The organism is Nonomuraea sp. NPDC004354 (assembly GCF_053602555.1).
Genome location: NZ_JBSGDV010000008.1, coordinates 167,309 through 279,424 on the forward strand (window position 1 = coordinate 167,309; position 112,116 = coordinate 279,424).

105 protein-coding genes and 5 pseudogenes (2 of these 110 only partly in view) are annotated in these 112,116 nt (G+C 72.0%); 48 read left to right on the forward strand and 62 right to left on the reverse strand.

Annotated features, from left to right (window positions below):
* On the forward strand, positions 1-425 hold the end of the coding sequence (locus ACWENQ_RS23420; RefSeq protein ID WP_452416101.1) for a glycerophosphodiester phosphodiesterase. Its footprint begins 646 nt before the window's first position; the window shows 425 of its 1,071 coding nt (coding positions 647-1,071); the start codon falls outside the window, past its left edge; it ends in the stop codon at positions 423-425.
* A gap of 45 nt (positions 426-470) precedes the next feature.
* Here ACWENQ_RS23420 and ACWENQ_RS23425 read toward each other — a convergent pair whose 3' ends face one another.
* Complete coding sequence (locus tag ACWENQ_RS23425; protein ID WP_452416103.1) at positions 471-1,169, reverse strand: winged helix-turn-helix transcriptional regulator; 699 nt, start codon at positions 1,167-1,169, stop codon at positions 471-473.
* Positions 1,170-1,317: 148 nt separating this feature from the next.
* Between ACWENQ_RS23425 and ACWENQ_RS23430 the strand changes: the two genes are divergently transcribed.
* Positions 1,318-2,733, forward strand: a complete 1,416-nt coding sequence (locus tag ACWENQ_RS23430) for an FAD-binding oxidoreductase (RefSeq protein WP_449923512.1) — start codon at positions 1,318-1,320, stop codon at positions 2,731-2,733.
* On the opposite strand, the gene ACWENQ_RS23435 is transcribed toward ACWENQ_RS23430, so the two are convergent.
* Positions 2,730-3,041, reverse strand: coding sequence for a helix-turn-helix domain-containing protein (locus ACWENQ_RS23435; RefSeq protein ID WP_449923515.1), 312 nt, complete (start codon positions 3,039-3,041; stop codon positions 2,730-2,732). The two genes, ACWENQ_RS23430 and ACWENQ_RS23435, sit on opposite strands and share 4 nt — an antisense overlap.
* Positions 3,042-3,649: 608 nt before the next feature.
* Here ACWENQ_RS23435 and ACWENQ_RS23440 point away from each other — a divergent pair.
* A pseudogene (locus ACWENQ_RS23440) lies at positions 3,650-3,988 on the forward strand (class I SAM-dependent methyltransferase); the annotation flags it as partial.
* A 12-nt stretch (positions 3,989-4,000) separates the two neighbouring features.
* Here ACWENQ_RS23440 and ACWENQ_RS23445 read toward each other — a convergent pair.
* Positions 4,001-4,852, reverse strand: a complete 852-nt coding sequence (locus tag ACWENQ_RS23445) for a helix-turn-helix domain-containing protein (protein WP_452416104.1) — start codon at positions 4,850-4,852, stop codon at positions 4,001-4,003.
* 263 nt (positions 4,853-5,115) lie between these two features.
* On the opposite strand from ACWENQ_RS23445, the gene ACWENQ_RS23450 reads away from it, so the two are divergent.
* The 7 genes from ACWENQ_RS23450 to ACWENQ_RS23480 all read left to right on the forward strand — a co-directional run bounded on the left by ACWENQ_RS23450 (position 5,116) and on the right by ACWENQ_RS23480 (position 12,545).
* The gene (locus ACWENQ_RS23450) at positions 5,116-6,093 is read left to right on the forward strand and encodes an AraC family transcriptional regulator (RefSeq protein ID WP_449923524.1); all 978 of its coding nucleotides are present in this window, start codon (positions 5,116-5,118) and stop codon (positions 6,091-6,093) included.
* Between the two features lie 97 nt (positions 6,094-6,190).
* Positions 6,191-7,414, forward strand: a complete 1,224-nt coding sequence (locus ACWENQ_RS23455; RefSeq protein ID WP_452416106.1) for a styrene monooxygenase/indole monooxygenase family protein — start codon at positions 6,191-6,193, stop codon at positions 7,412-7,414.
* Positions 7,411-7,893: a flavin reductase family protein gene (locus ACWENQ_RS23460; RefSeq protein ID WP_449923530.1), complete on the forward strand. Its 483-nt coding sequence runs from the start codon at positions 7,411-7,413 to the stop codon at positions 7,891-7,893. The genes ACWENQ_RS23455 and ACWENQ_RS23460 overlap by 4 nt, the downstream gene beginning before the upstream one ends.
* 129 nt (positions 7,894-8,022) lie before the next feature.
* Positions 8,023-9,453 carry an alpha/beta hydrolase family protein gene (locus tag ACWENQ_RS23465; protein ID WP_452416107.1) on the forward strand — a complete coding sequence of 477 codons (1,431 nt, stop codon included), beginning with the start codon at positions 8,023-8,025 and terminating at the stop codon, positions 9,451-9,453.
* Between the two features lie 106 nt (positions 9,454-9,559).
* The gene (locus tag ACWENQ_RS23470) at positions 9,560-11,491 is read left to right on the forward strand and encodes a fumarylacetoacetate hydrolase family protein (RefSeq protein ID WP_452416109.1); all 1,932 of its coding nucleotides are present in this window, start codon (positions 9,560-9,562) and stop codon (positions 11,489-11,491) included.
* Positions 11,488-12,102, forward strand: coding sequence for a DUF2867 domain-containing protein (locus tag ACWENQ_RS23475; RefSeq protein ID WP_452416110.1), 615 nt, complete (start codon positions 11,488-11,490; stop codon positions 12,100-12,102). Before ACWENQ_RS23470 ends, ACWENQ_RS23475 begins: the two co-directional genes overlap by 4 nt.
* Positions 12,099-12,545: a hypothetical protein gene (locus ACWENQ_RS23480; RefSeq protein ID WP_452416112.1), complete on the forward strand. Its 447-nt coding sequence runs from the start codon at positions 12,099-12,101 to the stop codon at positions 12,543-12,545. The genes ACWENQ_RS23475 and ACWENQ_RS23480 overlap by 4 nt, the downstream gene beginning before the upstream one ends.
* A 70-nt stretch (positions 12,546-12,615) precedes the next feature.
* Here ACWENQ_RS23480 and ACWENQ_RS23485 read toward each other — a convergent pair whose 3' ends face one another.
* Together ACWENQ_RS23485 and ACWENQ_RS23490 are read right to left on the reverse strand one after the other, a co-directional pair.
* A complete protein-coding gene (locus ACWENQ_RS23485) occupies positions 12,616-13,896 on the reverse strand; it encodes an MFS transporter (protein WP_452416113.1) in 1,281 nt (426 codons plus the stop codon).
* On the reverse strand, positions 13,893-15,122 hold the full coding sequence (locus ACWENQ_RS23490; RefSeq protein WP_452416114.1) for an aminotransferase class V-fold PLP-dependent enzyme: 1,230 nt from the start codon (positions 15,120-15,122) through the stop codon (positions 13,893-13,895). The genes ACWENQ_RS23485 and ACWENQ_RS23490 overlap by 4 nt, the downstream gene beginning before the upstream one ends.
* On the opposite strand from ACWENQ_RS23490, the gene ACWENQ_RS23495 reads away from it, so the two are divergent.
* The 3 genes from ACWENQ_RS23495 to ACWENQ_RS23505 all read left to right on the forward strand — a co-directional run bounded on the left by ACWENQ_RS23495 (position 15,121) and on the right by ACWENQ_RS23505 (position 19,902).
* Positions 15,121-16,512, forward strand: coding sequence for an aminotransferase-like domain-containing protein (locus tag ACWENQ_RS23495; RefSeq protein ID WP_452416115.1), 1,392 nt, complete (start codon positions 15,121-15,123; stop codon positions 16,510-16,512). The two genes, ACWENQ_RS23490 and ACWENQ_RS23495, sit on opposite strands and share 2 nt — an antisense overlap.
* A 253-nt stretch (positions 16,513-16,765) precedes the next feature.
* A complete protein-coding gene (locus ACWENQ_RS23500; protein ID WP_449923553.1) occupies positions 16,766-19,459 on the forward strand; it encodes a DNRLRE domain-containing protein in 2,694 nt (897 codons plus the stop codon).
* Positions 19,456-19,902, forward strand: coding sequence for a hypothetical protein (locus tag ACWENQ_RS23505; RefSeq protein ID WP_452416116.1), 447 nt, complete (start codon positions 19,456-19,458; stop codon positions 19,900-19,902). The genes ACWENQ_RS23500 and ACWENQ_RS23505 overlap by 4 nt, the downstream gene beginning before the upstream one ends.
* A 76-nt stretch (positions 19,903-19,978) precedes the next feature.
* On the opposite strand, the gene ACWENQ_RS23510 is transcribed toward ACWENQ_RS23505, so the two are convergent.
* Entirely contained in the window at positions 19,979-20,185 is a 207-nt protein-coding gene (locus ACWENQ_RS23510; protein WP_449923559.1) for a hypothetical protein, read from the reverse strand.
* 421 nt (positions 20,186-20,606) lie between these two features.
* Between ACWENQ_RS23510 and ACWENQ_RS23515 the strand changes: the two genes are divergently transcribed.
* From ACWENQ_RS23515 to ACWENQ_RS23530, 4 genes are all read left to right on the forward strand, one after another.
* On the forward strand, positions 20,607-21,164 hold the full coding sequence (locus ACWENQ_RS23515; RefSeq protein WP_452416117.1) for an oxidoreductase C-terminal domain-containing protein: 558 nt from the start codon (positions 20,607-20,609) through the stop codon (positions 21,162-21,164).
* 56 nt (positions 21,165-21,220) lie between these two features.
* Entirely contained in the window at positions 21,221-22,435 is a 1,215-nt protein-coding gene (locus ACWENQ_RS23520) for a cytochrome P450 (RefSeq protein WP_452416119.1), read from the forward strand.
* 40 nt (positions 22,436-22,475) lie between these two features.
* Complete coding sequence (locus tag ACWENQ_RS23525) at positions 22,476-22,676, forward strand: ferredoxin (protein ID WP_452416120.1); 201 nt, start codon at positions 22,476-22,478, stop codon at positions 22,674-22,676.
* Between the two features lie 289 nt (positions 22,677-22,965).
* The gene (locus ACWENQ_RS23530; protein ID WP_452416122.1) at positions 22,966-23,361 is read left to right on the forward strand and encodes a hypothetical protein; all 396 of its coding nucleotides are present in this window, start codon (positions 22,966-22,968) and stop codon (positions 23,359-23,361) included.
* A 50-nt stretch (positions 23,362-23,411) separates the two neighbouring features.
* On the opposite strand, the gene ACWENQ_RS23535 is transcribed toward ACWENQ_RS23530, so the two are convergent.
* On the reverse strand, positions 23,412-24,740 hold the full coding sequence (locus tag ACWENQ_RS23535) for a serine hydrolase domain-containing protein (protein ID WP_452416123.1): 1,329 nt from the start codon (positions 24,738-24,740) through the stop codon (positions 23,412-23,414).
* A gap of 226 nt (positions 24,741-24,966) precedes the next feature.
* Here ACWENQ_RS23535 and ACWENQ_RS23540 point away from each other — a divergent pair, with 226 nt between their 5' ends.
* Positions 24,967-25,383 (forward strand): hypothetical protein, encoded by a 417-nt coding sequence (locus tag ACWENQ_RS23540; protein WP_452416124.1) that lies wholly within the window; start codon positions 24,967-24,969, stop codon positions 25,381-25,383.
* Between the two features lie 87 nt (positions 25,384-25,470).
* Here ACWENQ_RS23540 and ACWENQ_RS23545 read toward each other — a convergent pair whose 3' ends face one another.
* A complete protein-coding gene (locus ACWENQ_RS23545) occupies positions 25,471-25,833 on the reverse strand; it encodes a TetR-like C-terminal domain-containing protein (RefSeq protein ID WP_452416126.1) in 363 nt (120 codons plus the stop codon).
* A gap of 67 nt (positions 25,834-25,900) precedes the next feature.
* Here ACWENQ_RS23545 and ACWENQ_RS23550 point away from each other — a divergent pair, with 67 nt between their 5' ends.
* Positions 25,901-26,059 carry a hypothetical protein gene (locus ACWENQ_RS23550; protein WP_452416127.1) on the forward strand — a complete coding sequence of 53 codons (159 nt, stop codon included), beginning with the start codon at positions 25,901-25,903 and terminating at the stop codon, positions 26,057-26,059.
* 117 nt (positions 26,060-26,176) lie between these two features.
* Here the strand turns inward: ACWENQ_RS23550 and ACWENQ_RS23555 are convergent, their stop codons facing one another.
* The 5 genes from ACWENQ_RS23555 to ACWENQ_RS23575 form a co-directional block, all read right to left on the reverse strand.
* On the reverse strand, positions 26,177-27,346 hold the full coding sequence (locus ACWENQ_RS23555; protein ID WP_452416129.1) for a macrolide family glycosyltransferase: 1,170 nt from the start codon (positions 27,344-27,346) through the stop codon (positions 26,177-26,179).
* A 293-nt stretch (positions 27,347-27,639) separates the two neighbouring features.
* Complete coding sequence (locus ACWENQ_RS23560; RefSeq protein ID WP_452416130.1) at positions 27,640-29,166, reverse strand: carboxylesterase/lipase family protein; 1,527 nt, start codon at positions 29,164-29,166, stop codon at positions 27,640-27,642.
* A gap of 414 nt (positions 29,167-29,580) precedes the next feature.
* Entirely contained in the window at positions 29,581-30,585 is a 1,005-nt protein-coding gene (cydB, locus tag ACWENQ_RS23565) for a cytochrome d ubiquinol oxidase subunit II (protein ID WP_452416132.1), read from the reverse strand.
* A 12-nt stretch (positions 30,586-30,597) separates the two neighbouring features.
* Positions 30,598-31,977 (reverse strand): cytochrome ubiquinol oxidase subunit I, encoded by a 1,380-nt coding sequence (locus ACWENQ_RS23570; RefSeq protein WP_449923585.1) that lies wholly within the window; start codon positions 31,975-31,977, stop codon positions 30,598-30,600.
* 134 nt (positions 31,978-32,111) lie between these two features.
* Positions 32,112-34,463, reverse strand: a complete 2,352-nt coding sequence (locus ACWENQ_RS23575) for a DUF4838 domain-containing protein (RefSeq protein WP_452416133.1) — start codon at positions 34,461-34,463, stop codon at positions 32,112-32,114.
* A 158-nt stretch (positions 34,464-34,621) separates the two neighbouring features.
* On the opposite strand from ACWENQ_RS23575, the gene ACWENQ_RS23580 reads away from it, so the two are divergent.
* On the forward strand, positions 34,622-35,377 hold the full coding sequence (locus ACWENQ_RS23580; protein WP_452416136.1) for an alpha/beta fold hydrolase: 756 nt from the start codon (positions 34,622-34,624) through the stop codon (positions 35,375-35,377).
* Between the two features lie 98 nt (positions 35,378-35,475).
* Here the strand turns inward: ACWENQ_RS23580 and ACWENQ_RS23585 are convergent, their stop codons facing one another.
* The 4 genes from ACWENQ_RS23585 to ACWENQ_RS23600 form a co-directional block, all read right to left on the reverse strand.
* Positions 35,476-36,960, reverse strand: a complete 1,485-nt coding sequence (locus ACWENQ_RS23585; protein ID WP_452416137.1) for a hypothetical protein — start codon at positions 36,958-36,960, stop codon at positions 35,476-35,478.
* A 2-nt stretch (positions 36,961-36,962) separates the two neighbouring features.
* On the reverse strand, positions 36,963-40,562 hold the full coding sequence (locus ACWENQ_RS23590; RefSeq protein ID WP_452416270.1) for an outer membrane protein assembly factor BamB family protein: 3,600 nt from the start codon (positions 40,560-40,562) through the stop codon (positions 36,963-36,965).
* A 372-nt stretch (positions 40,563-40,934) separates the two neighbouring features.
* Positions 40,935-41,657 carry a sensor histidine kinase gene (locus ACWENQ_RS23595; RefSeq protein ID WP_452416138.1) on the reverse strand — a complete coding sequence of 241 codons (723 nt, stop codon included), beginning with the start codon at positions 41,655-41,657 and terminating at the stop codon, positions 40,935-40,937.
* Between the two features lie 146 nt (positions 41,658-41,803).
* Positions 41,804-42,499 (reverse strand): response regulator transcription factor, encoded by a 696-nt coding sequence (locus tag ACWENQ_RS23600; protein ID WP_452416139.1) that lies wholly within the window; start codon positions 42,497-42,499, stop codon positions 41,804-41,806.
* Positions 42,500-42,574: 75 nt separating this feature from the next.
* Between ACWENQ_RS23600 and ACWENQ_RS23605 the strand changes: the two genes are divergently transcribed.
* On the forward strand, positions 42,575-43,210 hold the full coding sequence (locus ACWENQ_RS23605; RefSeq protein WP_452416140.1) for a M15 family metallopeptidase: 636 nt from the start codon (positions 42,575-42,577) through the stop codon (positions 43,208-43,210).
* Positions 43,211-43,564: 354 nt separating this feature from the next.
* On the opposite strand, the gene ACWENQ_RS23610 is transcribed toward ACWENQ_RS23605, so the two are convergent.
* On the reverse strand, positions 43,565-45,334 hold the full coding sequence (locus ACWENQ_RS23610) for an alpha/beta fold hydrolase (protein WP_452416141.1): 1,770 nt from the start codon (positions 45,332-45,334) through the stop codon (positions 43,565-43,567).
* A 358-nt stretch (positions 45,335-45,692) separates the two neighbouring features.
* A complete protein-coding gene (locus tag ACWENQ_RS23615; protein ID WP_452416143.1) occupies positions 45,693-46,613 on the reverse strand; it encodes an NADP-dependent oxidoreductase in 921 nt (306 codons plus the stop codon).
* Between the two features lie 177 nt (positions 46,614-46,790).
* Here ACWENQ_RS23615 and ACWENQ_RS23620 point away from each other — a divergent pair, with 177 nt between their 5' ends.
* Entirely contained in the window at positions 46,791-47,195 is a 405-nt protein-coding gene (locus ACWENQ_RS23620; protein WP_452416145.1) for a winged helix-turn-helix transcriptional regulator, read from the forward strand.
* Between the two features lie 49 nt (positions 47,196-47,244).
* Here the strand turns inward: ACWENQ_RS23620 and ACWENQ_RS23625 are convergent, their stop codons facing one another.
* From ACWENQ_RS23625 to ACWENQ_RS23635, 3 genes are all read right to left on the reverse strand, one after another.
* Positions 47,245-47,898 carry a pyridoxine/pyridoxamine 5'-phosphate oxidase gene (locus tag ACWENQ_RS23625; protein WP_452416146.1) on the reverse strand — a complete coding sequence of 218 codons (654 nt, stop codon included), beginning with the start codon at positions 47,896-47,898 and terminating at the stop codon, positions 47,245-47,247.
* A 98-nt stretch (positions 47,899-47,996) separates the two neighbouring features.
* Entirely contained in the window at positions 47,997-48,941 is a 945-nt protein-coding gene (locus ACWENQ_RS23630; protein ID WP_452416147.1) for a hypothetical protein, read from the reverse strand.
* Between the two features lie 126 nt (positions 48,942-49,067).
* Positions 49,068-49,550, reverse strand: coding sequence for an RrF2 family transcriptional regulator (locus tag ACWENQ_RS23635; RefSeq protein ID WP_452416149.1), 483 nt, complete (start codon positions 49,548-49,550; stop codon positions 49,068-49,070).
* Positions 49,551-49,634: 84 nt separating this feature from the next.
* Between ACWENQ_RS23635 and ACWENQ_RS23640 the strand changes: the two genes are divergently transcribed.
* On the forward strand, positions 49,635-50,381 hold the full coding sequence (locus tag ACWENQ_RS23640) for an SDR family oxidoreductase (RefSeq protein WP_452416151.1): 747 nt from the start codon (positions 49,635-49,637) through the stop codon (positions 50,379-50,381).
* A gap of 142 nt (positions 50,382-50,523) precedes the next feature.
* Here ACWENQ_RS23640 and ACWENQ_RS23645 read toward each other — a convergent pair whose 3' ends face one another.
* Positions 50,524-50,784 (reverse strand): hypothetical protein, encoded by a 261-nt coding sequence (locus ACWENQ_RS23645; RefSeq protein ID WP_452416152.1) that lies wholly within the window; start codon positions 50,782-50,784, stop codon positions 50,524-50,526.
* Positions 50,785-51,162: 378 nt separating this feature from the next.
* Entirely contained in the window at positions 51,163-51,687 is a 525-nt protein-coding gene (locus tag ACWENQ_RS23650) for a TIGR03086 family metal-binding protein (protein ID WP_452416153.1), read from the reverse strand.
* A gap of 19 nt (positions 51,688-51,706) precedes the next feature.
* Between ACWENQ_RS23650 and ACWENQ_RS23655 the strand changes: the two genes are divergently transcribed.
* The 4 genes from ACWENQ_RS23655 (at position 51,707) to ACWENQ_RS23670 (ending at position 56,734) form a co-directional block, all read left to right on the forward strand.
* Entirely contained in the window at positions 51,707-52,534 is an 828-nt protein-coding gene (locus tag ACWENQ_RS23655; RefSeq protein WP_452416155.1) for an AraC family transcriptional regulator, read from the forward strand.
* A 559-nt stretch (positions 52,535-53,093) separates the two neighbouring features.
* On the forward strand, positions 53,094-54,917 hold the full coding sequence (locus tag ACWENQ_RS23660; RefSeq protein ID WP_452416157.1) for a serine hydrolase domain-containing protein: 1,824 nt from the start codon (positions 53,094-53,096) through the stop codon (positions 54,915-54,917).
* Between the two features lie 18 nt (positions 54,918-54,935).
* Complete coding sequence (locus ACWENQ_RS23665) at positions 54,936-56,072, forward strand: sensor histidine kinase (protein ID WP_452416158.1); 1,137 nt, start codon at positions 54,936-54,938, stop codon at positions 56,070-56,072.
* Complete coding sequence (locus tag ACWENQ_RS23670; protein ID WP_449923641.1) at positions 56,069-56,734, forward strand: response regulator; 666 nt, start codon at positions 56,069-56,071, stop codon at positions 56,732-56,734. Before ACWENQ_RS23665 ends, ACWENQ_RS23670 begins: the two co-directional genes overlap by 4 nt.
* Positions 56,735-56,737: 3 nt before the next feature.
* Here the strand turns inward: ACWENQ_RS23670 and ACWENQ_RS23675 are convergent, their stop codons facing one another.
* The 7 genes from ACWENQ_RS23675 to ACWENQ_RS23705 form a co-directional block, all read right to left on the reverse strand.
* The gene (locus tag ACWENQ_RS23675) at positions 56,738-57,655 is read right to left on the reverse strand and encodes an SPFH domain-containing protein (protein WP_449923644.1); all 918 of its coding nucleotides are present in this window, start codon (positions 57,653-57,655) and stop codon (positions 56,738-56,740) included.
* 69 nt (positions 57,656-57,724) lie between these two features.
* The gene (locus ACWENQ_RS23680; RefSeq protein WP_449923646.1) at positions 57,725-58,699 is read right to left on the reverse strand and encodes a CapA family protein; all 975 of its coding nucleotides are present in this window, start codon (positions 58,697-58,699) and stop codon (positions 57,725-57,727) included.
* Positions 58,700-59,292: 593 nt separating this feature from the next.
* Positions 59,293-59,556 (reverse strand): hypothetical protein, encoded by a 264-nt coding sequence (locus tag ACWENQ_RS23685; protein WP_452416160.1) that lies wholly within the window; start codon positions 59,554-59,556, stop codon positions 59,293-59,295.
* Between the two features lie 383 nt (positions 59,557-59,939).
* Positions 59,940-62,612 carry a hypothetical protein gene (locus ACWENQ_RS23690; protein WP_452416162.1) on the reverse strand — a complete coding sequence of 891 codons (2,673 nt, stop codon included), beginning with the start codon at positions 62,610-62,612 and terminating at the stop codon, positions 59,940-59,942.
* Between the two features lie 904 nt (positions 62,613-63,516).
* Entirely contained in the window at positions 63,517-64,671 is a 1,155-nt protein-coding gene (locus ACWENQ_RS23695; RefSeq protein ID WP_452416164.1) for an NAD(P)/FAD-dependent oxidoreductase, read from the reverse strand.
* Positions 64,672-64,740: 69 nt separating this feature from the next.
* A complete protein-coding gene (sigJ, locus tag ACWENQ_RS23700) occupies positions 64,741-65,613 on the reverse strand; it encodes an RNA polymerase sigma factor SigJ (protein WP_452416166.1) in 873 nt (290 codons plus the stop codon).
* A gap of 396 nt (positions 65,614-66,009) precedes the next feature.
* Positions 66,010-66,804, reverse strand: a complete 795-nt coding sequence (locus tag ACWENQ_RS23705; RefSeq protein ID WP_452416168.1) for an SDR family NAD(P)-dependent oxidoreductase — start codon at positions 66,802-66,804, stop codon at positions 66,010-66,012.
* A 92-nt stretch (positions 66,805-66,896) separates the two neighbouring features.
* Here ACWENQ_RS23705 and ACWENQ_RS23710 point away from each other — a divergent pair, with 92 nt between their 5' ends.
* The 5 genes from ACWENQ_RS23710 (at position 66,897) to ACWENQ_RS23730 (ending at position 71,620) form a co-directional block, all read left to right on the forward strand.
* Positions 66,897-67,478 carry a TetR/AcrR family transcriptional regulator gene (locus ACWENQ_RS23710; protein ID WP_452416170.1) on the forward strand — a complete coding sequence of 194 codons (582 nt, stop codon included), beginning with the start codon at positions 66,897-66,899 and terminating at the stop codon, positions 67,476-67,478.
* 749 nt (positions 67,479-68,227) lie between these two features.
* Positions 68,228-68,779, forward strand: coding sequence for an ArsR/SmtB family transcription factor (locus tag ACWENQ_RS23715; RefSeq protein ID WP_452416172.1), 552 nt, complete (start codon positions 68,228-68,230; stop codon positions 68,777-68,779).
* Positions 68,760-69,977: an MFS transporter gene (locus ACWENQ_RS23720; RefSeq protein WP_452416174.1), complete on the forward strand. Its 1,218-nt coding sequence runs from the start codon at positions 68,760-68,762 to the stop codon at positions 69,975-69,977. Before ACWENQ_RS23715 ends, ACWENQ_RS23720 begins: the two co-directional genes overlap by 20 nt.
* A 256-nt stretch (positions 69,978-70,233) precedes the next feature.
* Complete coding sequence (locus tag ACWENQ_RS23725) at positions 70,234-70,881, forward strand: response regulator (RefSeq protein WP_449923673.1); 648 nt, start codon at positions 70,234-70,236, stop codon at positions 70,879-70,881.
* 79 nt (positions 70,882-70,960) lie between these two features.
* Positions 70,961-71,620, forward strand: coding sequence for an adenylate kinase family protein (locus ACWENQ_RS23730; RefSeq protein WP_354917726.1), 660 nt, complete (start codon positions 70,961-70,963; stop codon positions 71,618-71,620).
* Between the two features lie 525 nt (positions 71,621-72,145).
* Here ACWENQ_RS23730 and ACWENQ_RS23735 read toward each other — a convergent pair.
* Positions 72,146-72,496, reverse strand: coding sequence for an ArsR/SmtB family transcription factor (locus ACWENQ_RS23735; RefSeq protein ID WP_452416175.1), 351 nt, complete (start codon positions 72,494-72,496; stop codon positions 72,146-72,148).
* A gap of 42 nt (positions 72,497-72,538) precedes the next feature.
* Here ACWENQ_RS23735 and ACWENQ_RS23740 point away from each other — a divergent pair, with 42 nt between their 5' ends.
* Positions 72,539-73,810, forward strand: coding sequence for an MFS transporter (locus tag ACWENQ_RS23740; RefSeq protein WP_452416177.1), 1,272 nt, complete (start codon positions 72,539-72,541; stop codon positions 73,808-73,810).
* A 62-nt stretch (positions 73,811-73,872) separates the two neighbouring features.
* On the opposite strand, the pseudogene ACWENQ_RS23745 reads toward ACWENQ_RS23740, so the two are convergent.
* Both ACWENQ_RS23745 and ACWENQ_RS23750 read right to left on the reverse strand, forming a co-directional pair.
* Positions 73,873-74,199 (reverse strand): annotated as a pseudogene (locus tag ACWENQ_RS23745) (Tn3 family transposase); the annotation flags it as partial.
* Positions 74,200-74,277: 78 nt separating this feature from the next.
* On the reverse strand, positions 74,278-74,766 hold the full coding sequence (locus ACWENQ_RS23750) for a GAP family protein (protein ID WP_452416179.1): 489 nt from the start codon (positions 74,764-74,766) through the stop codon (positions 74,278-74,280).
* A 368-nt stretch (positions 74,767-75,134) separates the two neighbouring features.
* Here ACWENQ_RS23750 and ACWENQ_RS23755 point away from each other — a divergent pair, with 368 nt between their 5' ends.
* A complete protein-coding gene (locus ACWENQ_RS23755; protein WP_452416180.1) occupies positions 75,135-75,608 on the forward strand; it encodes a pyridoxamine 5'-phosphate oxidase family protein in 474 nt (157 codons plus the stop codon).
* A 229-nt stretch (positions 75,609-75,837) separates the two neighbouring features.
* On the opposite strand, the gene ACWENQ_RS23760 is transcribed toward ACWENQ_RS23755, so the two are convergent.
* The 8 genes and pseudogenes from ACWENQ_RS23760 to ACWENQ_RS23795 all read right to left on the reverse strand — a co-directional run bounded on the left by ACWENQ_RS23760 (position 75,838) and on the right by ACWENQ_RS23795 (position 81,523).
* On the reverse strand, positions 75,838-76,797 hold the full coding sequence (locus ACWENQ_RS23760; protein ID WP_452416181.1) for an Acg family FMN-binding oxidoreductase: 960 nt from the start codon (positions 76,795-76,797) through the stop codon (positions 75,838-75,840).
* A 188-nt stretch (positions 76,798-76,985) separates the two neighbouring features.
* Positions 76,986-77,689, reverse strand: a pseudogene (gene narI, locus ACWENQ_RS23765) (respiratory nitrate reductase subunit gamma).
* Entirely contained in the window at positions 77,686-78,288 is a 603-nt protein-coding gene (narJ, locus tag ACWENQ_RS23770; RefSeq protein WP_452416183.1) for a nitrate reductase molybdenum cofactor assembly chaperone, read from the reverse strand. The pseudogene narI and the gene narJ overlap by 4 nt, the downstream one beginning before the upstream one ends.
* Positions 78,285-78,467 (reverse strand): annotated as a pseudogene (narY, locus tag ACWENQ_RS23775) (nitrate reductase subunit beta); the annotation flags it as partial. The gene narJ and the pseudogene narY, both read right to left, overlap by 4 nt.
* Positions 78,413-78,859: pseudogene (locus tag ACWENQ_RS23780) on the reverse strand (nitrate reductase subunit alpha); the annotation flags it as partial. The pseudogenes ACWENQ_RS23780 and narY, both read right to left, overlap by 55 nt.
* 245 nt (positions 78,860-79,104) lie before the next feature.
* Positions 79,105-79,551: a hypothetical protein gene (locus ACWENQ_RS23785; protein ID WP_354917699.1), complete on the reverse strand. Its 447-nt coding sequence runs from the start codon at positions 79,549-79,551 to the stop codon at positions 79,105-79,107.
* Positions 79,552-79,739: 188 nt separating this feature from the next.
* Entirely contained in the window at positions 79,740-80,873 is a 1,134-nt protein-coding gene (locus ACWENQ_RS23790) for a sensor histidine kinase (protein ID WP_452416185.1), read from the reverse strand.
* Entirely contained in the window at positions 80,870-81,523 is a 654-nt protein-coding gene (locus ACWENQ_RS23795) for a response regulator transcription factor (RefSeq protein ID WP_452416186.1), read from the reverse strand. Before ACWENQ_RS23795 ends, ACWENQ_RS23790 begins: the two co-directional genes overlap by 4 nt.
* 112 nt (positions 81,524-81,635) lie before the next feature.
* Between ACWENQ_RS23795 and ACWENQ_RS23800 the strand changes: the two genes are divergently transcribed.
* The gene (locus tag ACWENQ_RS23800; RefSeq protein ID WP_449923693.1) at positions 81,636-81,977 is read left to right on the forward strand and encodes a hypothetical protein; all 342 of its coding nucleotides are present in this window, start codon (positions 81,636-81,638) and stop codon (positions 81,975-81,977) included.
* 93 nt (positions 81,978-82,070) lie between these two features.
* On the opposite strand, the gene ACWENQ_RS23805 is transcribed toward ACWENQ_RS23800, so the two are convergent.
* Entirely contained in the window at positions 82,071-82,946 is an 876-nt protein-coding gene (locus tag ACWENQ_RS23805) for a universal stress protein (protein ID WP_452416188.1), read from the reverse strand.
* Between the two features lie 135 nt (positions 82,947-83,081).
* Positions 83,082-83,747 carry an AIM24 family protein gene (locus ACWENQ_RS23810; RefSeq protein ID WP_449923698.1) on the reverse strand — a complete coding sequence of 222 codons (666 nt, stop codon included), beginning with the start codon at positions 83,745-83,747 and terminating at the stop codon, positions 83,082-83,084.
* Positions 83,748-83,945: 198 nt separating this feature from the next.
* On the opposite strand from ACWENQ_RS23810, the gene ACWENQ_RS23815 reads away from it, so the two are divergent.
* The gene (locus ACWENQ_RS23815) at positions 83,946-84,398 is read left to right on the forward strand and encodes a hypothetical protein (protein ID WP_452416190.1); all 453 of its coding nucleotides are present in this window, start codon (positions 83,946-83,948) and stop codon (positions 84,396-84,398) included.
* Entirely contained in the window at positions 84,385-84,909 is a 525-nt protein-coding gene (locus tag ACWENQ_RS23820) for a DUF3995 domain-containing protein (protein WP_452416192.1), read from the forward strand. Before ACWENQ_RS23815 ends, ACWENQ_RS23820 begins: the two co-directional genes overlap by 14 nt.
* A 4-nt stretch (positions 84,910-84,913) precedes the next feature.
* Here ACWENQ_RS23820 and argG read toward each other — a convergent pair whose 3' ends face one another.
* The gene (gene argG, locus ACWENQ_RS23825; protein ID WP_452416193.1) at positions 84,914-86,362 is read right to left on the reverse strand and encodes an argininosuccinate synthase; all 1,449 of its coding nucleotides are present in this window, start codon (positions 86,360-86,362) and stop codon (positions 84,914-84,916) included.
* Between the two features lie 142 nt (positions 86,363-86,504).
* Between argG and ACWENQ_RS23830 the strand changes: the two genes are divergently transcribed.
* The 5 genes from ACWENQ_RS23830 (at position 86,505) to ACWENQ_RS23850 (ending at position 90,948) form a co-directional block, all read left to right on the forward strand.
* On the forward strand, positions 86,505-87,362 hold the full coding sequence (locus ACWENQ_RS23830; RefSeq protein WP_452416194.1) for an LLM class flavin-dependent oxidoreductase: 858 nt from the start codon (positions 86,505-86,507) through the stop codon (positions 87,360-87,362).
* Positions 87,363-87,471: 109 nt separating this feature from the next.
* Complete coding sequence (locus ACWENQ_RS23835) at positions 87,472-88,650, forward strand: tryptophan 2,3-dioxygenase family protein (protein ID WP_452416196.1); 1,179 nt, start codon at positions 87,472-87,474, stop codon at positions 88,648-88,650.
* A 64-nt stretch (positions 88,651-88,714) separates the two neighbouring features.
* Positions 88,715-89,149 (forward strand): RrF2 family transcriptional regulator, encoded by a 435-nt coding sequence (locus tag ACWENQ_RS23840; RefSeq protein WP_449923715.1) that lies wholly within the window; start codon positions 88,715-88,717, stop codon positions 89,147-89,149.
* A gap of 105 nt (positions 89,150-89,254) precedes the next feature.
* A complete protein-coding gene (locus ACWENQ_RS23845) occupies positions 89,255-90,445 on the forward strand; it encodes a globin domain-containing protein (RefSeq protein WP_452416197.1) in 1,191 nt (396 codons plus the stop codon).
* A 53-nt stretch (positions 90,446-90,498) separates the two neighbouring features.
* Positions 90,499-90,948, forward strand: a complete 450-nt coding sequence (locus tag ACWENQ_RS23850; protein ID WP_354917660.1) for an ACT domain-containing protein — start codon at positions 90,499-90,501, stop codon at positions 90,946-90,948.
* 47 nt (positions 90,949-90,995) lie between these two features.
* Here ACWENQ_RS23850 and ACWENQ_RS23855 read toward each other — a convergent pair whose 3' ends face one another.
* The 4 genes from ACWENQ_RS23855 to ACWENQ_RS23870 form a co-directional block, all read right to left on the reverse strand.
* Complete coding sequence (locus ACWENQ_RS23855; protein ID WP_449923721.1) at positions 90,996-92,417, reverse strand: amino acid permease; 1,422 nt, start codon at positions 92,415-92,417, stop codon at positions 90,996-90,998.
* Between the two features lie 91 nt (positions 92,418-92,508).
* Positions 92,509-92,967, reverse strand: coding sequence for an MSMEG_0567/Sll0786 family nitrogen starvation N-acetyltransferase (locus tag ACWENQ_RS23860; RefSeq protein ID WP_452416199.1), 459 nt, complete (start codon positions 92,965-92,967; stop codon positions 92,509-92,511).
* Positions 92,968-92,974: 7 nt separating this feature from the next.
* Positions 92,975-94,078, reverse strand: a complete 1,104-nt coding sequence (locus ACWENQ_RS23865; protein WP_452416201.1) for an MSMEG_0568 family radical SAM protein — start codon at positions 94,076-94,078, stop codon at positions 92,975-92,977.
* A 60-nt stretch (positions 94,079-94,138) separates the two neighbouring features.
* A complete protein-coding gene (locus tag ACWENQ_RS23870; RefSeq protein WP_452416203.1) occupies positions 94,139-94,723 on the reverse strand; it encodes a hypothetical protein in 585 nt (194 codons plus the stop codon).
* Positions 94,724-94,871: 148 nt separating this feature from the next.
* Between ACWENQ_RS23870 and ACWENQ_RS23875 the strand changes: the two genes are divergently transcribed.
* Positions 94,872-96,320, forward strand: coding sequence for an FdrA family protein (locus ACWENQ_RS23875; RefSeq protein ID WP_452416205.1), 1,449 nt, complete (start codon positions 94,872-94,874; stop codon positions 96,318-96,320).
* The gene (locus ACWENQ_RS23880; RefSeq protein ID WP_452416206.1) at positions 96,317-97,417 is read left to right on the forward strand and encodes an MSMEG_0565 family glycosyltransferase; all 1,101 of its coding nucleotides are present in this window, start codon (positions 96,317-96,319) and stop codon (positions 97,415-97,417) included. Before ACWENQ_RS23875 ends, ACWENQ_RS23880 begins: the two co-directional genes overlap by 4 nt.
* Here ACWENQ_RS23880 and ACWENQ_RS23885 read toward each other — a convergent pair.
* From ACWENQ_RS23885 to ACWENQ_RS23910, 6 genes are read right to left on the reverse strand one after another with little or no spacing between them, the layout of a single operon-like run.
* Positions 97,399-97,713, reverse strand: a complete 315-nt coding sequence (locus ACWENQ_RS23885) for a nitrile hydratase accessory protein (RefSeq protein WP_449923738.1) — start codon at positions 97,711-97,713, stop codon at positions 97,399-97,401. The two genes, ACWENQ_RS23880 and ACWENQ_RS23885, sit on opposite strands and share 19 nt — an antisense overlap.
* Entirely contained in the window at positions 97,710-98,291 is a 582-nt protein-coding gene (gene nthA / locus ACWENQ_RS23890) for a nitrile hydratase subunit alpha (protein ID WP_449923741.1), read from the reverse strand. Before nthA ends, ACWENQ_RS23885 begins: the two co-directional genes overlap by 4 nt.
* The gene (gene nthB, locus ACWENQ_RS23895) at positions 98,288-98,980 is read right to left on the reverse strand and encodes a nitrile hydratase subunit beta (protein WP_452416208.1); all 693 of its coding nucleotides are present in this window, start codon (positions 98,978-98,980) and stop codon (positions 98,288-98,290) included. The genes nthA and nthB overlap by 4 nt, the downstream gene beginning before the upstream one ends.
* Positions 98,981-99,040: 60 nt before the next feature.
* Positions 99,041-99,529, reverse strand: a complete 489-nt coding sequence (locus ACWENQ_RS23900; RefSeq protein WP_449923745.1) for an MSMEG_0572/Sll0783 family nitrogen starvation response protein — start codon at positions 99,527-99,529, stop codon at positions 99,041-99,043.
* Between the two features lie 28 nt (positions 99,530-99,557).
* The gene (locus tag ACWENQ_RS23905) at positions 99,558-99,803 is read right to left on the reverse strand and encodes a hypothetical protein (protein ID WP_354917628.1); all 246 of its coding nucleotides are present in this window, start codon (positions 99,801-99,803) and stop codon (positions 99,558-99,560) included.
* Positions 99,800-101,143 carry an FAD-dependent oxidoreductase gene (locus ACWENQ_RS23910; protein ID WP_452416210.1) on the reverse strand — a complete coding sequence of 448 codons (1,344 nt, stop codon included), beginning with the start codon at positions 101,141-101,143 and terminating at the stop codon, positions 99,800-99,802. The genes ACWENQ_RS23905 and ACWENQ_RS23910 overlap by 4 nt, the downstream gene beginning before the upstream one ends.
* Before the next feature lie 103 nt (positions 101,144-101,246).
* Here ACWENQ_RS23910 and ACWENQ_RS23915 point away from each other — a divergent pair, with 103 nt between their 5' ends.
* The gene (locus tag ACWENQ_RS23915; RefSeq protein ID WP_449923750.1) at positions 101,247-101,828 is read left to right on the forward strand and encodes a cupin domain-containing protein; all 582 of its coding nucleotides are present in this window, start codon (positions 101,247-101,249) and stop codon (positions 101,826-101,828) included.
* Here the strand turns inward: ACWENQ_RS23915 and ACWENQ_RS23920 are convergent.
* From ACWENQ_RS23920 to ACWENQ_RS23950, 7 genes are read right to left on the reverse strand one after another with little or no spacing between them, the layout of a single operon-like run.
* Positions 101,825-102,223 carry an OsmC family protein gene (locus ACWENQ_RS23920; protein ID WP_452416212.1) on the reverse strand — a complete coding sequence of 133 codons (399 nt, stop codon included), beginning with the start codon at positions 102,221-102,223 and terminating at the stop codon, positions 101,825-101,827. The genes ACWENQ_RS23915 and ACWENQ_RS23920 overlap by 4 nt on opposite strands.
* Complete coding sequence (locus tag ACWENQ_RS23925; RefSeq protein WP_452416214.1) at positions 102,220-103,581, reverse strand: oxamate carbamoyltransferase subunit AllG family protein; 1,362 nt, start codon at positions 103,579-103,581, stop codon at positions 102,220-102,222. Before ACWENQ_RS23925 ends, ACWENQ_RS23920 begins: the two co-directional genes overlap by 4 nt.
* A gap of 13 nt (positions 103,582-103,594) precedes the next feature.
* Positions 103,595-105,040 carry an argininosuccinate lyase gene (locus ACWENQ_RS23930; protein ID WP_452416215.1) on the reverse strand — a complete coding sequence of 482 codons (1,446 nt, stop codon included), beginning with the start codon at positions 105,038-105,040 and terminating at the stop codon, positions 103,595-103,597.
* The gene (locus ACWENQ_RS23935) at positions 105,037-105,930 is read right to left on the reverse strand and encodes a 1-aminocyclopropane-1-carboxylate deaminase/D-cysteine desulfhydrase (RefSeq protein WP_452416216.1); all 894 of its coding nucleotides are present in this window, start codon (positions 105,928-105,930) and stop codon (positions 105,037-105,039) included. The genes ACWENQ_RS23930 and ACWENQ_RS23935 overlap by 4 nt, the downstream gene beginning before the upstream one ends.
* Positions 105,927-107,249: a lyase family protein gene (locus ACWENQ_RS23940; RefSeq protein ID WP_452416217.1), complete on the reverse strand. Its 1,323-nt coding sequence runs from the start codon at positions 107,247-107,249 to the stop codon at positions 105,927-105,929. The genes ACWENQ_RS23935 and ACWENQ_RS23940 overlap by 4 nt, the downstream gene beginning before the upstream one ends.
* Entirely contained in the window at positions 107,234-108,157 is a 924-nt protein-coding gene (locus ACWENQ_RS23945; protein WP_452416219.1) for a DUF7714 family protein, read from the reverse strand. The genes ACWENQ_RS23940 and ACWENQ_RS23945 overlap by 16 nt, the downstream gene beginning before the upstream one ends.
* Before the next feature lie 20 nt (positions 108,158-108,177).
* A complete protein-coding gene (locus ACWENQ_RS23950; RefSeq protein ID WP_452416220.1) occupies positions 108,178-108,918 on the reverse strand; it encodes a phosphosulfolactate synthase in 741 nt (246 codons plus the stop codon).
* Positions 108,919-108,988: 70 nt separating this feature from the next.
* On the opposite strand from ACWENQ_RS23950, the gene ACWENQ_RS23955 reads away from it, so the two are divergent.
* From ACWENQ_RS23955 to ACWENQ_RS23965, 3 genes are all read left to right on the forward strand, one after another.
* Positions 108,989-110,029, forward strand: a complete 1,041-nt coding sequence (locus ACWENQ_RS23955; protein ID WP_452416222.1) for an AIR synthase related protein — start codon at positions 108,989-108,991, stop codon at positions 110,027-110,029.
* A 104-nt stretch (positions 110,030-110,133) separates the two neighbouring features.
* Positions 110,134-111,360, forward strand: a complete 1,227-nt coding sequence (locus ACWENQ_RS23960) for a cation:proton antiporter domain-containing protein (protein ID WP_449923774.1) — start codon at positions 110,134-110,136, stop codon at positions 111,358-111,360.
* A gap of 338 nt (positions 111,361-111,698) precedes the next feature.
* Positions 111,699-112,116: the 5' portion of a class I SAM-dependent methyltransferase gene (locus tag ACWENQ_RS23965; RefSeq protein WP_452416224.1), read on the forward strand. Its footprint extends 176 nt past the window's final position; the window shows 418 of its 594 coding nt (coding positions 1-418); the start codon lies at positions 111,699-111,701; its stop codon lies off the right edge, out of view.

Here is a 112,116-nt window from a genome sequence, read left to right on the forward strand (position 1 = left end):
TGATCCAGCTCATCACCTTCGGCGGCAAGCCGTACGACTGGGTCGTCTCCGGCGATCCCCGCACCTATGACGACATGGTGAAGCCGGAGGGGCTGCGCGAGGTCGCCTCCTACGCCAACGGCATCGGTGTCGACACCCGCCGCATCCTCCCCGTGGGGCCGGACGGCAAGCTCCAGGCGCCCACCACCCTGATCGAGGACGCCCACCGGCGGCGGCTCGACGTCCACGTCTGGACCATCCGCAACGAGAACTCCCAGCTCCCGCTCGAGCACCGCCTCGGCAACCCCGACAGCCCTGTGTTCGCGCGCGCCACGGGTGACGTGATGGGCTTCCTCGGACGGCTGGTCTCCCTGGGCATCGACGGCGCCTTTTGCGACGACCCCGCGATGGGCCGCGCCGTCATCGCCAAACCCGCCCGCCCCTGAGGGTTGCCGCGGACTCCCCGCGGTCATGGACGCAGCGCGCGAATGTCAGCCCGGCGAGCTCGCCGCGGTCCGGGAGAGCGGCTTGATGTGGGCGAACATGCTGCGGGCGTTCCAGGTGGGGAAGGCCCGTACGAGCCACCCGGGGCCGTGGAGCTGGATGCGGCGGTCGGCGGTGGCTTCGGCCCAGGTGAGCTGGCCGGCATGCCATTTGACGAAGGCTTCGGCTTCCGCCGTGACGTAGAGGTCCTCGTCGAGGCCGGGGTACTCCTTGCAGATCTCGGTGTCTCCGTGCTCGATCAGCAGCCAGAACCGCTCGCGGCGCCGGCGGCCGGTGAAGTCGAAGCGGATGACGACGCGTCGGTGCGGGAGCAGTTCGCGGCGGAGCGCGTTGCACATCGACCACAGAGCCACGAAGGGGTCGAGGTGCTCGGGGGCGATCTCAAGCCAGGCGGCACCCCATTCGCCGAGCGACGCGCAGACCTTGAAGAGGTCGTGACCCGCTTGGGTGAGCTCGTAGTGGCGCCCGTGCCCGTCGGGCTTGGGCGCCGACTCGACGATGCCGAGCCGTTCGAGCTGCTTGAGCCGCTGCGAGAGCAGGGTGCGGGACAGCCCCGGCGCGCCCTCGAGGATCTCGCTGAAGTTTCCGCAGCCCAGGTGCAGGTTGCGGATGATCAGTGGCGTCCAGCGCTCGGCGAAGATCTCGGCGCCACGGGCGATGGGGCAGTACTGGCCGTACGTCCGCATGACACCAGTGTCGAACGCCCGATTTCGAGTGTGAAGTCCAGATTGTTGACTTCACGGCCGCGGCCCACGGTGCTGCGATGGGACCGTCGAGAGCGGAGGACCGCTGACGACACCGAACCCATCGGCACGCGATCAGGAGGCGACCGCGATGGAGATCGACGGATTCCGAGGCCGGCTGATCACCGCTGAGCACGCCGGCTACGACAGCGCCCGTGCCGTGTGGAACGGTGCCGTCGACCGGCGCCCCCGGCTGATCGCCCGATGCGGCGGGACCGCCGACGTTGCCGCGGCCGTGCGCTTCGCCCGCGACCACGACCTGGAGATCGCCGTACGCGGCGGGGGCCACAACGTCGCCGGCACCGCCGTGTGCGACGACGGCATCGTCATCGACCTCTCGCCGATGCGAGCCGTGCGGGTCGACCCCGCCGGCCGTACGGCCCGGGTCCAGGGCGGCGCGCTGTGGGGCGACGTCGACCACGAGACGCAGACCCACGGTCTGGCCACCACCGGCGGCATCGTGAGCCACACCGGCGTCGCCGGGCTCGCCCTCGGCGGTGGCATCGGCTTCCTCATGCGCAAGCACGGGCTCACCGTCGACAACCTGCTGGCCGCCGAGGTGGTCACCGCCGAAGGCGGCATCGTCCAGGCGTCCGCCGACGAACACCCCGATCTGTTCTGGGCGCTGCGAGGCGGCGGCGGCAACTTCGGCGTCGTCACCTCGTTCAGGTTCGCGCTGCACCCCGTCGGACCGACCGTGCTGGCCGGACCGGTCTTCTGGGCGGCCGAGGACACCACCGACGTGCTGCGCTTCTACCGGGACTTCGCCGCCGCGGCGCCCGACGAGCTCGGCAGCGTGGTCAGGCTCGGCACCGTCCCTCCACTGCCGACCATCCCCGAGCACCTGCACCATCGGCCGGCCATCGCCGTCGCCTGCTGCTACGCCGGCGGCGTCGACGACGGCGAACGTGCGGTGCGGGCCCTGCGGCGGTTCGGGACGCCCCTCGTGGACCTGCTCGACCCCACCCCCTACGTGGCCCACCAGAGCGGCCTGGACGACACCGTCCCGCACGGATGGCACTACTACTGGAAGTCCACGAACCTATCGGGCCTGTCCGACGGAGCCGTCGACGCCATCGCCGATCACGCCTACGCCGCCGGCTCACCCAGGACCTACGCGGCGATGTTCCACCTGGGCGGCGCCGTCGCCCGAGTGCCCGGCGACGCCACCGCCTACGCCGGTCGCGACGTGGCCCACAACATCATCATCGACGCCGTGTGGCTCCCGGACGAGTCCGGCGAGCACGCCGCGGCCGAGACCGCCTGGGCCCGAAGGTTCCTCGCGGCCCTTCGACCGCATCGGGCCGGCGGCGTCTACGTCAACTTCCTCGATTCCGACGACGACGCCGGTCGCGTCCACGAGGCCTACGGCGATCACATCGTGCGGCTCGCCGAGGTCAAGGCCACGTACGACCCCGACAACGCCTTCCACCACAACAAGAACGTCCGCCCCGGTCGAGCGGGGGCGGGCGCGATCGGCCGGGAAACGGTGGCACCACAGCACTAGGCGGGCGCGGCCGGTCCCTGGCCTGTCCCGGGGCCGAACCGGTGCCGGTACTCCAAGGGAGTGAGCCCGGTCCTGCGGCGCATCAGCGCACGCGGATTGGCGGCGGTGCCCAGCCCACTGTGCCGTGCGACCATCTCGAAGCGCGACTCGCCCCGCTCGATCAGCCGGCACGCCAACGCAAGCCGCTCCCCTGTGAGCCACTGCAGCGGTGTGGTGCCCAGCTGTGCCTGGAAGCGGCGATGCAGTGTCGCCGGGCTGACCGAGGCACGCGCTGCGAGGTCGGACACCGTGAGCGCGGCGTCCAGCACTCACGCCGGTCGCACCCCATGGGCCAGGATTCAGCCGTGAACAACGAACCCATCGCCCTCGGCAAGGCCCTGGCCTCCTTCGACGCCCTGTGGAGCCCCCGCATCGTCACGCGCGTCGCGGTGTTCACCGTCTCCCGCGGCACGGAGCACAAGCCGTCCGCTCCCGCCGGAGCCGCGATCCTCATGGTTCGAGCCCGCCGGGACACCGACGGTCGGCGACCGTCCTGCCGAGATTCCCGACCACATCGACGCAACGACAGGGCACGCGCTCGGCTCCTGAGCCGAGCGGGCATCCCACTCGGCCGTGTCCACCGCCGTTCGCGCCGGATCCAACCACGGAAGGGGCACCGTGACGGGCCGATCGCGTCGTACATCCACACCTGGCGCACCCGGCCACCGGTGTTACCCGCGAGGGCCGTCGAAGACGATCGAGGCCGGTGCGGGCCGACCTGAGCGTTTCGTTCAAGACCGCGGCGTGCCGTGCCGCCGAGACTACGGGCATGACCGGAAACACCTTCACTCCCGCTCTGGGACGCATGGCGCCCACGCGCTTCTACGATCCGATCGTCGCGGTGACCCGCGAACGGCTGTGGCGCACGCTGATGGTCATGTACGTCGCGCCGCGACCGGAGGAGGTCATCGTCGACGTGGGCTGCGGCACCGGTTCGACGGAGCTGTTGCTGAACCGGATCGAGCCGCGCGCACGGGTCATCGCCGTGGACCCGGACCCTGACGTGATCGCGGTGGCACGACGCAAGGCCGAGGCCTCCGACGCGGCGGTCGAATGGAAGATCGGCATGGGCGACGCGCTGCCGGAACTCCTTGGGACCAGCGTCGCGGACACGGTGGTGTCCAGCCTGGTGCTCCACCAATGTCCGCTCGCCATGAAACGGGCCATCCTCGCGTCGATGTACGCGGTGGTGCGGCCCGGCGGAAAGCTGGTCATCGCCGACTACGGGCTACAGCGCACCGGGCTGATGCGGCTGGGATTCCGGCTGGTGCAACTCGCGGACGGATTCGAGGACACCCGGCCCAACGCCAAGGGCATCCTGCCGCACCTGATCGCCCAGGCCGGCTTCCGTGACGTGAGAGAGGCCGAGGTCGTCTCGACACTCACGGGTTCGATCTCGGTGTACGTCGCGTTCCGCCCCTGAGGAGCGCAGCAGCGGGTTCACCACCTTCGGGGTCAGCCCCATCATCTCGCGCATCCAGCGCGTCAGGTGCGCCTGGTCGGCGAAGCCGCTCGTCATCGCGGCGCCGGCCGGCGACTCCCCGTTCCGCAACGCCTCGACCGCTGTGCGCAGCCGATACCAGGCACGCCAGCGCGCCAGAGGCATGCCCAGCTGGCTGCTCGCCAAGGAGCGCAGACGTTGGCGAGACAGGCCGACTGTCGCGGCCACATCCGCCAGCGGGACCGACCCGTCCGCCAGCGCCGTCATGGCCGCGAGCAGACGGGGATCAAGTTCGCCGGCCGGCCGGGCGCCGGCGTGGCGAACGTCGCTCTCGTCGAGATGGCGCAGTTCGGGTACGCCGGTGATCCCGGGACCGTAACGCCGGCGCAGCCGGTCGGCCATCGCGCAGTGGGGTTCGACGAAGAACACCCGAAGGTCGCCCGTCGCGAGCATCCGATGCCGCACCATGGGCGGCACGACGAGCGCGGGCGCCTGATGACGGACGCCGTCGGCGTCCGCCATGGCCGCCTCGCCCACGGCGGCGACGACGATCTGAAAGGCGGCGTGCCGGTGCAGAGAACTGTCCACCGACGGACCCTGGTAGAAGGCGTAGCCACGGCCGACGACGAAATCCGGCATCAGCCTCCCGCCGCCCCTTTCATCATCACGTGTGGCAACTGTAATCGGCCCTTGGCGTATGACGGACGGGCGGACAGTCGCCTGTCATCATCGTGCGGAACTACGCGGGTCACTCACCGGCGGGACTGATCGGGGTCGCCGGCCACGCCGCAGTCCTACCGGTCCTCCTTCCGGGCGAACGCCTCCTGAAAGTCGCGGAACCGCCCGGCCCGTGTGCGTCGTTTTACCTGGAACGCCGGCGCCTGGCCCGGGGACCATCGGCTGTGCTTCTCAGCAACCGACCGATCTTCGCCAGCACCGACCTCGACGAGGTCCGCGACGAGGTGGCCAAGGTGTTCTGCGCGCACCGACTGGACCTGGCGGGAGACAGCGCCCCGCTGTCGGCCTGGTTCAACTCCGTCCAGTTCGGCTCGGTCCGCGTCAGCTACCTCGACTACGGGGCCGACGTCCGCATCGAGCCGGGCGACCTGGGCACGTTCTTCCTGGCCATGCTCCCCCTCGCCGGCCGCAGCCTGATCAGGGGCGGCGACCAGGAGATCGTCTCCACCCCGGCCACGGCCGCGCTGCCCTCGCCGGAGCGCCACCTCGACATGCGCTGGGCGGCGGGCTGCCCCCAGCTGCTGGTCAAGTTCGAGCGCACCGCGATCGAGCGTTCGCTGGAGCAGATGCTGGGCGAGCCGCTCGACCAGCCGGTCATCTTCGATCTCGGGGTGGACATGGCCGCGGGCTGGGCCCGGGCTTGGCGAGGCATGATCGACCTGATCGTCCGGGAGGCCGAGCACGACGACGGGCTGGCCGTCCAGCCGCTGGCCGTCGCGCATCTGGAGAACGCGCTGATCACCTCGCTGCTGACCATGCAGCCGTCCAACTACCTGGAACGGCTGAGCGCCCCCCGCCGGCCCGCGGTGCCGAAGGTGGTGCGCAGGGCCGTGGAGTTCATCGAGGGACACGCCCATCTCCCGCTCACCACGGACGACGTCGCCAGGGCGGTCGCGGTCAGCAGCCGCTCGCTCCAGGAGGGTTTCCGCGCCCATCTCGGGCTCACCCCGATGGCCCATCTCAGGCAGGTACGGCTGACGCGGGTGCACGACGAGCTCGCGGCCGGGGACCCGGCGCGGGTCACGGTCACGACGGTGGCGGCCCGCTGGGGCTTCCTGCACCAGGGGCGGTTCGCCGCGCTGTATCGCCGGAAGTTCGGGCGGAGCCCTTCGGAGACGCTGCGCTTCGCGCCAGGTGGATGAGATCCGCGCTCAGCGGATGGCCCGGCCGGCGGGGCCTGCCATACCGTCGGATCAGGCGCCGATCGACAACCACCACCTGACAGAGGGGACACCCACCATGCGCAGCATTCTCGTCGTCGGCGCCGGACAGGCCGGCCTGCACCTGGCCCTCGGCCTCCTCCAGAACGGCTACGACGTCACCGTCGTGTCCAACCGCACCGCCGAGTCCCTCCGGGACGGCCGGGTGATGTCCGGCCAGGCCATGTTCGGCACCGCCCAGGCGCACGAGCGCGCCCTCGGCCTGGACTGGTGGGCGGGCACCTGCCCGCCCGTCGAGGGCATCGAGCTGTCGGTGCCCGGCCCCGAGGGCGGCAAGGCGATCGACTGGGCCGCCCGCCTGCACACCCCGGCGGTCTCGGTCGACCAGCGGATGAAGATGCCGGCCTGGCTCGCCGAGGTGGAACGGCTCGGCGGCAAGGTCGTCATCCACGACGCCGGCGCCGAGGACCTCGAGGGCTACGCCGCGCAGCACGATCTGGTCCTGGTCGCCGCCGGCAAGGGGCAGATCGCCTCGCTCTTCCGGCGGGACGCGGCCCGCTCGCCGTACGGCAGCCCGCAGCGCGCCCTCGCGCTCCTCTACGTCAACGGCCTGCGGCCGCGCCCCGAGCACTCGGCCGTCTGCTTCAACCTCATGCCCGGCGTCGGCGAGTACTTCGTCTTCCCCGCGCTGACCCACACCGGCCCCTGCGAGATCATGGTGTTCGAGGGCACGCCCGGCGGCCCGATGGACTGCTGGGGCGGCCTGGACGGCCCCGGCGCGCACCTGGACCAGGCCCGCCGGATCCTGTCGGACTTCTTTCCCTGGGAGGCCGCACGCTGCGACGGGATCGAGCTCACCGACGCCAACGCGGTGCTGACCGGCCGCTTCGCCCCCACGGTGCGTCACCCCGTCGCCTTCCTGCCCTCGGGCGCGCCGGTGCTGGGCGTGGCCGACGTGGTCGTGCTCAACGACCCGATCACCGGGCAGGGCAGCAACAACGCCGCCAAGTGCGCGGCCGTCTACCTCCAGGCCATCCTGGAGCGCGGCGACCGGCCGTTCGACGCCGCGTGGATGCAGCAGACCTTCGACCGGTTCTGGGCGCAGGCGCAGCATGTCACCGCCTGGACCAACGCCCTGCTCGCCCCGGCCGAACCGCATCATCTGGCGCTGCTGGGCGCGGCCGGCCGGTTCCCGGCGATCGCCTCCCGCTTCGTCAACGGCTTCGACGACCCGGCCGACTACGCCGAGTGGTTCATGGACGGCGCCCTCGCCCAGGCCTATCTCGACCGGGTGGCGGCATGAGGTCGCTACGTGACGCCTTCGGGCAGTTCGCCACCGGGGTGGCGGTGGTCACCACGGCGGCCGGCGGCCAGCGCGCGGGGGTGACGGTCAACTCCTTCACGTCGGTCTCGCTCGACCCGCCGCTGGTGCTGTGGTGCCTGTCGGACCGCGCCCCCAGCGCGCCGCTGTTCCTGCGGGCCGGGCGCTTCGCGGTCAACGTCCTGGCCGCGGGGCAGGGCGAACTGTCCCGGCGCTTCGCCACGCCCGCGCCGGACAAGTTCGCCGGGGTGGACCTGCTCGACCACCCGCTGCCGATGCTGGCCGGCACGCTGGCCGGATTCGCCTGCCGTACGGTGCACACCTTCAGCGGGGGCGACCATCACATCTTCGTCGGCGAGGTGGAGCGCTACCAGCGGGCCGGAGGGGACCCGCTGGTCTTCCACTCCGGCCGCTACCGGGAGCTGGCCGCCCCGGTGGCGGTGCCCGCCCACAGTCCCTGACCGCCGACGGCGGCCGGGCTCGGGTGCGACCCCGATCGCACCCGCCCCCCGGGGGTCATACCGGAGTGGCACACGGGTCTGGGCCCTCGAGCCGATGCCGGGCAAGGGTGGCGCGCCAAGAATGATCACATGTCTGTGACGATTCTCGGGCTGTCGCTCGTGGAACTCCTTGCCCTGGTTGCCGCCGTCATGCTTGCGCTGGCCCGCTGGCTCCCGCCGGGCGCGCGCCGGCCGGTCAGGACGGTCGCCGGCGGGGCGCTCGCGCTGTCCGCGGCGGTCCTGGCGGTGCTGGGGATCCGCTGGCAGCTCCTCCCCGTCCTCGCCGGCGGGGCCATGGCGCTCGCGCTGGCCGCGCTCCCTCTGCTGAGACGGCGTGCCGAGCGGCCCGCGTGGCGGGCCCGGTGGTGGATGGCACTGCCGGGGTCGGCGGCCTGCCTGGCCCTGATCGTCGGCGGGGCGGGGGCGGCGTGGGCGCTCCCCCTGCCCGTGTTCCCCGAACCGTCGGGGGCGTACGGGGTCGGCACCACCGTCATCCAGTGGACCGATCCCGACCGCGACGAGATCGCCACGGCCGCGCCCGACGACCGGCGCACCGTCGTGGTGCAGCTCTGGTATCCCGCGGGCGGCAATCCCGAGGGAGCCCGGCGCGCGCGATACCTCGGCCGCACCGAGCAGGAGGCGCGCCTCGTCGCCAACGGCACGGCGGACTACCTCGGTGTGCCCGGCTTCATGCTGGACGAGGCGGTGCGCGCGTACGCGCGCTCGACGCCCGACGCCCCGGTGGCCGACAAGGGCGGGCGGTTCCCCGTCGTGCTGTTCTCCCCCGGGCTGGGCGGCGTGCGCACCCAGAACACCGCCTGGGCCGAGGAACTGGCCAGCCGCGGGTACGTCGTCGCGGCCATCGACCACCCCTACGACTCGGCCGTCGTCACCCTGGACGACGGCCGGACGGTCCGCACCCGGGTCAAGGCGACCGGCGACGACGCGGAGGACACGAGGCGGGCCGCCGGGTGGACGGCGGTCCGGGCCGGCGACCTCAGCTTCGTCCTCACCCAGCTGGGCCGCCTGCACCGCGGCGAGATCCCGGGCCCGCTGACCGGACGGCTGGACACCCGGCGGGTCGCGGCGACCGGCCACTCTCTCGGCGGTGCCGCCGCCCTGCAGGCCGCGCGCCAGGACTCGCGTTTCGCGGCCGTCATCGTCCTGGACGGTTTCCCCCGCGACCCCGCTCCGCGCCCGTTCGACCAGCCCGTGCTCGCGCTCACCCACGAGATCGTGCCGGGCGAGGAGGCGGACTACCTCTCCCGCCTCGCGCAGGTGCTCCAGCTGAGCACGGCGCCGAGCTACCGGCTCACCGTCCCCGGCTCGGCGCACCTCACCTTCACCGACTCCCCGCTGTACCTGCCGCCCCTGCCCTCGCTCGTCGGCTCTTTCGGCCGCGCCGGCGGCCCGCGCGTCACCGTGGCGACCACCGTCGCCTTCCTGGACGCGACGCTCCGCGGCGAGCCGGGCGACCTGGCCGGCACCCTGCGGAGGTACGGCGACCTGACCGCCTACTGACGGAGGCAGGGGACCCGGCAGACGGACGACCCTGCCATGCCGGATGGCAGAGCAAATGTCTGCAGGTATAGCCTATGTCAACCAACATAGAACTGAGGAGGTTCTCATGCGTTGGGTGACCTATGCGACGGACGCCGGAGACCGCGCCGGGGTGATCGGCGAGGATCGGATCCACCCTGTCGCGCCGGGCGTCAGCCTGATCGAGCTCATCGGCCAGGGCGCGGAAGCGCTGCGCGCGGCAGGGGAAGCGGCGTTGGCCTCACAGGCGCGGACGGTTCCGCTGGCCGAGGCCAGGTTGCGCGCCCCGATCCCGCGCCCGCCCTCGGTCCGCGACTGCCTGTGCTTCCTGGACCACATGCGCAACTGCCAGCAGGCCGCCGGTCAGCCGCGCACGCTCAAGGACACCTGGTACCAGATCCCGGCCTTCTACTTCGCCTGCCCCTCGACCATCACCGGCCCGTACGACGACGTGACGATCTCCCCCGGCAGCGCCTGGTTCGACTTCGAACTGGAGATCGCCGCGGTCATCGGGCCGGGCGGCCGAGACCTCACGCCTGAGCAGGCCGAGGAGCACATCATCGGCTACACCATCTACAACGACTGGTCGGCACGCGATCTGCAGCTGCGCGAGACGCCGCTGGCGATCGGCCAGGCCAAGGGCAAGGACGGCGCGACCACGCTCGGCCCGTTCCTGGTCACCCCCGACGAGCTCGAGCCCTACCGCCGCGACGGCAGGCTCGCCCTGCGGGTCGAGGCCACCGTCAACGGCAGGACCATCGGCTCGGGCCGTACCGACGCCATGGACTGGAGCTTCGGCGAGGTCGTCTCCTACGCCTCGCGCGGCGTGGACCTGGTGCCCGGAGACGTGTTCGGCTCGGGCACGGTTCCCGGCTGCTGCCTCATCGAGCACCTGTCCCTCGCCGATCCGGCCGCCTTCCCCGGCTGGTTGCGGGACGGCGACGTCGTGGAGCTGGTCGTCGAGGGGCTGGGCCGTACGCGCCAGACCGTCCGCGCGTCCGCCGTTCCGCACCCGCTGGCGCCCCGGCACAACCCCGACCGGCGGCCTTCACCCCCGCGCGTCAACCGCGCCCCGTCGAAGCTGCCCTACACGCGCGGGCTGCACGAGGTGGGCGCGGGCGTGTGGGCCTGGCTGCTGCCCGACGGCGGGTACGGCTGGAGCAACGCGGGACTGGTCGCGGGCGAGGGCGCCTCCCTCCTGGTCGACACCCTGTTCGACCTGCCGCTGACCGCCGAGATGCTCGACGCCATGCGCCCGATCACCGATCGGCACCCGCTCACCCACGCCGTCATCAGCCACTCCAACGGCGACCACACCCACGGCAACCAGCTGCTGGGCGAGCGCGTCCAGATCATCGCCGCCGAGGCCACCTGCACGGAGATGCGGCACGAGATGCCCCCCGAGATGCTGACCGCCGCCCAGGTCGTGGACATCGGCCCGGCGACCCCCTACTTCCGCGAGCGCTTCGGCGCCTTCGACTTCAGCGGCATCCGCCTGCGGCTGCCCGACCTGACCTATGACCGGGAGCTCACCCTGGACATCGGCGGCCGCGAGGTGCGCGTGCTGAACCTCGGCCCCGCCCACACCGCCGCCGACTCCGTCGTGCACGTGCCGGACGCGGGCGTGCTCTTCGCGGGCGACCTGCTGTTCGTCGGCTGCACCCCGATCGTGTGGAGCGGCCCGATCGCCAACTGGATCGCCGCCTGCGACCGGATGATCGCCACCGGCGCCGACACGATCGTCCCCGGCCACGGCCCGGTCACCGACCCCGACGGGATCCGCGCGGTGCGCGGCTACCTCACCCACGTGGTCGAGCAGGCGGACGCCGCCCACGCCCGCGGACTGTCCTTCGCCGAGGCGGTCGAGGCGGTGGACCTGGCCGAGTACGCCACCTGGCTGGACGCCGAGCGGATCGTGGTCAACCTTCACCGCCGCTACCGCGAACTCGATCCCACCGCCACACCTGTCCTGGACCAGATGACGCTGATGGCCATGATGGCCGCAAGAGCGCTCTCGTGAGGCTGCCGAAGACCGCGCACGCCTCCCTCCCGTGGCGTATCCACGAACTCGCGGGTGACTTCTCGATCGAGGACGTGTGGTCGTTCCGCACCCCCGGAGCCGGGCCTGACGACTTCCCGGCGATGCTGGCGGCGATGCGGACGTTCGGCGGGATCGCGGGACAGACCGGGCCGGTGCGGTTCCTGTTCGCCCTCCGGTGGAAGCTCGGCGCCCTGTTCGGCTGGGACGACCCCTCAGCGGGCGTCGGTGCGCGGGTCGCCTCGCTCCGCGACCGCCTGCCCGCCGACATCCGCGACGCCCCCCGCGGCCCGGACGACGACCGCATGCCCCTCAAAGCGGTCTACGAGCTCGACATGGAGGCCGCTCGCGAGCTGGCGAACAAGACCGTGCACACCGTGATGCATCTCGGCTGGGTCCAAGGAGCCGGCCGCGACCACGAGCTGCGGATGACCGTCCTCGTCAAGCCCAACGGGTGGTTCGGGCGGCTGTACATGGCCGCCATCGCGCCGTTCCGCTACCTCATCGTCTACCCGGCTATGACCCGGCAATGGGAGCGAGCCTGGCGCGACCGCGATCGCGCGGGGGCCGGGTACGAAGAAGGGACATCATGATGAACTCCAGGAAGCGGCTGCTCCGCTGGGCGAGCGCGATCATGCTCGTGCTGGGAACGGGGCATCTGTTCTTGCTGGCGCTCATGGCCTGGCAGGACGTCACCGGCTGGGTGGACCGGGGGCTGTGGGCGGCCGTCCCGCTCGTCCTCGCGGAGGGGGGCGCCGTTCCGACGGTGGAGTCCCTGCAGAGCAAGGTCACCTTCTGGGCCGGTCCGGGAGGCTTCGCGGTGCCGCTGATCGTCTTGGGTTGCCTGACGTGGCATCTCGCCGGACGCGGGGTGGCGGTGCCCGCCGGAATCGGCTGGGGCATCGCGACGTGGTGCCTGCTGGGCGGCGTCCTTCTCGTTCCGTCCCCGTTCTTCGCCGGGACCGTCTCCGGGATCCTCATCGTCGTGGCGGCACGGAAGAAGGATCGGTCGGGAGCAACCCCGGACCTGGCGTGACGGGCGCCCCAGCCGACCCCGCACCCTCCGGAAGCCGGCCCGGAGAACGGCGGGGTGGCAGAGGTTCGTGCTACGCGAGCGCCGGCCGGTGGCCCGGCCGGGTGTCGACCGGGTCCGGCGTGGGCGGCGGCATCTCGCGCAGCCGGCTCACCGGCGAGACGAACAGGCCGACGACCACGGCGGCCGAGGCGGCGGCGGCCACCGCCAGAGCGGCATGCGCGCCGACCGCCCCGGCGAGCAGGCCCGCGCACAGGCCGCCCAGCGCGCCGCCGCCGAACAGCAGCGTGCGGAACACCGCGGTCATCCGGCCCATCATCGAGGGAGGGGTGACGGTCTGCCGCAGGCTGACGATGATGACCCCGGCGACGCCGAGCCCCAGGTAGGTGGTGAAGAAGGACAGCGTGAACAGCGCCGTCATCACCGGCGGGGGCCCGGCGGCCACGACGATCAGCGTGGGCCCGAGCAGCAGGGCCGACTGGGCGGCGAGGTAGACCCGGCCGACGGGGAATCGGCTGATCACCTTGCGGGAGATCAGCGAGCCGACGAGCCCGCCCACGGACGCCGTGGCCAGGATGCCGCCCAGCGTGGCGGGCTCCAGCCCCGCCACGCGCGTGCCGTACAGCAGGAACATGGTCCACACGGTGACCATCGAGAAGTTGCAGCAGAACCCGACGATCGCCAGCCAGCGCAGGACGGGGTCGGCCAGCACCCAGCGCAGCCCCTCGCGCAGTTCCCTGCCGAGGTGGCGTTCCCGCGGCGCCGGGCGAGGTTCCCTGGTACGGATCAGCAGCAGGGAGATCACCGAGGCCAGGTAGCTGCACGCGTCCACCACCAGCGCCACCGGCGCCGTCAGCGCGCCGACCAGCACGCCCGCCAGGCCGGGACCGGCGACCTCCGCCGCGGACGAGCTGACACCCATCCTGGCACTGGCCTCCACGTAGTGTTTCGGATCCCGGACCAGCGTGGGCACGTAGGACATCCAGCTCACGTCGAACAGCACCGAGGCGACGCCGACGGCGCAGGCGATGACCAGTAACACGCCCAGGTCCAGCAGATGCAGGCTGTACAGGGCGGGGATCAGGCCGAGCAGCGCCATCCGGGTGATGTTGGCGCCGAGCATCACCCGGCGGCGCCGGGCCCGGTCGACCCACACCCCGAAGATCAGCGCCAGGCCGAGGTAGGGGACGAGTTGCAGGAAGCGCAGCAGGCCCACCTGCTCGTCGGTGGCGTGGAAGGCGTGGATCGCGGCCAGCGGGAGGGCGAGGTTCGTCACCTGCGTGCCCAGCAGGGAGACCGTCTCGCCGAACCAGAAGCGCAGGAAGTCGTGGTTGCGCCACAGGGCCGAGCTCACCGCGCGCCGTCCTTCGCCAGCCCGGCGACCGTGTCGGCCACCCGGTCGACCTCCTCGTCGGTGTTGTAGTAGTGCGGCGACAGGCGCAGCGCCCACTCCACGTCCTTGTCGGCGAAGTCGTACTGGGCGAACTCGCGGAAGCTGAGAGCCGAGTTGATGCCGCGGGCGTCCATCGCCGCCTTGAACGGCTGGGGCCGCCACCCCTCGACCTCGAAGGTGACCAGCGCCGCCAGCTCCCGGCCACGGTCCAGCACGCGTACGCCCGGGACGGCGGCCAGCCGGTCGCGCAGGCGGGAGGCGAGCGCCGGGGTGCGCAGGGAGATGCGCTCCAGGCCTACCCCCAGGGCGTAGCGGACGGCCGCCGCGCAGCCGAGCACCGTCGAGTAGGGGAACTCCCACTCCTCGAAACGCGCGGCGCCGTCCACCGGCTCGTAGCGGTCGGCGGCCGTCCACCGCGCGCCGTACATGTCGATGAACAGCGGTTCGTACCCCTGCGCGAGCACGCGGTCGGAGACGTACAGGAAACCGGAGCCGCGCGGCCCGCGCAGGAACTTGCGGCACGTCGCAGTGAGCAGGTCACAGCCGATCTCCTCGACATCGACGGGGTACTGGCCGACCGACTGGCAGGCGTCCACCAGATAGAGCAGGTCGAGCTCGCGGCAGTGCCCGCCGATCTCCGCGACCGGCTGGACCAGGCCGGAGTTGGTGGGCACATGGGTCGCGGCGACCAGCCGTGGCCGCCTGGCACGCATCATCGCGGCCATCGCCGCCACGTCCACGCCGCCGCCGTCGGGACGGTCGGGCGCGTGCGCGATCTCCACGCCGAACCGCCTGCGCAGCGCCATGAAGGCGATCTGGTTGGAGATGAAGTCGTTGCGCGTGGTCAGGATGACGTCGCCGGGCTCGAAGGGGATGGCCGACAGGGCCTTGCTGTAGGCGTGGGTGGCGCTGCCCGCGAAGGCGACGTTCTCCGGCCGGCAGCCGATCAGGTCGGCGATCGAAGCGTAGAAGTCGCGCACCTGGGCGGCGCGGGCGGCGGAGGCCTCGTAGCCGCCGATGGCCGCCTCGAGCTTCAGGTGGTCGACCATCGCCTCGAGCGCCGGCGTGGGGAGCAGGCCGCAGCCGGCGTTGTTGAAGTGGATGACCTGCTCGCAGCCGGGGGCGTCGGCCCGGAGCGCCTGCAGCGCTTCTCCGCTGAAGGGGAAAGCGTTACTCTTGTCTCTCATGTCCGAGAGTAGCATTACTGAGCGGCTTGTCGTGAGCCTCCGCGCGGAGATCGACGGGCTCGCCCCCGGCGACCGGCTGCCCAGCGCTCGCGAACTGGTGCGCCGCCACGGGGTGAGCCCGGTGACGGTGACCCGCGCCTTCGCGCTCCTGGCGGCCGAGGGCACCGTGGTGACCCGCCCGGGCAGCGGCACCTTCGTCGCCCAGCGGCGGGCCCCCTCCGGTACGGCGCCCGCCGACACGTCCTGGCAGGCGATGGCGCTGGGCGACCGCAGCGTGGACACCGCACGGGTGAGCCACCTGCTCGGCCCGCCGCCGCCCGGCGCGATCACGATGTCGGGCGGCTACCTGCACCGCTCGCTCCAGCCGACCAGGCCGCTGGCCGCCGCGCTGGCCAGGGCCTCCCGCCGTCCCGACGCCTGGGACCGCGCCCCCGCCGAGGGGCTGGCGCCGCTGCGCGCCGTCTTCGCCCGCCTGGCCGCCGCCGACCCCGAAGACGTGCTCGTCACCGGCGGCGGCCAGGGCGCGTTGTCGATGGCGTTCCGCGCCATCGCCCCGCCGGGCAGCCCGGTCCTGGTGGAGTCGCCCACCTACCCCGGCGCCCTGAGCGCCGCCAGGGCCGCCGGCCTGCGACCGGTGCCGGTGCCGATGGACGCCGACGGCATCCGCCCCGACCTGCTGGCCGAGGCGTTCGCCATGACCGGCGCCCGGCTGCTGTACTGCCAGCCGACCTTTCACAACCCCACCGGCGCCGTCCTGTCGCCCGAGCGGCGCCGCCAGGTGGTCGAGGTGGCCCGCGCGAGTGGCGCCTTCGTCCTGGAGGACGACTTCGCCCGCCTGCTCGGCCACGGCGGACCAGCCCCCCGCCCGCTGGTCGCCGACGACCGCGACGGCACCGTGGTGTACACGACGTCCCTGACCAAGCCGGCCTCGCCCAGCCTGCGCATCGGCGCGCTCGTCGCCAGAGGCCCGGTGATGGCCAGGTTGCGCGCGATGCGGCTGGTCGACGACTTCTTCATCGCCCGGCCGCTGCAGGAGGCCACGATCGAGCTGGTCAGCACGCCCGCCTGGGACCGGCACCTCCGCGCGCTGTCGGCGGCGCTGCGCGAGCGCTGCGCCGCACTGGCCGCCGCGCTGGCCGAACACGTGCCGGGCTGGCGCGTCACCCGCGTCCCCGCCGGGGGCCTGCACCTGTGGGTCGAGACCGGCCGCTCCCCCGATGCCGCCGAGGTGAGCAGGCGGTACGGCGTGGCCGTCGAACCCGGCCAGGACTTCTTCGCCGCCGAGGCGCCGGGACAGTTCGTCAGGCTGGGCTTCGCTGCCGCGGCCGGTCTGGAGGATCTCGCCGAAGGCGCGCGACGCCTCGGCTCGGCCACGCGGCCTGACGCCTGATCATCAGGCGTCAGGTCCTGGTGCGCGCCGCCGGCAGTTCGGCAAGGACGGTCAGGAGCAGCCGGCGCTCCCGCTCGTCCTGGCGGGCCTGCCGGCCGTAGCTGCCGCCGCCGTGTGCCGCCGCGTCGCCGTGGCGCTCATCTATCTGGACTCAGGTGGTGAATACGGCCCGCAGGTAGACGCTCGTGATCAAATCCGCTCATTACAGCAGCCTTGACAATAATTGACGCACGAAAGACCATGATCAGGCTCCTTGATCACCAACTTCTGGAGGAGAACCCTGGTGAGGCGATCGTCCTCGGTCATCCTTGTCGCCAGCACGGTGGCGACGCTGACCACGGCACAGGAGTTACCTGCGGCCGCGAGCCCGACCCCGAACCCAGCGTCCGCAGCAACGCAGACCCCGCCACCTGGTGAGATGCTCGGCGCCGCGGCCCAGAACCGCCGCGTCACCCGACAGCCTGATGGGCGCCTGACCATCGAAACATGGACCCAGCCAGTGCGTGTACAACGCGACGGAGCCTGGCAGTGGATCGACCCGACACTCGTGGAAGCGGACGGTGTACTGCGCCCCAAGGTCACCGCAACGCAGGTCGAGTTCACCTCTGGCGGCGCCGGCAAACCACTGGCGACGCTAACGGCCCCGGACAACAAGCAGATCACCTTCACCTGGCCGACCACCCTGGCCCGACCGACAGTCACCGGCGGCAAAGCCACCTACGACGGTGCGGCGGGGCCCGGCTCGTCGCTGGTCGTCACAGCGCTGGCCACCGGCTTCCGCTGGGAACTCATACTCAAGACTCGCCCGTCGAAGAAGGCCACCTTCACGCTTCCTCTTCAGGCACGCGACCTCACGATCCAGCCAGGCAAGAACGGCGCCGCCACCATCGTCGACCACGAAGGCCGCGAAGTCGCACAGTCTACTCCGGTCTCCATACGATCCTCATCGACACCCGGCCACCGTGCGATCTCCGCCAAGACGACGGCGCAGGCCCTGACCGTCGAACCGGACGCTGCGCTCTTGGCCGACCCGAAGATGAAGTACCCGATCACCATCGGTGCCACCGTCGACACCAGGGCCCACAGCGACGTGGACATCAGTGACGCGGGAACCCCGTCAGACCCAGGCGCGGCCACGCTCACGGCAGGCCGCATCTTCGGCGTCCTCAACCGCTCCTACCTGAGGTTCGACAGTACAGCGCTGGCCGGCCAGGACGTTGTGGACGCCAAGCTGACACTGACCAACACCGACGGCCCCGGATGCGGAGAGACCGCCAGTGGCATTCAGGTACGCCGCGTGACGAGCGGCTGGGACGCGACCACGCTCACGTGGAGCACGGCGCCGTCCTCCACAGCCGAGGGCGCGAGGACCATCACCCAGTCCTACGGCCCGGATTGCGGCATCGGTCCGCTGGAGTGGCCGATCATCGACATCGCCAAGGCCTGGGCGGCAGGCGAACCCAACTACGGCGTGCTGCTGCAGGCTCCCGACGAGACCGGCTCCGACGACGATTACCGGATGCTGGCCTCCACCGAGTACGGCTCGCCGGATCTGACTCCCAAGATCACCGTGACGGCTCAGCCGGCGCCCGGCCCCACCGTGGTAAGCCCCGCCGGACCCGACGGCGTCGAGGTGTTCACCGCCCCCCCGGCGTGGAAGCTCGACTCGCTGCCCGTCTCGACGACCGACACGCACGCCTTGAACGGCGCATACGACCGGGCCCAAGCCAACGCCGCCACCCTGGCACCGCCTTACTTCGATCCTGCGACCGGAAAGGTCGTGGCGCCGGCGACACCGGCCGGAAAAGACATCGCAGGCCGGCTACTCACCGGCACTGCGACAGCCAACGGCGACGCCGACGAGACCATCCCCGGCGTTCCTGCCCCCGACGAATCGGCAGTAGCCCAAGCCCGCCTTGTGGCTCCCGAGGAGACCGCCTATTCGATCACTCCGACGGTCGTCGAGGTCGCCAACAGCTACCAGGCCCTCAATACCGTCGTCGATGAGGTCCTCGACCTCGACGACACGATCCCGGCAGGCACCAAGCTGTTCGCCACCCACATATGGCCTGAGCGTAACCTCGTCGTGGTGCAGTCCACCGACGCCTCCCCAGCGTTGCGCAAGGCACTCGCCGATCGGTACGGCACCTACAACGTCGCCATCTGGCTGCAAACGGAGGCTGAACGCCTCGGCCTCATCGGCCACCTCAGCGGCCAGACAATGGGCTCTGCCGTCGCCGAAACCCGGCAGAGCGACGTCGGCAAGGTCGACGGTGGGGCCAAGTTCTTCGCGACCACCGAAAACCCCGGCAAGCTGAAGGAGTGCACGACCGGATTCACGATGGGCAGCGGGACCGACAAGCTGGTGGTGACAGCCGGCCACTGCCTTCCCAGGCAAGGCGGCGACACGGACGCAGGTCCCGCCCGGTGGTCCAACTGGCAACCCGGAACGGGCACGGTAATACTCCCCGGCCAACCGACGTATTACGGCGATCTGGGCCTGATCTACGCGGATATCCGCGGCACGAACCCCAAAATCTTCATCGGCGCCGAGAACTCCACCGAAAAGCGATATGTCACCGGACGCTTCTCGATCCCTGCCAAGGAAAACGACCAATACTGCACTGGTGGATTCAGCACCGGCCAGATCTGCCGATGGAAGGTTACCGACATCGCATGGAAGGTCGACATGAAAGACTTCACCACCGGCGCGTCCACAGGGACGACGCGCTGGGTTCAGGTGGGTAAGAAGCGCGGCAGGTGTGTGATCGGCGGCGACTCGGGCGGCCCGGTATACACCTTCCGCCCTGACGGTACCGTCGTGGCCAAGGGGATCACCAGCGGTTCCAACACCAAGACGGAACGGATCAAGGATGTGTGCATTCACACCTTCACCGATTTTCATGACGTCATGAAGGCCGTCGGCAAGGACATCTACAAGAAATGAACCTAGCGAGCCCGTCCTCCTTCCAGCGCGCCGGATGTATCCTCATCCTCGGTGTTGTGACTGCAGCCTGCGCACAGGAGCCAGCCAAACCCTTCGACGCGCAAGTGTCCGTAGTCGAGGTGGCCCCCGGAGGGCGGGCCCTCACCCTGCACGCCAGCGGGATCCAGCAGTCTGACGGCACGATCTGCACCGTGGTTGAACAGGCCGAGGCCATCGAATCACCGACCGGCGTGACCGTGCGGGTATCGCTCCGCCCTGCCTGCCCTGAGTCTTCTGAGCTGCAGGTGGGTACCGGTGTGGACCACGCCGTGCCCGTCGCACTGAAGAAACCTCTGGCTAAACGTAAAGTCTTCAGCCGAACAGGCCAGGAGATCCAAGCCTGCCCCACGACAGCGGGCTCGTTCATCGAGACCATACGACGGTGCAAGGAGAAGCCTCGCTGACGCCGACCTTCCGATAACGGATCACCCGTCTCGGTCCCCACCGACCAGCGGCACGCCGCACCGACCGCCGACGGAATCAGCGCCGACGCCGAGCCTTCGCCAGGCGGGCGCGGCGCGCCCTGGCTTCGACGAGGCCGACGACCTCGCGCAGGTCGGCCAGATCCACCACCTGCGCGACCTCGCGCGCGTCCCGCAACGTCTGCGGCAGGTCCTCCGCCGGGCCGTACGCGTGGTCGAGGGAGGCCCAGTCGATGTCGTCGATGCCGTCGAGGGCGGCCGTCATCCGTGTTCGTCCTTCCCGTCTTCCGACGTGATCGGCGGCCAGCCTAGCCCTCACGACGGCGCCGCCGTGTCCGCTCGTTCGCCGGCCGGTGTGACCGGGGGCCGCCATGTCCGCTCGTTCGCCGGCGGGTGTGACCGTTCGCCGGCCGGTGTGACCGGGCGTGGCGGGCCTGCCTCCGGCGCCTGGCGCGAGAGGCGCTCCCACAGGCGCATGGCGCGCGGCTTGGCGGGCTCGCCCGTATCGCCGTCGGCGCGCACCTCGATGTCGGCGTCATCGGTGCGGGCGCAGGGCGACGGCCGGGGGCCGGGTCCGGCCTCAGCCGGGCGTGCGGGTGTCGACCTGGTAGAGCGCGTTCAGCAGCGGCCAGGTCAGGGCGGCCATCTCGGCGGGGGGCAGCGGACGGCCGCGCCGGAGCCAGTCGGTGGCCACGCCGATCCTCCTTCCCGCCGACGCGGTCGTGGTGGCCGTCGGCTCCCGCCCGGCGACCGGCTGGCTGGACGGCAGCGGGCTCACCCTCGGCGACGGTGTCGTGTGCGACTCGCGCTGCCGCGCCGCCGAAGGCGTCTACGCCGTCGGGGACGTGGCCGCCTGGGAGCACGAGGGGCTCGGCAGGCGGCTGCGCCTGGAGAACCGCACCAACGCCACCGAACAGGCGCAGGTGGTGGCGGCCGACATCCTCGGCGCCGGTCACCCGTACACGCCGATCCCCTACTTCTGGACCGACCAGTACGACATCAGGATCCAGGCCCACGGGCTGCCGTCGCCGGCGGCCGAACTGACCATCGCCGAAGGCGACCCGGCGCAGCACCGCTTCGCCGCCCTCTACCGCGAGGACGGCCGGGTCACCGGCGTCCTCGGCTGGAACATGCCCAAGCAGGCCCGCCTCCTGCGGAGGCAGACCATGCACCAGGCCGTACAGCCGACCACGCAGCAGGCCGGGCAGCAGGCCGTGGGCACCCGGCCCGTCGTGTCCGCGTGACAGCGACGAGAAGCACCACCGCAGGCGGTCAACCATCCGTTCAGAGGAGATGCCGAATGAGTCTCGACGAGCAGGTCCTGAACTACCCGATCCCCAGCCACGCGGCGCTTGAGCCGCCCGCTGAATGGGCCGAGCTGCGCGGGCGCTGTCCGGTGGCTCACGTGAAGCTGCCCAGCGGCGACCAGGCGACGCTGCTGACCCGCTACCAGGACGTCAAGCAGGTGCTGGCCGACCCGCGCTTCACCCGCCTGCTGAACGCCCCCGACGCGGCCCGGCTGTCGGCCAACGACGACGGCGGGCTGTTCAGCAGCGAGATGGCGCAGGTCATCCCCGACGGAGGTGAGGAGCACCAGCGCTGGCGGCGCCTGGTCGGCAAGTGGTTCACCGCCAAGCGGATGGCCGCGCTCCGGCCCGCGATGGCGGAGATCGCCGAGCGGCTCATCGACGACATGGTCGAGCGTGGCCGGCCCGGTGACCTCAAGGCAGGCCTCGGCTTCCCGCTGCCCGTGTACGTGATCTGCGACATGCTCGGCGTGCCGGCCGCCGACCGGGACCGGTTCTCGTACTGGTCCGACACCCTGCTGAACCTCACCCGCTACAGCCAGGCCGAGGTCGACGCCGCCCAGGGCGAGTTCGTCGCGTACATGTCCGGACACATCGCGGCCAAGCGGCGGCAGCCTGGCGAGGACCTGCTGAGCGAGCTCATCGCGGCCGGCGGCCCCGAGGACGGCGGGCTGTCCGACGTCCAGCTGCTGGCCACCGGCATGGGGCTGCTGGTCGCCGGCCACGAGACCACCGCCAACATGATCGGCAAGATGGTCTCCATGCTGCTGGCCGACCGCAGCCGGTGGGAGCGGCTGCTGGCCGACCCGTCGCTGGTGCGCACGGCGGTGGAGGAGGCGCTGCGCTTCGACGCCAACCCCGGCTTCGGCCTGCCGCGCTACCTGCGCGACGAGATCGAGGTCGGCGGCACGGTCCTGCCCCGCGGCACCACCGTGGTGTGCAGCATGGCCGCGGCCAACCGCGACGACAGCGCCTTCGACGACGCCGGCGAGATGGACCTCAGCCGCAGCCCGAACCCGCACCTGGCCTTCGGCGCCGGCGCCCACTCCTGCCTGGGCCAGGCGCTGGCCCGCACCGAACTGCAGGTCGTGCTCGAGGTGCTGCTGCGCAGGCTGCCGTCCCTGGAGCTCGCCGTGCCCGTGGAGGACCTGGAGCGCGTGGAAGGGCTGGCGGTCGGCGGGCTGCGCGAGGTCCCGGTCCGCTGGTGACCCGGCACCGCCGAAACCGCCCCGAAGAGAGGAACCAGGTATGAAAGTGACCGTGGACGAGGCCAAGTGCTGCGGCGCGGGCCAGTGCGTGCTGATCGCTCCTGAGGTGTTCGACCAGCGCGACGAGGACGGTGTCGTCGTCCTCTTGGAGCCCGAGCCCGGCGAGGACCTGCACGCCCTGGTGCGGGAGGCCGCCGCCGTCTGCCCGGCCGCCGCCATCGAGCTGAGCGAGGAGGCGTGAGCCTGCGGCCGGCTTGATCTCGTCCGGCATCATGGACGGCCCGAGCCGATTCTCGTGCGCAGGCGCGCAGGCCGCCATCGGCGCGTCGGCCGTCCGCACCCGCTGCGGCCGGGCCTTGTCGGTCTTGCGCATATGGTCACCTTCCGGCTCCGTGACGCCCCGGGTTGAGGCTGTCTGGTGGCCACGGCCCCTCCGGGGTTCGGTTCTTCCAGCGGCGGGATCCTGCGTCAGGACCGCCGAAGCGGTGCGAGAGACTCCAGGCAAACGGAGCGGGCAGGGTGGTGGCGCGTTGCGGGAATCCGCGTGGCGTGAGCTGATGCTGGAGCGTGGACCGGTCGGGCGCTGGCGTTCGGCCCTGGGTACGGCGGCCGCGCTCGTCGGCGAGGAGGTGGTGTTCGCACCGGACGGGACGGGCCTGTTGCGCTCGTACTCGGCCCTCTTCGGCGAGGACGAGCCGCTTGCGTTCCGGTGGCGGATGGAGGGGCGCGCCCAGGTGCGCATCCTCCTCGTCGGCCCGGAGGAGGAGGGCGAGGAGGACGACGAGGGATTGGTCGTGACCATGGAGTTCCGCCGGCACGATTCCGACACCGGCGCCACCACGGTCCTCGCCGAGCCCGGGCGTGATGCCTTCTGGCCGGCGACCTGGCCGCTGGAACCGGTCACGGAACCGCCAGGAGGCGCGTAGCCGGTCATCGTCAGTCGTCGTCAGTCGTCGTCGGTCGTCGTCAGTCACTGTCAGTCGCCGTGGCCGGTGGCCGGCGCGGATGGCCGCGGGCTCGCCGGCGAGGCGGGTGTCGTGGGCGATACCGGCGACGTGGGCGATACCGGCGACGTGGGCGAGGCGGGTGCGGGCGACGCCGGGGACGCGGGCAGGACGAACACGTGGTCGGGCGTCACGACGCGCGTGACGGCCTGCCCGACGAGGGTGCCGGGTGCCACGCCCTCGTACCGGATGTCGGTGTTGACCAGGGCGACCAGCGTCGCCCGCGCCTCGGGCAGGTAGATCGTCAACGACTCGTAGCCGGGCAGCGAGCCGTTGTGCCCGACCCAGCCGTGCACGGTGAAGATGCCGAGGCCGTAGCCGGTGCCGGGGATTCCCGTCGGGCCCATGGCGAGCCGTTCGGCCTGCGTCTTGGGCGTCAGCAGCGTGCCGGTGGCCACCACGCGGGCCCACGTGCGCAGATCGGGCAGGTCGGAGATCATCGCTCCCGCGGCCCAGCCCCAGGAGGGGTTCCAGTCGGTGGCGTCCTCGACCTCGCCCGAGGCGGTCTGCCTGGTGTAGCCGTGGGCGTGCGGGTTCGGGAAGGCGGCACCGGTCGGGAAGACGGTGTGGCGCAGGCCGGCCGGCGCCACGACGTTCTTCTCGACGAACTCGGGCAGGGGGCGTCCGCCGATCTTCTCCACCACGAGTCCCAGCAGGATCGTGTTGGTGTTGCAGTAGGCGAACGTCTCGCCGGGCTGGAACTGCACCGGGTGCTTGAAGGAGTAGGCCAGCAGTTGCCGCGGGGTGAAGGGCCGTTCCGGGTCGGCGAGGAAGGCTTTGACGAAGGCGTCGTCCTCGGTGTAGTTGAACAGTCCGCTGCGCATGCCCGCCAGGTGGCGCAGGGTGATGCGGTCGCCGTTCGGGACTCCGTCCACGTACCTGGCGATCGGGTCGTCGAGACCGAGCTTGCCCCGGTCGACGAGTTGGAGCAGGGCGGTGACGGTGAAGGTCTTGGTCTCGCTGCCGATCCGCATGTACAGTCCCGGGCTCATGGCGACACCGCTCGCCTTGTCGGCGACGCCGAAGGCCCGCACGTACGACCCCTTGCCGGGCGCTGACAGCCCGACGATGACGCCGGGCACCCCGGCCTCCCGCATGACCTGCCGGATCGCGGTGTCCAGCCGCGCGGCGACGGCAGGGGTCAGCTCGGGGAAGTCGGCCCGCTGTGACGGGCCCGGAACCGCCGCGGTCTCGAGCGCGGGCATCGCCCCGGCGGGCGCGGTGTAGGCGGGGAAGGCCAGCAGGCCGGCCATCGCCAGCCCTGCGCAGGTTCCGCGCCGAAGCGCCCGTGACCACCTCATGACAGGCCTCCCGCCGCACGAGGACGACACTCCCCTACCAGCCTAGGCGTCCCCGACCCTCGCCTGCCCCGAAGTGACGATCTCACTGTTGGCGGTGAGTTGACCACTCTGGGTAAGAGCCATGTGATCGATGGGGGTATCACCCCGTCCGGGTCGCCGCTCAGGCGATCCCTTCACCACCGGCGGACCCTGGCGGCGCCGCCGGTCGATCGCGAGGGAGCTTCGCGTGGCAGTCATCTCCGATGGCATCTACAAGATCGAGTTCACCCCCGAGCAGCAGCTCACAGCACTCGAGCCCAGGCCGGGGGGCCACCTCTGCCTGCTGCCGCCGGACTCCGGCTACGGGCAGACCTGGCAGGTGAGCAGCGACGGCAACGGTTTCCACACGATCCGCGCCACCGACTCCGAGCTGTACGTGAGCTTCGACGGCGACCCCGACATGCACGAGCTGGCCCTGGTGCTGCCTGAGGCCCGCCCCTGGCGGCTGGCCCCGGCGGCGGAACCCGACACGTTCGTCATCTCCGTCCCCGCGACCCCGATGCGTCTCGGTCTGAGCCTGCTGCGGATCTTCCCGCCCCGGGTGGCGCTGGCGCCCGACTTCGGCGACCCGTACCAGGCCTGGACCTTCATCAAGACCGGCTGAGCCTGCTGACCCGCCGCTCCGGAGGCGGCATTCCGGGTGACGCGGCGGACGCCTGTCAAGGCGTCCGCCGCGTCACCCGACGGCGGTTCAGGGACGCTCCCGCTCCACGCGGGAGGGGCGGGGCCGCAGGCCGTGCTCGAGGATCTCCAGGCTCCGCCCGATCTCGGCGTCCACCGCACCGGCATCGATGCGGCCGTCGACGGCCAGCGTCGACAGGCCGTGCACCAGGCACCACAGCGTCACCGCGACCATGACGGGGTCTCCCGGCTCCACCTCGCCCGCCTCCTGCGCCAGCGCGACGGCGTCGATCAGGATCGCGCAGGTCCGGTCGTGGGCTTCGGTCAGTTCGGCGTACTGCGCGCGGGCCGTGATGCCCGTGCCCATCATCAGCCGGTACAGCTGCGGGTTGGCGACGGCGAAGGCGGCGTAGGCGCGCACGAGGTCGTGCACCGCGGACAGCGTGCCCGTGCCACGTGGCGCAGCGCGGACCTGACGCTGGAGTTCGGCGTAGCCGTCCATGTTGATGGGCGAGTTGCGCGAGGTCTTCGCGAAGCGGTGGGGCAACGGGCCCGCGCCGGATCGCCGCCCCCACCTGGCGAGCGTGATCGTGTTCCCGGCCGAGCAGCCGCCGCGGGACGGCGTCGACGGGCCGGGCGACCACCACGCCGATCGCTGAGCGCCCCACCGTGCCGGTGCCGTGGCAGCCGGCGCGGGAGGCGGCGGTTGACCACCGGGGCCAGGGTGTACGGCCGGCTCCGCGCGCGGCCCGTCCCCTCGGCGCCGGCCGCCCGCCTCAGGGCAGCAGGCTCTCCACCACGTCGGCCGCCCGCCCGGCCCCGCCCTCGGCGCGTACCTCCTCGCGCAGCTCCGCCGCCCTGCGCGCCACCGCCGGGTCGGAGGTCAGCTCCAGCAACGTACGGCGCAGCAGCCCCGCGGTGGCCTCGGCCGTGTCCACCCGTCGGGCGACGCCCAGCTCCACCAGCCGGTCGGCGTTGTCGAACTGGTCGACCGCCTGCGGCACGGCGATCATGGGCACGCCCGCGAACAGGCCCTCGCCGCACCCGCCCATGCCGGCGTGGGTGACGAACGCGTCCGCCTGCAGCAGGACCGCCGGCTGCGGCACCCAGGGGCGCACCTCGACGTTGCCCGGCACGCGGCCCAGGTCGGCCGGGTCGACGTGCCTGCCGATCTGGAGCACCACATGCCAGCCGGGCAGGCCGCCGAAGGCGGCCAGGCACGCGCGGTAGAAGGCGGGCTGCCGGGTGAAGGTCGACCCGAGCGAGACCAGCAGCACCTTGCCGGCTCCGGCGGGACGGCTCCAGCCGCCCTGGTACGGGCGCTCTCCCAGGCACGGGCCGGTGAACGTCACCGCCTCGGTCTCGACCAGGTCGGCGTTCGGCTGCATGGCTCGCGGGATCAGCGCCACAGCCCGTTCCGGCCGCCCGGGGAAGGAGTCGACGTCAGTGGTGGTCGCCCCGGAGGTGGCCAGCCATGCGGCGAACGCCGCCCGGTAGGCGCCGGCGCCGGGCAACTGCCACAGGTGCGCGGCGACCTGCTCCTGGTATCCCTTCCACGCCACGTAGGTGGGTGACAGCTGCATCATCGGGCGGTCCTGCGACTCGGCGAGCGCCCTGGCGGCGTAGCCGCCGATGTCGTACAGGTACAGGTCGGCCGGGTCGCGGTCGTAGACGGCGCGCAGCTGCGGCAGCATGCGGATGTTGTCGTCGAGGAAGACCCGCATCGCCTGGATGGGATCGGCGGGCCAGCCGTCGTCGGCGACGGGCAGGCTCGACTCGTACGGGACCAGCTCGGCACCCGTGGGCGTGATCAGGTGTGCCACGGCCGGGTCGTTGGCGTAGGTCACCCGGTGCCCGCGGCCCACCAGCTCGCGGATGACTTCGAGGCCGGGCAGGACGTGGCTGACGGCCGGGATGCCGACCATGGCGACATGTTTGCGTGACATGACAGAACTCTCTTCAGATCCACGGCCGTGCGGCTGTCGGGCTCCGGCGCCGGCCTGCGTATTCCCCAGTGGAGTCCTTCCCCGGGAAAGGATCAGGCTGCCGTCTTTCCGCTGCTGGAGAACACACTGGCCGCGGGTGGAGCGCACGGTCGCGCCGGGCATGGGCAGAGAGCACGGGCGCGCCGGGCGCGGGTGGAGGGCACGGGTGCGCCGGGCGGCCGCTCGCCCGGTGCCGGCCGGGTGAGCCGCGGCTGCCCGGCCGGCACCGCGGTCGTCGCGTGCGACCGGTCCGGCTACTTCCAGAAGTCGAGCCGGTGCGCGGCGGCGTAGTCGATCGGCCGGATCGCGCCCGGCGCGAGCGACTGGGTGCCGTGGGCGAGCCTGCGCCAGACCGGCAGCCCGCGGCCGTTGGGCGAGCCGGTGCGGGCGAAGTTCGTCCAGTACCCGACCATCTGCTCCGACAGCCTTTCCTGGGCGGGGCTCAGCCGGGCGTTCTCTTCCGGGAAGAGGTACGGCAGGTCACCGGCGTGGTAGGCGCCCCAGTCGAAGTCCACCTGCAACGGCAGGAACATCGGCGCCTTGCGGTCGGCGAACTCGTAGCCGTAGACGGGCACGTGCCTGGCGAGCAGGGTGTTCTGCTCGTGGGTGCCGCGCGCCCAGATCCTGTCGGTCATCACCGCCGCCCACGCCTGGCCGGGCGAGGCGTGCTCCGACAGCGGATACCTGCGCATCACCCGGTCGGCGTCCTTGCCGAAGGCGGTCTTGAGCAGCGTGCCGTACTGCTCGGCGGTGACCGGCTTGCCGGCCGCGTCGTAGGTCATCCCCACGAAGATCCGGTGCTCGTCCTTGGTCGCGCCGGCCAGCACAGGAACCCGGTGGAAGCGGCCCTTCCTGATCGCCGTGGACGGCAGCTCGGGAAGCACCCTGTTGCCGTAGGCGTACACCTGGAAGGCGTTCATGATCTGCGGCACGTCGAGGATCTTCTTCACCGGCAGCGCGCGCAGGCACGCCAGGTCCTGGCAGCCCAGCCTGGCGGCGTACTCCTTGCCGACCGCCTCGGCGTCCCCGGCGCTGCGCCAGGCGAAGGTCGGCAGGGCCGGCATGCCGGGGACCAGGCTGCCCGCCGGCATGTCCATCATCGTCTCGCCGCTCTGCATGGCCACCCGCTGGAACAGGCCCTTGGCGCCGGGTGAGGTGAGGTGGCCGCCGATGGCGAGCGCGCCGAAGGAGACGCCGAACGCGGTGACGTTCGACGGGTCTCCGCCGAAGGCTGCGGCGTTGCGCCTGACCCAGCGCAGGGCCTCCTGCTGGTCCTGCAGGCCGTAGGTGCCCCCGTCCTCGAGGCCGGGGTAGCTGAAGCCGTTGAACACGCCGAGCCGGTAGTTGATCGTCACGACGACGACGCCGCGGGAGGCCAGCTTGCGGGCGCCGGAGAAGTGCCCGCCGCCGACCGCCCCGTCCCCGTGGATCCACACCATGACGGGACGGTCGCGTCCCGGCTCGCGAGGGGCGGTGACGTTGAGGACCAGGCAGTCCTCGGTCGTGCTGGAGATCGGGGCGTAGGGGGAGCCGACCTGCGGGCACAGCGGGCCGGTCCGGGTCGCGTCCTTGACGCCGTTCCAGCGCCCGGCGGGCCTGGGGCTCTCCCACCGGCCCGCGGTGGCGTACGGGATGCCCTGGAAGACGCGGTGCTGGTCGGTCACGACGCCGCGCACGGCTCCGGTGTCGGTCGTGACGACGGCACCGTCCGACGGCCGCTGCGCCGGGCCGGTGCCCGTGACCATCCCGGCCACGGCGAGTGTCGCAAGAAGGATTCGCATGCCTCAACGCTGCTGGATCCCGCCCCGGCCCAGAAGATTCATCGATCCTCGATGATCCAGGACAAACGTCCCGGGACCCGGGTCCTCGGCGTCGCCGCCGCCCCCGGCCGCGCCATCGCCGCCATCGCCGCCAATACCGCCGGGCCCCGAGCCGTAGCACGCGAGGTCGGCCGATGAGGCCGTCTGCCGGGTTCTTGATGTCTGGACTGCGAGGCGTTACCGCCCGGGAGTGGCGGGCGGACACGGCCTCACCGGTGTCTTGTCGTCAGCCCCGGAAAGGGTTCACGCCACCGCGGGTCCCGGCGAAAAACGCCGCGGCGGATCGCACCGAGGGGCGAGCACGCGTTAGAAGGCCCTCCGCTCGGGTCCGTGTCACCGGACGCGAAGCAGCCGTGAGTGGCCGGGTTGACGAGGTCAGTGGGACGAGGCGGGGATGTCGCGGACGCTGATCCTGCGGCGGAAGACCCAGTAGGTCCATCCCTGGTAGAGCAGCACCACCGGCAGGAAGACCACCGCGACCCAGGTCATGATGCCCAGCGTCTTCGGTGTCGCGGCCGCGTTCTCGACGGTCAGGCTGTAGGCCGGGTTGATCGTGGACGGCAGGACGTCGGGGTGGAGGACGGCGAACAGGCTGATCACCGCCACGCCGATGGCGACCGCCGAGAACAGGAACGACCAGCCCTGACGCCCTCTGGCGATGGCGGCCAGCGCGCCGGCGAAGGACAGGACGGCCAGGGCGGCCAGGATCACCGTGCCGGCCTGGCCGCCCGCCAGCTGCGTCCAGGTCAGGAAGATCACCGCGAGGACCGCCGCCACCACGCCCGTCCGCAACGCCACCCCGGCCGCCCGCCCGCTGATCTCGCCGGTGGTCTTCAGGGCCACGAAGACGGCGCCGTGCGCGGCGAACAACGCCAGCGTCGTGAGCCCGCCGAGCAGGGCGTACGGGTTGAGCAGGTCCCAGACCGTGCCGACGTACTCGTGCCGGGCGTCGAGCTTCACGCCGCGCACGATGTTGGCGAACGCGACGCCCCACAGCAGCGCGGGCACGAACGACCCCGCGATGATGGCCGCGTCCCAGCGCCGCCGCCACGTCCGCGAGTCTCGCTTGGCGCGGTACTCGAAGGCCACCCCGCGCACGATCAGCGCGAGCAGGATCAGCAGCAGCGGCAGGTAGAACCCGCTGAACAGCGACGCGTACCACTCGGGGAAGGCGGCGAAGGTGGCGCCGCCCGCGGTGATCAGCCACACCTCGTTGCCGTCCCACAGGGGGCCGATCGTGTTGATCATCACGCGGCGTTCGGTGTCGTCCCTGGCGATGACGGGCAGCAGCATGCCGACGCCGAAGTCGAAGCCCTCCAGGACGAAGTAGCCGACCCACAGGACCGCGATCGCCACGAACCAGATGTCGGTGAGCTCCACTGTCCGATCCTCCTAGTAGGCGAACGACATCTCGCCGCCGTCGCGCGGTTCGCTCTCGTCGACGTCGGGCGGGGCCACCCTGGCGTACTTGATCATCAGGCCGGCCTCCACCACGGCCAGCACGCCGTACAGGGCGGTGAAGGCGATCAGCGAGGTCAGCACCGTGCCGGCGCCGACGCTGGGTGAGACGCCGTGGAGGGTCCTCATCTGGCTGAAGACGATCCACGGCTGCCTGGCCATCTCGGTGAAGATCCAGCCGAAGCTGTGGGCGAGGAAGGGCAGCACCACCGACCAGACGGCGGCCCGCCAGACCCAGTCCTTGCCGCGGATGCGCCGCCCGCGGGTCAGCCACAGGACGGCGACCGCCACCGCGGCCGCGAGCAGGCCGAACCCGATCATCAGCCGGAAGCTCCAGTAGGCGACCGGGATGTAGGGGCGGTAGTCGCCGGGGCCGAATCGCTTCTGGTACTCGGCCTGGATGTCGTTGACGCCCTGGACCTTGCCGTCGAACGAGCCGGTGGCCAGCTGGGACAGCAGGCCCGGGATCTCCAGCGAGAAGATCGGCTGCGTGCCGTCGAGCGTCCCGATGGTGAACAGGGAGAACGGCGCCGGCTGCTGGGTCTCGTAAAGGGCCTCGGCGGCGGCCATCTTCATCGGCTGGGTCTGCGTCATGATCTTGCCGAGCAGGTCGCCGGAGACCAGGCCGCCGAGGGCGCCGATCAGCACCACGACCGCGCCGAGCCGCAGCGACGGACGGAAGACGTCGACGTCTCTGTGCCTGGCCAGATGCCAGGCGGAGACGGCCATGAGGATCACTCCCCCGGCCAGCCAGCAGCCGAAGACCGTGTGCGGGAAGGTGGCCAGCAGGACCTTGTTGGTCAGCACGGCCCCGAAGTCGGTCAGCTCGGCGCGGCCGTCGACCTTGAAGCCCACCGGCCACTGCATGAAGGAGTTGGCGGCCAGGATGAAGTAGGCCGACACGATCGTGCCGATCGCGACCACCCAGATGCACGCGAGGTGCACCCGTTTCGGCAGCCGGTCCCAGCCGAAGATCCACAGCCCCAGGAACGTCGACTCCAGGAAGAAGGCCAGCAGCGCCTCCAGCGCGAGCGGGGCGCCGAAGATGTCACCGACGAACCTGGAGTAGGAGCTCCAGTTCATGCCGAACTGGAACTCCTGCACGATCCCCGTCACCACGCCCATGGCGAAGTTGATCAGGAAGAGCGTGCCCCAGAACTTGGTCGCCCGCAGGTACGCCTTCTTCCCCGTGCGCACCCAGGCCGTGTTCAGGATGGCCACCATCAGCGACATCCCGATCGTGACGGGCACGAACAGGAAGTGGTACACGGTGGTGATCCCGAATTGCAGGCGCGCGAGATCCAAGGCATCCATGGGATGACTCTAAGTGTCCGATCGTGTTCCTATTGTCATGGCGCGCCGGGATCGCGAGCGGGGCGATCACCGCGATCGCGCCTCCACCCCCACCCTGCCGACACTACCCGAAGGGCACCGCTCGGGACCCTGGCTCATTTCGCGACGTTGCGCAGGTCGACGTCGTCGAAGTCGACGCTCACGTCGGCCGCGCTGTCCACCAGGAAGATGAGGCGCACCATGCCGACCTGCTTGCCGCGGGCCGTGGCGGGGATCTCGCAGTCCAGGCGCAGCGGTGTCCACACCCCCGTCGGGCGCAGGGTGATGACGGGCGAGCGGACCGAGCTGCCGGTGATCGGCGTGCCGTTCTGCTCCAGCAGGTCGAGCGCCAGCTGCACGCTCGCGCGCGTGCCGGCGGGCGCCCGGTAGGTGGTGGTCAGGCGGGCCAGCCCGGGCTCGATGTCGATGACCTGGCTGGGGCCGCCCCAGCCCTGACCGGTGACCCGCAGCACCGCCTCGCCGGGCGGGCGGGAGATGGCGCGGGTACCGGTGGAGCGGTCGAGCAGCTCCCACGGGGCCAGCCCGTCCTCGAAGGAGGGGTTTCGCACGAGCGACGGCGCCGGCACGCCGCGCAGGATGAGGGCGGCGTAGGGGTGTTCGGCGGCCAGGGCGCGGGCCCGGTCGGTGACCGGGCCGCCGTCCGGCTCGCGCACCCGCAGGTAGTCCACCAGCGTCCAGTACTCGCCGGGGTTCCAGCCGGTCCAGGTCAGGTTCGGGTGGGAGGCGGGGTTCATCTGCAGCACGAGCACCGGGTCGCGGGAGAACTCGGTGATCAGCGCCTGGCGGCGGGCGGCCAGGTCGAGGCGGCGCTGGAAGGCCTCGACGCCGCTTTCGAGGAGGGCGAGCGCGGCGGCCTGGTCGGCGGGGGCCTGGACGGGGCGGGGGTAGCTGAGCGCGGAGGCCTCGAAGAACTCGAAGGCCCGCCGCATGATCGTCGCCCTGGCCCGTTGCGCGGGCGTGACCGTGGCCGAGACGACCGAGTCGAGCAGGCTGCGGCTGCGCTCCAGGTCGGCCTCCTCCACCAGGTCGAGGTACTGCGGCAGGTTGAAGGTCTGGTAGGTCGCATCGGGCAGGAACCAGGGCGAGCCGGGCACCCGCTCGGTCCAGAACCGCTCCCACAGCGCGAAGTAGGCCGACAGGGTGTCGGCCGCGGCGGTGCCGACCGCGCGCTCGCACCACTCGCGGTTCAGCCGGTCGACGTCGGCGCCGGCGTTCCACAGCAGCTTGGCGGTGATCCAGGGCTTGGGGCCCTCGCCCCAGTTCGGGTACAGCTCGGCGTAGTGGGCGACGACGCCCTTGGCCTTGGCGTACCGGAGGGTCTCGGCGTAGCGGCGGGAGAACATCCGCGGTAACAGGTACGGCGCGCCGTACAGGTAGTCGTAGAAGCCGAGCCGCTCGCAGACCGCCAGCCACCGCTCGGTCAGCGCGTGCCCGTCCGCCTCGACCGCCGGATCGACCCACGCGTACCGGTCCTGCGTCAGGAACGGCACCACCCTCGGGTGCAGCGGGAAGGCGGGCGGCGTCTCCAGCGTGCGGTAGGCCAGCAGGCCGAAGTCCTTGCCGGGGTGGCGCTCCAGCACGCGGCGCACGACCTCGTTGACCCAGGCGTAGTAGGCGGGCACCGGGTCGGTCTCGGCGAAGCCTTCGCCGTCGTTGACGCCCAGGGAGAAGGAGCGGGCGGCGGGGTTGGCGGCGAAGTACTCCAGGATGCCGGTGACGGCCGCGTCGATGGTGCCGGGCACGGAGAAGGCGGGCTGCCAGCCGGTCAGCTTGCCCGGCGCGGGCGGTCTGCCGCCCGGATAGTACTCGGGGTGGGTCTGGCCGTACCTCTCGACGGGGAACAGGGTGTGCAGGTTGTGGTGGAAGGCGATGGGTTCGGTGCCGACGCCCTGCATCCTGTTGCGCTGCGCCCACTGCTGCTGCAGCGGGTACCTGGCGTCGCGCAGCGGGCTGAGCGAGCGCTGGGTGAAGGCCGGCTGCTCGTACACCTGGACCACGGGGATCCGCAGGGCCGCCAGCGCCGGCACGTCGTCGCCGTCAGGGCCGGGCAGCAGCCACCGGACGCCGACGTAGCGTTCGAGGAACTCGCGCACGCCGTTGGCGGTGCCCGCCGCGCTCGGGCCGGCGACGGTGACGGTGCCCTGATAGATCCTGATCACGAATCCGTCGGGGTCGAGCCCGGTGAGCAGGCGCGGTACGGAGGGGTCGGGCCCCGGCCCGCCCACGTGGATCGGGGTGAGCCCGGGCGCGGCCGAGCGGGGCAGGCGGACGCCGGTGGCCCGCTCGACGTAGGCGACGAGCTCGTCGGCGAGGGCTTCGGCGCCGGGAGCGGCGATGACGGCGGCCCTGGCCGTACCGGACAGGACGACGGGCAGTCCCTCCTCGGGCAGGAGGGCGGGGACGAGGGGGATGGCCCCCATGAGGCCGAGCAGCTGGCGACGGTTCATGGCGACTCCTATCGAGGACCTAAGACATAGGACATACCCTCGCCGTGACGCGCGTCAATGCCGGGGCCATAACGGCATAACATGCGCGCCGTTATCGGGCCCGCGAAGGTTATAAACGGCACGACATAGGTGCATACCAGGCGATAAGGTCCTCCCTCGTGACTCTTTCTCATGACGTGGCCGGTGACGGCCCTGCCCTCGTACTGCTGCATTCCGGAGTGTGCGACCGGCGCATGTGGGATCCGCAGTGGGCGGCTCTCCTCGATGCCGGCTACCGGGTGATCCGCTGCGACTTCCGCGGCTTCGGCCGATCACCGATGCCCGACCGCCCCTACAACAACGCCGATGACGTGGTCGACCTGCTCGGCCACCTCGGCATCGAGCGGGCGGCGCTGGTCGGATCGTCCTTCGGCGGCCGGGTCGCCCTGGAGGTCGCGGCGCGCTGGCCGGACACCGTCACCACGCTGGCGCTGCTGTGTTCCGGCTCGCCCGAACTGGTGCCGGGCCCGGCGCTGCGGTCCTTCGCCGAGCAGGAGGACGCGCTGCTCTCCGCCGGCGACGTCGACGCAGCCGTCGAGCTGAACCTCACGACCTTCCTCGGCCCGGAGGCCGACGACGCGACACGCGAGAACGTCCGCCTGATGCAGCGGCACGCCTTCGACGTCCAGATGGCAGGCGGCGAGGAGTTCGGGCAGATCGCGGCGGAGATCGACCTGAAGGCGATCACCGCCACGTGCCTGGCCGTGTCCGGCGGCCGGGACCTGCCGGAGTTCCGCGAGATCGCCACCGGCCTGCCGGGCCTGCTGCCCCGCGCCCGCCACGTCGAGCTGCCGTGGGCCGCCCACCTGCCCAGCCTGGAACGGCCCGCCGAGGTGACCGCCCTGCTGCTGGACTTCCTGCGCGCCTCCGACTAAAGCTCTCTGCGGGCGCCGGGGAGCGCGACGGCCGGCCCCGCCTCGACGGACAGGTAGCAGCGCGGCCCCTCGGGATCCGTCCCGAGGGGCCCCGAGGCTCAGGCGCCGGCCAGCGCCGCGGCGGCCAGCAAGGTGGCCGCCAGACCGCCCGCCACCACCAGGGCGGCCGCCGCCAGCGGCAGGCGCAGGCTCACCGCGCGCACCCAGGGCCGCGCCGCCGCGCCTGCCAGCACGTCCCGCCCGCGCAGGACGGCGAGGCCGACACCGGCCAGCGTGAGCGCCAAGCCCACGCCGAACGCCGCCACCATGGCCAGCGCGAGCGCCGCCCTGCCGGTGATCAGGCCGGTGAGCAGCAGCAGGAACGCCGAAGGCGAGGGCAACAGCCCACCGGAGGCGCCGATCGTCACGATCCCCCGCCAGGTGAGCAGGGAGGCACCCGGCCCATGCCCATGACCGTGCCCATGCCCATGACCGTGCCCATGCCCATGCCCATGCCCATGCCCATGCCCGTGCCCATGCCCATGCCCATGCCCGTGACCATGTCCGTGGCCATGTCCGTGGCCATGGCCGGGGGTACGGCGGGCGCGGAGGTGCCGCAGGAGCAGGCCCACGCCCACCCCCAGCACGATGAGCGCGGCCACCAGCTGCAACCACGAGGTCACCACACCCAGATCCGGCGCCGCGTCCATCGTGATCCACCACCCGACCGCCAGGACGCCCACCGACACCGTGTGCATGACCGCCACGACCACGCCGAGCAGAAGCGCGTCCCTGGCCCTGCCGTTGCCGCCGACCAGGTAGCCGGCCGTCAGCGTCTTGCCGTGACCCGGCGCGCAGGCGTGCGCGGCACCGGCCACCAGCGCCACCAGCAGGGCCAGCGGGAGCACCACATCCGAGGTGAGCAGCGACGACAGCTCCGCCGTCCAGACCGCGGCCGGGCCCGCCGAGACGGGCCCGCCCGACCCGCCGTCGAGCGCCAGCGGATGGGCGGGAGCCGTGGCCGTGTGGAGCGCGCCGTGTCCGGCCGGGGTGGTGGACACCGTCCGGTAGTTCGCGTTGACGTCGGTCAGCGTGGTGATCGTCAACGTCACCGTCCCGACCTTCGCGGGGCAGCGGAAACGCAGAACCGCCCCGGAGGTGGCAAGAGCGTCGGTGCGGATCGTCGTCACCGGGCACGCCCTTCCCGCCTGCCCCACCGTGATGCGCGCGCCGAGGTAGTCGCGGACGGCGCCGGCCACCGGCCCGTCCCGCCAGGCGGGGCCGCCACCCGGCCAGGACGCGGGCCCGGTGGAGGAGGGCGAGGACGGAACAGCGGGAGGCGGCGTGCGCGTCCCGGTGGAGGAGGGCGAAGGCGCAACGGCGGGAGGCGGCGTGCGCGTCCCGGTGGCCGCCGCGACAAGGGCCGCGAGGTCGTCCTCGGCCGCCGACCAGGTCACCTCGACCGCATCACCGTCCGCGGTGACCTTCGCCACGAGCGGCGGGCCGAAGGGGTGCGCCCACCCCTGGCCCGCCGCTCCCAGCAGGACCGCCGCCGCCATGCCCGCCACCGCGAGCAGGCGGACCAGGACCCGTCGTCCAACCACGGTCACCGACCGGAACCGCCGCGCGGCTTCCTGGCCACCAGGGCGTGGACGGAGCCGTCGTCGGTCAGCGCGTAGAGCACGTTCCCGCTCACCGACAGCGCCGAGGCCACACCCCCGCCCAGGTTGTACTCGGCCAGCTTCCGCCCGCTCGCCCGGTCCAGCGCCACGACGCGCCCGTCCCAGGTCGCGGCGTACACCACGGACTCGGTCGCCAGGGCGTGCATGGCGGGCGAACCCGGCCCCGCGCCCGCGCACCCGGCCGCGACCCGCCACTTGTCGTCCATCGGGCTCTCGCCCGGCAGGTACCCGAGCGGCGTCTCCCACACCGGGGTCGCCGGCGTCGCCGAGGCCGTGTCGTAGGCCCTGACCACGCCGTCCATACTGGCCACGTACGCCATCGCACCCCTGGTGGCGGGGCTGGTCACCGGCGGAGGCCCGGGCTCGCACGTGCTCGAGGTGCCGAGCTTGGCGTGCCAGACGACCTTGCCCTGCGCCTGCACGTCATGGCCGCGGACGCCCGACATGGTCGCCGTCACCAGCCCCGCGTCGGTCAACACCGGGGAGGACTGGCTGAACAGGTCGCCGCCCGTGTCGACGGAGGACTGCTGCGTGCAGGTGGCCAGATCCATCGCGATCAGCGTCTGGCTGGACCCCGAGTGCAGGTAGGCGGTGGTCGAGCCGGGCCGCCGTACGGCGACGCTGTGGTACTCGCCCCAGCCGCCCGGCGCGGCGAACCCGCCGGGCAGGCGGGTGCCGGTCCTGGCGTCGCGGCAGCGCACGCCGTCCCACTCCTGGTAGACCGCCACGCTGCGGCCGTCGGGCAGGTCGAACACGCTCACGGGGCCACCGGCGCGGCCGTAGCGGCGCACCGTCGACCCGGTGACCTGCTCGGCGTCGATCGTCTCCCAGACCACCTTGCCGGTGCGCGCGTCGAGCGCGTAGACGCGGCCGACACCCGTGGTGAGGTACACCTTGCCGTCGTGAACGGTCGGGTAGGACTCGGCGTCGCCGTCCAGGTAGGTCCGCCACCTCTCGGCGCCGGTCCGCGCGTCGTAGGCGAGCATCATGCTGTACGGCGAGTCGAAGGCCTGCGAGGCGACGATCACCTTGCCGTCCCACACGGCGGCGCCGTTGAGGTGGAACTGCTCGCCGGTGCTGGCCGCCCAGCGCAGGTCGAGCGTGGCGCCCGGGTCGTCCTCGGCCGACGAGCGGCCCTGCTCGTCGCCGCCCTGCCTGGTCCACTCCCGGCCGGGCGACGGCCTGCCGAGCCGCGGCTGGCCGCTCACCGTGAAGCTGGTCGTGACCGCCGGCCAGGTCGCCCCCGCCGTGTCCTTGACGACCAGCTCGGCGGTGTAGCTGCCGGGCAGCAGGCCGGTGACCCGCTCGCTCACCCTGGTCCACGACACGTGCGCCTGCGGGCACGGCTCGGCCGTACCGCCCGGCGGGGTGTAGCAGTTGACGATGCCCTTGGGCGAGGTCGCGCGGCCGAACGGCATCGCCTTCTCGTGCCAGACGGTTCTGCCGTGCCGGCGCAGGGTCAGCGAGGCGGTCGCGGGGGTGCGGCCGTCGTCCTCGGCGTACACCTCGACGGGCACGCCCGAGCGGGCGCTGTGGACGCTGTCCTGGGCGGGGCTGACCAGGGCGACGTCGTCGTCGACCTCGAACTGGCGGCGGGTGCCGGTGATGTAGCCCTTGTCGTCGCCGGTGACGCCGCTGAAGTCGAGCACCTTGTAGTCGGGCCTGGCGGCGTCGATGCCGTAGGTGCCCATGTTGTTGACCTCGACCGACCTGGCGAACGCGCCGCGCCGGTACTCGGCCTGCTGGTTGTGACCCGCGGCGAACATCCGCACGTCGTACTTGGCCAGCTCGTCCACGGTCGGCTGCATGCCGGCGCCGGGGCCCCAGCGGGTGAACAGCGAGCGGTGGGCGAACACCAGCACCTGCTTGCCGGCGGCGTGCCTGCGCAGGTCCTCGCGCAGCCAGGCCAGCTGCGGGGCCAGGCCCCTGGCGTCGTAGTTGTCCTCGAGCACCACGACGTGCCTGCCGTTGCGGTCGAAGCTGTACCACTCGGGGCCCAGGTTCCTGCGCCAGTACTCCAGGCTGCCGCCGTACCCGGTGGAGGTGGCGGTGCCACCGACGTCGTGGTTGCCGATGACCGGATAGAACGGCATGCCGAGCCTGCCCTTGCGCAGGCCCTCACGCAGCAGGTCGTAGCCGCCCTGGCGGCGCGGCTCGGCGGCGTAGTCGGTGACGGTCAGATCGCCCGTGGTGATCGTCATGGTGGCGCGGTGCACCTCGGACATCGCCTCGACGTGCCCCTGCCACTGCGGGAGGGCGGACCTGGCCTCGGCGTCGGTGCGGTTGCCCACCTCGACGTCGGAGACCATCAGCCACTTCTCCTTGGGGTCGGCCGCGTTGGTGTCGGGCACCAGCGCGAAGTCGAGCCGCTGCCCGTCCTTCGCCTCGCGGAAGAAGGTGGGCACGTAGTCGTCGCGCAGCACCGGCGTGTAGCCGTCCGGCGAGACGACGGAGACCAGGTCGGTCTCCCTGCGCGCCCGGTCGACGGTCAGCGTGTAGCCGCCGTCGGCTCCGGTGGTCGCCCAGACCGCGCCGTCGGTGACGGACACGTTCGGCAGCCCCTTCTCGCCCTGGTCCCTGACGCCGTCGGCGTCGCGGTCGGCGAAGACCACGCCCTCGACGGTCACCGGCTCGGCGGCCGCTCCGGCCAGCGTGAACGTCACGGGCGCGGCGAGCGGGTCGTAGCCGTCGTCGGCCAGGAAGTGCGCGCTCCAGGCGCCTTCCCCGAGCGCGGCGGTGGACAGGGTGACGGTGCCGGAGGCGAGCGGCGCCCTCACCCAGGTGCGGGAGGCGACCTGGCCCGGCTTGTCGGCGGCCGCGTACAGGCCGACCCAGTTCAGCGCGCCCGGCTTGTCGGTGGTGTAGCTGAAGGTGACCGGCTGGCCGGCCTTGGGGTTGGGGGTGGTCAGCGCCAGGGTGCCGGCGGCCGTCGCGGAGGGCGTCGCGGAGGGCGTCCCGCTGGGGGGAGGACTCGCGGCCGGCGCCTCTGTCGTCGCCTTCTCCGTGCCCTGCCGGGGGTCGGCGAGCGCGGCGCCGGGGGCGAGCACGACCACGGCCAGCACCGCCGCGACGGCCGTACCGACGGCCCGCCTCGGCGTGCGCCGGTCCGCCGGCCCGGAGCCCGGCAGGCGGCTGCCCGCCCGGCCCGTACGGCGGCGCAGCGCCGCCACCGCCACCCCCATCAAGCTCAGCGCAAGGATGAGCGCCAGGCCCAGGGCCACCACCGTGAGCCGGCCGGGGCCGGCCGCGTGCGCGCCGGCGGCGTCGACCACGGGCAGCTCGGCCGTCACGTTGACGGTGGTGCCGTCGAACTCGGTGATGATCTCCGACAGGCCGCCGGACTTCAGCACGGCGCCCAGATCGAGCCTGTCCACCGCGCAGGGCCACGCGAGCTCGATGACCACCCCGTCCGGAATGCCGCCGGTGTCGCCGGACACTCCCTGCGCGGTGACCGGACAGCCGCCCGCGAGCAACCCCTTCGCCCAGGCGCCCGCCTGGGCGGGAGTGACGACATCCTTGTGCACAACCAAGCGACCGCTTGTTGAACTGGATGTGGCGTGCACGACGAGCTCGGCATGCTGCCTGCTGAGATGCGCCGCAGCCGGAGCTGCGACGACCAACGAGCCGATCACGGCGGCGATTAACGCACAGAAGATCCGGACGGCATCAAATGTGTGATATGGCCTATATTGCATGCCGACTAAGCTAGACAAGTTGCCTGCCGCCGGACGAGCACCGGCAACGATGTTCACCCACCCGCCCCAAGAATTCACCCGTCGTCACCTCCTGGACCACGCCGGGCGGATCCACTCGGCGGCCGCCGGGCGATCCGTGCTGATAAATGACGCCCCGCCTCGCCCCCGGCACGGACCCGGACGACCTCCTGCAGGCGCTCATCACGCCGAGGCAACGCCCGAAGTGCCGCCGGCAGCCCGGGACAACACCGTCCATGCCCTGCGGAGCAGCGTCAGCGCACCCGACATGGGCCGGGTGGCTGTGCGGCAGTTGCTTTGTCCGTCATCCGCCGGGTGCGGGGGTGCGGCGGGTAGGCGCACGGCGACGGTGAGCCCGCCTGCGGGACGCGCGGTGATGGCGAGTGTTCCGTCGTGCGCGTGGGCGATGCTCTTGACGATCGCCAGGCCGAGACCGACGCCGGCGTGGTCGTCGCGGATGCGTTTGGTGCCGCGCTGAAAAGGCTCGGTGAGTGTCGAGACCAGCTGCGGTGAGAGCTCGGCACCGGTGTTGTCGACGGTGAGCGTGACCGATCCTGGGTGGACCGCGGTACGGACCCACACGGTCCCGTGCTCGGACAGGTTGTGGACGATCGCGTTGTGCACGAGGTTCGTGGTCATCTGCAGCAGGAGCACGTGTGAGCCGGTGGTTCGGTTGACCTCGCCGGACGTCTGGATGGTGACTCCGCGCTTCTCCTCGAGAGGTAGCAACGTCTCGGTGGCTTCCTCGACCACCAGGGACAGATCGACGCCCTCCCGGGTGAAGGACCGCTGGCCGGCACGGCTGAGCAGGAGCAGCGCCTCGGCCAGGTCGATCGCTCGGGTGTTGACGATGTGGAGGCGTTCGACGAGCTCGTCGGCCTGCCGCCGCGGATCGTTGCGGGCCACGTCGAGAAGGGTCTGTGTGATCGCCAGCGGGGTGCGCAGGGAGCCAGCATGCTACCGGCGAGAATCCACCCTCCCAGGAGGCCGAACACCAGCAGGAAGGCCAGCACCGCGACCGCGGCCGGACCGAAGGCGCGCAGCCAGGCGCCCTATTCACCGTCCCCTCCCCCGAAACCGGCGCCGGACGCCGTGCCGATGCGGTACCCGACGCCGGGCACCGTCGCGATGACCCAGGGTTCGCCGAGCCGCTTGCGCAAGGCCGAGACCGTGATGCGCACGGCGTTGGTGAAGGGGTCGGCGTTCTCGTCCCACGCCCGTTCCAGCAGCTCCTCGGCGCTGACGACACCGCCTTCGGCGGCGACCAGCACCTCGAGAACGGCGAACTGCTTCCTGGTCAGCGCGACGTACCGCCCGTCCCGGTAGACCTCCCGCCGGAACGGATCCAGCCGCAGACCGGCGATCTCCCGCACGGGCGGCCTGCTGTGGGCGCGACGGCGGTCGAGTGCCCGGAGCCTGAGCACGAGCTCTTTGAGCGCGAACGGCTTGGTGAGATAGTCGTCGGCGCCGAGCTCGAAACCCGAGGCCTTGTCGTCGAGCCGGTCGGCGGCGGTGAGCATGAGGATCGGCATGCCGCTGCCGGAAGCGACGATACGTCGCGCGATCTCGTCACCGGACGGTCCGGGAATATCACGGTCGAGGACGGCGATGTCATACGGATTGACACCCAGCAACTCGAGAGCGGTCTCGCCGTCACCGGCGATATCGGCCGAGATCGCTTCCAGACGGAGCCCATCACGGATGGCTTCCGCCATATAGGGCTCATCCTCGACGATCAGTACGCGCATTCTGCCGATACTACGAACCCGAACATATCGTCGGCGTATCGGAAATCGCATAAGCGCTGGTAACACCACGCTGCCTTGACTGGCGGCATGAGTCTTCACACACCGGCCCGATCAGGAGCCGGCCGCGCCCGCCGGCTCGTTGTCGTCGTCGGCCTGGCAGTGGTCATCGCCGCGATCGTCGCAACCCTCGGTTATCAGCTGGTCTCGTCGTCGGCCACCTCGTTCAGCGATGTTCTCGGCGAGCACCGGGGGGCTGCCGGCGAGGCTGACGGCGTCGTCCCCGACGGCGTGACGGTCTTCGACGACGAGTTCCCGGCTGTGGCCAAGCTCGATCCGGACCTGCTCGAGGCCCTGCGCCGAGCCGCGACCGACGCCGCTGAGGACGGCGTCGAGTTCCACGTCAACAGTGGATGGCGTTCTCCGCGGTACCAGCAACAGTTGCTCCGCGATGCCGTCTCCAGGTACGGCTCGCAAGAGGAAGCCGCGCGGTGGGTCGCCACAGCGGACAACTCCGCCCACGTGTCAGGGGACGCCATCGACATCGGACCCTTCGACGCGACGGCGTGGCTGTCCAGGCACGGCGCCGACCACGGGCTATGCCAGATCTACGGCAACGAATCCTGGCACTACGAACTGCGCCCCGAAGCAGCCGACCGTGGGTGCCCACCGATGTATGCCGACCCCACCGACGATCCAAGGATGCGGCACTGACCAACGCCGTCGGCGTATCCCGTCCCGGTGACCCCCACTCACCCTGCAGACCATTCCCGACCGCGGCAGGCAGGCTGCAGAGCGCCGGGATCCGGTTGGAGCTGCTGATCGGGCCGTTGACGGGAATCTACGACCCGAACGGGCTGGGAGGCGTGGCGCCGTTGCCGCACGGCCGGGGTGCTGGACGTGAGGGTCGCGGCCGGCCGTACATCGTGAGGGGGTTCATCGCGGGCTCGCGACCCTCGACCGGCTCGAACGGCCGCTAAGCGGCCGGCGACCACGACAGGCGCCCGGCGCCGGCCGCGGAGCCGCCGCCGGCACGGCCGGGGACGCGAACAGGCCAGGTCGACGCGCTCAGCCGGTGGTGAAGGGCGGAACGGTGAGCGTGTCGACGCAGGAGGTGTCGTAGCCGCCGGAAGGCTGGTCGAAGAAGCCGACCAGTATCGCGCGGGCGCATGCGGATTGGTCGAACACGGAGTGGCCCAGCCCGGGGAACACCAGGACGCGCGAGCGGGACAGGCCGGTGGCGGCGGCAGCGGCCCACCGCGTTCCGGCGGGCCCGTCGAAGGTTCCCGACATCAGCAGGGCGGGCACGTCGCTGCGGGTCTGGGCCGTCACCCGCCGATCGGCGCGTCCGACGTCCCAGGCCGCGCAGTCGGGGAAGATCCGGGCGACGAACTCCTGCTGCGGCGGCAGCGACAGCACCCGGTCGGGGAAGTCGGGCAGCGCGGCCTGGCCCGCGGCCTGCACCTTCCGGCGGTCGGTGAAGGCCGCCTGCTCGCGGCAGACCACCCCGTAGAACAGGCCCCAGCCGACGAAACCGGGCGGGGAGTTGCCGGCCAGCACCGTCCTGGCCGCGGGCAGGCCGTCGCCGGCGGCCAGGGCGTGCACCGCGGCGGGCACGGTGGTCAGCGCCCAGGGCGGCAGGGCCGCCACCACGACCATGTTGGCCAGCTGGTAGCCGTCGAACACCACGGTGGTGGGCGGGGCTCCCGCCTGGCCGGGCACGGGCACCGTCAGCGGCCGGCGGTTCAGGCGCCGCACGGTGGCGGTGAACTCGGCCCGCAGGCCGGGGTAGGCCGCCTGGCAGGCCGGCTGGGCCGCGCACGCGGCGAACATGGCCTGGTACTGGTCGGCGGCGTTGGGCCACAGGCCTTCCAGGAGGTTGAGGTGGGGTGTGACGACGGAGTCCAGCACCATGCTGCGGATGCCCTGCGGATGGTCGCGCAGCAGCTGCAGGGCCAGATCGCTGCCGTAGGACACCCCGTAGACGTTCCATTCCTTGACGCCCAGCGCCGTGCGCAGATCGGCGATGTCGGCGGCGTTCTCGGTGGTGTTGTACGCCGACAGGTCGTAGCCCGTCCTGGCCAGCCGGTCGCGACATGCCCGGGTCGCCTCGACACCCTTGCGGGTGGTGTCCGGGTCGGTGGCCACCATCGTGACCGCCCGGCGGGTGAAGGCGTCGATCTCCGGACAGCTCAGGAGCGGCTCGGCGCGCCCCGTCCCCCGCTGGTCGACGAAGACGACGTCCCGGTCGGTGTTGATCGCCGGGCTGAGCCTGGAGACGGTGAAGGCGTCCAGCAGCCCGGACCCGCCGGGCCCGCCCGTCAGCCACACCACCGGGTCGGGCCTGGGCTGCGCCGCGGCGGCCTTGAGCCGGGCCACAGCGATCTTGATGGTGCGCCCGCCGGGCCTGGCGCGGTTCTCCGGCACGGTCAAGTACCCGCAGCTGAACTCCGGCCCCAGCGCGGGCACGCCGGGCAGGATCGGCGCCGGACACGCCGCCGGGGCGTAGCGCGCCCGGGCGGCCGGCTTCGGCTCCTCGTTCGCGCACCCGGCGGCCCCCGCCGCCAGCAGCACGGCAACGGCGAAGCCTGCCACCGCGCGCAGCCGGCGACCGGCGCGCCCGCTCGCCTTGACGCGCCTGCGGCTCGGCCAGAAGGTCCGCGTTTTCCTGTCCGGCCACGGACAGGTTCTCGACGAAGGACGCCCGGCGTGCGTGCGCACGTCCGCGTGCCGCGCGGCGCCCCGCCCTGCGCGGCGGCCCGGTTCGCCGTGCCCCGGTTCGCCGTGTCCCGGGCCGCCGGCGTGGACGGACACGGCGTCGGGTGGTGTGTCGGTCATCGTCCCTCCCGGCCGAGCCCGCGGGTCTGCCCGCCGGCGAGCCGGGGACGGCCTGGCGGCCGTCGCTTCCCAGCGGAGTCGTCGATGCCGGCGCCGACGTTCACGCCGTCCGGCCGGAGCGGTCCGGGATGAGCCACCGGCAGGGGCCGGACCCACTACCCATTAGGCACCCGCCCCTGCGCATCCCGCAAGCCGCCCTTCGCGGCGGCACCGCAGGGTCCCGCCGGACGCCCACCACAGCTTTGCCGGACTGGCCGGACCGGGCCTCGGCGGTCCGTCGCGGACGCCCCCTCGCCGGCAGCAAGCGGCCCCGAAGGCGGCGATCAGCGGTGCCGCCGCACCCGGGTCCGGGCGGGCTTCACCCGACGGTCACCGCGAGCTTGCCGACCGTGCCGCCGGTGAAGTCGGCGACCGCCTGGGCGCCGTCGGCCAGGTCGTAGGCGCGGGCGAGCGGCACCCGCAGGCGGCCGGCGACCACCTCGGCGGCCAGGAAGGCCAGCGTGGCCGGGCTGGGGTCGGCCATGATCGCGGCGGCCTTGACGTCCTCGCCGTCCGGGACGAAGTGCAGCGTGGAGGCCAGCCGTCCGCCCGGGACCAGCAGGCCGGCCACCGCGGCGCCGTCGCCGGCCAGGTGCAGCGCGGCCTGCACCCCGCCGGGCGCCACCGCCTCCACCTGCGCCCGCAGGTCGTCGGGATCCACGACGTAGCGGGCGCCGAGCGCGGTGACGAAGGCGGCCTGGGCGCCGGGCCGGGCCGTGGCGATGACGGTGGCGCCGCGGGAGGCGGCCAGCTGGACGGCGTAGGCGCCCACCCCGCCGGTCGCGCCGGAGATCAGCACGCTCTCCCCGGGAGCCGGGGCCACGGCGTCGACCGCGTTGAGCGCCGCCGTACCGGCCAGGCCCAGCGCGCCGGCCCTGGCGTGGTCGAGCCCGTCGGGGATGCGGCTGATGCCGTACTGCTCGCCGACCACCACGTACTCGGCGAAGCCGCCCTGTCCGAGGGTGGGCCGCATGACCACGCCGAACACCTCGTCGCCCACCGCCAAGCCGCTCACCCCGGCCCCGACGGCCGCGACGCTGCCGGCGAAGTCCTTGCCGAGCACGACAGGGAACTCGTACTCGTAGACGCCCTTGAGGAATCCGCCCAGGACACCCAGGTCGAAACCGTTGACCGAGGCGGCCCGCACGCGCACGAGCACCTCGCCGGGGCCGGGCTCGGGGGTGGGCAGCTCGATGAGCGCGGGAGCGGCTCCGAAGCCGGAGAACGCGACAGCACGCATATCTGGTCACTCCTTGTTCGATGACGATGACGTCTGGCGCCGGCAGGCGCGGGACGGTTCCGGTCGCGGACGGTCCGCCCTCGTCGGGAAGGCCGTCCGGCCGGGCGCAGGCCTACCGCACTTTCTGTGCGTTGGTTATGCCTTGTGCGCGCCTCGAGTCTGGTCCAGAATGCCGCCATGACGGAAGAAGGCACTTTGACCAGCCCACCGCACACCGATGTGCGCGTCTCCGAGGACCACCATGTGTGCCAGCTGCGCGATGTGCTGGATCGGGTGGGCGACAAGTGGAGCGTGCTGGTCATGAGCCTGCTGGGCGACGGCCCCAGGCGTTACTCCGAGCTGCAGCGCGCCATCGAGGGCATCTCCCAGCGCATGCTCACGCTGACGTTGCGCAGCCTCGAACGCGACGGCCTGGTCGAACGGACGGTCACCCCGACCTCGCCGCCACGCGTCGACTACGCCCTGACCCCTGTCGGCCAGACGCTGTCCGGCCAGGTGAGCGGGCTCATGCGCTGGGCGGAGCAGCACCGCGCGTACGTGGCCGAGTCCCGCCGCCGCCACGACCTCGCGGCAGCCGGTTGACGCGGCAGCGGGCCGCCTGCCGTACGGCGGGGCCACCGCCCGGCCGCGATCACGGCCACAGCCGGCCGCGCAGCCAGGCCGATCCGGTGCGCTCGTAGCGCAGGCGCGTGTGCCTGCGCTCGTGGTCGGCCTGCCAGAACTCGACCTCCTCAGCGGTGAGGGCATACAGCGTCCAGGCGGGGGCGACCAGGTCCGGGTCGGCCGTCACCCGGGCGTAGGCCTGCTCGAAGGCGGCGTCGAGCTCGGCCGGGTCGTCCAGCGGCTCGGACTGGCGGCCGATGAGCGCCTCGGCACGCGAGGCCGGCGGGCGCGCCAGGAAGTCGGCGGCGCCGGCCTCGGCCCCGGCGGGCGCGACCGGGCCGCGGACGCGGATCTGGCGGCCCAGCTCGGGCCAGTAGAAGACCAGGGCCGCGTGCGGGTTGCCGGCCAGGTGGCGGCCCTTGGCGCTGTTGGCGCCGGAGGCGAAGAACCAGCGGCCGTCCTGGCTGACGTCCTTGCAGATGAGCACGCGGGCGGCGGGACGGCCGTCGGTGTCGGCGGTCGACAGCGTCATGACGTGTGGTCCGAGCACCCGCGCCTCGATCGCCTCCCCCAGCCACCGCGAAAACAACGCCACCGGCTCGTCCGGAGCGGCCGCGGCGTCGAAGTCCGGCAGCTGGTCGGGGAAGACCGGAAGGGACCGCAACAGATCGCGCACAGTCATCAGGCCATCTCCTCCTGGGCCACGGCGGGTGGGATCTCCGCCATCATGCCGAATCCGGACCGCCGGCGGTGAGCGGGTGCCGCCGGACGGAGGCGTCCCTACCGGTCGAAGTGCCGGATCGGGTGGCCGGACGGATCGGTGGTGAGCCATGATCCGTCCGCCAGGGGTTCGAGGGCGTAGGGGTTGCCGGCGTGCCCGTCGAGTTCGTCTTCGACCCGGCCCGTGCGCAGGTTGACGCGCCAGTGGCGCAACCACTCCCGCTCGTCGTCGCCCTCCCCGCCGAGGGTGACGACGGCCGTGTCGGCAGTGAGGTAGCCCCCGCCCCATTCGACGAAGGTGTCGTCAGGGTCGTGGCCGAAGGCCTCGACCGGCAGCTCGAGCGTGACCTCACCGTCCGGCCAGGCGTGGAAGGCGACGTCGGCCTGCTCGTGGTCGACGGTCATGAACTGGGCCCCGTCGGGCGCCAGGGCGATGAGGCACCGGTCGTCCCACGGGTAACGGACCAGGTCCAGCCGGTCGCCGCTCAGCCTGCCCCGGAACAGGGCCGTGCCGTCCTGGCCCTCTCCCACGTCCAGGAGAAGGTGCTCGCCGTCGGGGTGGCGCACGTGCCGGCCGCCGTGCCCGGCCGTCTCCAGCTCCGCCTGCGCGATGACCTGCCCCGTGTGCGCGTCCAGGGTGACCCATCGGTCGGGCCGGTCCCGCCCGGCCATGCTGTCGGGCCGGTAGACCCAGACCACCCGGCCGTCGAGGGACAGCACGCAGCCGGGCCAGTGCCCGTACGGCTCCGTCGACAGCGGCTCGAACGGCGAGCGCCAGAGCTCGCTCCCGTCACCGGCGACGCAGACGGCGGCGTCCAAGGTCGTGTAGACGGCGCGGCGCAGATCGGCCGCGGCCGTATGGTCGACGACCTCGTCGCCCGCCGACGGCCGGAACACCCGCGCCGGCGACAGCGTCCCCCGGCCGTCGCCGGCCAGGTCGTAGGCGCAGATGCCGCCGTCGACGAACCGTGTGAAGATCTGGAGCGAACGAGGGGTCCGAAGCATGTCCAGGAGGTTAGCGCGAACTCCCGGGCCTGCCCGCCGGGGCCTGTCGTCCGGCGGCGACCGGCCGGGAAGCCCGTCGAAGGTGCCGGCACCGAGGAATCCCGGCATCCGGCCGGCCGTACCCGATCAATCGGGCTGTCCCGTTCCGGCCAGGCGCAGGCGGGTGCGGGACGGGGCCGACGGGGGCAGCGCGGCGAGGATGTCGGCGAGGGTGACCCCGGTGAGGCTGCCTCGCCACGCCTGGTGCGCGTCGGCCATCTTCTCGGCGAGGATGCAGGTGCTGCGGCAGTCCTCGGCAGGCAGCGCTCCGCGCCCCTGCCGGCGGATCTCCCGGCACTCGTACGGCGAGGAGTTGCCGTCGACGGCCTCGACGATCTGCAGGAGCGTGATGTCGGCGGCGGGCCGCCCGAGCCGGAACCCGCCCCGCGGACCCGTGGTGGCGCTCAGCAGACCGGCTTTGACCAGCGCCTTCAGCTGCTTGGCCAGATAGGGCGCCGGAAGGTCGTAGTACTGCGCGAGCTGTGTCGTCGACGCGCTGACTCCCGGTTCGAGCTGTGCCAGCGTCGTGGCGCAGTGCAGAACCCATTCCGTGCTCACAGGCAGCTTCACGACCCCGAGCCTATCGCAGACATTACGGACCTTTTTAGTCCGTGATACGTTCCGGTGGAACCCCTTCGAACAGGAGAGACCACCATGAGGATCGCAGTCGCCGGCGCGACCGGGCACATCGGCGCCCTCACCGTCGCCGCCCTCGAACGGGACGGCCACGACGTCGTGCGCATCAGCCGCTCGCTCGGCGTGGACCTGTCGACCGGCGACGGCCTCGACGCCGCCCTGACCGGCGCCGAGGCCGTCGTGGACGCCACCAACGCCCCGGCGGCCGGCCCGGCCGAGACGGTGGCCCGCTTCGGCACCGCCACGCGCAACCTGCTGGCCGCCGAGGAACGGACCGGCGTCCGCCACCACGTGCTGCTGTCGATCGCCGGCATCGATCGCGTCGAAGGCAACGCGCACTACGCCGGCAAGCGGGAACAGGAGCGCCTGGTGGCCGCCGGAGCGGTGCCGTGGACGATCGTGCCGGCCACCCAGTTCCACGACTTCGCGGAGATGGTGACCGGCTGGACCGAGCAGGACGGCATCGCCACCATCGCGCCCCTGCTCGTGCAGCCGATCGCACCCGCGGACGTGGCCGACGTCCTGGCCGAGATCGCCGTCGGCGAGCCGCAGGGACGCTACGCCGACGTCGCCGGTCCCGAACCGCAGGACCTGGTGGACATGGCCCGGCGCACCCTCCAGGCGCGCGGCCGCACGGTCAGGCTCGTGCCGACGTGGTCGTCGACGGTGTTCGGCCCGGAGATGGCCGGTGACACGCTGCTGCCCGGCGAGGGCGCCCGCATCGCGCCCACCACCTTCGACGAGTGGCTGGCCGCCCAGCGGTAGAGCCGCCGGCCGATCACCCGCTCACCAGGGGCGGGTGGCCGGGCAGGCGTGGCCGGCCGGCCACGCGGGCGGCACGCTGAGGCCAGGGCCCCTCGGCGATGCCGGTCACATCCTTCGATGCTCCTTCGGAGGCGTCCCGGCGTCACTCGTCGATGCCGGAGCCGGAAGGATTGGTGATGTTGTCTTCGTCATCCATGGGCCCGCCACCGCCCCAGCGGGCATAGCACGCGGCGGGATCCTTGTGGAAACGGCAGGGATGGGCCGCGAAGGAGGTCACCGGCGCGGCCGACAGCGCCTGGGCGACCGGCTCGACGCCTGCGACCTGGGCCGATGTCGCCACCGGCGCGACGAGGGTGGCACCACCCAGCGCGGCGGCCAGGAGAGCGTTCCTTATCGTGATCATGACTGAGACTCCATGGTGGATTCCTGGGCGATCCCAGGGCTGACGGAGCGCCGAATCGGCATCACGTCCGCACCGATTCAACAGAGGAACGGATTTCCACGCTAATGAGCGGGAACTGCGGCGGTCACCTAGAGAAATCCAAAGCCTGAAGGCGGTCGGATTACTCTCCCGCTCCCCAGAGCGACCACGACATCACTCGAGGCGACAATCGCTCGCCGCGCGGCCTCGCAACCCCTGCGCCGTCCCGGGGACGCCGCCGCTCCCCGGGCAATGTTCCGGCAATCGTCCCGGCCGACGCACCGGCCGCGCCCCGGTTCCCGGCCTGCGCAGGCACGCCCGAAAACCGGGACCACGCTCACAGAAGAGTCTCCACGCGCCTCACGGGGTCCAGGCCGGATCCCGGCCGATGACGCCGAGCAGGCGGTCGAACGGCGGGGCATGGTCGGCCACCGCCACCGCCGCCCCGAAGGCGCCGCGCTGCCTGCCCATCTCCGCCATCCGGTCGGTGAAGTGCAGCGCCCGAGAGACGGCATCGGGGTCCGGCTCGTAGTCCTGGCCGGTGGCTCGGGCCAGGTCCCAGCCGTGCACGACCAGGTCGACGAGGTACATGTGAGCCAGGACGCCCATCGGCAGGCCGCCCATGGCGGGGCTGGCACCCTCCCACGCCTCCGGCCGCGACCAGGCGGCCAGGGTGCGCTCCGCCCGTTCGGGGAAGTCGCCCGCGTAGGGACCCTGCTCGGGGCGCGGCCCCTGCCGGCCCAGCGACTCGAACATCTCCGCCACCCACTCCAGGTGGTTGATCAGGTCCTTGACGTCGAACTTCTCGCACGGCGTCGACAAGCCGAGCTGCTCCTGCCGTACGGCGCGCACCAGGCCCGCGGTCCGTTCGGTAGCGCGTGTCATCAGCGGCATCATGTCTTCCATGGCAGCGATCGTGCCGCGCCGGCCGGAGGCGCGGCTTGTAGAAAGGCGACAGCGCGGCTGGGTCGACCCGTACGCGGGGCTCGACGCCTTCGACTACGTCCGCCATGCGCCCTCGCCGGCGATGTCGGCGTACGTGGAGCACTTCTGGGTCGTCACGTGGACCGGCCTCGCCGAGCCGTACGAACAGCGCATCGTCTCCCACCCCAGCGTGAACATGACGATCACCCACGACTTCCACCAGATCGCCGGAGTGATCAAGGGCGGGTTCTCCTACACGATGCGCGGCAGCGGCCGCGTGCTCGGCACCCGCTTTCGCCCCGGCGGCTTCCGGCCGTTCCTCGACGGCCCGGTCTCCCAGCTGACCGGCCGCTTCGTGGAGATCGACGAGATGTTCGGCGCGGCGGGCGCGAACCTGGTCGAGCACGTCCTGGCCGAACCCGACGCCCGGGCCGCCGTCGCGCTCGTCGACAGGTTCCTGCTGAACCTGGGGCATCACCGCGCTCCGCAGGCCGACGAGGTCGCGGCGCTGGTGGCGACGATGGAGAGCGACATGTCCATGACCCGGGTCGACGAGCTGGCCGCAGGCTCGGGACGGTCGGTGCGCTCGCTGCAGCGGCTGTTCCGCGACTATGTCGGGGTCGGCCCCAAGTGGGTGATCCGCCGCTTCCGGCTGCACGAGGCCGCCGAGCGCGTCTACCAGGGCCTCGACCTCGCCACGCTGGCGGCCGAGCTCGGCTACACCGACCAGGCGCACCTGACGCACGACTTCACCGCCGCGGTCGGCATGCCGCCCGCGGCCTACGCCCGGCTCGGCGGCCGGGCCTGATCGTCTCCTCCGGCGTGCGCCCGCCTGCCTCGGCCCGGCGCCGGGAACCGGGCCGGGCATCGCGGGTTCGCGGGTCCGCGGGTTCGCGGGGGCTCGCGCGGCGAGTCCTCGGGAGGACGGCCTGCGACGTGGCCCGCCGGCCGCCGACGCAAGCCAGATGAAAGTCCGTCCGCGGTGAACAAAGGCGGCTGACCGGGCTCGCCACACGGCGCCGCGCCGCCCGTATCCCGGAACCGCGCGGTCGACAGAGACGAACAGGAGGTCCATCACACGACAGGCCAAGGCCGCGCCGGCCGCCACTGTGCCCGGCCTTCCCACCGCCCGACAGGAACCACCCAACACCGAGGACAGACAGTGGTCGCGCCGCGCACCGACTGGAACCGGAGCCGCTGGCGGGGAGCACTCTCGCCGGACCGGCCAGTCATGTCCGGCCGCGCGGCCGCCGTGCGGGCCGAGGCCCCGTCGCCGCGAAAGCCTGCTCTCTCCCCCGGGCGGCGGAGGGACGAATGGGTGGCGTCGGCGATGTGCCGGCAGGGGCCGGCGCAGCACCCTTGACGGCATGTTGCTGAAACTCATGACCGCTCTGGTCCTGATGACCGCCCCGGCGCAGGCCGTCGAGCCGCCGGCCCTGCAGGGGCTCGGCGCGTTGGTCGACGAGCACGTCACCACGACGATGGCCGAGGAGAAGATCCCGGGCGTGGCCGTGACGGTGGTGGCCGGCGGCGAGCGGGTGGTGCACAAGGGGTACGGCTGGGCCGATACGGAACGGCGGGTGCCGGTGGATCCCGAGCGCACCCGGTTCCTCATCGGCTCGGAGACCAAGTTGTTCACCGCCCAGGCGGCCCTGCAACTCGTCCGCGCCGGCAAGCTGGATCTGGACGCCGACGTGAACGCGTACCTGAAGACCTTCAAGATCCGTGACACCTACCCGGGTCCGGTCACGCTGCGGCACCTGCTCACCCATACGGCCGGGTTCGACGAGGATTACGTCGTGGGCAGCGGCGCGGACGTGCTGCCGCTGGGCGAGGCGCTGGCCGCCCACCAGCCCGCGCGGGTCCGCCCGCCCGGCACCGGGGTGTCCTACAGCAACTACGGGGTGGCGCTGGCCGGGTATCTGGTGCAGACCGTGTCAGGGATGCCCTTCGAGGAGTACGTCAGGCGGCAGGTGTTCGAGCCGCTCGGCATGAACGACTCGGTCATCGCCTGCGGCGGGCTGCGCGGCACCAAGGCCTACCTGGTGGACGGGACGCCGACGCCCATCGACTGCGCGGACTTCGCCGCCTCCGGCGCCGGGCCGGCCTCGACCGCCGCCGACATGGCCACCTACCTGCAGGCCCACCTGTCGCGGGACGCCCGGCTCGGGGCCGGGGTCGCGACCGAGATGCAGCGCCGACAGTACAGCGAGCATCCCAGCCTGGCCGGGATGGGCTTCATGTGGGAGGAGCGGCCGTACAAGGGGCGTCGGCTGCTGTTCAAGGGCGGCGACATGCCCGGCATGCACTCCTCCATGTTCCTCTTGCCCGAGCAGGACATCGGCATCCACGTGATCTCCAACGGGGACGGCACCGGGCGGCACGGGCTGGACGGGTTCGCGCTGATAGAGAAGATCATCGACCGGTACCTCCCGGAAACGGCGCCACCCGAGGTCACGGCGCTGGCGGGCGCGTCCTCCCGCGTCTATGAAGGCTGGTACCGAAGCAGCGGCGTCAGCCGCGGCAGCCTGCTCAAGGTGCAGGCGTTGACCGACACGCCGGTGCACGTCACCGCCGCCGCCGACGGCAGCGTCGTCACCACGGGGTTCGGCGACGGGCAGAAGCGCTGGATCCAGTTCGAACCCGGTGTCTTCCAGCAGGAGGGCGGATGGAGCCGCATCGCCTTCCCCGAGCCCGGTCAGCTCGCACTCGCCGGCCAGACTGTCGTGTTCGACCGGATCGGCTGGCTGGAGCACTCGTGGCTGCATCTCGGGCTGCTGGCGTGGGCGGTGCTGGCGTCGGCGCTCGCCGTGATCGCGTATCCCGTGGCGCTGGCCGTACGCAGGATTCGCGGGCGGGTGGCGCGCGGGCCATGGGTGCCGCGGCTGGCGGCCTGGCTCGGCGGCGTCGCGGTGGTGGTGTTCGTGGCCGGGCTCGGCTCTTTGCTCGCTGACGAGGGCCGGGCGTTGCCGCTGGTCCTGCAGGGGGCGCCGGTACTGATCGGGCTGCTGGTGCTGGCGACGCTGACCGTGGCGCTGGCCGTCGCCTTGCTGGCCGGTGCGATCCTCGCCTGGTGGCGGCGCTGGTGGCGACCCTGGGCCAGGCTCGGCTACACGCTGGTCACGACGGGCGTCGTCGCGTTCGCCGTCGTGGCCGTCCTTTACAACTTCGTCGGCCCGCCCTACACCTGAGTAGGATTTCGTCACGATATGTCAGCTATCGCCAGATCAATCCGCCGCATTCCTCCGCAGGCCGCGGACCTCGCGATCGCCCTGGCGGTACTCGCCGCACATTCGGCCCCCTTCATCCTCACCATCCGAGAGGCCGACCCGGTGACCGGCTACACGCTCGGGCAGTACCTGCCCGTGCTCGGCCTGACGCTGCCGCTGATCTGGCGGCGGCGCGCACCGCTGGCCGTCCTGGCAGCAGTGACAGCCGCCACGGGCGCATACCTGCTCAACGACCCCGACACCGCCCCACAACCGATCCCCTACGCGCTCCTGATCGCGATCTACACGGTCGCCGCGCACGGCTCACGCCGCATCCGCGCCTGGGCCATGGCCCTGCTCATCACGGGCACCGGCGCCCAACTCGCCGGGCTCGTCCTCAACCCACCGAGCGCGGACACCACCGCACGGGCACTGGTGATGTACATCGCGGCCTGGGCCATGGGCCGGGCCGCGGCCAACCGGCACACCTACACCCGCCAGCTCGAACGCGACAAACAGCGCGAAGCGGAGCGAGCCGTCGAGCGGGAGCGCGCGGCGATCGCCCGGGACATGCACGACGTCCTCGGCCACGCCATCAGCCTGATCGTCGTGCAGGCAGAAGCCGGACCCCTGGCCATACGTCCCGACCCGACACGGGCCGAAGCCGCCTTCGACGCCATCGCCGCGACCGGACGCGAGGCGATGGACCAACTACGCCGCCTCCTCGGCCTGCTCGGCACATCCTCACCCGGCGCCCCGCCGACCGTGGCCCGCATCGAAGCACTCGTGCACAGCGTGGACCGGGCCGGGCAACGCACCACACTGACCATCCACGGCACACCACGCCCCCTACCCGCCGACGTGGAGGCCGCCGCCTACCGGATCGTGCAGGAGTCGCTCACCAACGCCGTCAAGCACGCCAAGGCGACCGCGGTGACCGTCGAACTGAACTGGAGACACGACACGCTCATGATCGCCATCACCGACGACGGCCGCGGCCACACCGGCGGCTCAGGTCACGGACTGATCGGCATCCGCGAGCGGGCCGCGGCATGCGGCGGGTCGGCGACCTTCAGCCCCGGACCGGACGGGCACGGCTTCGCCGTCACGGTGCACCTGACAGGAGCCGCATCGTGACGATCCGCGTCGTGGTCGCCGACGACCATGAACTCATGCGCAGCGGCTTCGCCCTGATCCTCGACACCCAGCCGGACATCACAGTCGTCGCCGAGGCCGGCGACGGCGCCCAAGCCGTCGCGGCGGTCCGCGCACACGCACCCGACATCGCCCTGCTCGACATCCACATGCCCGTCATGGACGGCATCCAGGCCGCCAGGACCATCTGCGCCGAGACCCGCACCAAGGTCGTCATCCTGACCGTCTTCGACCAGGACGAATACGTCTACGAAGCCCTGCACGCCGGAGCCAGCGGCTTCCTCCTCAAGGACGTACGGCGCGACGACCTCGTGCACGCCGTCCGGGTTGTGATGGCCGGGGAATCCCTGCTGGCCCCCGTAGTGACCAGAAAGCTGATCGACGACCTGGTCCGCCGTGACGCCCGCCCACCGATCGCGATACCAGGAATGGACACCCTGACCACCAGGGAACGAGAAACCCTCACCCTGCTCGGCCAGGGGCTGTCCAACCCCGAGATAGCCGCGGCCCTGACGGTCAGCGAGCACACCGTCAAGACCCACGTCAGCAACGTGCTGTCCAAGCTCGGCCTGCGCGACCGGATCCAGGCGGTCATCTGCGCCTACGAGTCCGGCCTCGTCCACCCGGGCCACTGGCGCCGTTGAGACCTAACGCCGCTCGACCTCCTCGCCGGCACCACGAACGAAACTCTCGCGCACCACCTCGTCCGCCGACGCCAGCTCAAGCGTCGCCGGATCAGGCAACTCCTCCCGCCGGGCAACCGGCCGCTGCTTCGGCACCTCCGCGCCGCGCTCGCCCGCCTGCTCCCCCACGCCCGCCAGACGGTCGAAGTAACGCAACAGCTCCACCGGCAACGGCATGACCAGCGTGGAAGACTTCTCCGCCGCGACCTCCACCACCGTCTGCAGCAACCGAAGCTGCAACGCACCCGGAGTTTCTGACATGATCGCCGAAGCGTCGGCCAGCTTGCGCGCAGCCTGGAACTCACCCTCCGCGGTGATCACCCGAGCCCGCCGCTCCCGCTCCGCCTCTGCCTGCCGAGCCACCGAACGCTTCATGGACTCAGGCAACTGCACATCCTTGATCTCCACCCGATCGATGTGGATGCCCCAGCCCAGCGCCGGACTGTCGATCATCAGCGCCAGACCCTTGTTCAGCTCCTCACGGTTGGACAGCAGATCATCCAACTCGCTCTTGCCGATGATCGACCGCAACGAGGTCTGCGCCACCTGCTCCACCGCGAACAGATAGTTCTGCACCTCCACAGCCGCCCGCAGCGGATCCTGAACCCGGAAGTACGCCACCGCATCGACCTGAACCGAGATGTTGTCACGAGTGATGCCCTCCTGCGTCGGCACCGGCATCGTGACGATCTGCACGTTCACCTTCCTCATCCGATCCGCGATCGGAATGAGCAGGTTGAACCCCGGCTGGCGAATACGCTTCTGGGCCTGGCCGAACCGGAAGACCACGCCACGCTCCACCTGATTGACGATCCTGATGCCGCTCAGCACCACCCCGACACCGCAGAGGGCCACGAGCGCCAGCACGACTTCGTTGATCATGGGCCTATCCCCCCCGTTCAAGGCTAGGTCCGGGCCACGTACGGAAAACCCCACGACATCGTCAAGAAATCACGGGGTTCCCACCACCAGCACACCCTCCTCCACACGAGCCTCCGTGCCCAGATCCGCGCACGCACCCACGAACCGCTCACAGATCCACGCACACTCCGACCCCCGCGCCAGATCCGTCCTGCCGTACTCCAACTTGATCGGTACGGCCCGCAACCCCACCACCCGCGAACCATCGAAGCTCACCAGGAACAACAACGACAGATCGTTACGCAGATCAGGATCGACCGCATAGTCATCCAGGAAGTCCCCCAGATCAAACAGCACCGGCAACGCCACCCCATGAACGACATGAGCGGAATGACCCGCCACCAACGTCGCCCCCGACGCCACCAACGCCTCAGCCGCCGCCCGCACATACGGCAACGGCCGCACCGTCATGTTCGGCCCCCAATGCGGAGTCACCAGCACCACATCCACCGGCATACCGCACCGCATCGCCGCCACCGTCTGCGTCAACCACACCGGCACCCGATGCAGCAGATCGACATAAGCCACACCAGGCCGATCGGCCCGCGCCGCGAAGTCCGCCGGATGATCGGTCACCCCCACCACCCCGACCCGCAACCCACCGGCCACCAGCACCGCCGGCCGCCGCGCCTGAGCCTCGTCCGCACCCGCGCCCACCGCCTGGATACCCACCCGGTGCAGATGGTCCAGCGTGTCGAGCAACGCGTCGTAGCCGTAGTCCAGCGCGTGATTGTTGGCGAGCGTCACACAACCGACCCCCAACTCCGCCAGCAGATCAGCCGCCTGAGGCGGTGCCCGGAAATGGAACGGCTTGCCCGCCTGCGCCCACCTGCTGCCCCGCGCCGACACACAACACTCGAGGTTGAGAAGGAACAGGTCAGCCTCGGCCAGATGGTCGCGCACGCCGCGAGAAAGATAGGCGGCAGGATCGGTCGTGCTCTCCAGCAAGGTGGCGACGCCACGCCCGAGCATCGTGTCACCCGCCAGCGCGAGTGTGACGGACATACCTGTCAGCTACCCCGGCTCAGCAGGATGTCGACCTGGGCCGCCGATTTCTGCCGAGCCGCCTCGGCCTTGTTTGTCGATGAGTCTTCAGTCCTTGAATGAGGGGCGGCTGAAAGCCGCCCAGCCGGGCGCCTTTACAAAGTAGATTTATTACGGCGAACCGAAGATCATCCTTCGGGATCGCGGCTTCGTCCACACCGCCCCCTCGATGGCGTGCTCCTCCCAGCCGACTCCGGCAGACACTCCGGACAACACCGGCCGGCCTTTGCCGATCCGCCTCATCTGCAGGCGACAGGCGTCAACACCGATGGAGCCGGGTGTGGACGTCCACCGTCCAAGAGATCGCCGGAAGGCGATCGAGGTCGCTACGTCAGCCATAGGAGCGGTTTGAGATGCCTCTCCCCTACCCCTGACCAGGCACGACGCCTGGTCGGAGAGGCTCACCTCGGGGACGATCATGTATGCGCGCTCGAATGCCTGCGGCGGCTTGCCGAGGAATCAACGAGGCGATGCCGCACCTGCTGCGTTCACAAGCTGAGGTGAAACCTCCGCTTGGCGGCCGCCAACCGCGGCATCTGGAAGGCCGGCGAGCTTCAGCGGATGCTCGCCGAGCATGGCCTGAAGATCAGCGCAGGCAAGATGTGATCACGTCGTTCCAACTTCCTGGGCGCGGCACGATCGTTGTTCGCGTACTGCCGCAGCAACGCAGGATCTTCCGCAGCCCCACCCAGGGCATCCGCGTCGGCCAGCACCCCTACGGCGTTGCCCAGCGACTTGACCAGGACGACATCGACCAGGCAACCGAGGCCGCCACCACCCCGGCCGCTCGGCTGGTCCTCATGCTGGCTGCCGTTCACGCCGCCCGCACCGGAGCCATCCGCGCCCTGCTCCTCGATGAGGTCGACCTCGGCAACCGGCGACTCACGATCGCCTGGCCGGACCCGCCCGATCGACGAATTCAGCCACCAGATCCTGCTCGAATGGCTGGACTACCGCCGCACCCGCTGGCCGAACACCGCCACGGACAGCCATTATCGGCAAGAACGATCTTGCTAGGGCGCCGAAGAGCAGAAGCGGGATGCGGGTGGGATAGCAGCTGGTCAGCGGCGCGTGCGTCGGGCGGTGGCCGGGGTGGCCCTTCTTGCCTTGGGTGATGACCGGCCGGGCGGAGAGGTGTTCCTTCACCGCTGCCGCTGATGGTGAGTCACCATCAGCGGCAGCGGTCGGCGGGGGCGTGGTGTCAGGCCTGGTCGTGGAGTTCGGTGCGGGTGGCTTCGGCTTGTTCGGCGATGGTGGCCAGGACCGGCGGCGGGACGTGCTTGTCGCGGAAGGTGTCGACGAGCTGGTCCAGGACGGCGTCGGCCTGTTTGAGGTCGTGGGCGCGGGCGTGCACGCGGGCCAGGCGGCGCATGGTGGCGTTGAGGGTGATGTTGTCGACCCCGGCGTCGGTGCCGGTGTCGAGGGTGGTCTCCACGACCGCGCCGAGTTGGTCGATGCTGGTGGTGGTGTCGGCGGGCCGCACTTCGATGCCGTTCTTGCCGAGGGTCAGGAAGTGGCGTCCGGCGTTGGTGCCCTTGACCATGAGCGCGTAGACCGCGAGCGGGTGGTCGGGGTGGGTGGCGATGAGCTGGTCCAGGGCGGCGTTGCCGTCGGCCAACTGGGGGGCGTCGGAGCCCAGGAAGGCCAGCAGGGTGCCCTGCTGGGAGCCGATCAGCAGGTCGCCCGCGCGCCGGTCCTGTTCGCTGGCCGGCGGGCTGATCTGGATGGTGTGCTCGGGTGAGGTGACGGTGGAGCCGTCGGGGGCCTTGCACAGGGCGCGCAGCCGGTAGGTGCCGGGCTGGGTGAAGGTGAGGCCGTCGGCCCCGTAGCCGAGGTAGGCGCTGTCGTAGAGGGCCGGGGTTCGGGCGTCGAGGGTGACGCTGCGGTCAGGGTTGCCGCAGTGGCGGGCGATGGGCCGGAAGGGGCGGATGGCTCCGGCCGGGTCGGTGACCAGGATGGTCAGGTTGTCGCCGCGGGGGCTGAGGTTGGGGAAGGCGTCGGCTCGGGGGGTGCTGCCGTCCAGGGACAGCTTGATCTCGGTGACGACGGGTTCGCCGTGGGAGAAGGTGTCGCGTCCGAACAGCTCCAGCCGCAGCCCGGACCGGCTGGCCGGTGGCAGGTCGAACTCCTTCGGAGCAGCGCGATAGGCGGCACCGACACCGACCTTCAAGCCCAAGCCGCCCATGACGACGTTGCGGTAGAAGCCGTGGCGCAGATGCCGCAGCTCATGGGCGGTGAACTGGTGGGTGAAGGCCTCCCAGAAGGCGGCCTCGCCCTTCTCTCCGTTCGGCCCCTGGTACAGATGCTCGTAGTTCATCCACGACAGGTCGCCGTAACCGTTGCGCGGACCGAGCGGCTGCGGGGGAACGGCGGTGGTGGCCTTATCCCAGCTGTGCACCAGGTTGAAGGCGTGGCCGATCTCGTGCACCCAGGTGTGAAGCTCCGTGCGGGTTCCGGCCACCTGCTGCATGGCCATCTCGGTGTGGAACACCGCCATCCCTTGGCGGGGAGATCCTTCGCGGTCGAACATGACGCCCTGGGTGGCGTCTTTGTCGACGTGGCGGGTGGCGATGAAGCTCCACAGCTTCCACTGCTCGCTGTCGCGGTGGCCGCTGAAGTTGCTGACCATCGCGGCATGCAGCTCGGCATCGTCCCACCTCAGGTCCGCGCCCGCCCCGGCGACGGCGACCTCATTGACGACGGTGCCGGACGTGCGCAGCTCGATCCCGACCTCGGCGTAGACCGACTGGACGGTGGCGATCTTCTTGTCCAGGCCCGGCGGGCGGGGATGAGTGCCGGTGAAGTACTCGGGGGCCGGTTGGGTGCCCGCCATGGCGTCGACTTCCCAGTCGATGGTGCGCAGGAACCGGGAGACGTAGGCGCAGGTGTAGGTGGTGGTCTGCGTTCCGTCGGCCGTGCTGCGGGTGAGGGTGGCGGTGCCGCCGGGGGCGAGCTTGTCCACGACCACCGAGATCTTCGGCATCTGGGTGGATTCGGCGAACTTCGCGGTGCCGGTGATGGTGGCGGGCAGCGTGACGGGCTGGCTGCCCTCCAGGACGAAGGAGTTGATGTAGGCGCCGTCCGGGACCCCGAACGTGTCACCGGAGATCACCGGCACCGGGCCTGTCAGGTCGACGCGGAGATCGATTCGCTCATCGTCGGCCGTGCCGGAGAAACGCCCGGCGGCCGGCAGCCGAGGAGTCTGGTAGGGGGCGGGTAAGGCGCCGAGCCCCGGCAGGACCTGCGCCCACGGGCCGATCTTCGTGGGCCCGTCGATCCAGTGGAAGTCCATCGCCTGGTCGCCCTTGATGAACACGGTCCGGTTGTTGCCTCCGGCATACAGCATCAGGGCGTCGTCGAAGTCGCCTCTCATCTGCGCGGGTAGCTTCGCCCACCCCGCCTCACCTCGTTGGTACAGAGGTCCTTCGTACTCGACGCCCCGCCCCCAGACGATCAGCGCGCACCGCTCGCCCTTGATCAGGAGGGTCTTGTACGGTACGCCCGGCACCTGCATCGCGACGTCGATGTCGCTGCGGTATTCGGCCGGGAGGTAGGGCCCGAAGTCCGGCAGGCCGGTGACGGGCCCCTCGTACTTCTGTCCGACGGTCCATTCCCAGTCCAGGCACCGGTCGCCGGCGATGAACACCATTCGCGTGCTGGAGGACGGCACCTCGAGGTCGAGCGCCGCCTCGCTGCAGCTGGCGTACGGCTCGGGCAGTGTCAGACACCCCTGGTGGACATCCGTCAGCGGACCCTCCCACACCAGCCCTGTCTCGCTGATCTGCGCGACCCGCTCGCCCCGCAGGAACATCGCCCTCCACGGGGCTTCCCGTGTCGGGATGATCCCGGTGAACCCTGTGGTCTTGGCCCGCATGAACGCCATTGTTCGCCTCCCGGCCGGGCCCCGCGGGCCCACGCCGATGACGCTAAAAGAGCACATTGATGCTCACAATAAGCAAAAAGAGATCACGCCCTGTCGGATTGGACCGAAACAAACAGAGTGGGGCTCACCTTTCAATTGCGGGCCGCTTCTTACCCCCTCGGGCCTTCGCCTTGGCTTCCCCCTTCGCCGCGATCGACGGCGCCGGCACCGCTTGCCTGTCTCGGCGCGACGCCGCAGGTCCGGGTCGGAAGCACCCAACCTTTGACCTGGCCGCCAGGAGGGCAGACCATCGGCTCTGCCACCCCCTGCCCCGTCAGCCTCGGGACCAGACAGCCGTAAACATCGCCATCTCGTGGCCTCATCCGGCCAGCACCGGTGCAGCAGCCCGGCGATCGACCGCAGGCGACACTCGCCGACCACGACCACGCCTTGATCGAACGCCAACAGGTGGCACCGGCCGTGGGAAGGCGACGGAGCGATGCCCAGCAAGATCGTTCTCATCGATAACCGCTGTCCGCCGGCTCCTCAGCCCCGAGCTCGTCGTTTTGTATCGCCCCTTCAGCGCCCACCTGGCCGGCATGCTTCTCATGATCGGCATCGACGCGTGCGCGAGGTCAGCAGCGCACATGTCGACCGGGATGACGCCCCCGACTGGTCCTTGGACACCGGCGCCCGTGATCAGCGCCGCTCAGGACCCCTGCTGCTCGCCTACGGCCGGAAGCTCCCGCCCGATCAGCTCAGGCCAGCGACACGACCTGGTTTCCACACTCGCGCAGGACGGCCATGACGTGGGCAGCCGAGCGGCCCCACCGCTCATATTTCCAGCGTTTCATGGGGCCGCTCGGCCGGCGCCGCGGCGAATCCCGGACGTGCGCTGCACGGACGCCGGAGATCGTTATGCGGTTGGGGCGGTCTCGTCCTCGTCTCGGGGGAAGAAGGGGAGCTCAACGTAGACGCGGTCGGCGGCGGCGAGGATCTTCGGGGCGTCGTCGACCGGCGGGTGGATGTGGTGGTTGATCCGCTTCTTGACCTCCTTGGCTTCGGCGCCCGAGGCCATCACCCTGCGGTCCCAGCCCCGGGTGAAGATGGCCCCGGCACCGCCCAGGTCCAGGCAGGTGACGTACGGGCCGGGGGTGAAGTCGCGCAGCGGCAGGTCGAGCAGGTCGGCCGCCGCGTTGTACCCGGCGACCTTGCCGAGCGGGGTGGCGTGCTGGCAGGCCTGCATGACCGTGCGCTCGGCGTCGAACGGCGCCGCGGCCGTGTCCCCGGCGACGAACACCTCGGGAAGGGCGCGCAACCACCGGTCCACCGGCACCCGGCCGAGGTGGTCGAGGTCGTCGGAGATCTGGCTGGTGAGCTCGCTGGCCCTGACCCCCACGGACCAGACCACCGCGTCCGCCTCGACCTTGGTGCCGTCGGACAGGACGGCGTATCCGTCCCCTACCTCCGTCACCGTCGTCCCGAGGCGACGTTCGACGCCCACACGGTCCAGCGCTGCCTCGATCTCCTCGCGCGGGCCCGGGCCGAGCTGGTCTCCGACCACCTGCGCCTGGTCCACCAGCAGCACCCGGCCCCGGGCGGCCAGTTCGGTCGCGGCCTCCAGCCCGACGAACCCGGCGCCGACGACCACGGCGGAGTAGTGCTCGCGGTCGCGCAGATGGTCGGCGAGCCGCCGCGCCCCGTCCAGGGTGTCGATGTCGAAGAGCCGTTCAGCGCCGGGCAGGCCCTGCGGCTGGACGAGCTTGCTGCCCGCCGCCAGCACCAGGCGGTCATAGCCGACCTCCTGGCCGTCGGCCACCACCACACGGCGGTCGGTGTCGATCCTGCTCACCGAGGCTCGCAGGTGCTCGACGCCGATCGGCTCGAGGATCCTGCCGAGCTCAACCTTGGCCAGGTCCGGCTCCGGCTCGTACAGGCGCGGCCGCAGCACCAGGTGGTCGTTCGGCGCGATGAGCGTGATGCGCAGCTCCGTCTCTCCGCGCGCCAGCGCCGCTCCCGCCGCGCTCCACACGCCCGCGAAACCGCCTCCGATGATCACAACGTGCGCCACTGTGTCTTCCTCTCAGCCTCGCCCCCCGAGGATCGGGGGGTCGGTCGGCAGGGAGACAAGATGGCGGGTTCAGATGTGACCGATGTGGGCGAACTTCTCGGGATTGACCAGTCTCCTGAACGCCGTGATCCGCCCGTCGGCGACCTCCACGGTGTCCAGCCAGACCAGCTCGCCGCCACTGTAGGTCGCCAGGGCCGGGTGACCGTTCACCTCGATGATCTGGAACGCGTCGGGCCGCCTGAGCTCGATCTGCCTGACCGCCAGCAGGGCGATCCGCTCCGCGCCCCGGACCGGCCTGCGCGCCGCGGTCACCTTGCCGCCGCCGTCGGCGACATAGACGGCCTCGGGGTCCAGCAGCGCGACGAGCCCCGCCATGTCACCCGCGTCGGCGGCCGCCCTGAACGCCTTGAGCACGCGTTCGGTCTCGGCCTTGGACGCCTGGGGGCGCTCCCGGACCGCGGCGACCCGCGCCCGCGCGCGGGAGGCGAGCTTGCGGCTGGCGGCGGGCGTGCCGCCGAGCACCTCGGCGATCCGGGCGAACGGGAAGTCGAAGACGTCGTGCAGCACCAGCGCCACCCGTTCGGCGGGGGTGAGCCTCTCCATGACCACCAGCATCGCGGTGCTCACCGACTCGTCCATGAGCACCTGAGCGGCGGCGTCGGGCCCGGTCAGCAGCGGTTCGGGCAGCCAGGGCCCGACATAGGACTCGCGCCGGACGCGCGCCGACTTCAGCATGTTGTAGGACGTACGGGCGGCCAGGGTCACCAGCCAGGCCCGCAGGTCCCGAATCTCGGACAGGTCGGCGGCGACGGCGCGCAACCAGACCTCCTGCGTCACGTCGTCGGCCTCGGCCACGGTGCCGAGAATCCGGTAGGCCGCCCCGAAGACCGCGGAACGGTGCGATTCCCAGTCAGCCTCCCCCAGCACGCCGGTCAGCTCCACCTCGGCCTCCTGCCCCCTCCGGATCAGTGATCGGCCTCCGATCCTAGGCAAACCACCCCCGACCACCCCAAGCGCGGGGGCGAGATTGGCGATGGCGTCCAGGGCGAGATCAGCGGAGGCGTCGAGCGGTCTGGGGCGGACCGGGGCAAGCGCGAAAGGGGACCCGGCCCCAGGAAGGTGATCCGCGGGCGCGTCGGCGGGCGGCGGGATGCGACTGCCGGCCCGCCCCAGGCGGGTGATCCGCGGGCGCGTCGGCGGGCGGCGGGATGCGACTGCCGACCGTGCTCGTGCTGACCGGGCACCGCTCCATCACGGACATTCTGCGCTGGTCAGACCGGCGCCGCCGTCACCAGGCCACCGCCCGACGCTGCCACTACCAGCGCAATCACTGGGGTATTAGGCGGTCTTGACTGAGCCGCCGTCGATGATGTGGTCGGCGCCGGTGGTGCTGCCCGCGAGCGGCGAGGCCAGGTAGGCGATAAGGGTCCCGACCTCGGCCGGTTCCACGAGCCTACCGGTGGTCATCCCCATGGCCGCGGGCAGGCCGGCGACCAGCTGCTCCCTCTCCAGGCTCATCGAGGTGGCAAGCGCGGCGCCGTACCCGTTCGGGTCCTCCCACATGGCGGTACGGACCGGGCCGGGCGACACCGTGTTGACGCGCACGCCCTGCGGCCCGAACTCCTCGGCCAGCGCCTTGCCGAACGCCGTCAACGCCGCCTTCGCGGTGGTGTACGGGACTGGCCCGGCGTGCGGCATCCGCGCCCCGTTGGACGAGACGTTGACGATGGCGCCGCGCTGCCGTACCAGGCTGGGCAGCGCGGCGCGCGTCGTACGCACGGCGGCGAAGAGGTTCAGGTTGTAGATCTCCTCCCACGCCTGGTCATCGAAGGAAAGGAACCCGCCGACCGCTCCCCCGTCGCCTCCGCCGACGTTGTTGACGAGCACATCGAGCTCGCCCAGCTCCGCCAGCGCGGCCTCGACCAGGGTCCGCGGCCCGTCCGCGGCGGCCAGGTCGACCTGCACGATGATCGCCCCGGTCTCCTTCAGCTCCGGCGTGACGGTCCGGGCCGCCGCGACCACCTTCATCCCCTCGCCTACCAGCGCCGTCACTGTCGCCAGCCCGATGCCCCGGCTCGCCCCGGTCACCACCGCGGCCTTGCCGTTCAGCAGCATGTCCATGAGATCTCCCATCCCTGCACCATTGATGATGCGGCTACAGTATTAGTCGCAACACAAATGTTGCAAGTCGAGGGTGAGCGGCTACCCTCCTGTAGTGTTTTCATGTGACGAAGCAGCCAGTGCACGCCAAACCTCTGCGCGCGGACGCCGAACGGACGGTGCGCGCGATCCTGGCGGGCGCCGAACGCGCGCTCTCGGCGAACCCCGCGGCCACGATGGAGCAGATCGCCGAGGCGGCGGGCGTCGCCCGCACCACCGTGCACCGCCGTTTCACCACACGCGAGGAGCTGGTGCAGGCGCTGACCGCCTGGGCGACCGCGCAGTTCGCCGAGGCCGTGGACACCGCGACGTCCGAGACGGCGCCACCGCTGGTCGTCCTCCACCGGGTGACCGCGAATGTCCTACGTGTGAAGATCGGCTGGGGCTACGCGATGAACCGGGCCGCCGCGTCGTCCGATCCCGAGATCGCACGCGTCCACGCGGACGTCCTGGACAAGTGCGACCGGCTCTTGCGCCGGGCGAGGGCGGAGGGGCTCCTGCGCTCCGACGTCGACATCGAATGGGCACGCCGCTGCTACTACGCCCTCATCCACGAGGTGACCCAGGATCGCGGCGCCACCGAGATCGACGCCGACGCCCTCACCACACGGCTCGTCGACACCCTGCTCAACGGCCTGGGCGCCTGACCGGGCGCCCCAAACCCACGCCGTCATCGGACAGGACGGCGTGGGCGTCACGACTGCGCGGCGCCGACCACCAACAGCCCGCTCGAACCGTCCGGGCTCGTTCCGCCGGCCAAGCCCGATGCCGCCGCGAAATCGACTTCACCAGCCTCCGCGAAAAGCTCGACACCACCACCCCCGGCGGCTGCCTCGTCTTCCACGTCTTTGCCGCCCAGGCCGAATTCATCCGCGAACTCATCGTGGCCGGCGCCTACGAGGGGGCCTGGCCGCCGCCGAAGCCTGAGGCCGCACCGGCCGGCGCCTCACCGTCGTCAACGCCGACCCACTCAAGGCCACCGCGACCTGCTATCCGACCCCGAACGCCCGGTCACCTCCATCGCCAAGCTGCTCGGCATCTCGGTCGGCACTCTCTCCAACCACATCCCCGGCCTACAACAGCTGCGCCTGCGCGAACGCAACAGCGAAGCACCTCCGAACGGAAAGTCACGGTAAGCACGCCCCCACGCTCGCCTTAGCGGGACCTTCGTTCCAATGCTCGTCATGCCCCTTCACCGAGACCGGAACCGCCTTCACCTGAACGCCGCACCGGGCCACGGTGTCTCGCCGGGGCTTCGTCCCGGGCCGGAGGCGAAACTCACGCTCCGTCACTTCGGCGCGCCGAACAAACCCGGCGCCTTTACAAAGTAGATTTCTAAGGCCAACAGTCAAAGATGTCTTTGACACTTCCGAAAAGCCAAAGATATCTTTGACACATGCGCATCACTGATCCGCGGGCCATGCGTGCCCTCGCGCACCCCCTACGGCTGGAGCTGATCGACCTGCTCGGCAGGATCGGCCCCGCGACGGCCGCCACCTGCGCCAAGCACCTGGAAACCTCCCAGGCGTCCTGCTCCTTCCACCTTCGCCAGCTGGCCAAGTACGGCTACGTCACCGAGGCCGACCCCTCGACGGACAAGCGGGAACGCCTGTGGCGGTTGGCCGACCACGAGCAGGCATGGTCCGCGGCGGAAGGCGGCCCGGCGGCGCTCGAACTGGAGCGCGTGTTCATCGAGCGGGAGGCCGGCCGCATGGCCGCGTGGGCCCAGGCCCGGTCCTCCGCTCCCCCGGCCTGGCAGGAGGCGGCGTTCGCGTCCGGCGTCAGCGTCCCTGTGACCCCCGAGGAGCTCGACGCCATCGGCAAGGACTTCATGCGGCTGCTCCAGCCGTACATCGCCCGCCTGTCCGACCCGTCGCTGATCCCCGAGGGCGCCGAGTCCGCCCGCCTCTTCCTCCACGGAGCCCCCCATGCGCCTCTTGGTGCGTAACCCGCGCTTCCGGCGGCTGCTCCTCGGCGACGCCGTCTCAAGTTTCGGCGACAGCGCGCTGTTCTTGTCCCTGGCCATCTGGGCCAAGGACCTGACCGGCTCGGCCGCCGCCGCCGGGATCGTCTTCCTGTGCATCACCGCCCCGGGCCTGGTCTCCCCTCTCTACGGTCACCTGGTCGACCGGGTCCGTCGCAAACCATTGCTGATGGCCATGTACGCGGCGATGGCGGTCATCGTGCCCGCCCTGCTCCTCGTGCGTACGGCGGGCGACATCTGGATCGTCTACGCGGTGGCGCTGGCCTACGGCGTCCTGTTCTCCACACCGGCCTACGGCGGGCTGCTGAAGGACCTGCTGCCCTCCGCCGACGCGGCCGCGGCCAGAAGCATGCTGATCACCGTCCGTGAGGGGTTACGCGTTCTTTCGCCGGCCGCCGGCGCGTGGATCTACCTGACCTTCGGCGGTGGCACGCTCGCCGTCGTCGACGCGTTCACCTTCGTCGTCGCCCTCCTCGTACTCGCCTCCATCGACGTCGTCGAATCGCCGCCCGAGCCCGCCCGCGCCGGCGACGGCTTCTGGAACGCCGTGACCGCCGGATTCCGCTACCTGCGCGACGTACCGCTGCTGCTGCGACTGTCGGTGGCCTTCGCCGCCTTCCTCGCCGGAGCCGGTCTGCTCGACACCGCCACCTTCGCCGCCATCGAGGGCCTCGGCCGGCCCACCGCCTTCTTCGGCGTCGTCACCGCGGTCCAGGGCGCCGGGTCGGTCCTGGGCGGCCTGCTGTCGGGCAGGCTCATCGCCCGGCTGGCCGAGACGCGCACCACCGCCGTCGGCTACGCGGTCATGGCGCTGGGCGTCGGCCTCTGCCTCGTCGAAGCGGTCCCGGTGTACCTGCTGGGCACTGCCCTCCTGGGCGCCGGACTACCGCTGCTCCGCGTCGCTCTCGGTACGGCGCAGCAGCTCTACGTGCCCGCCCGCCTGCAGGGCCGGGTCGGCGCGGCGATCGGCATGGTGTCGGACCTGACCCAGACGCTTTCGATCGCCCTCGGCGCCGCGGTGGTGGGGCTGCTCGACTACCGGGTGATGCTCGGCGCCGTCGCCCTCGCCGCCCTGCTCTGCTGCCTGGTGGTGCTCGTCCGCCCCGCGCCCACCCCCGCGATCGTCCCCTCGATCGCGGACACGCCCCAGCCGGTCGGATAGCGCCCCCTACGGCGGGCGCCCCTCCAGTGGGTGTCCCGTCGCGCGTCCGCGGGCGACGCCTTGCCGCCACCCGCTCATCGGCACCCCGAGACCGCGCCCTGTCACCGCACCTCGTCACCGCACTCCGTCGCCGCACCCGTCGCCCGCGCCCAGCACCGCGCCCCGTCGCCGCACCCGACACCGTCCCCTCACCGCGCCGAGGACCGCCCCGAGACCGCCGAGTCACGCCGACCGCGGGAGGGCTAGGGTCGAAGCCATGATTCGCGTGTTTCTCCTCGACGATCACGAGGTGGTACGCCGGGGCGTCGCCGCCCTGCTGGAGGCCGAAGACGACATCGAGGTCATCGGGGAGGCGGGAACGGCCGAGTCGGCCATCGCCCGCATCGCCGCGCTCAACCCGGACGTGGCCGTCCTGGACGTCCGGCTGCCCGACGGCAACGGTGTCGACGTCTGCCGCGAGGTGCGCTCCCGCCTGCCCGACCTGAGGTGCCTGATGCTGACCTCCTACGCCGACGACGACGCTTTATTCGACGCGGTCATGGCCGGGGCCTCCGGCTACGTGCTCAAGCAGATCCACGGCTCCGACCTCGTCGGCGCCGTCCGCACGGTGGCCTCGGGGCAGTCGCTGCTCGACCCGCAGACCACCGCCGCGATGCTGCACCGCCTGCGCGACCAGGCCACCCGCCGTGACCCGCTGGCCGCCCTGACCGACCAGGAGCGCCTGATCCTCGACCTCATCGGCGAGGGTCTCACCAACCGGCAGATCGGCGAGCGCCTCTACCTGGCGGAGAAGACCGTCAAGAACTACGTCTCCAACCTGCTGGGCAAGCTCGACATGCAGCGCCGTACCCAGGCGGCGGCCCTCGCCGCCCGCCTCAAGGCGGACCGCAAGGAGAAGCACTGACCAACGCCCCCGTCCGGGCCCTCGGCGGTTCCCCGCGGGGGCCCGGCGGGCGAACCGCCGGCGTGTGTCAGAGTGCAGTATGCGCAAGTACGTCATCATGGGCGTCCAGGGCAGCGGCAAGGGCACGCAGGGCACCCTGCTCGCCCGGGACCTCGACCTGGTGCACATCAGTGTCGGCGACATCTTCCGGTGGCACGTCCAGAACCACACCAAGCTGGGGGCCATGGTCCGGCGCGTGATGGCCGCGGGGGAACTGGTCGGCGACGACCTGGTGGAGAAGGTCGTGCGCGACCGGCTGGCGCAGCACGACTGGAACTACGGCTTCGTCGTCGACGGGTTCCCCCGCAACCAGCGGCAGGCCGAGTTCTTCCTGGAGAGCTACGACATCGACAGCGTCGTCCACCTCGATCTGCCTGACGAGGACGTCCGGCGCCGGGTGCTGGCCCGCCGCCTGTGCGCCCGCTGCGGCATGGACTACAACCTCATCGCCCACCGCCCGAAGGAGAACGGCCGGTGCGACGTGTGCGGCGGCGAGCTCGTCACGCGGGAGGACGACACACCCGAGGCGCTCGCCGGCCGGCTGCGGGACTACCACGACAAGACCGACCCGGTCCTCGCGCTGTTCCGCCGCAAGGAGTACGTCGTCACGGTCGACGCGAGACCCGACCGGGTCTCGGTGCAGCGGGAGATCCGTACACGTCTGGGCCTTCCGCCGTACGAGCCGGACGGCTCCGGCTGAGCCCCCTCGCCGACCCCGGAGGACGACCGCCCGCGGCCGGCGAAGGCGGGCCCGGAAGACCCGCTCCATGGACACGCCCTGGCCCACCCCCGCGCCGGCGGGTTCGATGCGCGCGACGAGAGCCCTCCGCTCCCGAACGTGTCCCCCGGCCCCACAGCAGGTTGAGCGGTGCTCGCTGACCCTCCACTCCGAATGCGTGGTTCTACCCGTGTGAGCCGGCCCCACTTACGCGTCAGGTCCGGCCCCCCCTTCACCGCACGGCGTCCGCCGCGCAGGTCGGCGCCGAGCACCGGATCCTGCAGTGGCTACGGCAAGCCGGACTTCCCTTCCAGGTGCCTGAGCCGGTCCCCGCGCCCGGCGGGCGCACGGTGATCGAGACCGCGGCCGGGCCCGCCGCCGTCTGCCGGTGGATCGCAGAGGTCACCAGTCGGCTTGGCCCCCGGCCATCAGGGCTACCGCTCTCGCGTGGCCTGGGGAGTGATATCGGGGAGCGGGCTCGTTTGACGGGTGCCGGGGAGCGCAGGTCTACGGCGCCTCGATAGTGCCGGTGGTCGTGGTATCACGTGTTCGGCGCTGTGCGCTCAGTACGGAGTCGAGCAGGCCGGGGAACAGTTCGTCGAGGTCCTCTCGGCGCAGGCGTACCAGCCGGGATCGGCCCTGCACCTTCGTCCACGTCACGCCGGCCTCGCGCAGCACCCGGTAGTGGTGCGACAGCGTCGTCTGATGCACGTCGATGTCGGCGCCGATCGCGTTGCAGAAGTCCTCGCCCATCCGGTCGAGCCGCAGGACGAGGTCCAGCCGTACCGGATCGGCCAGAGCGCGCAGCACCTCCACCAGCCGGATGGCCTCGGTCGCCGGTTGTGACACCTCACGCATCGCCGCCCCCTGTGTTGAGCACACCCGCCACGCTACCAACACATGGATATATGGACAAGTATCCATGTATTGCCTAGGGTTCCCCTCGGCACTTCTGAGGTTCCTCTGGAAAGGCGGCACCACCCGGTGTTGAAACGACTTCTTCCTCTGGCCCTGGCGACCTTCGCCGTCGGCACCGACGGCTACGTCATCGCGGGCCTGCTCCCGGCCATCGCCACCGACCTGCAGGTCTCCACTCCGGCCGCTGGGCAGTTGGTGACGGCGTTCGCCCTGGTGATGGCCCTGTCGGCGCCCGTCATGGGCGCGCTCACCAGTGGACTGGACAGGCGGTCCGCGCTGCTGATCGCGTTGAGTGTCTTCGTGGTCGGCAACGCTGTCACCGCCCTGGGCACAAGTTACGAGGTGGTGATGATCGCCCGTATCGTCACCGCGGTCGGGGCCGGGATGATCAACTCCGCCGCCTCCAGCACTGCCGGGGCCATCGCACCCCCGGAACGCCGAGGCAGGGCACTTGCCTTTGTGTTGGGCGGCCTCACGTTGGCGACGGCGTTGGGTCTTCCTCTCGGCACGCTGATCGGCGGTACCGACTGGCACATCACCATGTGGGCCGTCGCCGGGATCGGCCTCGTCGCGGCCCTCGGGATCGCCGCCGGCCTGCCCAGGGTGACGCTTCCCGCCGCATCACTGGGCAATCGGCTGCGCCCGCTCAAGCAGGGCCGGGTCCTCGCGCTGCTGGCCGTCACCACGCTGGTCTTCCTCGGCACCTACACCCTCTACACCTACATCGGCCCGGCCCTACAGGATGCGACCGGCGGCTCCGAGTCGCTGCTCACCGTCATCCTGCTGGCCTGGGGAATCGGCGTCCTGGCCGGAAACATCATCGCCGGACGGCTGGTCGACCGGCACGACCCCGCGCACGTGCTGACCGGTCCCATCGCCATCGCCGCCGTCGCCCTTGCCCTCACTTCGATGGCGACCGCCACGCTCGTGTCCACCCTGGCATGGGCCGCGATCTGGGGCGCGGCCCTGGGCGTCATCGTCGTGCCCCAACAGCACCGGCTCATCGCCCTCAATCCGGCCGCAGCACCGGTTCTGCTCGGCCTCAACTCCTCGGCCATTTACGTCGGGATAGCTCTTGGTGGCGGCCTGGGCGGACTGGCCCAGAAGTGGTTCGCCATCGTGCCCGCCGCGCTGGGGCTGCCAGCCGCCGGTGTCACGACCTTGGCGCTGCTCTACCACCTGACAACCGCACGCCACCATGCGCCCGCAGCGCCTGAGCCGGCTCCCTCCACCCCGAAGCAGGCTGAGGCGTAACGCCCCCGCTGGGGCCCGCCACGAGCGTTGCCGGTTCCGGGGCTCGCACGCTACCCGTCTACTCACGGCACGGGACTGAGCGGGCGGAGCCCGCCGGGCATCTCCGGGAGCTGGCGGCCCATCAGGTTGATGTGGTGCCGCACGAACGGCGCCAGGCGGGCCACATCCTCCTCGCGCGCCTCGGACCCGCTCGTGCGCAGGTGGGTCAGGGCGGCGTCCATGGAGCGGGTGTCGAACAGCACGATCGCGTTCGACGCCAGGCCCAGCGCGCCGATCTGGTCCTCCATGCCCTCCTGGTAGTTCTGGTAGAGCTGCCCGTTGCGGCCGTGGAAGAGCTTGCGGGCCAGGGCGTGGCGGCCTTCCCGCAGGTTGGCCTGGGCCTTGATCTGGGGCCGCTGCTCCTTCCAGTTCCCGGATGCGCTGCGGGCGTCAACCGCTCAACCCCACCCCACGAGCGGGGACGCGTATCACTCGAGATGGGCGAACCACAGGCGTGCCGCAGCGTCCCGGGCGACCAGGAATCCCGCTATGGCGAGCAACCATCCAGTGGCACCGGCGCCCTTGTCGGTGATCCAGATGGTGATCCGATGCGGGACCGGCTCGATCCGGACCGCAGCGATCATCCGGGCCAGCAGCAGTACCCCAGCGGGAAGCACCATGACCAGGCAATACTCGGCGAGCAGCAACGCATCGGCGGCGGCGTCGAGATCGGAGGTGGCCAGCATGGCGACCGCCCCCAGGTAGGGCTGCATCGTGGCGAGCTCGGCCAGCGCCGCCAGCAGGGCGAGCCCGGCCAGCCATGCCGATGAGGAAGAACCTGTCGTGACGCGTTCTCGCCATCGGGTGATCCCGTCGCGGCCCGCGCGCCGTTGGGGATCGAAGCGAATGCTCAGTGCGAACAGGCCGACACCAACGGCGAGCTGGACACAGCGCGGCACGGCTGTCCAGTGCCGCACCGACCGCGTCGGCAACCGAGCCGGCACCACCGATGACGAGCAGGCCGAGGGCGAAGTAGAAGGCCGCGAGGGTCGCCAGGTACAGCAGGACGCGTCCGGCCCGGGGACGCCCGGGTCCCAGCAGCAACCACACCGGGATGAACAGGGTGCCGATGCTGGTGCTGTCCAGCAGCGCGAGTCCGGCCAGAGACAGCAGCAGGGCGGTACTCATGAGTGCTCTCCCTTGCGGATGTTTCCCCCGGGTGAAAACCCTGTCGAGGTAACCAGAGGGGGCAGCCGGCGGCATATGTCCGTGATGTCGATCGGCGGAGGAGATCGGGACTTTCGGCCCTAACGGGGCCGCGTGTGCGGACGGCAGGCTGTCTGGCATGCATGTCGACGGTTCCGGCCTCCAGGTACTCTCCCGCCGGGAATGCCTGAATCTCCTCGCCTCGGTGCCGATCGGCCGGATCGTGTTCACCGACCGGGCACTGCCGGCCGTACAGCCGGTCAATTTCCTCCTGGACGGCGAGCACGTCGTGATTCGCACCGCGACCGGGTCGAAGCTGGCCGCGGCCACGCGCCAGGCCGTGGTCGCCTTCGAGGCCGACGAGTTCGACGTGAGCGAACGCACCGGATGGTCGGTCACCGCGGTCGGCCACGCGCGCGCCGTCTCCGACCCCGAGGAGCGGGAACGGCTGGCCGCGCTGCCGCTGGAGCCGTGGGCGCTCGGCGAGCGGGACCACTTCATCGTCGTGCGGGTCGAGCACATCTCCGGGCGGCGGATCACGGCGGGACGGCCCAGCCCGATCGTCGCGTCCCCGGACGAGCGGCTCGAGACTCCCGAGTGCCGGACCGGCTAGCCCGATCGGCCACGTCTCCCCCGGGATGTCCCCGGGATGTTCCCGGGGCGGGCGAGGCCGACCACCGGGGACGCCGACCACTGGGGACACCATCGGGGACGCCACCGGTGACCCCGCTACCGGGACGCCATCGGGTACACCGCTACCGGGGACGCCGTCGGCCGCGCGCCGTTGGACACGCGCCGGTGGGCACGCGCCCGCCTGCCGGTCGCGTGCGCCTGCGTCCCGTTCAGTCCAGGACTTCCGACAGCGGGCGGCGCACGCCGCGGCTGTCCTCGAAGGTGATGCCGAGCCGCATGATCATCTGTGGGTACTCGTCCGAGCACAGCTCGTGCCGCAGGAACTCGCGCAGCTGGTACATCTCCAGCGCCTGCGTGTGGAAGGCGGCGCTGACGCCGTAGGCGGAGGCGTGCAGCAGCACCCGCTGCAGTGCCTGGCCGGTGGCGATCCAGTCGTGGTGGCCGTCCCCGGGTGTCGTCATGATCGCCACGATGCCGGTGGAGGTCGACGTGCTCTGGTCCGTGGTGGTGCCCCAGTCGTGGCCGTGGGCGTAGTTACGCTGCGGGAAGCGCTCCTGACCGCTCTTGCGGGGGTAGGCGTCGGCGGGCACGCCGTCGCGGCGTGAGCTGCCCGGCGGGCGCGCCCAGCGGATCACCTCCAGGCTGAAGGCCCGGTCCCCGCTCTGCACGCGCTGGGCGGCCTGGGTGAGGGCGGCCACGACGTCGACCGCTTCGGGCATCCGGATCGGGGTCAGCGTGGCCTTCTCCGCCGCCGCCTGCCCGACCAGCCGCTCGATCAGGCGGTCGGGAACCGGCAGGTCGGTGAACCCGGCCCGGTGGGTGCGCCGCCGTTTGATCTCGCCGGCCAGGATCCCCGTGATCTCGTCCGGGGTCAGCGGGGAGCCGAGCCGTACGGTGGCCAGCAGCGCCGGGCGGTCGGGGTCGGGCAGCACCCGCACGATCGGCTCGTAGCCCTCTGCCCGCAGCGCGGTGCGCAGGGTGAACAGTGCCGCGCCGCAGCTGATGAACAGCTCGCGGGCCTGCGGGTCGCTCACCCGGAGCTTGCGCTCGACGTCGGCGCGGACCCTGATCTCCTCCCCGGACACCGCGAAGGTCCAGGGCTGGGTGTTGTGGACCGAGGGGGCCCAGGTCGCGGCCTCGATCGCCGCGTGGATCGCCTTGTCCTTCATGGCGGTTGCACCTCCTGCGCATTACCACCAGCGCATCACGCGGCGGACCGCCGGGTGAGGGCCGAAAGTCCCATCGTGGGGTGCCATCGGCCCCGTGCGCCGCCGCGGGGATGCCGTGGATGGGACAGGGCCGTCCGCCCCCCGATCCTCTGCCCTGCCGGGAGCGGTCCACCGCCTCGCGCCGCATGTCAGGAGGCCTCCCAGCCGCGCCGTGGCGCGGGCGCCTGCCTGCTGCGGTAGACGATGTAGGGGCGGGTCAGGTACCCGACCGGCGCGGTCAGCATGTGCACCAGCCGGGTGAAGGGCCAGATGGCGAACAGCAGCATGGCGCTCAGCGCGTGGAGCTGGAACAGCGGCGGCGCGCCCGCCATCAGCGACGGGTCGGGGCGCAGCACGAAGATGGAGCGGAACCACGGGGAGACGGTGGCGCGGTAGTCGCAGCCGCCGCCCAGGATGTTGTCGGCGACGGTGGCGGCCAGGCCGAGGACGATCGTCACCGCGAGCACGGCGTACATGGCCTCGTCGTTGCGCGTGGTGGCGCTGAAGACGGGGCCGACGGTGCGGCGCCGGTAGATGAGGATGGCCAGCCCGCCCAGGGTGCACACGCCCGCGACCGTGACCAGGCCGACGGCGGCGACGTGGTAGGCCGCCTCGGTGACGCCGACGGCCGCCGTCCAGCTCTTCGGGATCACCAGGCCCCCGATGTGGCCCAGCATCACGACGAGGATGCCGAAGTGGAACAGCGGGCTGCCGACGCGCAGCAGGCGCGACTCGTACAGCTGCGAGGAGCGGGTCGTCCAGCCGACCTGTCGTAACGGTAGCGCCACACGTGACCCAGGACGAACACCGTCAAGGCCACGTACGGTGCCACGACCCAGAGCAGGACGCTCATGGGCGTTCTCCGATCGGGTAGGGCTCCAGCCCGACCGCCTCGGCCGGCGGCCCGTCGGCGGCCAGGCCGCGGGCGGCGCGCAGGTCGCGCGCGGTCGGCGGCGGCAGCGTGGCGATGACGGCGTCCACGACGCGGGCGTACGGCGAGCCCTCCGCCGCCAGCCCCTGGGCCAGCACCTCCAGCCCGGCGCGATGCTCGCGCAGCAGCCGTACGGCCTGCTCCGTGCCGCCTCGCGCCGACAGCTCGCACACCACGGCCAGGTGGTCGGGCAGCTCGCCGTCGGCCGGCTCGAACCCCGCCTCCCGGAAGGCCTGCTCGAAGCGGAGCAGGGCCATGCCGCGCTTCCGCGTGTCGCCGTAGGCGTAGTACGTCAGGTAGGGGCAGCAGCGGCGCTTGAAGTCGAACACGGCCACGTAGTGCTCGGCCAGCTCCTGGGGGCGCACCGTCGCGAGGTGGTCGAGGAAGCCGGTCAGCGGCGTGGACGGCACGGTCGCGACCGCCTTGCGCAGCAACGGGACGGCCTCGAACAGCCTCGCGTCCGGGTAGCCGAGCAGGACGGAGGCCACCAGGTGGACGGTGCGTACGTGGTTTTCGGTCATGAGTCCTTCTTGGGTGGGAAGAGTCCGTCGGGCAGGCCGGTGCCGTCCCAGTTGAGGAGGTTCACGCGGCCGCGCAGGTCGCTTGTCTGGCGGCTGCGCAGGGCGTGGAAGTTCTCCACCGCGACCGGGTCGGGCTCTCCGGGTCCGTGGTGACCTCCGCCCAGGCGGCAACCGGGTCCAGACCGCCGCGCCGGGCCTCGCCGTACATGGCGACCAGGACGCCGCGGGCGTACGGGTAGCGGACCCGGGTCGGCGAATAGGTGTACCAGGAGAAGGCCGCTCCGCGCGGGCAGCCGCGCGGCTCGTACTCCGGCCGGTCGCCGCCCACGCTGGGGTAGTCGGTCTGCTGCGCCTCCCAGGTGATGATGCCGTCCTTGACGTACACCTTCCACGAGCAGGAGCCGGTGCAGTTCACGCCGTGCGTGGAGCGCACCACCTTGTCGTGGCTCCACCGGTCGCGGTACAACACGTCGCCCTCGCGCCCGCCGACCAGGTGCAGGCTCCGGCCGTCGGCCGACACCTTCCCCGGCCGCAGGTGGGTGGCCAGCCTGAGCAGGGCGTCCATCGTCATGCCGCGCTCTCCCGCCGAACCGGCCCCAGCCGTCCGGTCGGGGTCGGCCGCGCCCGGGCCCGGCGGTTCACCGCGAACGCCCGCGTGAGAGCCGTCACCCGCTGGGCCGTGGTCGGCGTCGCCGCAGAGGAATCGGACGTCATGCTCCTGCCCTCGCCTTCAGGTCCCATGGCCAGAATCCACGGCGCGCACTGCCCCCGGTAAGGGTCTTTAGTCCCTTCTGTGCTCGCGGCCGGGTCCGCGGATCACGCCACCAGGGCCGATGCCAGCAGGATCACGCCCACCGAGCCGATGAGCGAGGCGACGGCCATGACGCGGGCGGCGGTGGGTCTGCCGGATCCGGAGGCCCAGCCGTGCAGGCCCGCGGTGGCCAGCACCGCGCAGAAGAGGACCAGCTTGGCGGCGAGTGTCCGGCCGTAGCCGGGCTCGGCCAGCGAGGCCCAGGTCACACCGGAGTGCCAGGCCAGCGCCAGGCCGGTGGCGATCTGGACCGGCAGGAAGCCGGCGAGCGTGATCAGCCCGAAGCGGCGTCCCACCGCGCGTAGCAGGCCGGCCCGCTGCCCCTCCGGCAGGCCGCGGCGGGCCAGCGGGAGCACCACCAGGGAGACGGCAAGCTGCCCGCCGACCCACAGCGCGGCTCCCAGGATGTGCAGGAAGCGCACGATCGTCCACCACGTCATCGGCTCGGCCACGTCCAGTCGCGGATCTCCGTCGCGGCGTGCCAGTACGCATCGATCCTGTCCATGGTTGCGAGCCTTCCGTGCGCCCGATCGATCGGATAGAGACCTTGGTCCCTATCCGATGAGGACGACGGACCACCGGGCGATTTCACGACTTTTCCGGTACTGCGCAGCGCGCCGGCCGCGTCGCCGGACAGGCGTCACTCCGCGGCCGGTGAGCCATGACGCCGGCGGTTGCGCGGATCGTCCGGGGGGTCGAGGGCGACGATCACCTCGAGCCCCCCGTCGCGAAGCGGACGGACCTCCAGCGTGCCGTGGTGTGCCTCGACGATGGCGGCCACGATCGACAGGCCCAGCCCCAGGCCGTCGCCGTCGGCCTTCCTGGCGCTCTCCAGACGCTGGAAGGGCTGCAGGAGCAGGGGCAGCCGGTCGGCCGGAATCACCGGACCGCTGTTGGAGACTCGGAGAGTGGCGCGTCCGGACCGGACGCTGGTTTCCACCCTGACCCACCCGCCGGGCACGTTGTGCCGCAGCGCGTTGTCCAGCAGGTTGGCGACCAGCCGTTCGGCCAGTGCGTGGTCACCGAAGGCGGGTGCCGGCCGCAGAGAGGACTCGACGCGCGGCTCAGCGTCGGCACGGTGGCCGAGCGCCTGCGCGGTGATCGCGGCCAGGTCGAAGGGCCGGCGGTGCCGCAGGCCCTGCTGGCCCCGGGCCAGCGTGAGCAGCGCCTCGACGAGCCGCTCCTGGTGCCTGCCCGCGGCCACCATGCGTTCCAGCACCTCCCGCAGGGACGCCGTGTCGGCCGCCGGATCGGCGAGCGCCACCTCGGCCATGGCCCGCTGCAACGTCATCGGGGTCCGCAGTTCGTGGGAGGCGTTGGCGACGAACCGCCGCTGGGCGGTGAACGCGGCCTCCAGCCGGTCCAGCAGCTCGTCGAAGGTGTCGGCCAGCTCTTTGAGCTCGTCGTCCGGCCCGGTGGCGGCCAGCCGCCGGTCGAGCCGGTCGGCCGTGATGCGCCGGACGGTGGCGGTCATCTCGGCCAGCGGCCGCAGCACGCGCCCGGCCATGAGCCGGCCCAGCAGCAGCGCGGCGAACGCCATGGCCGCCAGCGCGATCAACGAGTTGACCAGCAACCGGCGCAGGTGCTCGGTGGAGGCCGCCAGGGGCGCCGGAGCGGGAGGGGCCGATCCGCCCGGCGCCGCGGGAGCGGCCGGTGGCGCCGGGAAGGGCGAGTACTCGACCAGAAGGTAGATGAGGGCGACCAGCAGCACCGCGGCCACCAGGAACAGGCCGCCGTAGAGCAGGGTCAGCCGCGACCGTATGGGCTGTCTCATATCCGGTATCCGGCCTGCGGGACCGTCTCGATGAGCGGCGGGTCGCCGAGCTTCCGCCGTAACCGGCTGATCGTCACCTTCACGGTCTGCGTGAACGGATCGGCGAACTCGTCCCAGCCCCGCTCCAGCAACTGCTCGGCGGAGACCACCGCGCCCTTGGCGGCCATCAGCAGCTCCAGCACGGCGAACTCCTTGGGACTCAGCGGCAGCCGGCGCCCGTCACGGGTGGCGATCCGGGTGGCCGGATCCAGCCGCAGGTCGCCGTGGACGAGCACCGGAGGCAGGGCCCGGCTGGGTCGCCTGGCCAGTGCCCGGATCCGGGCGACCAGCTCGGCGAAGGCGAACGGCTTGGGCAGGTAGTCGTCGGCGCCGATGCCCAGTCCGGTCACCCTGTCATCGATGGTCACGGCGGCGGTGAGCATCAGCACCCGCGCCGGGTGGCCGGCGCCGACCAGCGACCGGCACACCTCGTCACCGTGCAGGCCGGGCAGGTCCCGGTCGAGGACGACCACGTCGTAGTGGTTGACCGAGGCCCGCTCGAGCGCGGCCAGACCGTCCAGCACCACGTCGACGGCCATGCCCTCGCGGCGCAGCCCCGCGGACACCGTCACGGCCAGCTCCTCGTGGTCTTCGACGATCAGCACTCTCATGATCTCCAGCATGCCCCGTCTCCCGGTTACAGCGGGGTAACCGCCGCCGTTGCGGCCCGGTAACCGGCCCTCGGCTTGTCTGGGCGCATCGACAGCAACGAAAGGAGCCATCATGGCCGGCTCGACGATCCGAAGAGTGGTCCTCACCGTCGCGGTCCTCACCGCCGCCGCCTTCGCCGCGGGCGGGGGCTGGGTGACGAGCGCCTCGTCCGCGGCGCCCGACGACGACGGCAGGGCGTTCACCACCTGCATGCGCGCGCAGGGACTGCCCGGCTTCCCCGAGGTCGCGCTCTCCTCGGACGGGCTGATCAACTTCGACATCAGGGGAGAGCGCGTCGACGTCCTGTCCGACAAGTACGGGGCGGCGGTGCGGGCCTGCGGGTCGCTGCTCCCCGCTGGTTCCCGGCTGCCCGGCGCGCCCGCGGCGCCGTCCGCCCCATCACTGCCCTCCTGAGAACCACGGCTGAGAACCATGGCCCCGGCGGTCAGTGCGGGCGGGCGTCCTCGACCGGGCTGCCGGGCCGTCCGGGGCCCGGCCGCCGGGCGCTCAGGCCGTGCTCGCCACCGACGCCATGGTGGGGCGGACCACCGCGACGGGACAGCGCGACTCGTGCAGGACGCCGCGGCTGACCGAGCCCAGCAGCGCCGAGCCGAACAGGCCGCGTCCCCGCGAGCCCACCACGACCAGGTCGGCCGACGCGGAGGCGCGGCGGATGGCCGCCACGGCTCCGCCCGGCACGATCTCCTCGACCACCCGCACCTGCGGGTGCCGGTCCCGCCACCGCTGCAGCACCAGCACCGCGCGGTGCCGCGCGGCCGCGAAGAGCTCCTCGAAGATCGGATCGGCACCGAGCACGAACGGCGAGACCGTCGGCGGCTGCCAGGCGTGGACGGCCCGCAGCCGGGCGCCGCGCCGGGCGGCCTCCTCGAAGGCGAACCGCAGCGCGGCAGCGGAGTGGTCGTCGAATCCGACGACGATCTCGCCGCGCTCCCGGGCGGGCGGGTCGCGCACGATCACCACCGGGCACGGGGACCGTCCGGCCAGCCCGGCGCTGACCGAGCCGAGGCGGGCCGGGGAGAAGCGGCCGTACCCGCGGCTGCCCACGACCAGCGCCGTCGCCTCCGTGGCCGCCTGCCTGAGCACGTCGGCGATGACGCCCTCGCCCAGGACGGAGCCGATCGGCAGATCCGGGTGCCGCCTGCGGGCCAGGGCCCCGGCGTCGTCCAGCACGGCCCGGCCGTAGTCCTCCGGGGTCGCGAAAGCCTGGACGACCTCGCGCGGCGGGATGTCATAGGCGTAGACGCCGGTGACGTGCACGATCCGCAGCGGGCAGGCCCGCCTCATCGCCTCGTCGGCCGCCCACCGCACCGCGTTCAGCGCCTCGGGCGAGCCGTCCACGCCGACGACGATGTGTCCGTTCATGGCGCGCTCCCTTCCCGTCCAGGAAAGCCCATGACGCGCGGTGATCGCCGCGGTCGAACGGCCCCGGCGCGTGGGACCAACGGCCCGCCGGCGGGACACCCGCGCGCACCGGGAAGCCTCGGCCGGGGTGAGCGGCTACTGCGCCGAGACCACCGGCGGGCCCTCGCTGGCCTGCACGAGCACGAACCCCTGCCCCTGGAAGGCGAGCTGGACGGCCTCGCCGCTGCCGCGGCCGATCAGCGCGCCCGCCTTCATCGTGCGGTTGACGCCCACGTGCAGGTCGGCGCTCCAGCACACCGCGGACTGGCCGTCGGCGAAGGTCGGCATCCGCGAGGTGTCGAGGAGCACGGGGGAGCCGTGGGCGGTGACCGCCACCCAGCCGGTGCCCTTGACCGTCATGTTGAACAGCCCGCCCGCGGCGATGCCCGCGCCCTGCACGCGCCTGATGTCCCAGGTGAGCGCGGAGTCGAAGGCCAGCAGGTTGCGGCCGTTGACGGTGATGGCCTCGTTCTCCAGGTAGAACAGGTGGATGTCGTCGGCGTTGTCGGCGAGGAACAGCAGGCCCTGCCCCCTGACGCGCATGAGCGGCGCGCCCTCGCCGGTGACCATCTTCTTGAACAGCTTGCCGACGCCGCCGGCGCCCTCGTAGTCGAAGTCCATCTGGCCCTGGAAGGCCACCATCGACCCCTGCCTGGCCAGCACCTCGTGCGGGAGTTGGACGCGGAGCATCTTGGCGTTCTGGAGAGCGAAGTTGGCGGGCACCTGTGAGCTGTCCAGGTTCCCGAAGAGCGCGCTGCGCATGATGGCCCTTTCCGCGACGTGATCGACACGATGATGACGAACGAGCCGATGCTACGGGTTCCCAGGTCAGCGGACGGCTTCCGCGTCGGGCGAGGGATCGGCGGCCAGGACGCGCGCGGGCGGATCCCTCTGGCGGGGGAGGCCTCTCCCCCATGCTTGGGAGTCGCCGCCCGGGGCGCCGTGGCTACGGTCGCGGTCATGACTGGTTCTGTTCGTGTGCGACGCTGGCCGGCGTACGCGCTGGCCGTGCTGTTCCTCGGTTACGCCGTGGGGAAGGCCGGCTACGCCATGCAGGCCCGGCTCGGGTTCCCGAGCGGCCCGCCCGTGTCAGCCGCCGAGGCCGCGGATTACTTCCTCGACCCGAGCACGGCGCAGTGGCTCGCGACCCTGTCCGGCGTGCTGGGCGCGTGCCTCGCCCTCGCCACCGTCACGCCGCTGGGCCGCAGGGTGCCGCGCAAGGTGATGCTGCTCCTGCTGGCCGCGATGCTGCTGGCCGTCGGCGGCGGCGCGGGCATCATGATCGTGGACGGGTTCGTCGGTATCGGCGTGGGCTGGCACTGGTACCACGGGGTGCTCGGCGTCGTCGTGATCGGGCTGCTCGCGGAGATGATCCGCTCCTACGCCGTGGCGCCGAGACATGCCGCGCGCTGACCGGGCGCGGCTGGGCGCGTACGGCGCGGCGGCCTGCGCGGCCGTCTACGGGTCGATGAAGCTGGCGCAGGCGCTGGGGGCCAACGCGCTGGCCGACAAGGACCCGCTGCCCCCGGAGATGCGCGAACGGCTGCTCGCCCGTGATCCGCTGTTCGTGGCGAGCCACTGGCTGCTGGCCGGCGCCGCGGTGATCGGTGTCATCGTGGCGCTGGCCACCGTACGGCCGTGGGGCGCGGTGCTGCCGCGCCGGCTGGCGGCCGTCGTCGCCTGGACGCTGGGCATCTTCATGATCGCCCGCGCCGCCGGCGTGCTCGGGTTCGGCTTCGCCGGCGACGCGCTGCTGCTGACCGGGGTCCGCCCGGCCTCCGGCGAGCACGCCGAGCTGGCTCGCACCCTGGCGCACTGGGACCTGCTGCTGTGGTCGCCGTTCTTCCTGCTCTGGGGGGTGTGCTGGACGGCGGCCGGATGGCGGCTGACCAGCGGCAGGGCCGTACGGGCGCGCGGTGGGTGAGGCGTCAGTCGGTGCCTGACTCCATCGCGGCGTGGTCGAGCAGCTCGTCGTCGCCGGTGACCGCGCCGCGGGAGGCGATCGCCTCGGCCCCGCCCTCCGGCATCGCGCCGATCAGGCCGGTCGGGGTCACCTGCGTGGCGCCGATCAACGTCGGGTGCGGGCTGCCGACCATGCCGAGCCTGGCGTACTGCTCCAGCTTGGCGCGAGAGTCGGCGATGTCGAGGTTGCGCATGGTGAGCTGGCCGATGCGATCGACCGGCCCGAAGGCGGAGTCCTCGGTCCGCTCCATGGACAGCTTGTCCGGGTGGTAGCTGAACGCCGGCCCGGTGGTGTCCAGGACGGAGTAGTCCTCGCCGCGCCGCAGTCGCAGGGTCACCTCGCCGGTGACCGCCGCGCCGACCCAGCGCTGCAGCGACTCGCGCAGCATCAGCGACTGCGGGTCCAGCCAGCGGCCCTCGTACAGCAGCCTGCCCAGCCGCCGCCCGTCACTGTGGTAGCTGGCCAGAGTGTCCTCGTTGTGGATGGCGTTGACCAGCCGCTCGTAGGCCGCGTGCAGCAACGCCATTCCCGGCGCCTCGTAGATGCCCCGGCTCTTGGCCTCGATGATCCGGTTCTCGATCTGGTCGGACATGCCCATGCCGTGGCGGCCGCCGATGGCGTTGGCCTCCAGCACCAGGTCGACGGCGGAGGCGAACTCCTTGCCGTTGATCGTCACCGGCCGTCCCCGCTCGAAGCCGATCGTGACGTCCTCGGCGGCGATCTCCACGGCGGGGTCCCAGAACCGCACGCCCATGATCGGCTCGACGATCTCGATGCCCGTGTCGAGGTGCTCGAGGGACTTGGCCTCGTGGGTGGCGCCCCAGATGTTGGCGTCGGTGGAGTAGGCCTTCTCGGTGCTGTCGCGGTACGGCAGGTCGCGGGCGAGCAGCCACTCGGACATCTCGGTACGGCCGCCGAGCTCGCTGACGAAGTCGGCGTCGAGCCACGGCTTGTAGATCCGCAGGGAGGGGTTGGCCAGCAGACCGTAGCGGTAGAACCGCTCGATGTCGTTGCCCTTGAAGGTGGAGCCGTCACCCCAGATCAGCACGCCGTCCTCGAGCATCGCGCGCACGAGCAGGGTGCCCGTGACGGCCCGCCCGAGCGGGGTGGTGTTGAAGTAGGTACGGCCGCCGGAGCGGATGTGGAAGGCCCCGCACGCCAGCGCCGCGAGCCCCTCTTCGACGAGGGCGGCCCGGCAGTCGACCAGCCGGGCGATCTCAGCGCCGTACGCCGTGGCGCGCCCGGGCACCGAGGCGATGTCGGGCTCGTCGTACTGGCCGACGTCGGCGGTGTAGGTGCACGGCACCGCACCTTTCTCGCGCATCCACGCGACCGCTACCGAGGTGTCGAGGCCGCCAGAGAAAGCGATCCCGACACGTTCGCCGACAGGCAGGGAGGTGAGTACCTTAGACACGAGTAGAAATATATACACACCACCGCATGAACATGCAAGACCATGACGGCGTGGCGCGACACGCCTCTCAGGTCTCCCCGCGCGGCGATCACTCCTCGTAGCCTGTTGACCAGGCACGATGTCGACCCGAGGAGCCCGAGAGATGACCAGCACGCCTTCACCCGCGCCCGCCGGAGGCGACCTCCGCTCGGGACTGTGGTTGCCGCTTTTCGACGAGCTCGCCGACCCCCTCGTCGTCACCAGCCTGGCCGCCGAGGCCGAGGAGGCCGGATGGCACGGGGTGTTCGTGTGGGATCACCTGCGCTGGGGCGAGCCGGTCGAGGAGGTGGCGGATCCGTGGATCACACTGGCGGCGATCGCCATGGCCACCGAACGCGTGCGCATCGGCCCCATGGTGACCGCGCTCCCCCGCCGCCGGCCGGTGAAGGTGGTCAAGGAGACCGTGACGCTCGACCAGCTCAGCGGCGGGCGCCTGACCCTCGGCGTCGGCCTCGGCAGCGACCGGTTCGGCAGCGAGCTGTCCACGACCGGCGAGGAGCTGGACGACCGGGTCCGGGCCCGGATGCTCGACGAGTCTCTCGACGTGCTGGCCGCGGCGTGGTCCGGCGAGGCCGTACACCATCGGGGCGAGTACTACACGCTCGACGGGGTGCGGCTGCTGCCCAGGCCCGTGCAGCGGCCGGGGATCCCGGTGTGGGGCGCGGCGTTGCCGGGCAAGCAGGGACCGTTGCGGCGCGCCGCCCGCCTCGACGGCTTCTTCCCGGTGGCGTTCGCCGGTCTCGACGAGTTCGCGGAGCTGGTGGCCGCCGTCATGCGGCTACGCGCGGCCGAGGGGAAGGATTTGGCGGGCTACGACGTCGCGGTGTCCCTGCCGCCCGGCACCGATCCCGCGCCCTACGCCGGAGTGGGGGCGACGTGGTGGATGGTGGAGTTCCCGTGGGGCGCGGTGTCCGTGGACACGGTGCGCGGCGTCCTGCGCGAGGGCCCGGCGCCGTCCTGACCGGAAGACGCCACGTCCCCTGCAAGTGGTACGAAAGGGACTGATAACCACGAAAGCCTACAAATGGTCACAAGTCGCCCAGAGGGGGCGCCATCTGGAGTGACCCATAATGATCAATCTCGAGCACGCCACCGAGGGAACGGAATGCCGGGGGCTGTCGCTGGCCCGCCTGGTCACCGACGAGGTCCGGCGAGCGGGAAAGCACTTCCTGCCAGAACGCCTGCTCGTCGAGCTGAGTGACGTCCGCCGCCGGCGCGGCGCGCGGGAACCGCTTCTCGACGCGTTCCTCGACTGCGTCCTGGACAAGCACGAAGGGCGCTTCTGGAACCGCACCTACCTGGCGCTCCCCCTGCTCGAGCTGCTGCTGGACGAACGGCACGCCGGGCCGGGCCCGGCCAGGCTCGCCACCCTGCTCGTCTCCGACGTCGTCCGCTTCGAGATCGAAGCGGCGAACGGTTCCCCGCACGCGCCGGGCGTGGACCGGCCCGACCCGATGACGCTGCGCAAGCGGCTGCGGCACGCCATGCGGTTCGTGGCCGACGACCTCGACGGCGGGCCTTCCCTGCCCGCGCGCACGACGGCCGGGTCCAGGCCGGAGGATCTGCTCGACCGCCTGCCGAGGCCGCCGGCGACCGGGGCCGCCCGGTGGTTCGACCTCACCGTCCAGCCGGTCTACGTCCTGCACGACGAGTACTTCTTCATCCGCGTGCTGCAGACCCACGAGATGATCTTCACCACGATCGTGTCGGACCTGCGCGCGGCGATCGCGGCGTTGCGCGACGGGCGGATGGACGCCTGCGTGGCGCGAGTGGACCACGCGGTCGCGGTGTTCGAGCGCGCGGCGTCGCTGTTCCGGATGGTCGCCACCATGCGGCCGGCGCACTTCCACGGGTTCCGCCGGTTCACCCAGGGCGCCAGCGCCATCCAGTCCGAGCAGTACAAGCGGTTCGAGATCCTGTGCGGCCCCCCGCCGGCCGCGCGGCTGGGGTCGGCGGCCTTCACGAGCGTGCCGGTCGTGCGGGCCGAGGCGGAAAGCGGCCAGGACAGCCTCGCCGGAGCGTGCCGCGAGCTGCGCGCCGAGGGGCGGTTCAGCCCGGCGGAGTGGACGGCGCTCGAGGCCGCGCTCGGCCGGCTGGAGGCCATCCATCAGCGCTGGAAGTCGACGCACCGCACGCTCGCCGTCCGCATGCTCGGCCAGGCGCGGGGCTCGGGCGACACGGCCGGCGTGCCGTACCTCGACCAGTGCGTGGGCAACCGCCTGTTCCGGCAGCTGGGCGCGGCCTCCTGAGCCGGCCGCAGGGCCGTCTCGGCGTACGGGCCGTCCTCTCTCTGTGAGCCCCTACCGTGGAAGCATGCGCCTGACCGCTTTCACCGACATCTCGCTCCGCATCGTGATGCGGCTGGCCGTGGCGGACGAGGGCGAGCTGCCGACGACCCGCTCGGTCGCGGAGGCGCTCGCGGTGCCGTACACCCACGCCGCGAAGGCGGTCGCGCGTCTCGGCGAGCTGGGCCTCGTGGAGACCAGGAGGGGAAGAGGCGGCGGCCTGCGGCTCACCGAGGCGGGGCACCACGCGTCGGTCGGCCGGATCGTCCGCGAGCTGGAGGCCGCGGGCGACGTGGTGGGCTGCGAGGACGACCCGCCGTGCCCGCTGCGGTCCGCCTGCCGCCTGCGGGGGGCGCTGCGCCAGGCGCAGGAGGCGTTCTTCGCCGCGCTCGACCCCGTGACGGTCGACTCCCTGGTGACCGCCCCCACGGGACCGGTGTTGCTGTCGCTGTCCGTGCGCTGATCCGGGGCCGGGTGCGAGGGCACTCGGCGCGGTCCTTAATATGAATTTGAGATTCCAATTTGTTTCCCCTGGGATCTCGTCCCACCGTCGTTGCCAGGAGGCCCCATGCTGTCCCCGGAATCCGCCGGGATCATCCGCGCCACGCTCCCCGTCGTCGGCGCGTCGCTCGACGCCATCACCACGCGGTTCTACGGCACGATGTTCGCCGAGCGCCCCGAACTGCTCGACGGGATGTTCAACCGCGGCAACCAGGCCAACGGCGAGCAGCGCAAGGCCCTCGCCGGCTCCATCGCCGCGTTCGCCGCCGCGCTGGTCGAGCACCCCGACGAGCGGCCCGACCGGCTGCTGGCGCGCATCGCCCACAAGCACACCGCGGTCGGCGTCGCCTCCGAGCACTACATCATCGTGCACAAGTACCTGTTCGGCGCGATCGCCGAGGTGCTCGGCGAAGCGGTCACCCCCGAGGTCGCCGCGGCATGGGACGAGGTGTACTGGCTGATGGCCGGCGCGCTGATCGCCCTGGAGGCGCAGATCTACGCCGCGGCCGGCGCGCGCGACGCGAGCACCTGGCGCCGGTGGCACGTCGTCGAGCGCCGCGAGGAGACCCCTGACGTGGCCTCCTTCCTGCTGCGCCCCGTCGGCGACGACCCGGTGCCGCCCGGCCGTCCCGGCCAGTACGTCAGCGTCCGCACGCGCATGCCGGACGGCGTGCACCAGCTGCGCCAGTACTCCCTGTCGGGCGCGGGCCAGGACGGGCTGCGCCGGATCACGGTCAAGCGGGTGAGCGGCGGCGGCGCCCCGGACGGCGAGGTGTCCACCCTGCTGCACGCCACCGTCGGCGCCGGCGACGAGCTCACCCTGTCGGCGCCGTTCGGCGACGTGTGCCTGGAGGAGGGCGACGCCCCGCTCGTCCTGGTCTCGGCCGGCATCGGCTGCACCCCGATGGCCGCGATGCTGGAGCACCTCGCCGCCACCGGCTCCACCCGCCGGGTCCTGCTGCTGCACGCCGACCGGACCAGGAAGGACCACGCGCTGCGGGAGGACATGGAACGGCTCGCCGACGCGCTGCCCGGCGCCGAGCGGATCTTCTGGTACGAGGAGGCCGACGGCGACGCCCGCACCGGCCTGATGGACCTGACCGGCGTGGCGATCCCCGAGGGGGCCGTCACCTACATGTGCGGGCCGCTGCCGTTCATGCGCGACGTGCGCGCCCAGCTCGTCGCGGCGGGCGTGGCACCCCGCGACATCCACTACGAGGTCTTCGGCCCCGACCTGTGGCTGGGCGCCGACGACTGACCGGCGCCGCGGCCGCCCCGCCGCGCCGGCCGTCGTGAGAGGATTGAGGTGCCATGCCGACGAACATCACCGTTGTACTGGATGATCGGCCGGGAGAGCTGGCCCGCCTGGGGGAGGTCACCGGCGAGTCCGGCGTGAACATCTGCGGCCTCGCGGCCTTCACCGGAGACGGCAAGGGCATCGTCCATGTGCTGGTCGACGACGAGGACGCCGACCGGTGCCGGCAGGCGCTCGAAGCGGCGGGGATGGGGATCGCGGACGAGCGGACCGTGCTGGTGGTGGACGTCGCGGACCGGCCGGGGACGCTCGGCGAGCTGACCCGGCAGCTCGCCGAGGCGAACGTCAACATCGACCTGGCCTACACCACCTTCGGCGGCGTGAAGCTCGTCGTCGCCACCGACGACCTCGAGAACGCGCGCGCGGCGCTCGAGTGGTCCGCGGACCGGCCCTGGGCCGCCGGCCGCGCGCCGGAGGTCCCGAGCATCTGGGATCAGCCGGAGTAGGCCGGCGGCCCTCAGCGGACGAAGTCGCGCGCGGGCCGTCCTGACCGTCAGGGTGTCTGCTGGCGGTTCAGCTCGGAGTGGCGGTAGCTGTAGGTGAAGTAGATGATCAGGCCGATCAGGAACCAGACCGCGAAGCGCAGCCAGGTCAGCGGGTCGAGGAACGTGATCAGCCACACCGAGAAGACGATGCCGACGGCCGGGGTCACCGGCATGCCGGGCGTGCGGAAGGTCCGCGGCAGGTCGGGCCGCCGGTACCGCAGGACGATGACGGCGATGCACACCACGACGAAGGCCAGCAGGATGCCGATGTTGGTCAGCTCGGCCGCCTCCCTGATCGGCAGGAATCCGGCGATGAGCGCGGAGACCGCCCCGACGATCCAGGTGATGCGGGTCGGCACCCGGCGCACCGGGTGGAGCTTGGCGAACCAGTGCGGCAGCAGCCCGTCACGGCTCATCGAGAACCACACGCGGGTGACGCCGAGCATGAAGGTGAACATCACGGTGAGGATGCCGATGATCGCGCCGACCGCGATGACACCGGCCAGCTTGGTCAGCCCGACGGAGGCGAACGCCGAGGCGAACCCGCTCTCCGGGTCGATCTCCTTGTAGTTCTGCATGCCGGTGAGCACCAGCGTGGCCAGGACGTACAGCACCATCGAGATGGCCAGCGAGTAGATGATCGCCTTGGGCATGTGGCGCTGGGCGTCCTTGGACTCCTCGGCGGCGGTGCTCATCGCGTCGTAGCCGAAGACGGCGAAGAACACCGTGGCCGCGCCGGTGATCGCGCCCGCCACGCCGTACGGGAAGAACGGGGTGTAGTTGGCGGGGTTGATGAAGAAGAAGCCGACCACGATCACCACCAGCACCACCACGACCTTCACGGCGACGACGGTGGTCTCGAACCGCGCGGCGGTCTTGATGCCCAGGTTGAGCAGGAACGCGATGAGCAGGCACAGGATCACCGCGAACAGGTCCACCGCTCGGCCCGGCCCGGTGCCGGGCGCGCCCAGCATCCATGCGGGCAGCTCGATGCCCAGAGCGCCGACGAGGAAGCCGAAGTAGCCCGAGATGCCGATCGCCACGACCGCGACGATGGCGGTGTACTCCAGCAGCAGGTCCCAGCCGATGAACCACCCGGTCAACTCGCCGAGGACGGCGTAGCCGTAGGTGTAGGCGGATCCGGCCTTCGGGATGAGCCCGGCGAACTCCGCGTAGGAGAACGCCGCGGCCGCGCTGGCGACACCGGCGATGAGGAAGGAGACGAGCACGGCGGGCCCGGCCGTCTGGTTGGCGACCGCGCCGGCCAGCGCGAAGATCCCCGCGCCGATGATGCCGCCGATGCCGATCGCGGTGAGCTGCCACAGGCCCAGCTCCCGTTTCAGTTCGCCTTCGTGCTCGCCGGCGATCTGCTCCACCGGCTTGCGCCGGAACACTCCCGAGCCGCCTCCGAACAGATGCTGATGCGACATCGTCTCGCCTCCCTCGTCACGATCGCTGTCATTTGTGAGGGGGAATGGTGCGAAGTATCTGCTGTGGAGGCGATGGGCCTGGGCCGGGGTGTCAGCGCAGCTCGATCGCCATGGGCTGGTGCGGGAGGCCGGCGTAGACCTCCACCTCACCGGCGCGGTGCCAGCCCAGATGCTCGAAGTAGCCGACGTTCCGCAGCTGGATGTGGGCGACCATGAGCAGGCCGCCGCGGCGCGCCGCGGCGGCGACGGCGTACCTCACCAGCGGGGCGCCGAGTCCGTGGGCGCGGTACTCGGCGAGGACGGCGAGGCGGTCGCCCTGCCAGAGCTCGCCGGTCCCGTCGAGGGGATAGAGACGGACCGCACCCGCGACCACCTGGTCGGCGTAGGCGACCACGTGGATGGTCAGCGGGTCGTCGTCGCGGGCGTCGCGGTCGGTGCCGGGGAACAGGCGCTGCTCGTCGACGAAGACGCGGTGCCGTACCGCGTGGTGGGCCGCGAGCTCCTCCGGCGTGGCGGCCGGGTGGCAGTCGGTGCCGAGCGTGCGCAGCATGACCGGCTCAGGCGGCGGGACGTGGGCCGATGCGGAGCAGGCGTTCCATCGAGCTCAGCCCTGAGCACGCCTGGCAGCGGGCGCAGCCCGCCCTGGAGGTGGCCGACGTCATGCCGCGCCTGGCCATGTAGGCGAGGACCTTGGCGTAGATCGGCCGCGTGTAGGACCGCGGCGGCGGCTGCCAGCCGGCCATGGGCGTGCCGACGACCGGACGCAGCGGCACGATGAACGGGTAGACGCCGGCGTCGACGGCCCGCTTGCAGCCGTCGATCGTCAGCTGGGGGCTCTCCCCCATGCCGAGGATGACGTAGGTGGACACCTGTCCGGCGCCGAAGACGGCCACCGCCCGTTCCCACGCCCTGAAGTAGCCCTCGATCCCGGTGCGCGCCTTGGCCGGGGCGACGCGCGCCAGCACGGCGGGGTCGAAGGTCTCGATGTGGATGCCGACGGAGTCGACGCCCATCGCGCCCACCTCGTCGATCACGTCCAGGTCCGCCGGCGGCTCGAACTGCGCCTCGACGGGGAGTCCGCTGGCCTGCTTGACCGCCTGGCCGCAGCGCCCCACGTACAGGGCGCCGCGGTCGGGGCCGCGCGTGCTGCCGGTCGTCAGCGTGGCGTCGACGGCGCCGTCGAGGTCACGCGCCGCCACCGCGACCTCGGCGAGCTGCTCGGGGGTCTTGCGCGCGACGGTACGGCCGGACGACAGCGAGAGGCCGATGCCGCAGAACCTGCACTGGTCGTCGTTGCCCCAGTAGGCGCAGTGCTGCACGACGGTGCTCGCCACGGAGTCCAGGTGCAGGAGGGCGATCTGCCAGTACGGCACGCCGTCGGCGGTGGTCAGGTCGTAGAAGCGCGGACGGCGCTGGGCGGAGGCGTCGGCGAGCCGTACGCCGTCGCGGTAGATGCCGTACCCGTCGTCCTCGGCGCGCAGGACGTACGGGGAGTCCTTGGCGATGCCCTCGGTGGGCGCCGTGACGGGAAGCCCGTCCACCCAGAGCATCCCGCAGTCGGTGGGCCCTGCGCCGCCGGTGCGTCGCTCCATCTGCGCCTCGAGCCGCAGACCTCGGGCCTGGAGGTCGAGGATGAGCTCGCTGACATCGGTAGCCGTCACGACAGGCACCTCCCGTGCCGTACGACCGGATGCCCCGATTCTACCAAGATGGGATCGGCGTTAACTTTCCGATGCGAGCGCCTGCCGTACCTGGTCGATCGCGGCGAGCCAGGCGTCGCGCGAGGTGAACTCCTCCACGCGGACCGCCTCGCCGGTGACCTCCAGCCGGTAGGTGATGACGGGCACGGCGACCACCGAGCGGACCATGACGGTGCCGGTCGGGACGTGCACCTCCACCCACCGCGCCGAACCGCCGCGCCAGGCCGCGTCGTCGGGCTCCTCGAGGACCGCCCAGTCCAGGCCGGCGGCGCGGGCGCGCTCCACGGCCTGCGATCGGTAGGCGATGAGCAGCTCGCGGAACCGCTGGGACATCGCGGCCTCGATCACCAGCTGGGCGTCGAGCCCCTCCACGGAGACGCCCACCTCGTCGAGCCAGCCGCGCATCTCGCCCTCCGCGGCTACCAGGGCCGCGTAGTCGCCGGCCAGGGACAGGCGCCGGGCGAGCGCCCCCACCAGCTGCAACGCCCGCTGGTAGCGTTCGGCGTCGATCATCGCGAGCGGGAAGAGCCGGTCCTCGGCCGCGCGCAGCCGCCGGGCGAGCTCGGCGTACTCCGCGGGGATGGGACTGCTTGGCAAGAGCTTCACTCGTTCACTATCGTCAGTGTGACAAGTCGGATCCTAGACGGCATTCGGGTGATTCGCCAGGACGGCGAAGGGTGGACCCCGTGAACAGGACTGCGGTCGTCACGCTGGGCGGCGACGCCTCCACGCGCCGGGGACGGGCGGGGGCGGCGTGAAGCCGGCCGTGCGCGTGCTGCGCGACACCTACCTGGACTCGGTCCTGCAGCTCCTCGGCGCCCGGGCGATGCGCGGCGCCGACGGCGTCGAATGGGCGACGGCCGTGATGGCGACCGCGGCCAACCTCGACGCGCTGCGGCAGGAGGGGTTCGACCCGCCGGAGGCGTCGCCGTACGACCTGGTGCTCGCGGTGCGGGCGAGCGACCCGGAGGCCGCCTTCGCGGAAGGTGAGCGGGCGATGTCCGGCCCCCGCGAGAGCGGGCCGGCCGAGCAGCACCCGCGCTCGCTGGCGGAGGCGCTGGAGCGCCGGCCGGGCAGCACCGTGGCGGTCGTCTCCGTTCCCGGCGACTACGCCGCCCTGCACGCGCACAAGGCCCTCGGTCGCGGCCTGGACGTGCTGCTGTTCAGCGACAACGTCTCGGTCGCCGACGAGATCGCGCTGAAGGACCACGCGGTACGGCGGGGCCGCCTGCTCATGGGCCCCGGCGCCGGCACGGCCGTGATCGACGGCGTGGGGCTGGGGTTCGCCAACGTGGTGCGGCCCGGGCCGGTGGGGATCGTCGCGGCGGCGGGCACCGGGGCGCAGGAGGTCATGTGCCTGCTCGACCGGGCCGGTGTCGGCGTGTCGCAGGTCGTCGGCCTGGGCGGGCGCGACCTGACCGCCGAGGTGGGCGGGCGCATGGCGGCGCAGGCCGTCAGGAGGCTCGACGAGGACGCTTCGACGGAGCTGATCCTCCTGGTGTCCAAACCGCCCGACGAGCGGGTGATGCGGCGTGTGATGGCGGCCGCGCGCACGACGGCGATGGTCACGGCCCTGCTCGGAGTGGCCGGCGAGACGCTCGAAGGCGGCGTGGGCAGGGCGCTCGAGCTGCTGGGCAGGCCGGTGCCGTCCTTCGACCGGCGGCACGGCCCGAGCGTGGACGTGGCCGCCTCCCAGCGGGCACCGGGGCGCACCACGGTGCGCGGGCTGTTCTCCGGCGGATCGCTCTGCTACGAGGCCATCGCGGTGCTGAGCGGCATCCTCGGCCCCATCTGGTCCAACACCCCGATCGACCCGGAATGCCGCCTGCCGGCGCCACCGGGTTCCCACGTCTGCCTGGACCTGGGCGAGGAGGAGTACACCAGGGGCCGGCCGCATCCGATGATCGACCCGGGGGCGCGCCTCGAACTGCTCCGCGAGAGCGGGCCCGACGTCGCCGTGGTGCTGCTCGACGTGGTGCTCGGCCATGGCGCGCATCCCGACCCGGCGGGGATCCTGGCACCGGAGCTGGCCCGCCTGGACGGCCCGCAGGTCGTCGCCCACGTCCTGGGCACAGCGCGCGATCCGCAGGGATTCGACGAGCAGGTACGCGCGCTCACCGAAGCCGGATGCGTCGTCACCGAGACCGCCGCCGACGCGGCCCGCGCCGCGGCGGCGATCGCCCGCGGCGGGAGCGCCTCATGAGGCGTGTCGCGCTCCTCACCTACTCCACCAAGCCCCGCGGTGGGGTCGTCCACACCCTCGCGCTGGCCGAGGCGCTGGCGGACCTGGGGGTCGACGTGCACGTCTTCGCCCTGGGCAGCGAGGGCTTCTTCCGCCCGCTGAGGGTGCCGTTCACGCTGTTCCCTGTCACGGTCGCCGGCGACTCCCTGGAGGAGAAGGTCTTCGCCTCGGTGCAGGCGATGGTCTCGGGGCTGGCGAAGGTGGCCGGCGACTTCGACGTCCTGCACGCCCAGGACTGCATCACCGGCCGGGCCGCGCCGCAGGTGCACCAGCGGGTGGTGCGCACCGTCCACCACGTCGACGACTTCACCACGCCGGCCCTCGTCGACTGCCAGCGCCGGGCGATCCTGGAGCCGGACCACGTTCTGGTCGTCAGCGAGCACTGGCGCCGCGTGCTGCTCCAGGAGTTCGGGGTCCGCGCCCAGGTCGTGCGCAACGGCGTCGACCCTGCCAGGTTCCCGCCGGTCAGCGCGCGGCGGCGGGCCGGCCTGCGCGCCTCCGTCGGCGCGGCGGACCGGTTCCTGCTCCTGGCCGTCGGCGGCATCGAGCCGCGCAAGGGCAGCACGACGCTGTTCCGCGCGCTGGCCCTGCTGCGGGAGAAGCGGCCGGTGCTGGCGATCCTGGGCGGCCAGTCCTTCCGCGACTACGAGACCTACCGCCGCGACGCGCTGGCGCTGCTGGACGGCCTCGGCCTGGACGTGGTCCAGGTGGGGACGGTCTCCGAGGAACTGCTGGCGGCGTGGTACCGCAGCGCCGACGCCCTGGTGTACCCCTCGATCGAGGAGGGGTTCGGCCTGGTCCCGCTGGAGGCGCAGGCCTGCGGCCTGCCGGTCGTGGCCAGCGACCTGCCGGTGTTCCGCGAGTTCCTCACCGACGGCGTGGACGCGCTGCTGCCCGCCGTGGGCGACCCCGAGGCCCTCGCGGCGGCGCTGGAGCGGATCATGGCCGACGAGGCGCTGCGCGCCGTCCTGGTCGAAGGTGGCCGCCGGGTCGTGCCGCGCTTCACCTGGGCGGCCACCGCCGCCCGGCACGCCGAGATCTATCGGTCCATCGCGTGATCGTGGCCGGCGGGGCGGGCGGCGAGGAGCGCCGCCCGCTCGCGGACCTGCCCCTCGACCGCGAGCACCCGTTCCAGCGCCTCGAACCAGCAGACGTAGTACGGGGCCTGCGGCCGGGCCGCGATCCGCGCGATCAGCGCCTGGCGGAAGTCCTCCCAGGTGAAGGCGCCCGCCTCGCAGGACGCCACGGCCAGGCCGAACGCCCTGCCCTCCCACGGCTCGGCGAACACCAGCTCGCCGTTCGAGCGCGGCGGCGCCGCCGGGCTGCCGACGTCCAGCTGAATGGGGAGCGTCATGGCGTCACCTGCGCCACGCCCACCATCGCGTCGCGCGTGACGAGCGGCACGAGCTGGTCCTCCGGGAGCCCTTCGGTCCCGGCCGGCCGGGCGGGGAGCACGAAGTAGCGCACCTCCGAGCTGCTGTCCCACACCCGGACCTCGACGTCCTCCGGCAGCCGCAGCCCCATCTCGGCCAGGACGGCGCGCGGCTCGCGGACCATCCTGGACCGGTAGGCGGGGTCCTTGTACCAGGAGGGCGGCAGCCCGAGCAGCGGCCAGGGATAGCAGGAGCACAGCGTGCAGACCACCACGTTGTGGACGGCGGGCGTGTTCTCCAGGACCACGATGTGCTCGCCCTGCGGTCCCTTGTAGCCGAGCTCGGCGACGGCGGCGGTGCCGTCGGCCAGCAGCCGCTCCTTGTATCCGGGATCCGTCCACGCCCTGGCCACCACGTGCGCGCCGTTCAGCGGCCCGACGTCCCTCTCGTACATCGCGATGTACTTGTCCATGACCGCGGAATCGACCAGGCCGCGCTCGACCAGCAGCTGTTCCAGCGCCTCGACGCGCAGCTCGATCGGCACCCGTTCGTCCGTCATGGCGCCTCCTCCAGGTAGTCCTCGTAGAGGTCGACGTTGAGCGCGGACGGCTCGGCGTCCGCGCCGAACAGCTCGGCCGAGGTGAAGCGCACCGTGTACACCCACTGCGGGTTCTCGCCCTGGAAGTGGGCGTTGGTGTCGGGCAGGACCTGCGCGGGCTGGACGATCACCACGGTGCCCGTGTGCCCCATCACGTACCGCGGCAGCCGCGTGTGCCCCGGCGGGTCGAAGGTCCTGGCCCGTACGGCGGCGCCCACCGCGAACCGGGGCGCCGACGACACCTCCCGCAGGGAGCCCGCGGCGGTCGGTGCGTAGTCCGGCCTGGTCGGCTCCGGCGGACCCGGCTCCTCGGCCGTGCCCCCCGACAGGTTGGCGGCCCGCGCCTCCACGGTCCCCGGCGCGATGATCGAACTGTCGAGGAGCAGGTTCTCCGCGCCGTGCAGCCACCGGCCGTAGTAGCCGTCGTCCAGGTAGTCCGGCCGGTCGAGCCGGTTCATCGCGTGCCGGAAGGCGTCGAGGTTCGTCCCCGACAGCCGCATCGACAGCAGGGCCAGCGCGAAGGCCCTGGCCTGCCAGGGCTCGGCGAAGACCGGCTCGTCCGGGGCGGGGACGGGCGCCCGTCCCCAGCCCTCGGTGCCCCCCATGTCGTGGATCCCGGTGGCCTTGCTGATGCCGGTGGCCTTGTTCATCGTCGCCTCCCAGCCGCCCCGCCGGGTGGGGCGCGCCCGCACCCCGGCAGCGGGCGGGCGCTAGACCGTCCAGGTGTTCAGCTGGAACGCGCCTTCCTTCCACGCGGTGAGCGCGGCGTCGAGCACGTCGAGCGGGTTGAACGGCGTCACGCCGGGGATCAGGTCGTCCTCGCGGAAGCCGTACAGGGCGCCCATCGCGAACCGGCAGGCGTAGATCGTGGCGCCTTCCTTGATGAGGGTCTTGATCTGGTTGTTGATCGCGAGGTGCCCGGGGAAGGCTTCCTGGCCGACGCCGGGGTAACCCCGCGTGCCCGACGCCAGCAGCACGCCCGGGCCGTACAGGATGATGCGCACGTCGAAGCCCTTGCGTACCAGGCGCGTCGAGGTGAGCAGGTTGACCAGGGCCACCGAACCCTCGTACGGGACGGTGTGGATGAAGACGTAGGCCTTCTGCCCCGCCTCGGCCCTGACGTCGGTGAACACCTTCTCTTCGGTGTCGTACAGGGTCTCGCCTTCGGCTGGCAGCTCGGTGGTGACGGTCTTCGGCATGGTGACCTCCTTGACTAGACGGCCTTGACTAGACGGCGGGGCCGGCAGGCGTCGTCGGCCCGGGCCAGTGGCGGCGGTGGCTGCCGGGCATGGCGGCCAGCACCCTGCGGCGGACCGGCCACGGCGTGAGCCGGTAGACCGGGACGAAGATCCTGCGCCAGAAGAAGGAGCCGCGGGCCGGCGGCGGGGCGGTGCCGTGGGCGCGCGCCACCCGTGCCTGCGCGTCCCTGAGGAGGCACTGCTGGGCGTTCTCGCGCAGCCATCGGCTGATCACGTCGCCACCCCGGCTTGCGCGGCCGTCACGATGGGCTCGTTGAGCGCGCCGATCGGCGGCGAGTAGACGTTCTCCATCGACGCCAGGTCGCGCAGGGTGATGCCCTTCCTGACGGCCAGCGCCAGGAAGTCGGCCCGCTCCTTGATCCCCTCGCCGCCGACCATCTGCGCGCCGATCAGGCGCAGCGTCCGCGGCTCGGCCAGGAGCTTGACCGTGACCGGCCGGACACCGGGGAAGTAGCGCGCCCGCGAGATGCCGGTCGCCTTGCCGACCACGTGCGGGACGCCCAGCGCGGTGGCCGTCACCTCGCCCAGCGCGGCCCCGCCGATCATCCACGTGCCCGCGACCATCCCCCACGGCACGTAGACCGGCTGGTAGGCGCGGTCCCCGCCCGCGGCGTTGGTGCCCGCCACCTTGCCCTGGGCGTAGGCGTGGCTGCCGGTCAGGCCCTGCAGGGGCAGCCCGCCCAGCCCGTGCGGGATCTCGCAGACGTCGCCCGCGGCCCAGACGTCCGGCGCCGACGTGCGCATGTGGTCGTCGACGACCAGCCCTCCCGTCATGCCCGTCCTGAGCCCGGCGGCCACGGCCAGCGCGGTGTTGGCCACCTTGTGCGTGGCCACCACGACCAGTTCGGCGGGCAGCTCGCCGCCGCTGGTCGCCACGGCTCTGACGTGCCCCTCGCGGTCGCCTGCGAAGCCGCGGAGCGTGGTGTTCCAGTGCATCGTCACGCCCATGTCGGCCCAGGACTCCTGCACGGGGGCGACGATGTCGGGATCGCACAGCTCGCCGAGCGCCCACGGGTGCGGGTCGACGACGTGCGTGTCGATGCCGCGGTGGGCCAGGGCGGTCACCATCTCCAGGCCGAGCGGGGAGGCTTCGACGACGACCGCGTGCCGTACGCTGTCGAGGATCTTGTCCCACTCCATGGCCCTGCGGATGTTCTTGACGTAGTACAGGCCGCTGAGATCCTCGCCTGGCACGCCGGGGGGTTCGTAGTCGAAGCCGGTGGCGATGACCAGCGCGTCGTAGCCGACCTCGACCGGGCCCTCGCCCTGCCCCTCGACCTGGACGGTCCGGGCCGCCGGGTCGAAGCCCAGCACCGTCGTCTCGTACCTGACGTCGATGCCCGCGTCGACGTAGGCCTGCTTCTCGGCCAGGAACAGCGACGCGAAGTCGGGGATCTCCCTGCCGTGCACGTACGGGATGCCGCACGGGCTGTATCCCACGTCCTCGAACGCGGTGTAGACGATCACTTCCGCCGCCGGCGCAGCGGCCTTCGCCGCCCCCGCCGCACCGATGCCGGCGGCGCCCCCGCCTATGACAACCGTCCTCCGTGCCATGGACTCGACTCCCGCCCGTACGGCACAATATTCGTACATTATAGAGGACTTCACGTTGACTATCCTGCATGGCGCTTCGTGATGGCAATGACGAGGGGATTTCATGACCGAGGGTCACCAGGTCGACGAGATCGTCAGCCAGATCGGCCCCAAACTGCGCGCGCTCCGTACGGCGCAGCGCCAATCCCTGCAACAGCTGGCCGCCGTCAGCGACGTGTCCGCCGCCGCCATCCACAAGATCGAGCGCAACGGGATGGTTCCGACGATCACCACGCTGCTCAAGCTCGGAGCGGCGCTCGGCGTCCCCGTCCGGTACTTCGTGGAGGAGGACGAGCAGCCGTCGGAGCCGGTGCACTACACCCCGCGCGATCGGCGCCCCACCGTCTACACGCCGCACGAGGGCCTGGCGCTGGCCGGGATCACCGGCTCCTACCGGCAGTTCCAGACGGCGGCGGCCATGGCGACGGTCACGCCCGGCGCCTCCAGCGGCGCCAAGCTCATGCAGCATCCGGGCGAGGAGCTGGTCCACGTCACCGAGGGCACGCTGACCTTCCGCGTGGGCGATCACACCTTCCCGCTGTCCGAGGGTGACTCCCTGCACTTCTCCGGCGAGGTGCCGCACCGCTGGGCCAACGACGGCGACCAGCCGGCCAGGGCGATCTGGATCGCGCTGCGCAACGGCTAGCCGGCCGTGGTGTGGCGGACGGTGATCCGCGGCGGTACGCGCAGCGTGTTGGTGACGTAGCAGACCCGCTGCGCGGCCTCGACGAAGTGCTCGGCCTGCTCGTCGGTGAAAGAGGAGACGACGTCGATCGCGATGTCGCTGTAGCGGGTCCCCTCGTAGGTCCCGGTGACGCTGACGTCGAGCGCGGCCGGCTCCTCGCCAACCTTCCTGGCGCTGTGCACCAGCGCCAGCGCGAAGCACGACGCGACGGCCGCCAGCAGGTAGTCGGTGGGCTGCGGGCCGGTGTCGGTGCCGCCCGCGCTCTCCGGCTCGTCGACCAGCAGCCGGAAGGAGCCGGCGGTGACGTCGACCCGGTAGCCGCCCCGCCACCGGGCCTCGACCGTGCGCGTGCTCATCGCGCCTCCGCCAGCGCCAGCAGCGCCGCCCGGAACGCCGCCGCGGGCGCCGTCGCCACGCCCGCGCCGATCTGGCCCGACCCGTCGCGGGCGTGCAGGATGCCGGTGTTGACGCGTGGCGTGATCCCGGTCTCGACCACCTCGCGAACGTCCACGCCCAGGGGCGTGCCGCGGAAGTCCGTCACGGGCAGCTTGAACCTGGTGCTCTCGGCCACGCAGATCCGGCGCATGTCGCCGGTGACGCGGGCGGCGTCGGCCATCGAGCCGCCGAGGAAGGCCGCCACCGCGGGCGCGCCCGCCGTCGCCGCGCCGCCGAGCCCCACCAGTTCGAGCACCGCGCTGTCGCCGATGTCGGGCGCGCCGTCCCGCGGCCCGTACCCGGCGTGGAACAGCGCGGCCTCGACCGGCGGGCTGCCGGCGACGAACCATCGCCGGTCCCCCGCCAGCTTCACGCCGTACGTCGTGCCGTTGCGCGCCATCGTCGTGACGACGCTGGATCCCTCGACGCGCTCGGCCGACAGCGTCAGCGCCTTCGCGCCGCCCATCGCCAGCGTGAGGAAGAACAGGTGGTTGGCCGACAGGTACGCGGCCAGCGGCACCGCGTCGTCGAGCGCGGCGATCTGCGGCAGCATCGAGCGCAGCAGCAGGTTGGTCGACGCCTGCACGCGCATGTGCACGTCGTCGCCCATCTGCACGCCCTGGGCGGCGATCGCGAACACGTCGATCGGCCCCATCCGCGCCACGATCTCCCTGAGCAGCGGACCGGCCACCGTACGGAGGAAGACGAGCCGCTCGACGGCCGCGGCCGACTCCCTGCCGAGCCAGGCCGTGTCGCCCGGCCCCTGCCCCAGGGGGGCGAAGGCGCGCGTGCCGCCCGCGGGATCGTCCACCACCCAGACCGGCATGCTCGGCCCGAGCGCCGTCGCCAGCGGCACCACGGTGTCGTGCTCGTTGGCCGAGGCCGGCTCGACCTGCCCGCCGGCCAGCATCCGCTCGGCTCCGGCCAGGTCGGCGGCCCAGCCCTCCGCCACGACCGCGGCCCGCATCGACCGCCGCAGCGGATCGCACACCGCCTCCCAGGCGATCGGCGGCCCGGCGTGCAGGATCATGCGGTCGCCCATCCCGGGCACGACCTGCCCCGCCGGGCGGACGTCGACCGCGTAGGGAACCTCCCTGTCGAGCCTGCGCGCCACCTCGGCGTTCGCGCTGTCCAGATCGGCGGCGTACAGGCCGGTCAACACCCGCACCAGCACCGGATCGCCGCCCGCCGGCGGCCCGGCGTCGACGTGGACCACGGTCGCGCCCTGCGCCGCCACCGCGTCGGCGAACACCCGCAGCCCCAGGTTGACGACCTCCATCGTGGCCACCTCCTCAGCGTCCGGCCAGGCGCGCGGCGCGGGCCAGGACCGCCTCCTCCGCCGCGCGGAGCGCCGCGCGGCGGGCCCCCGCCTCCTGGGACAGCTCGGCGGCCCGGTCGCGAACCCCTTCGATCATCGGCATCATGGCCGGCGGCGCGGCTCCGCCCAGAGCGGTGCGCGAGGCGACCAGCGCCTCGGGCGTGAGCCGCACCCGCAGCTCCGCGTCGTCGAGCGGCCAGGGGCGACCCACGACCTCCCCGGCCGCGCGCGCGATCGCCGCGGCGTCCAGCGCCCCGCTCTGCCGTACGGCGTGCCGGACGACCCGGTGGGCGGTGCGGTAGTCGGCGCCGAAGCACCGCATGAGCAGTTCCGCCAGGTCGGTGGCCTGGGTGAACCCGAGGTCCAGGGCCTCGCGCATGCGTGCGGCGTCGGCCTCGAGCGTGCGGATCACTCCCGTGGTGAGGCGGGTGGCCCGGTGGGCGACGTCGAGGGCGCGCGGCAGCTCGCCGTACAGGTAGATGAGGTTGTCGCTGCGGGCCGACGGCGTCTTGACGACGGCGGTCAGGCCGGTCAGGCGGCCGAGCATGACGCCCGCCGTGCCGCGGATGACCGTGAGGGCGTACGGGTTGCGCTTCTGCGGCATGACGACGCTCGGCCGGCCGTACTCCTCGGCGAGCTCGACGAAGCCGAACTCGGCGCTGGCGAAGATCTCCAGGTCTTCGGCCAGCTTGTCCTGGGTGAGGAGAAGGCTGGTGGCCGCGGCCATGACGTGCGTGAACGGGTCGGTCTGCCACATGGCGTCGCGGGTGTGCGTGATCGCGCGGTCGAAGCCGAGCGCCCGGGCGGTCGCGTCACGGTCGTCGAGGATGCTCGAGCCGTTGGCCGCCCCCGACCCGGCCGGGCCGGCGTTGACGTGGCCGAACTCGGCGAGCAGACGGGCGGCGTCGCGCAGCGCGGGGTCGGCGAAGGAGAGCAGGTAGTGCCCGAACGTGGTCGGCTGGGCCTGCTGGAGGTAGGTGTAGTCGGGCATCAGGGTGGACAGGTGCCGTTCCGCCTGGCCGGCGAGGGTGGCGGCCAGGGCGGCGGCGGCGGTGACCAGTTCGAGGACCTGCCCGCGCACCCGGATGCGGAAGGCGGTGCGCACGGCCTCGCGCCGGGTCCGCCCGGCCCGCAGCCACCCCGCGTCGTCGCCGATCCGCTCGGTGAGGTGCCGTTCGCGGGAGATGTACGGCTCGCCCCTGCGGGGGTCGTAGCCGACGGCCTCGGCGGGCATCGCGGCCAGGTCGAGGAGCGCGCCCAGCAGCGGGCCGCGGACCCGCTCCGGCAGGATGCCCCGGTCGGCGAGCTCGACGCCGTGAGCCAGGTCGGCGAGACCCAGCGCGGCGTGCAGCCAGGGGGCGTCGGCCGCCTCCCAGGCATGGCCCGCCGCCACCAGTTCCTCCGCGGGCCCGCCGGTCATGTCGCCGCCCTCCCCAGCAGGTCGAGCGCGGCGGGAAGGCCCCCGGTGTGCCAGAGCACGACGGGGGCGTGCGTGTCGGGCCGCAGCCGCGCCACGGCGGCCAGCGCCTTCGTGCCGTACTTGGCGTCGAACAGCACGCCGTCGGCGCGCAGGGCGGCCAGCATGATGGGCCCGTCCCGATCGCCCGCCGCCCCGGTGGCGTCGATCAGCTTCCAGTTCGTGACCGCTTCGTGGCCCATGCGGGCGACCAGACCGAGGATCTCGTCCCGGATCCGGGGCAGCGGCCGGCTGACCGACACGCCGTAGACACGCCATCCGGCGCCGATGGCGGCCCTTCCGGCCAGCAACCCGGCGATCGACGCCCCCGATCCCACCGGCAGCACGACGGCCGCCTCGTCGAAGGGCAGCTGCGCGGCCAGTTCCTCGGCGGCACTGGCGAAGCCGAGCGCGCCGACCGGCGTGGCACCGCCGCGGGGGACCGCGTACGGGGCCCGCCCGTGCTCGCGCAGGTGCGCGGCGCGCTCCTCGATCAGCGTGTCGAGCGCGTCCCGGTCGGCGCCGGTGTAGTGCACCGTCGCCCCGGCGCACCGTGCCATCCGCACGGTGGCGGTCGGCTGCTCCCCTGCCGTCCCGGCGACCAGCACCTCGCAGTCCAGGCCGCAGACCGACGCCGCCAGCGCCGCCCCCGCGACGAAGTTGGACGCCGGCGAACCGCCCGTGACCAGCACGTCCGCCCCGCGCGCCAGGGCGTCGCCGAGCAGATACTCCAGGGCGCGCGCCTTGGCGCCGGCCAGCCCGAACCCGCACAGGTCGTCCCGCTTGAGGTACATGCCGGCCAGCCGCTGGAGCGGCGTAGGCAGCAGGGCCAGGGGCCGGCGCGGAGGGCTCATCGCGTCGCCTCCGGCGTGCCCCGGGCGACCACCGCGTCGACCATGGCCGCCGCGGTGGCGAGTTCCGGGCGCGCGGTCCAGCGAGCGAGGTCGGCCGGGTCGGCCACGCCGCGGGAGGCCAGCGCCGTCACCAGGTCGGCGTCCGCGCGCAGCGCCTCGTGCAGCAGGTCCTGGGCCCGGTGCTTGCCCAGCCGCCGCGACAGCTCGGCCAGGACGCGTTCCGACGCCCAGCCCGTCCTTGCGAGGTTGTCCGCCATGCGCCCGGCGTCGACGACGAGACCGTCGACGAGGTCGGCGGCCAGGGCGGCGGCCGTGCCCGCCGCGAGCGCGACGTCGGGCAGCGCCGCCCATTCCGCCTTCCAGGCGCGCCCGTCCCGCTCGTGGCCGCCGGCCATCCCTTCGACCAGGACGCTCGCCGCCGCCCTGGCGAGCCTGGCCAGGGTGTCGAGATGCTCGCTGGTCTCGGGGTTGCGCTTGTGCGGCATGGTGATGCTGCCGACGGTGGCCTCCGCCGTACGCTCCGACAGCTCCGCGATCTCGGCTCGCTGCAGCTCGTAGACCTCGTTCCCGATGCGGGCGAGCGTGGCCGCGACCATGCTCAGCACCGTCCCGAACTCCGCGACGCGGTCGCGCGCCGAGGTCCACGAGACGAGCGGATCGCGCAGCCCGAGCCTGGCGCAGAACCGCTCGCGCAGCTCCTGGCCGTGCGGCTCGAAGAAGCCCAGCACGCCGACCGCCCCGGCCAGCTGGCCCACCGACCACCGCCCGGCGCCCTCGGAGAGCCGGACGATGTGGCGTGCCACCTCGTCCGCCCAGGTCGCCGCCTTGAACCCGAAGGTGATCGGGGCGCCGGGCTGGCCGTGCGTGCGTCCGCTCATGACGGTGTCGCGGTGCCGGGCCGCCAGCCGCAGCAGCGACCCGTGCGTCCTGACCAGGTCGTCCTGGACGAGCCTGCCGACATCCCGCATCACCAGCCCGAACCAGGTGTCGGTGAGGTCCTGGACGGTGGCTCCGTAGTAGACGTACTCCCGCGCGGGCTCGGGCAGCAGCCGTTGCAGGCCGCGGATGAGTCCCAGCGTGGAGTGCGAGGTCCGCCGGGTCTCGGCGGCGACGAACGCCAGGTCGAGGCGCTCCGCCCGGGCGTGTTCGGCGATCTGCCCGGCCGCCTGCGCCGGGATCAGGCCGAGCTCGGCCTGCGCGGCGGCCAGCGCCGCCAGGATGTCCAGCCAGGTCTGCAGCCGCTGGTCGAAGACGGCCCGGAGCCGCGGCGTGCTCCACAGGTGGGCGTACTCCGGCGATTCGGTCAGACGGGTTGCCATGACGGCTCCCACCCGCGCGCCACGTGCTCCAGCGCCGCGCGCACCTGACCGAGCGTGGCGCCCCATGGCACGACCACCAGCCCGTCGGACCGCTCGATCCGGTCCTCGAGCAGGCAGCACTTGGCCAGCGCCGGGACGCCGGGGTCGCCGGCGCGCGCCCTGGGACAGATGTCGACCGTGGCCGCCGCGGGCTCGCCGTAGAACCACTGGTGGATCTCGCGCGACCTGGCGCAGCCGAGCAGGGTCCATTTCGCGAGGTCGGGCCGCCGGTCCAGGTACGCGGTCGGCGTGCCGGCGACCGTCACGCCGGACCCGCCGCACGGCAGCAGGTAGCGTCCGGCCGGGGCCCGCGCCGCGAGCTCCTCGAAGGTGACCGTGTCGGCCACCGGCACGATCGGCGGCAGGTCCTCCGCCACCTCGAGCAGGCGCCGCACCTGGTCGAGCAGCTTGGGCGGCTCCGGCGGAACGATCTCCCGTACGGCCAGCCGCAACGGGACCGGGTTCACGATGAAGCTGACGTGCGCGTACCTGCCCTCGACCACCACGGCCCGCGCGCCCGGTGCCCGCGCCAGCGCGACCCGCGCCAGCGTGGACGGCACCGCCGTATCGGCCTCCGGAGCCACGACGTACGCGCACTCCTCCGGCGCCGCGAGCACCTCGACTCTCGTGACGGGCGAGAAGAGGGGCTCGTCCGACTCCTTCTCGACCCGCAGCAGCGCCGTGCCGCCCCGGGCGTCGCGGACCACCAGGAAGCGCGTGCGCCGGTATGCCTCCCGGCCGAGGAAGAACCGCTCGTCCAGCCTGTCGACCTGGGCCACGGAGACGCCCCGGTAGGCGCTCGGGACCATGTTGGGGCTCCCGTCGGTCGTCTCGTGGGGGCTCCCGTCGGTCGTCTCGTGGGGCGTCATGGCAGGCGTCACGGCGGGTGTCAGGTGACGGAGAGCGCGGCGGTGTCCGCCCGCAGCCCCCGCCGCAGGGTGGCCAGCGGGAGCACGTCGTCGGGCGCGATGTTGGCGAGGTTGACCCCGGGGCCGAACCGGTTGATCAGCCACGCCTGCTGCGCCATGCGGGGCGCCTCGAACATCACCCGATCGACACCGGCGGCGCCGACCGCGGCCTCGACGATGTCCTGCCGGGGACGGCCCGAGCCGTCGTAGATGCCGACCGTGCCGCTCTCCCGGCCCTCGGTGATCACCCACGTGGCACCGGCGGCCAGGTCCTCGGCGATCTCCTCCTGCCATTCGGCGGCCGACGCGGCGGCCCCGGCGTCCTTGCGGCCCGTCTCGGCGAACACGGTGAAGGCCTGGCAGGCGGTCTTGATGAGCTCGCGCTTGTCGTCCAGGCTCATCTCGACGACCCCGCGGGAGACCTCCACGGCGTCGAGCCCGGCACGCTCGGCCCAGGCCAGGCACTCCTCCGCCCTGCCCTGAGCCCAGGCGATCTCGAGCAGGGTGCCGCCGAGGCAGCTGACGACCCGGTGCTCGCGCAGCAGCCGCAGCTTCCGGTCGAGGCCGCGATCGAGGTAGGCGATGCCCCAGCCGAACTTCCAGACGTCGACGTGCTCGCCGGTGAACTCCAGCAGACCGGCAACGGCATCGGGGGCCAGGCCCCTGTCCAAGACGTGGGTACGGCCCGCCACGGTGGGTAGCTCGAGAAAACCAGGTCCCACGTTGTCTATGTTACGATTTGCGTTTACTTTCCGACAAGAGGCGGCCCGTTCCGGCAAGAGGTGGCCCGTCATGGCCGAGCTCGACGACGTCATCGCGGCAGTGGCGACAAGCCCGGCCATCCACGCCAAACGTGCGATCGGGCTGGTGTCCGAGGTGCTGGGCGCCTCCGGCTGGGTGGACGGGCCCGGCGACGACGGCGCCGCCGTCGACGTGAACGGCCGCACGGTCATCGCCTGCGGCGAGGCGCTGTGGCCGCCGTTCGTCCGCGCCGACCCCCATGGCGCGGGTGTGGCGGCCGTGCTGACCAACGTCAACGACGTGGCCGCGATGGGCGGGCTGCCCCTGGGGATCGTGGACACGATCGTCGCGGACGAGACCACCGCGCGCACGGCCCTGGAGGGGATGCGCTACGCCGCACGCCTGTACGACGTCCCGATCGTCGGCGGCCATCTCACGATCTCCGCCGAGGCCGCCCCGTCGATCTCCGCCTTCGCCGTCGGCTCCGCGGACGCCCTGCTCTCCGCCACGCGCGTCCGGGCCGGCCAGGACCTGGTCGTGGCCGCCTGCACCGAGGGTGTCATGCGGGAGGACTTCCCGTTCTTCCCCTCCTTCGACGAGCGCGGCCAGGAGCTCGCCGGCGACGTCCGGCTCCTGGCCGGCATCGCGCGCGAGGGCCTGGCAGCGGCAGCCAAGGACATCAGCATGGCCGGGCTGGTCGGCTCCCTCGCGATGCTCCTCGAATGGGGCGGGTTCGGCGCGGACGTGAGCCTGGAGGCGCTCCCCGCGCCCCGCGGCGTGCCGCTGGCGTGGTGGTGCACGTGCTTTCCCTGCTACGGCTTCCTGCTGACCTGCGAGCCCGGCCGGACCGACGCCTGCGTGCGCGCCTTCACCTCCCGCGGCCTGTCCGCCGCCAGGGTCGGCGCCGTCGACGCGACGGGCGTGATCAGCCTCACGGCGGGCGGGCGCCGCCTCCCGGCCTTCGACCTGACCAAGGACCGCGTGACCGGCCTCCGGACGGCCTCCCCCGAACCGGGCCGGGACCTCGGAGGAACTCCTCCGGGCCGGGGTCTCCGGGCGAGCCCGCCCGCGCCCGGAACAGCACGGTCCTAAACTGGGCCTCACCGGGCACGGGGCACCTGCGCGGTCTTCCTCGCCCGGCGGCTCTGGCGCCGTCCGACCCGGACGCGTGCGCGGGCGGGGGGTGCCTGGTGGACATGCCGGCGATCTTGATCGTCACCGTGGCGATCTTCCTGTGGGGCGTCGTGTCGGCCCGCCTCCAGCGCGCTGATCTCACCGCGCCGATCGTCTTCGTCGCGATCGGCTGGCTGTTCGCCGCCGTCGGCCTGGTCGCCCCGCCGATCGAGGCAGCGCGGATGTTCAAGCCCCTGGTCGAGTTCACCCTGGTGTGGGTGCTGTTCTCCGACGCGGCCGGCGTCCCCCTCGCGCAGGTGCGTCGCGACCTCGGCCGGTATCTGCGCCTCCTGGCGGTCGGGCTGCCGCTGTCCATCCTCGCCGGCTGGGCGCTGGCGAACTGGTTCTTCCCCGGCCTTGGCATCTGGCTCGCCCTCCTGGTGGGCGCCGCCCTGGCGCCGACCGACGCCGCCCTAGGGCTGCCGGTCGTCACCAACCCGGCCGTGCCGGTGGACGTCCGCCGGCTGATCACCGTCGAGAGCGGCCTCAACGACGGCATGGTCACGCCCGTGGTCATGTTCGCGATCGCCGGCGCGGCGTCGGCGGAGGGCGTCGAAGGCGCGCCCGGCCTGTGGGGGGCGCTCGCCGAGCTGGGCGTCGGACTGGCCGTGGGTGCCGGCGTGGGCCTGGCCGGCGGCTGGGCGCTGCGGTGGACGCGACGCCGGGGATGGGCCGCCGAGGACTTCGCCGGCATCGCCGTGCTCGCCCTGGCACTGGTCGCCTACGCCGCCTCCCTCGTGGTCCACGGCAACGGGTTCGTCGCGGCCTTCTGCGCGGGTCTCGCCTTCGGCGCGGTGGCGGGCCGGCGCGGCCCCGAGGAGCTGGTGTTCGTCGAGCAGACCAGCAGCCTGGTGTCCCTGCTGGTCTGGCTGGCGTTCGGCGCGTTCGCCGTGCCGACCATGATCGACCGGGCCGACCTCGTCCTCGTGGCGTACGCGATCGCGAGCCTCACGCTCGTGCGGATGGTGCCCGTCGCCCTGGCCTGCGCCGGCTCCGGCCTCGACCGCAACACCGTGCTGTTCGTCGGCTGGTTCGGCCCGCGGGGGCTCGCCTCGCTGGTCTTCGCGCTCCTCGCCGTCGAGGAGCTCGGGCCCGCCGCCGACCAGGCCGTCGCCATCATCGGAGGGACGGTGCTCATGAGCGTCCTGGTGCACGGCCTCAGCGCCGGACCGCTGGCGTCGCGGTACTCCAGAGCCCTCACACGCGGAGGCGACGGACCGGCGCCGGAGGAGAGGCAAGTCCTGGGCTGACCCGCGACCCCGACCGGCCGCCTCCTACCGCGTGCCCGGCACGACGCCGGACCCCCGGCCGCCAGGGCTGGTCGGCACGACCGGACGCCCGACCGCCGGCCATGGTCGGCACGACCGGACACCCGGCCACCGAGCCTGGTCGGCACGGCTGGCGGGCGGCGCCCCGTCAGGCACGCGTAGGGATTCGCGGATCGTCCGTCAACATCCCGTAGCGGCGGCACCCGCCATCCGCGCCGCGCCGGATAGTGGGAGTGATCCCACACCAGGAGGAGACCGTGACGGTGCGGAACCCCGAGCGCAGCCGACCCCCGGATACGCGGGCATCGCTGGGACGTGGCATGGAGCAGTTCCACCACCCCCGGCCGGTCTGCACCGGCTACCACGACCAGCTCCGGCCGACGCCGGAACGGCAGTTCCTGATGACCGGGCTGAGCGGAACCGTGCTGGAGATCGGGGCGGGCGACGGGGTGAAGCTGGCCGGCTACCCGCCGAGCGTCGACGAGATCATCCTGGTGGAGCCGGACGCCTTCCTCCGCGCCGCGGCGGCCCGGACGGCGGCCCCCGTACCGGTGCTCATCCTGGACGGTGACCTGGACCGGCTGCCCGTCCCCGACGCCTCCTGCGACAGCGTCGTCTGCTCGCTGGTCCTGTGCTGCGCGTCCCGTCCGGAGCGAACCCTCGCGGAGATCAGGCGGGTGCTGCGCCCGGGCGGACAGCTGCGCTTCTACGAGCACCAGCGGTCGGCCAGCCCGATCC

Excerpts from the sequence above, each read along its gene's own strand:
- ACWENQ_RS23535 (WP_452416123.1), bottom strand. The coding sequence starts at position 24,740 with ATGAGGTGGTCACGGGCGCTTCGGCGCGGAACCTGCGCAGGGCTGGCG.
- ACWENQ_RS23920 (WP_452416212.1), bottom strand. The coding sequence starts at position 102,223 with ATGAGCACGCGCACGGTCGAGGCCCGGTGGCGGGGCGGCTACCGGGTC.
- ACWENQ_RS23510 (WP_449923559.1), bottom strand. The coding sequence starts at position 20,185 with ATGACGGCCGCCCTCGACGGCATCGACGACATCGACTGGGCCTCCCTC.
- ACWENQ_RS23665 (WP_452416158.1), top strand. The coding sequence starts at position 54,936 with ATGTCAGCTATCGCCAGATCAATCCGCCGCATTCCTCCGCAGGCCGCG.
- ACWENQ_RS23550 (WP_452416127.1), top strand. The coding sequence starts at position 25,901 with ATGTTGATGGGCGAGTTGCGCGAGGTCTTCGCGAAGCGGTGGGGCAAC.
- ACWENQ_RS23915 (WP_449923750.1), top strand. The coding sequence starts at position 101,247 with ATGACCGAGGGTCACCAGGTCGACGAGATCGTCAGCCAGATCGGCCCC.
- ACWENQ_RS23955 (WP_452416222.1), top strand. The coding sequence starts at position 108,989 with ATGGCCGAGCTCGACGACGTCATCGCGGCAGTGGCGACAAGCCCGGCC.
- ACWENQ_RS23660 (WP_452416157.1), top strand. The coding sequence starts at position 53,094 with ATGTTGCTGAAACTCATGACCGCTCTGGTCCTGATGACCGCCCCGGCG.
- ACWENQ_RS23650 (WP_452416153.1), bottom strand. The coding sequence starts at position 51,687 with ATGACACGCGCTACCGAACGGACCGCGGGCCTGGTGCGCGCCGTACGG.
- ACWENQ_RS23460 (WP_449923530.1), top strand. The coding sequence starts at position 7,411 with ATGAGGTCGCTACGTGACGCCTTCGGGCAGTTCGCCACCGGGGTGGCG.
- ACWENQ_RS23960 (WP_449923774.1), top strand. The coding sequence starts at position 110,134 with ATGCCGGCGATCTTGATCGTCACCGTGGCGATCTTCCTGTGGGGCGTC.
- ACWENQ_RS23525 (WP_452416120.1), top strand. The coding sequence starts at position 22,476 with ATGAAAGTGACCGTGGACGAGGCCAAGTGCTGCGGCGCGGGCCAGTGC.
- ACWENQ_RS23810 (WP_449923698.1), bottom strand. The coding sequence starts at position 83,747 with ATGCGCAGCGCGCTCTTCGGGAACCTGGACAGCTCACAGGTGCCCGCC.
- ACWENQ_RS23845 (WP_452416197.1), top strand. The coding sequence starts at position 89,255 with ATGCTGTCCCCGGAATCCGCCGGGATCATCCGCGCCACGCTCCCCGTC.
- ACWENQ_RS23470 (WP_452416109.1), top strand. The coding sequence starts at position 9,560 with ATGCGTTGGGTGACCTATGCGACGGACGCCGGAGACCGCGCCGGGGTG.
- ACWENQ_RS23600 (WP_452416139.1), bottom strand. The coding sequence starts at position 42,499 with ATGCGCGTACTGATCGTCGAGGATGAGCCCTATATGGCGGAAGCCATC.
- ACWENQ_RS23465 (WP_452416107.1), top strand. The coding sequence starts at position 8,023 with ATGTCTGTGACGATTCTCGGGCTGTCGCTCGTGGAACTCCTTGCCCTG.
- ACWENQ_RS23930 (WP_452416215.1), bottom strand. The coding sequence starts at position 105,040 with ATGACCGGCGGGCCCGCGGAGGAACTGGTGGCGGCGGGCCATGCCTGG.
- ACWENQ_RS23945 (WP_452416219.1), bottom strand. The coding sequence starts at position 108,157 with ATGACGCCCCACGAGACGACCGACGGGAGCCCCCACGAGACGACCGAC.
- ACWENQ_RS23735 (WP_452416175.1), bottom strand. The coding sequence starts at position 72,496 with ATGCGTGAGGTGTCACAACCGGCGACCGAGGCCATCCGGCTGGTGGAG.
- ACWENQ_RS23925 (WP_452416214.1), bottom strand. The coding sequence starts at position 103,581 with ATGGAGGTCGTCAACCTGGGGCTGCGGGTGTTCGCCGACGCGGTGGCG.
- ACWENQ_RS23815 (WP_452416190.1), top strand. The coding sequence starts at position 83,946 with ATGACTGGTTCTGTTCGTGTGCGACGCTGGCCGGCGTACGCGCTGGCC.
- ACWENQ_RS23445 (WP_452416104.1), bottom strand. The coding sequence starts at position 4,852 with ATGCCGGATTTCGTCGTCGGCCGTGGCTACGCCTTCTACCAGGGTCCG.
- ACWENQ_RS23800 (WP_449923693.1), top strand. The coding sequence starts at position 81,636 with ATGGCCGGCTCGACGATCCGAAGAGTGGTCCTCACCGTCGCGGTCCTC.
- nthA (WP_449923741.1), bottom strand. The coding sequence starts at position 98,291 with ATGACGGACGAACGGGTGCCGATCGAGCTGCGCGTCGAGGCGCTGGAA.
- ACWENQ_RS23830 (WP_452416194.1), top strand. The coding sequence starts at position 86,505 with ATGACCAGCACGCCTTCACCCGCGCCCGCCGGAGGCGACCTCCGCTCG.
- ACWENQ_RS23615 (WP_452416143.1), bottom strand. The coding sequence starts at position 46,613 with ATGCGTGCTGTCGCGTTCTCCGGCTTCGGAGCCGCTCCCGCGCTCATC.
- ACWENQ_RS23715 (WP_452416172.1), top strand. The coding sequence starts at position 68,228 with ATGCGCATCACTGATCCGCGGGCCATGCGTGCCCTCGCGCACCCCCTA.
- ACWENQ_RS23720 (WP_452416174.1), top strand. The coding sequence starts at position 68,760 with ATGCGCCTCTTGGTGCGTAACCCGCGCTTCCGGCGGCTGCTCCTCGGC.
- ACWENQ_RS23880 (WP_452416206.1), top strand. The coding sequence starts at position 96,317 with ATGAGGCGTGTCGCGCTCCTCACCTACTCCACCAAGCCCCGCGGTGGG.
- ACWENQ_RS23690 (WP_452416162.1), bottom strand. The coding sequence starts at position 62,612 with ATGCGGGCCAAGACCACAGGGTTCACCGGGATCATCCCGACACGGGAA.
- narJ (WP_452416183.1), bottom strand. The coding sequence starts at position 78,288 with ATGACCGAAAACCACGTACGCACCGTCCACCTGGTGGCCTCCGTCCTG.
- ACWENQ_RS23570 (WP_449923585.1), bottom strand. The coding sequence starts at position 31,977 with ATGGATGCCTTGGATCTCGCGCGCCTGCAATTCGGGATCACCACCGTG.
- ACWENQ_RS23760 (WP_452416181.1), bottom strand. The coding sequence starts at position 76,797 with ATGAAGGACAAGGCGATCCACGCGGCGATCGAGGCCGCGACCTGGGCC.
- ACWENQ_RS23725 (WP_449923673.1), top strand. The coding sequence starts at position 70,234 with ATGATTCGCGTGTTTCTCCTCGACGATCACGAGGTGGTACGCCGGGGC.
- ACWENQ_RS23675 (WP_449923644.1), bottom strand. The coding sequence starts at position 57,655 with ATGATCAACGAAGTCGTGCTGGCGCTCGTGGCCCTCTGCGGTGTCGGG.
- ACWENQ_RS23935 (WP_452416216.1), bottom strand. The coding sequence starts at position 105,930 with ATGAGCCCTCCGCGCCGGCCCCTGGCCCTGCTGCCTACGCCGCTCCAG.
- ACWENQ_RS23430 (WP_449923512.1), top strand. The coding sequence starts at position 1,318 with ATGGAGATCGACGGATTCCGAGGCCGGCTGATCACCGCTGAGCACGCC.
- ACWENQ_RS23455 (WP_452416106.1), top strand. The coding sequence starts at position 6,191 with ATGCGCAGCATTCTCGTCGTCGGCGCCGGACAGGCCGGCCTGCACCTG.
- ACWENQ_RS23640 (WP_452416151.1), top strand. The coding sequence starts at position 49,635 with ATGAGGATCGCAGTCGCCGGCGCGACCGGGCACATCGGCGCCCTCACC.
- ACWENQ_RS23885 (WP_449923738.1), bottom strand. The coding sequence starts at position 97,713 with ATGACGCTCCCCATTCAGCTGGACGTCGGCAGCCCGGCGGCGCCGCCG.
- ACWENQ_RS23860 (WP_452416199.1), bottom strand. The coding sequence starts at position 92,967 with ATGCTGCGCACGCTCGGCACCGACTGCCACCCGGCCGCCACGCCGGAG.
- ACWENQ_RS23900 (WP_449923745.1), bottom strand. The coding sequence starts at position 99,529 with ATGCCGAAGACCGTCACCACCGAGCTGCCAGCCGAAGGCGAGACCCTG.
- ACWENQ_RS23680 (WP_449923646.1), bottom strand. The coding sequence starts at position 58,699 with ATGTCCGTCACACTCGCGCTGGCGGGTGACACGATGCTCGGGCGTGGC.
- ACWENQ_RS23625 (WP_452416146.1), bottom strand. The coding sequence starts at position 47,898 with ATGACTGTGCGCGATCTGTTGCGGTCCCTTCCGGTCTTCCCCGACCAG.
- ACWENQ_RS23835 (WP_452416196.1), top strand. The coding sequence starts at position 87,472 with ATGATCAATCTCGAGCACGCCACCGAGGGAACGGAATGCCGGGGGCTG.
- ACWENQ_RS23610 (WP_452416141.1), bottom strand. The coding sequence starts at position 45,334 with ATGACCGACACACCACCCGACGCCGTGTCCGTCCACGCCGGCGGCCCG.
- ACWENQ_RS23560 (WP_452416130.1), bottom strand. The coding sequence starts at position 29,166 with ATGCGAATCCTTCTTGCGACACTCGCCGTGGCCGGGATGGTCACGGGC.
- ACWENQ_RS23755 (WP_452416180.1), top strand. The coding sequence starts at position 75,135 with ATGCATGTCGACGGTTCCGGCCTCCAGGTACTCTCCCGCCGGGAATGC.
- ACWENQ_RS23555 (WP_452416129.1), bottom strand. The coding sequence starts at position 27,346 with ATGTCACGCAAACATGTCGCCATGGTCGGCATCCCGGCCGTCAGCCAC.
- ACWENQ_RS23630 (WP_452416147.1), bottom strand. The coding sequence starts at position 48,941 with ATGCTTCGGACCCCTCGTTCGCTCCAGATCTTCACACGGTTCGTCGAC.
- ACWENQ_RS23730 (WP_354917726.1), top strand. The coding sequence starts at position 70,961 with ATGCGCAAGTACGTCATCATGGGCGTCCAGGGCAGCGGCAAGGGCACG.
- ACWENQ_RS23520 (WP_452416119.1), top strand. The coding sequence starts at position 21,221 with ATGAGTCTCGACGAGCAGGTCCTGAACTACCCGATCCCCAGCCACGCG.
- ACWENQ_RS23495 (WP_452416115.1), top strand. The coding sequence starts at position 15,121 with ATGTCCGAGAGTAGCATTACTGAGCGGCTTGTCGTGAGCCTCCGCGCG.
- ACWENQ_RS23840 (WP_449923715.1), top strand. The coding sequence starts at position 88,715 with ATGCGCCTGACCGCTTTCACCGACATCTCGCTCCGCATCGTGATGCGG.
- ACWENQ_RS23655 (WP_452416155.1), top strand. The coding sequence starts at position 51,707 with ATGGCAGCGATCGTGCCGCGCCGGCCGGAGGCGCGGCTTGTAGAAAGG.
- ACWENQ_RS23490 (WP_452416114.1), bottom strand. The coding sequence starts at position 15,122 with ATGAGAGACAAGAGTAACGCTTTCCCCTTCAGCGGAGAAGCGCTGCAG.
- ACWENQ_RS23805 (WP_452416188.1), bottom strand. The coding sequence starts at position 82,946 with ATGAACGGACACATCGTCGTCGGCGTGGACGGCTCGCCCGAGGCGCTG.
- ACWENQ_RS23910 (WP_452416210.1), bottom strand. The coding sequence starts at position 101,143 with ATGGCACGGAGGACGGTTGTCATAGGCGGGGGCGCCGCCGGCATCGGT.
- ACWENQ_RS23505 (WP_452416116.1), top strand. The coding sequence starts at position 19,456 with ATGAACCTAGCGAGCCCGTCCTCCTTCCAGCGCGCCGGATGTATCCTC.
- ACWENQ_RS23705 (WP_452416168.1), bottom strand. The coding sequence starts at position 66,804 with ATGGGAGATCTCATGGACATGCTGCTGAACGGCAAGGCCGCGGTGGTG.
- ACWENQ_RS23425 (WP_452416103.1), bottom strand. The coding sequence starts at position 1,169 with ATGCGGACGTACGGCCAGTACTGCCCCATCGCCCGTGGCGCCGAGATC.
- ACWENQ_RS23855 (WP_449923721.1), bottom strand. The coding sequence starts at position 92,417 with ATGTCGCATCAGCATCTGTTCGGAGGCGGCTCGGGAGTGTTCCGGCGC.
- ACWENQ_RS23740 (WP_452416177.1), top strand. The coding sequence starts at position 72,539 with ATGGATATATGGACAAGTATCCATGTATTGCCTAGGGTTCCCCTCGGC.
- ACWENQ_RS23850 (WP_354917660.1), top strand. The coding sequence starts at position 90,499 with ATGCCGACGAACATCACCGTTGTACTGGATGATCGGCCGGGAGAGCTG.
- ACWENQ_RS23820 (WP_452416192.1), top strand. The coding sequence starts at position 84,385 with ATGCCGCGCGCTGACCGGGCGCGGCTGGGCGCGTACGGCGCGGCGGCC.
- ACWENQ_RS23620 (WP_452416145.1), top strand. The coding sequence starts at position 46,791 with ATGACGGAAGAAGGCACTTTGACCAGCCCACCGCACACCGATGTGCGC.
- ACWENQ_RS23645 (WP_452416152.1), bottom strand. The coding sequence starts at position 50,784 with ATGATCACGATAAGGAACGCTCTCCTGGCCGCCGCGCTGGGTGGTGCC.
- ACWENQ_RS23940 (WP_452416217.1), bottom strand. The coding sequence starts at position 107,249 with ATGGCAACCCGTCTGACCGAATCGCCGGAGTACGCCCACCTGTGGAGC.
- ACWENQ_RS23790 (WP_452416185.1), bottom strand. The coding sequence starts at position 80,873 with ATGAGACAGCCCATACGGTCGCGGCTGACCCTGCTCTACGGCGGCCTG.
- nthB (WP_452416208.1), bottom strand. The coding sequence starts at position 98,980 with ATGAACAAGGCCACCGGCATCAGCAAGGCCACCGGGATCCACGACATG.
- ACWENQ_RS23575 (WP_452416133.1), bottom strand. The coding sequence starts at position 34,463 with ATGAACCGTCGCCAGCTGCTCGGCCTCATGGGGGCCATCCCCCTCGTC.
- ACWENQ_RS23480 (WP_452416112.1), top strand. The coding sequence starts at position 12,099 with ATGATGAACTCCAGGAAGCGGCTGCTCCGCTGGGCGAGCGCGATCATG.
- ACWENQ_RS23795 (WP_452416186.1), bottom strand. The coding sequence starts at position 81,523 with ATGAGAGTGCTGATCGTCGAAGACCACGAGGAGCTGGCCGTGACGGTG.